Raw genomic sequence first — 115,343 nt, 5'->3', positions numbered from 1 at the left:
CAGTCCCGCGTTGTACACCTTGTAGTTGAAGACCGGTCCGTACAACCCGGCCTGATCGCCGACCCGTCCCAGATCGCGCCGCAGTTGTTCGGCTTCATAGCGTTGATGGCGGCGGACGGTTTTGATCTCCGCCAGCAACACACGGGTGACGTCCGTCAGCGTCATATCGGCAGAGAGCGTGAGCTGTAGCGGTAGGACGTTGACGACCGGCCCGACGGCGGACAGCGCCGCCGACCCCATGCGGCGCATAAACGGGAAGCCGATCGACAGCCGCGGCTCGCCGCCCATGCGAAACAGATAGACGGCCAGCGCAGCCATCGCGATTTCCGCCGGTTGAGCCTGACCCAGTTCGGTATTGGCGGCTAGCGCGGCAAACGGCGCTGCCGGGAATGAGAGCTGATGATGCCAGGTCCGCACCGTCTCTGAGTGATCGAGGCCCTCTTCGGTGGACAAAGAGATTGGCGTCGGCAGATCGGCGGCATGCTGACGCCAGAATTCGGCGTCGCGTTCGCAGGCGGGAGAAGACTGCCAGGTCAGATACTCGTCTACCACCTCGCTGAAGGGGGTGAACGGCGTGGGGGCCGCCGCTTTTCCGGCCCGCCGCGCGTTGTAAATCTCGACGATGCGACGAGTGAGCGCGTCAAAACTGAAACCATCCAGCAGCAGATGGTGAAAACGCTGATACCACAGCCAGCGCGCCGGTTCTGCCGATACGCGCATCACACACTGCCGGTACAGCGGCGATTCGCCATCGGCGGGCAGTGCGTTCGCCAAATCCGCCTGCATCAGCGCATAGGCCGCGTTTTCGGCGTCCGGCTGCTGGCTCAGATCCCGCCACTCGACCGCCAGCACGTCGCTCGGCGTCACACGGGTCGGCACTCGCTGCCGAGGCTCTCCGTCCTCGTTCAAGGTAAAACGGGCATGGACAGTATCCGCTTCAGCTAGCCCCTGCCTGATCGCCATGTCCAGATCGTCGCGATCCAGCGGACCATTGAGTTCGATGGCATGCGCCACGGTAAAGACGTTTCTCCGGCTGGCGATGCTGTCCGCCATCCAGATCCCCGGCTGAGCCGCGACGAGCGGCAGTTCCAGATAGTTCGCCTGTAGTTCAGGCGCGACGAGAGTGTCTGACACGATGTGACTTCCTTTGCGTTGGCATGGAGAAAACAGAGTGAGGCGCCGCGACGACGCCGATGCGCGGTGTGGTTAGCAGTCAGCCTGCCGCAGGCTAGCGGGACGCATATCCTGCCACTGAGTTTCAATCCAGTTCAGGCAGGCCGAGCGGTCGCCCGGTCCGTATACGGTGTCCCATCCGGCGGGGACGGCGGCAAACGAGGGCCAGAGGCTGTACTGCGCCTGCGCGTTGATCAGCACCAGAAACACGAGGCTGTCATCATCAAACGGGTTGGGTTGTTCCTGACTCATACTTATTCCCTTTTTCCATGTGGTTGGGGCATGCATGCCCCCTCAGTCATCTCCGCCATCAGCCAGCGGCAGCCGTCAATCAAGCCGCCGCGCCAGCACAGCGCATCGTGGCCGCCTGCGTACACCCGGAACTGAACCCGGTGCCCTGCCTCGGTCAGTACCTGATGCATCTGCTGATTGACGAATTCAATGTCCGCTTCGCGGCTGCCCGCTTCCTGAAATACCTTCAGCGGACGGTCTGTGCGCCCCTGTTGGCGGACCTGCTCGCCCAGCCAGCCCCCCTGATGGGCGCAAGGTTCGCCTTTCGTGATAAAGGACAGGTCGGGCCACCAGAAAGAGCCGGATTGCGTCAGCACCCGACCAAAACGCTGCGGGATAAACAGGCCGGCATACAGCGCAGCCAGTCCGCCGTAGCTCTGACCCGCCACCAGCGTGCGCTCGCGGTCATGGCTGAAGGGCGTGTGCCGGGCGGCTAACGGCAGCAGTTCCTCCTGCACCGCTGCCCAAAATTCGGCGTTGCAGGGCAGTTCGTCGCCGCGTGTTGCCGGGTCGATCGCGTCGATCAACAGCCAGACGGCAGGCGGCAACCCGCCGCCTTGGGTTTCTTCGTCCAGCGCGGAAAAGAGCGGAAATTGCTCCGCCCAGCGCTGGCCGTCGAGCACAATCGCCAGCGGACGCTGCTCCGGCGCGTCGCCGCCTCCCGTGGTGTAAAGCCAGATGCATCGGGCGTTGCCCAGCCTGTCGCTGCGCCACGTGAAGGTATGCAGCCGCCGCGCGTCCGGCACCGCCCCCTGCCCCCGGTCAACGCGCCGCCACGCCGCCTGCGAGGGCGCACCCGGCATATGAGCGGACGACTCCGGCTGGCCGCCCCAGGTCTGGTGGGGAGCATGCGCATTCAGCGGATCGGCGATGGCATGGACCGCGAGCGAACACCACCACTCGCGCTGCTGCTGGCGTCGAACCTGTTCGTCCTCACTAAAGGTGGGCGGCAGATCGGCGGCAGAGATAGGCAGCAGGCAGTAGCTGCCGCGCCACGCCTTCTCCACCAAAACAGACCAATGCCAGACATCGGTTCCGGCCAGACGCCGTAGGCTTTGCGGCGAGCAGCTGTGGTGGTCGGTGACGCCGTTGATATCCGCATAGACTCGCAGGGTCGCAGACCGCGCCTCCGACCCTGCGGGATCGCGCCACAGAAACGTCGCCCTCACCTGCTCCACTCCTGCACTTTCCACCAGTGGCGTACCGAGATGAGCGACCCGTCGCCACCAGGCTTCCGTCCCCGTATCCGGCGCCGCCAAGAGTGTTGCCGCATAGCCGGACGGCAGTGGATCAAACATAAAACCTCCAGGTTTCGCCCACGAACAATTACTTAAGATTAATTACTTAAATCTTACCGTCTGCGGATTACATCACAGAAATAGACATAAAAACGAATAATATTGAGAATCATTTACAGTTGCAATAACATGTGTGCCGAACTTACGTTAAGACAGGGATTAATGTGAGCTAAGACCACTAAAAACAAGAGGTTTATCAACTTCCCGCCGGAGTCATGGTTAACCATTACGGTGGGTCGTTGACGCAATGCTTACGGAATTCTTCTTTCAGATGTTTTGCGACAGGATTTTCAAAGGGATAAATCATGTTTAAAACCAAAATAAAACCATTAGCACAGCTTATTACTCTTTGTACTAACAGCCGCAGAGCCCCTCTGGTGCTGGCTTCGACGCTCTTGCTCCCTCCATTGACGCAGGCGGTGGAAACGCCCTCCTCGGCCGATAAAAACGACACCATTGTCGTGACGGCAACGCCGGGAGAAAGCGTCACGGCGCCGCTGCGCGGCATCGTCGCCAAGGCCAGCGCATCCGGCACCAAGACGGAGACGCCGTTGGTCAAAACGCCGCAGACGATTTCCGTCGTGACCCGCGACCAGATGGACCAGCAGGCCGTGGGCTCCGTGGCTGACGCGCTGAACTACACCAGCGGCGTCGTCACCAACTACCGCGGCTCCTCTAACCGTAACGACGAAGTGATCGCCCGCGGATTTCGCTACGCGCCGAAATTCCTGGATGGCCTGAGCTTCGGTCTGAGCGGTCAGGGTTCCTCGCTCGGCAAACTCGATCCGTGGCTGCTTGAACGCGTCGAGCTGGTGCACGGCCCGGCGTCCGTGCTGTATGGACAGGTGAATCCCGGCGGCCTGATCAGCATGACCAGCAAACGTCCGACGGCGGAAGAGATCCGCAAGATTCAGTTCAGCGCGGGCAATCAGCATCTGGGCGAAGCGGCGTTCGACTTCGGCGGCGCGCTGAACGACGACAAGACATTGCTTTACCGCCTGAACGGCATCGGCAGCACCCAGCACGAATTCGTTAAAGACTCCAAGCAGGAGCGCATCGCCGTCGCGCCAGCCCTCACCTGGCTGCCGAATCCCGATACCAGCTTTACGCTGCTGACGGCCTATCAGAACGATCCGGAAGCAGGCTTCCGTAACTTCCTGCCTGCCTACGGCACGGCGTTCGAAACAGTGTCCGGCTATATCCCTTACGACCTGAACGTCAGCGATCCTCATTATCACGAATCGAAACGCGAACTGGGGTCGCTCGGTTATATCTTCGACCACTCGTTCAACGACACGATCTCGTTCCAGCAGAACTTCCGCTACTCCAAACTGAAAGAGAAGTACAAGTATCTGGTGTACACCGTCGGCGGAACGACGACGGATACCACGATCTCCCGCCGTCAGCAGAAGGAGTACACCAATACCGACGAACTGGGACTGGATAACCAGCTGAAGGCCAAATTTGCGACCGGCGACGTCGCGCATACCCTGATCGGCGGTCTGGACTACAAGTGGCAGAAACAGGATTACAACTACTGGCGCAACGGCGGCGATCAATACGATTTCGACTGGGCTAACCCGGCCTACGGCGGTTCGTGGCTGGTCAGCGACAGCGAACTGAGTCTGATGACCAGTACGGTGAAAAAGCTCGATCAGGTGGGGGTCTATCTGCAAGACCAGATGGAGTGGGAGCGCTGGAATCTGCTGCTGTCCGGGCGTAACGACTGGAGCGAAGTGCGCACGACGGACCGCGCCGAGTCCACCACCACTCAGCAGAACGACAACAAGTTCACCGGCCGCGCGGCGCTGCTCTATGCCTTCGATAACGGTATTTCCCCTTACATCAGCTACAGCACCTCCTTCGAGCCGAACCTGAGCAGCGGCGCGCCGGGTAGCGATCCGTTCAAGCCGACCACCGGCGAGCAGTCCGAAGTCGGGGTGAAATATCAGATGCCCGGCGGCAATACGTTACTGACGCTGTCGCTGTTCGACATCACTCAGAAGAACATCACCTCCTACAACAGCATCACCGGGTACAACGAGCAGATCGGCAAGGTGAAATCGAAGGGGGTGGAAGCGGAAGCGCATACCCAACTGACCCCGGAAATCAGCCTGATGGGCGCGTACACCTTTACCGATGCGGAAACCCGCGAGAGCAATACCGCGTCGCAGGTAGCAAGTCGCCCGCGTCGATTCCACGCCACACCGCGTCCGCCTGGGGAACTTACCGCTTCCTGGATAACGCGCTGAAAGGTCTGACGCTGGGCACCGGCGTACGCTACGTCGGCACCAGCTATGGCGACAACGCCGAAAGCTTCAAAGTGCCTCACTACACCCTGTTCGATGCCATGGCGCGTTACGAACTGGGCGAAGCCGCCGCCAGCCTGAAAGGCGCGGCCGTGCAGCTTAATGTCAACAATCTGGCTGACAAACACTTCGTCGCGTCATGCAGCAATACGTCCGCCTGCTTCTACGGCTCGGGACGCAGCATCGTCGCCACGGTGAGTTACAGCTGGTAACGACGATGGCCATGCACCATCGCCGATAGCACGCTGGCGGACGGCATCACGCGTCCGCCCATTTTTGCTTTATTGCTTTGAAAACCCATCGCGAGGGACGTTATTGGCGCAGCCAGTTCGCACTGGCTTCCGCATGCGCCGCGCAGTCGATACGGCGAAAAACGCGTCCCGGCGAAAGGAGTCGAAAAAATGGACATGGGATTACCACAGCATAATCCCGACGAAAGACGCCCCGGGCGTGCTTTCGTTTTTGTGAATCAACCATAAGGAACGGACAGTGTCTACGCTATCTGCCAAGTCTTGCGCGTCGGATATCGGCGACCTACGCCGAGACGACATGCTATTCCTGTCGCCAGCCGCCAGCCTGCATGCCCGCGGCTGTTACGCCACGTTAACCCACCCGGCCGATGACGGCGACGACCTGAAGGGCGCTTTCCAGCATCAGGTACGCCAGCTGTTTGAGCAGGCGCAGAGCGACGGTCTCGACAATCCGCTGCTGGTCGGCGCGATCCCCTTCGACAAACGCCAGCCGGTCAACCTGCAAATTCCCACGTCGTACCGCTGGATTAAGCGTGAGACGTTGCTGGAACGCCCAATGGCGGACGCCTTTCCCCGTATTCTCCGTCAGCAACAAATTCCGGAGCGGGAGACGTTCATGCGGATGGTCAGCGCCGGTATCGATGCCACAAAACGTGGCGAACTGAATAAGATCGTGCTTTCGCGCCTGCTGGATATCGAAACCGAGCAGCCGCTGGATACGCTCTCGCTGCTATTGCAGTTGAATCAGCAAAATCCGTGGAGCTACAACTTCCACCTGCCGCTGGCGCAGGGCTGTCTGGTGGGGGCCAGCCCAGAGCTGCTGCTACGTAAACAGGGAATGACGATCGCCTCACAGCCGCTGGCAGGCTCCAGCCGCCGCAGCACCGACGCAGGCGAAGATCACCGGCTACAGCAGGCGCTGCAAAATTCCGTCAAAGACCGCTATGAACATCAGTTGGTGATTGAAGAGATGCAGCGCACGCTGCTGCCGCGTTGCCGCTCGTTGACGCTGCCCCCAGAGCCGACGCTCATCAGCACGCCGGTACTCTGGCATCTGGCCACCCACTTGCAGGCAGAGGTGATCGACCCGCGAGAAAACGCGCTGTCGATGGCCTGTCTGTTGCACCCCACCCCCGCGCTGTGCGGAACGCCGTTCCAACCGGCGCTGGACCGCATCAACCAGTTGGAACCGTTCGATCGCCAGCGTTTCGGCGGCATCGTCGGCTGGTGCGACGCACAGGGCAACGGCGAATGGGCGGTGACCATCCGCTGCGGCGAAGTGCAGGACAATCGGGTGCGGCTGTTTGCAGGCGCAGGCATTGTGCCGGACTCTCAACCGCAGTCCGAGTGGCTGGAAACCGGCGTCAAACTCAGCACCATGCTGCGCGCTTTCGGGCTACAGCAAGACAGGGAGTGCGCCGCATGATCATCGAATTCAACCGCTGGCCGCCGGCGCTCGAACAACGCTACCGAGCCTGTGGTTACTGGACCGATGCGCCGCTGGACGACATTCTGACCCGCCACAAAGACAGCGACGCCGTCGCCGTGATCTGCGGTGAACGCCAGTTCAGCTATCGCCAGCTGGACCGGCTGGCGTCCCGGCTTTCGGCCGCCTTGCGTCAACGCGGCATGCGCTGCGGCAATACCGCGCTGGTGCAACTGGGAAACATCGCCGAATTTTACATCGTCTATTTCGCGCTGCTGCGCGCCGGGATCGTCCCCGTCAACGCGCTGCCCAGCCACCAACGCAGCGAACTTAACTCCTATGCCGACCAGATTGAGCCGAAGCTGTTGATTGCGGATCGGCGTCATCCCCTCTTCTCCGATGACCGTTTCGTGGGACAACTGCGTGAGCGCTGCCCCTCGCTGCAACAGGTCATCTTGCTGGGCGATGAGGCGATAACGGCCTGTCCGCGCTGATGAATCATGACATCGACATCCCCGCGCCGACGCCAACGCCGCCGGATCAGGTCGCCTTCTTCCAGCTTTCGGGCGGCAGCACCGGTACGCCGAAACTGATCCCCCGCACCCATAACGACTATTACTACAGCGTGCGCGCCAGCGTGGACATCTGCGGCTTCACCGCCGCAACCCGCTACCTGTGTGCGCTGCCGGCAGCGCATAACTATTCGCTCAGCTCGCCGGGGGCGCTGGGCGCATTCTACGCAGGCGGCTGCGTCATCCTCGCCGCCGATCCCAGCGCCAGCGGTTGCTTTCCATTGATCCATCGACATCAGGCCACCGTCGCCGCGCTGGTACCGCCCGCCGTGATCCTATGGCTTGAGGCCGCCTCCGCGCCCGGGGAACGCAACGCGCTGAGCAGCCTGCAACTCTTGCAGGTCGGCGGCGCGAGACTGAGCGAGTCGCTGGCGCGGCGTATCCCGGCAGAATTGGGCTGCCCGTTGCAGCAGGTGTTCGGCATGGCCGAGGGACTGGTGAACTACACGCGACTGGACGATGACGACGCGCGCCGCTACGCCACGCAGGGATGTCCCATCAGCCCCGACGACGAGGTCTGGGTCGCCGACGCCGACGGCAATCCGCTACCGCCCGGTCAGGCGGGAAAACTGATGACGCGCGGCCCCTATACCTTTCGCGGTTATTACCGCAGCCCCGAGCAAAATCGTCAGGCCTTCGACGCACAGGGTTTCTATTGCTCAGGCGATCGCATTATCCAGCACGCCGACGGCTATCTGCAGGTCGTCGGCCGGGAGAATGACCTGATCAACCGCGGCGGAGAAAAAATCGCCGCCGAGGAGATCGAAAACCTGCTGCTGCGTCATCCCAAGGTCATCAACGCCGCGCTCGTCGCCGTGCCGGATGAGCTGATGGGCGAAAAAAGCTGCGCTTTCGTCGTGACCCGTCAGACGATCAAGCCCGTCGAGCTTCGCCGCCATCTGCGCGAACAGGGCATTGCCGATTACAAATTGCCCGACCGGGTGGCAACGCTGTCCTCCCTCCCGGAAACCCCGGTCGGAAAAGTGGATAAAAAACGTCTGCGCCAGATGGCGCAGCAGCGCTTCGCCCCTTCTCAGCAGGAGAATGATTCATGAGTATCCCCAAACTGAACGCCTATCCGCTCCCCACCGCCGAGCAACTGCCCGCCAACAAGGTCAGCTGGACGCTGGATCCTCAGCGGGCGGCGCTGCTGATCCACGATATGCAGCAGTATTTTCTGAACTTTTGGGGCGAAGACAGCCCTCTGACCGCCCGAGTGGTACAAAACATCGCGCGGCTGAAGCAGGTCTGTCGCCAGCAAGGCATCCCGGTGTTTTACACAGCTCAGCCCCAACAGCAGAGCGACAGCGATCGCGCGCTGCTCAACGACATGTGGGGACCGGGCATCAACCAGCATCCTGAACAACAAAAAATCATCCCTGAGCTAACGCCGGAAACCGGCGATACGGTGTTGGTGAAATGGCGCTATAGCGCGTTTGTGCGTTCCGATCTGGAACAGCAGATGAAGAAAGCGGGCCGCGACCAGCTGATCATCTGCGGCGTCTATGCCCACATCGGCTGCCTCACGACCGCCACCGATGCGTTCATGCGCGACATCCAGCCGTTCATGGCGGCCGATGCGCTGGCCGACTTTTCGCAGGAAGAGCACATGATGGCGCTGCGCTACGCCGCCGGACGCAGTGGACGCGTCGCCACCGTCAGCCAGCTGCTGACCGAGATCGCGACGGCCACCGGATACAGCCGGGAACAGCTGCGCGCGGAGCTGCTGCCGCTGCTGGATGAAGACAGTGACGATTTGGAAGACGATGAGAACCTGCTGGATTATGGGTTGGATTCCGTACGCATTATGTCGCTGGTCGCGCGCTGGCGTCAGGCGGGCTACGATCTGGACTTTGTCGCGCTGGTCAAAAACCCCACCATTGCGCACTGGCTACGCCTGCTGACCGAACCGCAGCGGGAGGAAGCATGAGTCTGGAGGCGGAATTTCGCGGTAAGCAGGTTTGGGTGACCGGCGCCGGGCGCGGCATCGGCTATGTCACTGCCTGCCGTTTCGCACAGGCGGGCGCTGACGTCACGGGTTTCGACGTCGCATTCGATGAGGCCGACGCGCCGTTCCTGCGGCGCACATTGGACATCAGCGATGCCGCCGCCGTCGCCGACAGCTGCGGCGAACTGCTGGCGCATACGCCGCAGCTGGATGTATTGGTGAACGGCGCGGGTATCCTGCGCATGGGCGCGACGGAAACGCTCAGCCAGCAAGACTGGCTTGACTGCATCGGCGTCAATGCGGGCGGCGCTTTCAATCTGTTTCAGGCCACGCTGCCGCAGTTCCAGCGCCAGCGCTCCGGAGCCATTGTGTCCATCGGCTCCAACGCCGCGCACGTGCCGCGCGTCGGTATGGCGGCCTATTGCGCGTCAAAAGCGGCCCTGCGCAGCCTGTGCCTGACGGTCGGGCTGGAACTGGCGCCCTACGGCGTGCGTTGCAACCTGATTTCCCCCGGCTCGACGGATACCCCAATGCAGCGCAGTCTGTGGCACGCGCCGAATGCCGAACAGCGCACCATCGAGGGATTCCCGGAACAGTACAAGCTTGGGATACCGCTGGGTAAGATCGCCCGGCCTGAAGAGATCGCCGACGCTGTGCTATTTATGGCTTCGTCGAAAGCGGGCCACATCACGCTGCAGGATATCGTCATCGACGGCGGCGCGACGCTTGGCGCCTAAGTCCCCGAGGACGGTCGTCGCGATAGCGGCGGTCGTCCTCTGCAACAGGAAGGAAGCAACCTCATGATCTGGACGCGAGACGTCACGCTGGCGCAGCTCAATCAGATGACGGAACGGAACCTGCTGGCGCACCTGGGCATGGTTTTCACCCGGTTGGGAGAACACGATCTCGAGGCCACGATGCCCGTGGACGATCGTACGCGTCAACCGTTCGGACTGCTGCATGGCGGTGCCTCGGTCGCGCTGGCGGAGTCGTTGGGATCGATGGCGGGCTATCTGTGCAGTCAGCAAGGGGAATGCGTGGTCGGGGTAGAGATTAACGCCAGCCACCTGCGTCCGGTCAGTCAGGGCGAGGTGCGCGGCGTTTGCCAGCCGCTGCATCTGGGGCGGAAAAATCAGGTCTGGCAAATCGAGGTCTTTACGCCGCAGGATAAGCTGTGCTGCATCGCACGGCTCTCTACGGCGGTGTTGGGGACGTAGTTCAGGCTTCGAGTGGAATGAGGCTCTCTGCAAAATCCGCCAGCCGTTGCAGGCCGTATTCCCAGGTTCCGAAGCCGGATTCAGCATTGATATGGCCGCCCTCGCCCACATCGACCAGCTCGCAGCCCCAGGCTGCCGACCAGTGCTTGGCGCGCTCATAGGTCATCAGCGGATCGTTGTGCGTGGCGAAAGCCAGCGCGGGGACGTTAAGCCGTTCGGCGCGAATACGCTCTTCAATCTCAAAACGCATTGGCTCCGCCGGCGCAACCAACATCACGCCCGCAATCCCCTCCATGGCTTCCTGCACCACGTAGCACGAGGCCAACGCGCCGAAACTGTGCCCGATCAGCAGCGCCGGTTGCTCGCACTCCGCCAGCTCGCGGCGGATCGCCAACGCCCAGCGATCGAGGTCGGCCGGAAACCACTCTTTCTGGCTGACGCGGCGCCAAAACGGAAAACGCTGATGCCAATAGCTTTGCCAGTGTTCGTCGCCACTGTCACGTAATCCCGGCACCAGCACCATCTTTATACGCTGGTCGATTTCCGCCAGCCGCAGGTCCAACTCTGTCGTCTGCATCAGACTGCTTTCTCCCTGTTCGTTGACTGCCTGAATGGAGCGACATCGGCGCAGGGCAAGCCCTGCGCCCCCATATTGACGCGCTGTCGTTGCCCGGCGCGCGAGGAAGGCTCCACATTTTACAAATTGATAACAATATAGCTTAAGTTAACAGCCTAGCACGGTGATTTGCATTTGTATCGGGGTTCTCTGCATCAAATTTTGCGCTCCGTCACAGGGCATTGCGCGATCTGACGGAGGCTAATGTGCAGCCATTTCACCCGACGCCGAGGGCGATAACCGGATAAATTCCAGCTCGCGCGGCTGGGCGATGCGCCGATAATCCTGCGTGTTCAGTATCAGCGAACGTTCCAGAGATCCTGCGTTGAACGCCAGTTCATCAAAACGGGAAAACAGGAGCGGATCGGCCACCAGCAGCAGATCGGGATGGAAGCTGAACGGCGGGATCGCGCCGAATACGCAGCGCGTCAATATCTCCACTTCCGCCGGACTGGCCAGCGAAGCGCGCGTTCCGCCAAGTCCCTGAGCCAGTCGCTGCAAATCCGCCTGACAATCGGCGGGCAGTACCGCCAGAACATGCTGGCGTAAACCGTTACCCTTCACGTGGCATACCAGCGCTTTAGCGCCCTGCCCCAACGCCGTCCCCCGCTGAGCGGCGACCTCTTCCGAGCGCCCGGCGCTGGCGTGTTCGACCACCCGATAGCGCGCCTGTCCTTGATCGAGCTGTGCGCATAATTGCGAAAAAATAGAAGGAGTTTGCATCGGTTTTCCTATATCCGTTATCTCGTCGACCCGCACACAGAATAAACGCGTCGATGACCAAGTGGCAAAGATCCGTGCGATCGCACTCGATTTCCGCATTCTGCCGGGGATACCTCTTGAATTCCTCCCCATACCCAGCGTAGATTGGGCGCCGGTAAAATGCGGCCCCAGAGCCGTGCCGTCATCTCCGACCAGAGAGCGTTTCGACCTGACTCATCAGGCGACCGTTTCTCTGCATAATGGATAAGTCATGCGCATCATAGCGATACAATCATCATAACGATGCAATCATCATCGCGACACGGTGGTTGCTGGAGAGAATAATCAGTGAAGTACTTCTTTATTGCGGTTTCGTTTATTTTGGTTCTATGGATTGGAACATTTATGATGATGGTGAACTGATTCGGCCACGTGATCGAATCCCACTGTCTCTACCGGGTAAAACACCTCCCTTGCAGCACCCTCGATAGGCTGATGGATCGTCCCTTGGCCTGATAAGGACCCGCCCCACTTTGGGGCCGACGTCCCCCTTATCCTAGCGCGTTCAAAACCAGACCAATCGCACCAGCCAGCGCCAGCCAAGGGCCGAAGGCCAGTGGGGCCTGTAAACTACCGCCACGGATCAATCGCCATAACAGCGTCAGCATCAGTCCCGCCAGCGAAGCGATCAACACCAGATTCGGCAAGACGGCCCATCCCAGCCATGCCCCCAACGCCGCCAGCAGTTTGAAGTCTCCGTAACCGAGCGCTTCTTTGCCGGAAAACCAGCGAAACGCCCAGTAGATCAGCCACAAAGACACATATCCCGCTACCGCGCCTACCACCGCCTGTGAGAGCGGCACGAACGTCCCGTCAACATTGAACAGCAGACCCACCCACAATAGCGGCAGCGTCAGCACATCCGGCAACAGGCGGGTATGGATATCCACCAGAGCTAACGTCAGCAGGACGCTGAAAAGCACCAGACCGCCCAACAGCGCTTCTCCGGGCGGCCACAGCAGACCCGCTAGCAGGAACAGGAGACCACTCATCAGCTCCGTCAGCGGATAACGCCAGGAAATCGGCCGATCGCAGCAGTGCGAACGTCCGCGCAGCCACAGCCAGCTCAGCAGCGGTATGTTATCTCTGACGCGCAGCCGCTGACGACAGCGCGGACAGGAAGACGGCGGCCAGCAGAGATCGTAACGCTCGCCAGACCTCGGCTCGTCCATGCCCAGAGTTCGGCAGGCTTCTTGCCGCCAGCGTCGCGCCAGCATGAGGGGCAAGCGATGGATCACCACATTCAAAAAACTACCGACAATGAGACCCAGCAGCACCAGCGCCGCCAGCCATACCAGCGGAAATGTCCCGGCAAACGCAGCCAACTCCATGAGCATGATTCCTTTTTTCTGGGAAAGGGAGCGTTAAGGCAACCGCTCCAGCGACAGCTTGTTGATGGCGACAATGCCCGAGTGGTCTGTCTGCGCGGCCACTTCCAGCTCCTGCGTCACAACGCCGTTTTTCTGTTCCAACTCCGCGAGCCAGCGCATCAGGGTGGCGAAATCGCAGGGGGACAGCGTCAGCATGATGCGTTCATCCTGTGGTTGCAGCCGCTGAATGGTAATCCCGCTGTGGGCGGCGCTCTGGGGGATCAGCTCCGTCAGATTGATATCCCGCCCTTCGACTTCGCGAGGCTGCGAGCCAGGCGGCGGCAGTCTGGATTCCTGCTGGCGCATCCATGTCACCGCCTGTCGTTCACGCTCGGCGGCCTGACGCCAACGCAGCCCCTGCTGATGCCAAGGCTGCCAAAGCAGACTGTAAATCAGCCAGACCAACACCAGTCCGGCGGCTATCCCCAATAACAGGCGCTCTCGCGGCTGCATCCCCAGCCAGCGCTGCTGCAATAACATCAAATTCATAGCTTGCTCCTTAGCACCAATTGACCTTCCGTGTGATCCTGCTGTTGCTTCATTTCTCCCGGCGGGATGTCGTAGTAGGCGGATGCCTGCTGACGAAACTGTTCCATTTGGACAAATGAGGCCGCGCGTAGCTGCAACCGCAGCTCGCCCCGCCGACGATCGTAACCCAGCGTCATCAATTGCAATCCATCATGCTGAGCCACCAGCTGTTGCAAACGCCCCACATGCGCCGCCAGCGACGCCGCCGGGTTGCCGCTTCCTGCGGCCCGGAGGTGCTGCTGCATTTGCGCGCGCGGATTAACGACGTGTTCATCGTCAGGGAATAGCGCCCGGTAGACCCGGACGCTTTCTTCCTGCCAGACAGTAGCCTGCCGATAAAGCTGATAGTGATCCCACAGGCTGCTGCCCGTCAGCGCCAACAGGTAGAGCGCGGCGGCGGCAATCACGCCGCGCCAGGGGGCGACGGCCTCACGCCACGGCTCGCCGACGGCGAAATCGCCCTGACGAAGATCCATGCCCGGCGTGACGGGGGCATTCGCCGCCAGTGTCATTAGCGATGTCTCCGGCAACGCCCGCCAGTTTTGCACGCCTGTCGGTAGGGGACTGTAGCTATGAATGGCGGGGCAAACGTCGGCGCTCTCCAGCAGCGTGCGATACCACTCTTCTTCCGCCGCCATCCCCGCGCCAACCGCCGTTCTGAACAGCCACGTCCGTTGGTGAAACACGGCGCTCCAGCCTCTTCCGCCAACGGCAACGCCAATACGTCCGGCAGAATAACGTGGATAGGGACGCCTATGGACTGGCTCTGCGCCACCCAGCGCGCCATCAGCGTTTTTTGCATCACCGCCACCGTGAAGCGATCTGCCTGCCGGGCGACCACCGCGAAATGCAGCTGTTCGATATCCGACGCCAATTGCTCTTCCAGCATAAATGGAATGGCCTGCCGCCAATGGCGCTGCGTGCGGCGCGGCAGCGTGACGGTGTGAAACGCCATCTCTGTGGCGGGCGTCAGGACGCGAACGGAACTTGCCGGATAGCGCGTCAGTTCAGCCTGCAATTCTTCCCACGTCCCGACGCCCTCCGTCAAAAGGTGAAAAGGCGAAGAGGAGGCGATCAACCACTCGACCTGTTGGTTATCCTCTGCGCCGAGGCGCAGGGTCAGGTCTCGGATCTCGCCCGCTGGCGTCATGTTACTCATCGGTCCATCGTCCTGTATCCCCCGTACTGCCGTTGTATGACATCGATGCGCCGCTTATGGCGATGAAACAGACTGCGCTGATACAACGCGCCCGCGTCTCCCTGAATGCGGACGTCGCCGAAAAACCAGTCGCTTTTGACCGCCAACGCCTGCCGGATATTGCTTTTGCCGGATTCCGGCAACTGCGGCAGCCCTACAAAGGCATCGACATTCTGCCAGCCTTTAGCCGGACGCAGCGCCACTACGCGCGCGGCCTCCTCCGGGCTAAATTTGCCCATCAGCATGGCGGATAACAGCGGCGCCTGTTGTTGCGTCAATGTGTTGATATTGATCGAGAACGTATCCACCGGCAGTACGCACACGTAGGGCAACAATCGGCGGTAGAGGTCCGAATCCACCCCGTTGATCGCCCGCAGCTCCGACACGTCCGCCATCGGCTGATTCGCCGGCTGATAACGCGAGTAGCGTCGTCTTCGGCCCCGTTCGCTCGCGGCTCGTGGTCTTCGTCCAGCCAGTCGCGAACGGCGGCGGTGACCGCATCGGCCCGCTCGCCTTTCTCGCCTAAAACCACCATTAACTGCCTGAAGACCTGCGCGGCATAAGGCGTCTTTTCAGAAGCCTTAGCCGTCGAAATCGGGCCTGTCGCGAGGGTGTTTTTAGGGCGCGGTTGCAAGGCATTTAAATTTAGGCAGGTCGAGCCATCATAAATCTGGCCGACCATTTCCCGACCGTCGTCCAGTATCTGTCTGTCGACGCGCGACCACGGCTGCCCGATGAAGGTGATTTTCGGCGAGTCTTGCCCATCACGCAGGAGCACGCTGCCCATCAACGCCTCCGCGCCCAGCGCGGTCCACCGAGCCTGCGTTCGGGTCAACAGGCTATCGGTGCGCTGATACGCCGTACCGGTATGCTCCGCCACCGAAGTCGCCACAATAACCATCAGCGCCAGCATCAGCAGCACGACCAACAACGCCATTCCCCGTTGTCGTTTCACTGGCTGTCCTCCGCTGCGCTGTCGCCGGAGGAGGACGAAGCCTCGTCGGAATCGCTCTCGTCAGACTGACCACTCCCGATCTCTTCCAGCTCCTGGTCGTTCTCTTTCGCCTCCGGATCTTCTTGCTGCGGCAGCAGGAACAGGCGTGTGATATCCCCGTAGTCGCGCAGATTGACCGTGACGGAAATTCCTTCCGGCAGCCGATCGGGATCGTCCCAATGATCCTGCCAACCGCCCTCGGAGAAGAAGCTCAGCGTAAAACCGTTGACCTGTGTCAGCAGCGGGCGGATCGCCATCTCCTGCTTCGGTAAGGGCTGTGGAGCGTCGAAAAACAGACGCTCCAGCGTGCCATGGCGCAGACGATACCCGACTCGCTGTAGCTCGGAACGGGGCAGAATACCGAGTGGATTAAGCCAGCCGCTGCGCACGAAGCTGGCGGCGCCGTCTTCGCTTTCCATGCCATAACGCTGGGCGAATAACCCAGGTTCGGCGGCTTCGCTGCGTCGCGGCGTGATTTGGGTGAAATCGCGCTCCATCAGCGTAAAAGTGCGCTGTAACTCGTCGAGTCGGGCGCTTTTACGCGTCGACAGTTCGTCCTGACGCATTACCCCATTTAGCACAGAGGAAACGCTGAGACTCAGGGCGGCAAAGACCACCAGCGCCAGCATCATCTCCAGCAGCGTGAACCCGCGCGAGGCGTTAATTCGCATCACCGTCGTCCTCTCCCGCCTGCGGTATATCGCTGCGTAATATCGCCGCTGGCGTGACGTCATGGCTGCCGTGACGCACCTCAACCTCCACCGCGCGTACGTTGTCATTGCCGCTATCGATGCCCCGATAACGCCAATACCACGTCGATTCCGCGAACATCACGCTGCCGTCGGTCCATGAGGTCGACGGCCACTGTTTTTCCAGCCGCAGCGCCGTCAGCTGATTTTCAGCGATCCAAACGGCGAAGGTTTTCTCTTCCAACCGCCCTAACGTGCTGGCCTGCTGCGCGGTGGTCCTCAATATCGCGAGTCCCGCCAGTGCGAACACCACTAGCGCGACCAGCACTTCCAGCAGCGTCATGCCCCGTTGCTTCATCGCGCGTTGCCCTCTGGGGACGCGCTGAGGATCGCCCCGTTGGGGTCGACCTCCAGCCAGGCGCTGTCCTTCTCGCTTTGCTGAAATTCGAGGCGGAATGGCGTGATTTCGCCTCCCGGCAGGATCAGCAGGGTTGGGGTCGCCTGTGTTGAGGTTACGCCCGGATCAACTTCGCCGTCCTTCCACTGCGCGGTAAAAGCCAGCCGAATATCGGCAGGCAGCGTGATGAGCGAAGAGTCAGAGCGCCACTGATAGGCTTCCGGCACGGAGGCGTCCGTCGGCTCCAGCACCGCCAGCTGCCAGCTGCGCGGCGCGATATAGAACCCCAGTACGCGATCGTTCTGCTGGCTGTCGGCCACCGCGCGCTCCAGCTGCGCCCGAAAGCGCGCCATCTGCCACTGCGCATCCCTCGGTTTTTGCTGCGGAAACGCCATCATCACCAGCGTGGCCGAGACGCCGGCCAACAGCACAACCAGCATCATTTCCAGCAGAGTGAAACCGCGCTGACGCATCACGGATTCTCGCTATGCGCCCCGTTGCCGATATTCCAGTTGCCGATATCGTCTTCACTGTCCGGCATACCGTCCGGACCGTAGGAGAAGACGTCGATGCGGCCGTGGTTACCGGGGCTAAGAAGCTGATAGTCCGCGCCCCAAGGGTCTTGCGGCAGACGACGAATATAACCATCCTGCGCGTAGTTGCGAGGTTCTGGCTGCGTGTTCGGCTTTTTCACCAGCGCTGACAGGCCTTGCTCCGTGGTGGGATAGCGGCTGTTGTCCAGTTTGTACATATCAAGCGCACTCTCCAGCGCCACGATATCGCTGACGGCTTTCTGTCGATCGGCCTTTTCTTTGTTGCCCATCAGATTAGGCACCACCAGGCTGGCCAGTACGCCGAGAATAACGATCACCACCATGATTTCTAACAGGGTAAAGCCCCGCTGACGTTGTTCCATTTTGTTGTTTCCTTTGACGTTATTCGAAATTACATACTCATGAGAGTGTTCAATTGCAGAATCGGCTGGAGAATGGCCAGCACGATGAAAAGCACAACCCCCGCCATCGTGACGACCAGTAGCGGTTCAAAAAGGCCCAGCGCCAACGTGACCTGAGCGCTGAATTCGCGATCCTGATTGTCCGCCGCGCGCGCCAGCATGGCGTCGAGATCGCCGCTGCGTTCGCCGCTGGCGATCATGTGCCGCATCATGGGGGGAAACAGCGATGTCTGTTGTAAGGCCTGATGCAGGCTGACGCCTTCGCGCACCGCTTCCGTCGCCTGCATGAGCCGTTGGCGGGCATCGTCATTGCTCAGCACGTCGCCGCTGATGCGCATTGCCTGTAACAGCGGCACGGCGCTGGCGTTGAGGATGCTGAGCGTGCGGGCATAGCGCGCGGTATTGAGCCCGCGCAATACGCGCCCGATTACCGGCAGCCGCAGGAGAAATCGATGGAAAGACAGCCGATATTTGTCCTGCCGCAGCAGCCAGCGGCCAACCAGCATCACCAGCGCCAACAGCAGCAGCATCCACGGTCCGCCGAGACGTACCCCATCGCTGATCCCCATCAGTAGCCGCGTGGAAAAAGGCAGCGCCTGTTTCATATGGACGAACTGGTCCACGACTTTAGGCACCACGGCGGAGAGCAAGATGCACACCACCGCGATGGCGACCAGCGTCAGGACGCAGGGATAGATCATCGCCTGTTGAATACGACTGCGCATCTGCTGGCGCTGCTCGGTGTAGTCCGCCAGCCGATTGAGGACGATATCCAGATGGCCGGAGGCTTCGCCCGCCGCGACCATCGCGCAGTACAACCGTTCGAAGCTGCCGGGAAAGCTGCCAAGCGCCTCCGCCAGCGAATGTCCTTCGACGACTTTGGCCCGCACGGCCGCCATCAGCGTACGCAGGCCGGCTTTTTCGCTCTGCTCCGCCACCGCGGCCAGCGCTTCTTCCAGCGGCAGCGCAGCGGCGACCAGCGTCGCCAGCTGTCGCGTCAACAGGGCCATATCGCTGGCCCCGATGCGTTGAGATCGCCATAACGTTATGAACCCGGCGTCGCGAGCATGGCCCCCGTCGCGCTGTGGTTCCAGCGTCAGCGCCACCAGGCCTTTCTCTCGCAACAGCTGTCGGGCCTGACGCGCCGAGTCAGCCTCCTGAACACCGCGGCTGCGTTTTCCCTGCGCGTTCAGCGCCTGATAGTGAAACAGCGCCATCTCATTCCGCCCTTGTCACACGCACCACCTCATCCCAGGTGGTGTTGCCCGCGATGACCTGCTGCAAGCCGCTCTGCCGCAGCGATCCCCAGCGTTCGCCGAGCCGTTGAGCAATTTGCTGCTCACCTTCCCGCTGGTGAATGGCCGTTCGAATATCGTCGTCGATCGGCAGCAGTTCGTGGATCGAGGTACGCCCGCGATAGCCCGTTTCATTGCAGGCTGGACAGCCCCCGGCGCGATACAGCCGGGTGCCGGGCGCGACGCCCATCAGCGTCGCCTGTTCCGCGCTAACCGAGTAGGGCTGGCGGCAGTCCTGACACAGGGTGCGCACCAACCGCTGCGCCAACACGCCAAGCAGGGAGGTCGATAACAGAAACGGCTCCACGCCCATGTCCGTCAGGCGGGAAAGCGCGCCGAGCGCGCTGTTGGTATGCAGCGTCGACAGGACCAGATGCCCGGTCAGCGAGGCTTGTACGGCGATCTGCGCCGTCTCGCCATCGCGGATCTCCCCCACCAGCACGACGTCCGGGTCCTGACGAAGGATGGCGCGCAGCCCGCGCGCGAACGTCATGCCGACCTTGGTGTTTACCTGCGTCTGGGCAATGCCATCCAGCTCATACTCGATAGGATCTTCCACCGTCATGATGTTGCGTTCGGTGGCGTTGAGGCGACTCAGCGCCGCATACAACGTGGTGCTTTTGCCCGAGCCGGTCGGCCCGGTGACCAGAATGATGCCGTGCGGCCGGTGGATCAGTTCGTCTATCTCACGCTGATGCGCGGCGCTCATGCCCAACGCGGCCAGATCCAGCCTCACGCTGTCTTTGTCCAGCAAGCGCAGCACCACGCGTTCACCGTAGTTGGAGGGCAACGTTGAAACACGCACGTCGATGGCGCGACCGCCGATACGCAGTACCATGCGCCCATCCTGAGGCACGCGTTTTTCAGCGATATCCAGCTTCGCCATGACTTTGATGCGGGAGACCAACAGAGGGGCCAGCTGACGCGGAGGACGCAGGATTTCCCGCAGCACGCCGTCAATCCGGAAGCGGATCAGCAGGTTACGCTCGTAGGTTTCGATATGGATGTCGGAAGCTTTATACTTGATCGCCTCCGTCAGCATGGCGTTGATCAGACGGATGATCGGGGCGTCGTCGTCCGCATCCAGCAGATCGTCGCTGTCCGGCAGCTCTTCGGCCAGCGTGTAGAAGTCGATATCGTTGCCGATGTCTTCCATCAGCTGCTGTGCGGCGGCCGAGTCACGCTGGTAGTGCTGCACCAACGCCCGCTCAAATTCCGCTTCGCTGAGGCGACTCACACTTAACGAAACGCCCGCCACGCGTCGGGCTTCTAAAAAAGCGTCGGGCTGCGTTTCGGCCACGCAGAAGACCTGTGCCACTGCCTGACCGCCACCTTCCTGCAACAGCAGTATTTTATGGCTGCGGGCATAGGCGAACGGCAGGACCGGATGAAGTCCTGGCGCCGCCACGTCCCGCACGCTCATCGCCCCTCCCGAGCATAGAACGACGAGATGGCCGCCTGCACCTGACGGAATACCATTGTGTCGCCGCCCGCAGGCAGATGTAGCGTGTCGTTATCCAGCACCGCGCCGCTGGCGCGCGTGGCGCCACGCTGTTGCTGCTGTTCATCGTTGAAGGCGCGATATTTGTTTATCGTCGCCGTCTGATACTGCATGCCGTCACGAATAATGGTCGGACGCAGAAACAGCATCAGGTTACGCTTGGTCACCTGACGGCTTTTGGAGCGGAACAAATTGCCGATCACCGGGATGTCCCCCAGGAACGGCACCTTGCTGTCCGTTTCCAGTGTGGTCTTGTCGAGCAGACCGCCGACCACCACGGTTTCGCCGCTTCCGACCAGCACGGCGTTGTTGACGGTACGGGTGTTGAATGTTGCGCCCAGACTGCTGGTGCTGCTCGACGAGGAATCCGCCACGCTGGACACCTCCTGCGCGATCTGCAGCAGCACAGAGTCCCCTTCGTTGATCTGCGGTTTGACCTTCAGCTTGATGCCGACGGTCTTACGCTCCACGGTGGTAAAAATGTTGTCCGCCGAGGTGGTTTGAGAGCCTGACAGTACCGGCACTTCCTGACCGACGTTGAAGGTGGCTTCCATGTTATCCAGCGTGACGATGCTGGGCGTCGCCAGCACGTCGTTTTTCGAGTTGCTGGACAACGCCGTCAGCAGCATCGACCAGTTGCCCTGATAAAACCCGGCGGCAATCCCGCTGAAGCTGCTGAGCACGCTGGAATAACTACTGGTCAGCGTGCCGTCGGCGCGATACTGATCGGAGCCGACCATCGCCGTTGAAATCGGCATCCCCGTACTGGTGAACTGCGTCATGCCCGCCCGTTTATTGGCCCACTGGATGCCAAGATTCAATCCGTCCGCATCCTGCACTTCGGCGATGATCGCCTCCACCAGCACCTGAGGACGACGGATATCCAGCTGATCGATGACCTGTTCCAAATCGCTCATGATGTCGGGCGGCGCGGTGATAATCAGCGCGTTGGTCTGATCGTGCGCGCGGATGGTGACCTCTTTCCCCTGAATCATGATGGTCTTGCCGCCGGAGCTGCCGCTAGAGCTGAACGCCGAGCCAAAACCGAGGCTACTACTGCCGTTAGACGAAGCGCTGTCCTCGCTATTGGAGGAGGACGACGACGACGAGGATGAACTGCCGCTGTTCTGGGTACTGTGCGACGTGCTGGGCGTGCTTGAACTATTACGGCTGCCGCTGGTGCCGCTTCCCGCCAGCACTTCCAGCAGCTCCACCGCCTTGGCGTATTTAAGGTAGATGACCTTGGTGCCGCCCTGCACGACCTGCTTGCGGTCGAGCTGGCGAATCATCTGTACCGCGCGCTGACGCGACTTTTCTTCGCCGCTGACGATGACCGAATTGGTCCGGCTATCCGCGACCACATTCGCCAACACGCTGCTCGGCAACGCGTTTTTCTCATCGGTTTTATTGAGGTTGTTCACCAGCTTGACCATATCGTCCGCCGAGGCGAAGTTGAGCGGAACCGTGGTCATATCCCGACCGCCGATTTTCTCCACCCGAGCGACGATCTCAAGCATGTGCTTCACCACCGCCGCGCGGCCCGTCATCAGCAGCGTATTGGACGGTTCGTAATGCACCACGCTCCCTGCCCCGGCGCTATCGTTCAGTTGACGTAACAGCGGTGCGAGGTCGCGCGCGGCGACATTATTCAGCGCGACAACCCGCGTCACAATTTCATCGCCGTGGCCCGGTTGCTCATCGCTGGCCAGCGGGATGGCGGCGGTTTTCGCATCTTTGGCCCGCACGACTTTCAGTACCCCGTTGTCCTGCGCAACGACGGAAAAACCATAGACGTCCAGCACGCTCAGAAAGAACTGGTAATACTGCTGTTCGTTCATCATGTCGTAGCTGCGGACGGTAATGGTGCCGCGCACGCTGGGGTCGATAATGACGGTTTTATTGAGGTTTTTACTGACGGTGTTGATGAATTCCTGAATGTCGGTGCCTTTAAAACTGGCCGAGAATTCAGCGCTCCAGCACCAGCACGACGCCAACAGCAGCGAACCGATTGCCGCTCGTTCCCATCGTTTGATCACTCCTTTGCTCAGCACGTTACTCTTCGCCCCCAATTTCCATGTAGATATCTTGTTGTTGCCCTTCCCGTTCGACGGTCAGGGTGAATGTATGAATTTCCGGTATCCGCTCCATGGCGGTTTTCGCCTGCGCTTCATCGCGCAGATCCAGCCCGTTCAGGGCGATAATTACATCGCGATCCTGCAACCCGACCCGGTAAAAGACGTCGGGATGCCGACCCGGCGAGATACGGTATCCGCTCAATTTGTTGTCATTGATCAGCGGCGAGAGCTCAAGGTAGTCGCTAATCGGCGATGAGGGCCGCGGCTGGAGCTGCTGCAAAGCGGCCGTGTCGGTCTGGGTCTCTTCACCGCCGGGCTGTTCGTACAACCTGAGAACCTCGTGACGCCCCTGATAGAGCAGAACCACGCTGTCGGCGTGGATCGCCACCAGTTTGGCGTCGTCGTAGGGCAGAGATTCGTTAGGGCTACAGCTAAACTGTTGGTTATCTTTGCTGAAGATAGCGATGGAATGCGCGGCGTCCTGACTGAGCAATACGCCCGTCAGCGCCAGATGCAGGGAAGACAGCGGTAGCGCATCGGGGCGTTCGGCGTCCAGATCGGGAGCATCGGCTTTTTCGGGCGCAACGCCAAATAGAGAGAAGTCGGTCGGGAGCGCGGAAGAGGAAGGTGGCGGAAGTGTCGCCGATCGCGCGACGACAGGCTGCGGGGCCGGATCACGGTGTTGAAACAACGACGCCATCTGCAAAACGGTCAACAGCAGAAACAGCGCCAGCAGGCCCCGCCTGAGCGTCCGTGGCGTTAACGATGGCAATTTTACTTTATCCATGAGAAACATTATCCCTATGCCCTGGCAACGATGCCCTGCCCATCCATCAAAGCCATTTCGGCCCTGTCGTCACCCCTCAGGCTATCCATTCCCCCGAGAAAAAAACGGGTATATGATGCCACGGACGGCCGAATTAAGGAACGCCCCTCTTAGCGTCCCCCCTCGCGATATCAGTGTATTCACGTCAAAATGCGAACCTTCGCGCAAATCTGGCGTTCGGCACACCCAAAGCGGGTCAGAATGGAATCAATTGAATGATATTTAAGGAAAAAATGTGGACGGCGCACCGGAAGTAACCCCATCGCATCCGATTTCGCGGGGCTATGTCATTCCCGGCTATCTGCTAGGCCTTTACGCCCTGCTGCTGTTCGCTCTGGGATGGCTAGGACATCAGCGCTGGCAGGAGTTTCGGCAGGTAGCTACCCGCCCTCTCACAGCGTCGTGACGCCCCCCCAACACGCGGCAACATTGCCTGCCAGCACCGCTGCCACACCGTCTGCCTCTTCCGCCGATAACGGCAAGCTCCCCGCTTTTACCTACAGTGCGCACGTGTTTACGTCGGAACCTGAGCGGCGCAGCATCACGCTAAACAACCAACGTTATCACGAAGGCGAGAGCCATTTAGCGGCGTGGTGATCGAGCAGATACAGCAAGATGTCACCGTATTCAGCGTGAACGGCGACCCTTTTATTCTCGATGCGTTGGAGGATTGGCCGGGTGGAAAACCAGAATCTTCTGAGCAAAAATCGTCGTTACCTTAACCGCGAATCGCGCTGAGGAACGGAGAAACGGACAAATTAAACGCAGAACACTGCTGATCTTTCGGCGTCCCGTCTTTCAATAAGCCTTCATACAGGGTGTCGCTCAACGGCGGGAGCATTTGAAATCCGCTGACATCCCACCCCTTCTTTTCCCCCTGACGCAGCGCGCCGCGCATCAGCGTATTGTCATCCGGCAAGTCGCTGCGATTGCACTGTGTACGCAGATATTTTCCGGCCGCCACCAACGACGCAAGCTGATTGATTTGCTCATCCTGGGTGGCTCTCGCGTTTGCAGAGCGGGATGAGGAAGACGACTGGCAACCGGCCATAATCAGGCAGCAGAAGGTAAAACCGATGATGTGAAGCGAAGAGAAACGCATGACTTGATTCGTCCTTTTGATGAAACATCCGTGGGGAAAGCCGAACTCTCGTCGTCTGGCGATAAGGTGAACGACGAAAGCCCGGCTTTTCCGATGAGGCTAAATGCTAGGCGCTATGACCGTGTTTTTTTTGCGACGCAGGCAGAATACCATCCGCGCGGAACATGGACTTGATGCCCCTGACCGCCTGACGAATACGATCCTGATTCTCGATGAGCGCGAAACGAACGTGGGTGTCGCCGTAGTCGCCGAAACCAATTCCCGGCGATACGCACACTTTGGCTTCCGCCAGCAGTCGTTTAGCAAATTCCAGCGAGCCTAAGTGCGCGTATGCATCCGGGATTTTCGCCCACACGTACATCGACGCTTTCGGTTCGTCGACCATCCAGCCCGCTTCATGAAGCCCGCGCACCAGCACGTTACGGCGCTGACGATACTGCTCCGCGATATCGCGCACGCACTGTTGATCGCCTTCCAACGCCGCAATCGCGGCAACCTGCAGCGGCGTAAAGGTACCGTAATCGTGATAGCTTTTAATTCTGGCTAGCGCATTGACCAGCTCAGGATTGCCCACCATAAAGCCGATCCGCCATCCAGCCATGTTATAGCTTTTAGACAGGGTAAAAAACTCTACCGCGATATCCTTGGCGCCGGGCACCTGCATGATGGAAGGCGCCTGCCAGCCGTCGTAAACGATATCGGCATAGGCCAGATCGTGTACCACCAGTACGTCATATTGCTTCGCCAGCGCGACGACTCGCTCAAAGAAGTCCAGTTCGACGCACTGTGCCGTCGGGTTGGAAGGGAACCCCAGAATCATCATCTTGGGTTTAGGAATACTTTCGCGGATAGCGCGTTCCAGCTCGTTGAAGAAGTCAACGCCGTCCACCAGCGGCACCGAGCGAACCTGCGCGCCGGCGATCACCGCGCCGTAAATATGAATGGGATAGCTGGGGTTCGGCACCAATACCGTGTCGCCGTGATCCAATGTCGCCAGCATCAGGTGCGCCAGCCCCTCTTTGGAGCCGATGGTGACGATAGCTTCGCTGTCCGGGTCGATATCGACCTGATAGCGATCGGCGTACCAGCGTGAGATCGCTCTGCGCAGACGCGGAATGCCGCGGGACGTCGAATAGCCATGCGTATCTTCACGCTGGGCGACCGTACAGAGCTTTTCAACGATATGCGGCGGCGTGGGGCCATCCGGGTTGCCCATACTGAAATCGATGATGTCTTCGCCGCGACGACGCGCAGCCATTTTCAATTCAGCGGTGATGTTGAAGACATAAGGGGGAAGACGATCGATGCGCGAAAAACGGCGCGGGGAGTTGCTATCAGCCATAGATACCTCGTAGTCACGTAAGCGCCCGGACCGTCCGAGCGACGTATCGACCCGCGAACGGGTCAGCTTTCAAGCTATCCCAGATTCCAGGCGCTGTCGATAAGCTCGGCGTAAAAATTTAACGCCTTACTCACCCATATGCGAAACGACGTATGACGGAGCTCTCGTCCTCGCATGGAACAAGCCGGGCAGACTCGCCGCGTCATTTTAGCGGTATTTATTTCCGAAGCATTTTTAGAAAGGCATTAAAATAAAGCGCTCGCAGCGACTTGAAAAACTGACGTCCAACCGACCGAATGGGAGGCCATATTGCATTATTTTGGGGCCCGTTATAAATCATTCTCACCAAAAGAGAGCAAACGGACATAAAAATATAAAATCATTAAAAATCAATAAACTAAAAAATAAATAATAAAAATACCGCCTGATTTTTTTATTAAAAAAACGACAATTCCAAATATAAAAAATTATCGATATTAAACTTCAAAACAGGAATATATATTGAAATTTAAAACCATGAAAACGCTGATTATGTAGATATAAAAACTGAATGACCACCCACATTGACAACAATATATCTATCGTTATTATCGAGGAAACGGACACACCTTCTCGCCCTTAAAAAGCCTGACGCATTATTAATGAGTTACACCTAAATTTAATTCGAGGATGCATGATGGATATCAAAAAGCCTTATTTGTTATTTCTGGGTGATGCGCACGATCAGCTGGCCGCCAAAGTGGCCATCGGCATCAAGCAATGGCATCCCGAATATTGTGTAGGTCAATATCGCATGGAAGGCTGTCACGCAGACTGCCAACTGCCGGATATGGATATCGCGACGGCCCGCGCCGCCGGAGCACAAACGCTGGTGATTGGCGTCGCCAACCGGGGCGGGATTATTTCTGACGCGTGGATAACCGTATTAAGCGAAGCGCTGGAAAGCGGCATGGATCTGGCCGCCGGGCTGCACAACCGTCTTGCCGACGTGCCCGAACTCAGCGCGCTGGCGGCCAAATTGGGACGTCAACTCTTCGATGTTCGCCATCCAACCCAAACCTTTCCTGTCGCCAATGGTCGCAAACGTACCGGCAAACGACTGCTTCCGGTCGGCACCGACTGCTCCTGCGGCAAGATGTATACCGCCTTGGCGATTGAAAAAGAGCTGCTTGCGCGCGGTGAGAAGGCGACCTTTCGAGCGACCGGGCAGACCGGTATTCTGATTAGCGGCTCAGGCGTCAGCATCGACGCCGTGGTGTCCGACTTTACCGCCGGTGCCGTCGAAGTGCTCGCCCCGGCCAATGACGCGGACCATTGGGATGTGATCGAAGGTCAAGGATCGCTGTTTCATCCGTCCTTTGCGGGCGTAACCACCGGCATCATCCACGGCGCTCAGCCAGATGCGCTGGTGCTGTGTCATGAACCGACGCGTAAGACCATGCGCGGCGTCGACTATCCGATCCCCGATCTCGCCGCCTGCATGGCGCTGAACCTCTCCATGGCGCATCTGACCAATCCCAATGCGCGCTTCGTCGGTATCTCCGTCAATACGTCGGCGCTCGATGAAGCCGCGGCGCAAAAATTTCTTTCCGAGACGGAACGCAAGTTCGGCCTGCCGGTGGTCGATCCCTTCCGTCAGGGCGTTGGACGCATCGTTGACCAGTTGGCAGACCTATGACAACACTTCACGTTTCCCATGAAAGCTGGCCGCTGCAAGGCACCTTCACCATATCGCGCGGCAGCAAAACGCAGGCTGATGTCGTCGTCGTCGCGCTGAGCGCAGGCGGTGCGACAGGCTATGGCGAGTGCGTTCCCTATGCGCGTTATGGTGAGTCCATTGATAGCGTGATCGCGCAGATCCGATCGCTGGAAGACGATCTCCGCAACGGGCTGGATCGCATGGCACTCCAACAGCGTCTACCCTCGGGCGCGGCGCGTAACGCCGTCGACTGCGCCTTTTGGGATTTGGAATGTAAACAGTCCGGACAGCGAATTTGGCAGAGGCTGCCGCTATCGGCGCCCGAGGTGCTCGAAACCGCCTACACCTTGTCGTTAGATACGCCAGATAACATGCGTAAAGCCGCACAGCGGCAGTCAACAAGACCCTTGCTGAAGCTCAAGCTGGCGGACCAAGACGACTTGGCGAGAGTAGCCGCCGTGCGTGAAGGCGCACCCGCTGCGCGCCTGATTGTTGACGCCAACGAGGCTGGAACGCCGAACTGTATCTGAAACTGGTGCCCGAGCTGGCGGCGCTGGGCGTAACGATGATTGAGCAGCCACTCCCCGCCGGGCAAGACAGCGAACTTGAGGTGTTGCCGCATCCCATTCCCATCTGCGCCGACGAGTCGTGCCATGACTGCGATTCGCTGACCGCCATCGCGGGCTATTACGACATGATTAATATCAAGCTGGATAAAACAGGCGGTCTGACCGAGGCCATACGCCTGCGCGACGAAGCCAAAAAAGCAGGCTTGCAGATTATGGTCGGCTGTATGGTCGGTACGTCGCTGTCGATGGCACCGGCTACTTTTGTGGCGCAAGGCGCTCAGGTGGTCGATCTGGACGGCCCCCTGTTGTTACAACGGGATCGAGATCATGGTCTGCAATATGATGGCAGCCTCATCGCACCACCTACCGCGGCACTATGGGGCTAACGCATATGCTGCGCTAAATGACGAGTTAGAGGAGTGTTGTAATGCAACGTCTTGTTTATGTTGACGGCCGCTATGTGCAGGAGCAGGAAGCGTCTGTTTCCGTGTTCGACCGCGGTTTTCTGTTCGCGGATGCCGTCTATGAAGTGACCGCCGTAGTCAACGGCAAACTGGCCGAGTTCGATGGTCATATGACCCGGCTCCAGCGCTCTTGTCGAGAGCTATCGCTGACGCTGCCGGTCAGCGTTGAAGAGCTCAAAAATATTCATCAGGCGTTAATCGAAAAAAACCAGATGCAGGAAGGCGCTATCTACCTGCAATTGACGCGCGGTAACGCGGGAGATCGTGATTTTCACTTTCCCGGCGCCGACGTGAAATCGACGCTGGTTCTCTTTACTCAGGCTCGACCGGTGTTGGAAAACCCGGTAGCAGAGCGCGGGCTAAGAGTGGTGACCTGCCCGGATATTCGTTGGCATCGCCGCGACATCAAAACCGTAAGTCTGCTGGCGGCCTGTCTCGCGAAAGAATTTGCCCATGCGCACAACGCCGAAGATGCCTTTATGGTGGAGAATGGCTTTGTGACGGAAGGGAGTTCTTGCAACTGCTATATCGTGCTGCACGATAATACGGTGGTGACCCGCCCTCTCAGCAACGACATCCTGCACGGCATCACCCGCAAGGCTATCTTGCAGTTGGCGGAGCAGGATGGCATCCAGTTGGAAGAAAGACTTTTCACGCCGGAAGAAGCCTATCACGCTAAAGAGGTGTTTATCAGCTCCGCCACCACCTTCGTTCTGCCGGTGGTCACGCTTGATGACCGCACCATTGGCGACGGCAAACCAGGCCCGATTACACGTCGTCTGCGTGACATCTATATCGACATGGTTAAGCAGCAAACACGCTAAACGCAGAGCGTTTGAGATAGCCTCTCGAAGCCGACAGAGACACGACATATGACCCTATGACGTAGCGTCTGTCGGCTTACCCTTTCCAAACTGTCTGTCATGACCTACCGCCATCCAGTTGGAAAGCTGTTACATCAACACATCAGCACATCAGCACATCAGCACATCAGCACATCAGCACATCAGCACATCAGCACATCAGCACATCAGCACATCAGCACATCAGCACATCAGCACATCAGCACATCAGCACACTGCCTCCTGTTTAGGGGAAGCCCGCCAGCTTTTTTTCATTTCATCGACACATCCAACCGCACGTATCTGTGCCCCCTTCCTTAACGGATCCTTAGCCCGCAAGTCCCTTTAGGTTCGCGGCACATCATCGCCCAGAAGAGGCGGGACGACGGTTGATGTATTCTGCGCATTCTCCAGCACCATGCGTTGAGGCACCGCCAGCGGAATGCTTGCAGCACGCAGCCGTTTGATTATTTCGAATAGCAGGTCGCTTTTCACACTCGCCACCAGACGAGGACTGTTGACGTACCCTGTCACGCTGAGCACCATGCCGTTTGCGCTTAATTGACTGAATGTGACGGAAGGCGCGGGACTCGTCAAAATCCCTTCGTGCTCGGTATAGGAGTCCAACAGAATCGTCCGGGCCTCATCGGGGTCGGTGTCCAGCGGGAAAGACAACGCCAGCGTCGCGACGCCGAGCGCATTGCCCATCGTAATATTGCGCACGTTCTGCGAGATAAACTGCGAGTTGGGCACAATGACCGTCGACAGGTCGCTGAGCTGAATTTCCGTCGCGCGGACATTGATGCGCCGGATATCCCCTTCGACGCCGCTGATATTAACCAGATCGCCTACTTTAACCGGACGCTCCGTCAGCAAAATCACCCCTGAGATAAAGTTTTTCACTATCTCCTGCAAACCGAAGCCGATCCCCACCGACAGCGCGCTGACGATCCACGCCAACTTGTTCCACTGAATGCCGAGGGTAGCCAGCGTCAGCAGGATGATGATGATATAGCCGACGTTGCTGAACATGGTAACCATCGACGCCCGAATTCCACGATCCAGCGTGGTTTTCGGCAGAAAATCATTTTCCAGCCAACGCCGTGAAGAACGCATGGCGTACAGGGCAATCGCGAGAAAAATCAGCGCGTCCACTAATCTTGCAGGAACGATGCGCAGGTTTTCCAGCCCTTTTCCACCCCAGATGTCCAGCGCTTTTTGCATCAGCTCCAGCGGCGTTGTGGTGCCAAACGTCCCATTCAGCAAGGCAACGGCGGCCATTAAAATCAGGAAGACTTTACCTGCGGCAGAGAGTAATGCCGTGGCCTGCGAAAGATGACGATCATCGAGATTAAGGGAGCTTTTGATGCGCTGACCGCTGAGGTTATTCGGTGAAAACAAACTTTCACACGTATCGGACACCAGCGTGGAAAAGAGGTAGAGGCAGGAGAATACAATCGCTATCCATACCAGTTCGTAGATCAAAAAACGCGCCAGAGAGATATAACCGATGACCAGAGAAACCAACACGGCAAAGGTCGTCAGCAGAACCGCCAGATGAATGATCCCTGAAAGCGTGGAACGCGCTTCCGGTTGCTCACCAGTTGCCACCATCTGACGCCGTATCTGATTGCTTCTCAGCGCGACCATACCCGTCGTCAATGCCAGGAAGAGCGTCGCCAGTCCATTGACCACAATCGTGACCGCGACCGTAGTGCCCATCGTAATGGTCACCTGTTCGATGATCCCGAATATCAGAATGATTAACGCCGCAATCACCGGAAACGGCGTCATCGCCTTCGCGACCGGATTGGAAATCGCGGGAAGACGCCATGAGGGCCGCTGATTGGACAGGAATGCTCTCCCCAATCCGGCAATCATTGAGCAGAACACCGTCAGGCGTACCAACGTATCCATAAAAGAGGCAACACGATCAGAGGCGATATCATGACGCGTAAAGGTATAGTCGACCAGATTAGCGGCAATCCCGATCGTCAGCACGGTAGACATGACGGTCGCTGTCGCCAGAAAGCTCCGTCGCAACCGCCCTTCCGGCAGCTTATGAATCCCCAACCAAGCTAGATATTTTTCCAGATACTTGCCGCCCAACGTCACCAGCGCCAGCGCAACCAGCAGAAATATCGCCGACCCCCAACGCCAATCTGCGCTCCACGCGCCGTTGAAGGCACTTGCCACCTGCTCAGAAAACGAGGATAGGCGGCTTACGTCCTCCGGCTGTGGGTTCACAATCGGCGACCAGAATCGGGCGCCAAAAAGGCTGCCCGAGTCGAGCGCCAACTGGGTTTTTAAGGCGTTGCGTCGCAGGTTGACAATTTGCGTCGAGAGATTGGCCGCGCTGGCGTGCAGCGCCTGTATTTGTTCTAACTGAGAATCCAGATTGGCTTTTTTCTGATTGAGGCTGTTGCGTTTATGCGTCACCTCATTGGTTTCATTGAGCGCAGATCCGGAATCGGGTTCTGGTCCCAGCACATTAAGCTGCGACTGCATTTGTGAACGAAGCGGTGTCACAATCGCCGAGAGTTCGTCCGCTTTACTGATCAATTGCTGAGTCTGATCGTTCAGGTCGCCGAACTTGCTGTCGTTGTTCACCCCCGAGACCTGCTGCTTGATGCTGTCCAACTGTTTCTGCAGTTGGACCAATTCAGCATCAACATTGACGTCAGACTCGCCATTTGCCTGTGCAGATTGAGATGCCGTCTCCGCCGCCACGCCATATCCCATCGGCAAGACCAAAACCGCACACAAAAAAACACGCATCAATACGGAAAATAAAGTTGGCATATAGCGAAAGGTTCCCAGGTTCATCAGAGACGGCGGATATCCATACACCCACACCAGACTGGCTAAAGTGTAATCCAATAGTACAAAAGTAGGGCAAAGTTCCAATCAGAGGAGACCGTAATTGCGCATCTTATCGCGCTAGCTAAGGTTCACGATGAAACGAAAAAGGGCTTTTTGCGATGAGGCTCGAAAAATCTCGCGGTGAGCTCGCAGAAAGCGATCACGGCGCCAGGCTGTACAGGGAATCGCCGTCTGGCCGAAATCGGCCGCCAAGTCGTTGACTCACCGAGGGGGGTGGGTATAATCCAGCCCACTTGTTATTGGTTGCGGCACATCGCAATCTCTCTTCCCAAGGCGCCCTTAGCTCAGTTGGATAGAGCAACGGCCTTCTAAGCCGTAGGTCACAGGTTCGAATCCTGTAGGGCGTACCATCTTTTCTTCTATTAACATCCTTTCTAGTCTACTTTTTCCTTTCAAATCAGAATATAACACTTCTCTGTGGTCCAGCTTGGTCCAAGGTCACCTATTGCGTTCTTATTCTGATTGGGGGCAGGATAAGGGGCATTGCTAGGTTCAATCAACTGGATGCCCCCATATGAAGCTGACAGCACGACAAATTGACTCTGCTAAGCCTAAGGAAAAATCATACAAGCTTGCCGATGGTGGTGGGATGTATCTTGAGATTTTTCCAAATGGAACAAAGAGTTGGAGGCTAAAATATAGGATAGTAGGTAAAGAAAAACGAGTTACCTTCGGCACATATCCATTGCTCACACTCGCTGAAGCAAGGATCAAACGTTCTGAAGCTAAGAAACTCTTGTCAGAAGGTGGGGGCAGTCCAGAACGTCCACATAGCTCACTGGGTGATGTGCCACCCGTTATCTATGCGAGGCAAAAACTGGCCGGAGATCCTCATTGGCGGTGGTACTAAAAACCGGAGGGACTACAAGCCCCTGAGGCTGCGGTTAACGCCGCTGGGCGAATTCATGGCGGCGTGGACGTTTGAATCGCAGCGATAGTCCCTGTTCGCTGTATAGCCGGTAGATCCGTTTTTGGTTATCACGCCAGCCTTCCCGCCTGAGCATCACGTGTACCCGGCGGTAACCGTAATGCACCCGGGTTTCGGTGATCTCCCGAATGCGTAAGCGCAGCGCGCTGTCGTCTGCGGCCACAGAACGATAGCGGAATGAGCTGCGACTGACGCGTAGCGCAAAGCAAACCTGCCTCTCGCTGGCTCCGTAACGGGCTTGCAAATCCCTGACCCATTCGCGCAGACGTGCCAGCGTCAGATCTTTTTTGTCAGCACGTCCTGTAGCATGGCCTTATCGAGGCTCAGGTTAGCCACTAGCTTCTTCAGCCTGAGGTTCTCTTCTTCCAGCTGCCGCATGTGTTTGAGTTCCGAAGGAGAAATCCCGCCGTATTTCTTGCGCCAGGCATAAAAAGTGGCGTCAGAGATACCCAGCTAGCGGCAGACGTCCGGTACAGAGGTCCCCAGCTCAGCCTGCTTGAGGGCAAAAACAATCTGCTCTTCAGAATCGTGATCTTTTCATCGGCACCACCTCCGTTCAGGGAGTGTTTATCATGCCGGAATTCTGTTTCTGAATGGCGCAGGATTTTGGGTCAGGGTCACCAGATAGGATAGTAATTATCACTACTTTTTTACTACGTAACGAGGACGGTTCTTAACCTCAGAGTAAATTCTGCCTACATACTCACCTAGCACACCAATGCCGATAAGCTGCACACCACCTAAGAAAAGAATTGACACGAGTATGGATGGATAACCTGCAACAGCATTACCCCAAATAATTTTATCAATGATCATCCAGATCCCGTATAAAAATGACAACCCCGCAACAAAGAAACCTATATAAGTCCACATTCTCAGCGGAAACGTGGAAAAAGAAGTAATCCCTTCTAAAGCCAGATTCCAAAGCTTCCAGCCATTAAACTTTGTTTTCCCTGCCACACGCTCAGCTCGAGTGTATTCAACGACTTCCACTCGGCCGCCGACCCAGCTGAGGACGCCTTTCATAAAAAGATTTCGCTCAGGCAGCAGTTTAATGTTCTCCACAACCTCTCTCGACATCAGACGATAATCACCGACATTTTCTTCAATTTTTGGGTGACTGATCCGATTGTGAAGCTTGTAAAACAGAGCGGCAGTATTTCTTTTTAATCGACCGTCGCAACTTCTATCCGAACGCTTGGCCAATACGGCATCTGCTCCAGCTTGCCATTTTTCAATCATTGCAGGGATGATATCGATAGGGTCTTGCAGATCGACATCGATAGGAATAACGGCGTCCCCTGTTGAGGCTTCTAGTCCAGCAAATAACGCAGGCTCTTTACCGAAGTTACGGGTAAATGAAATACAGGTCACCAGCGGATCTTGCTTGGCAAGATTTCGAATCACTGTTTCAGTGCTATCAGAGCTACCGTCGTTAACAAAGACAATTTCTACCTGCAAGTTCTTAAAAGGAGTAAACCCTCTGACCGTTTCATAAAAAATGGGAGTAGCCTCTTCCTCGTTATAAACGGGCACTACCAGAGATATTTTCATTTTCTAACCTTGAAAACCACATAACGTGAATAGATAAAACCACATATCAGGCTAATAGCTGAGAACACAATGAGCGTACCCATTGGATTCAATCTCACCACATCGGCCAACCACCCAATAAGCGCAGCAAGCGCCCCCATGAACACCACGTACAACATATACCTGGCTGGCGTGGCCTCAGCAGTGAAGGTCCAACGGGCGTTGACAAAGAATGAGAAGGTCACAGCGACGCAAAAAGCGGTGAAGTTTGATAGAGATTGCTTTTGACCTGACATATAAAGAGCGCTAAAAACAGCCCAATGCAACAGCGTATTCAAAACACCGACGGACATGTACCGCGCAAAGATTTTGAGCATAGCAACCGGTAATATTTTGTAAATTAGTGGGGCAAATTCTGGCATCAGTAGCAGGGATGATCAAGGTAATGTTAAGACATGTGAAAAAGGGTATTCAAAGAATAATTAGCAAGAAGAAAGTGTTTATCATGTAGACAATCCGAGTGTTTTCACACCTAATGTGGTTCCAAGAGGATACGCAATATCAGGAGTTCACGGATTATTGTGAGCATAACGATATCTTTTTGTGGTTAGTAGCCTCCTACTGTAATACCAATAGCACTGTGGACGTATGGATACTCATCTCTCTTTCCCCACAGCTTATTTCCACAGCAGCCTCTCCCTCCACCGCTTCCCCCTAGTTTCCACAAATCCCTTGATTGCGTAACACGGATGCGTATAGTTCTTATTTTTAATTACGATTTTTTGTGCTCTGTCTTGCGCTGACAGCGATTCAGCCAAGCGTGGCTCGGCAAACAGAAGCGGTTTAGACCTGCATGAGAGGGTGCTTCATAACGCTGGCGCGGCAGTCGACGCAAGTGCGAGTCACCCTTTTCGAGATTTTTTCAAGCCAATGAGCACGACATGGATCAGGAAAAGTGAGTGGTTAACGTTGCCAATTAGACGCGCTAGCGCCGGAAGGGAAAGCACAAAGACATCCGCCTTGCTTTGCCCCCAGATCTCGGCCGCCTAACAGGGTCATACCGGACATGCGCTTCTGTCGTACATGAAATCATCAAGGGAGCTAAGGGAGCTATCGAAGGCAGACTAGAGATCAGCCGGATATTCCGCACGGTTTCGAATTTAGAGAACTGAATCGTACCCACATTCAGGTCATCGCAACCCGGCCTGCGATGTTGAATCAATAAAAATCGCCCCGGAAACGGGATTTGCCATTTCCACCTTTCTCTATAGTTAAGCGAACTATGTATAACGTCAAAAACACATCCACGCCATTACGTAAAACCTTGCTGGCTCTGGCGGTAGGCTCTCTTGCTCAGACTGCTACCGCAGCAACGACACCGACCCAGACTGACACCAATGCCAACACCGATTCAAAAGATACGATCGTAGTGCAGGCGAGCGAGGCGGAGAACTTCCGGCCCGGCGGCGATGCGCTGGTCCCCGCCTATCTGGAGGGTCAGGTCGCGAACGGTGGGCGTCTGGGGATGCTCGGTGAACAGAAGGCCATGGATGTGCCGTTTAACGTGGTGGGCTACACCGCCAAAATGGTGCAGGACAAGCAGGCGAAAACCGTTGCCGAGCTGCTCCACAGCGATGCGGGCGTGCAGGCGGTTCAGGGTTACGGCAACGTGGCGGAAACGTATCGGATTCGCGGCTTTAAGCTGGACGGCGATGATATGACCATGGGCGGTCTTGCGGGCGTGGTGCCGCGTCAGGTGGTCGATACTCAGATGCTCGACCGCATAGAAGTCTTCAAAGGCGCCAATTCACTGGTGAACGGAGCGGCCACCAGCGCCGTCGGCGGCATGATCAATCTGGAACCCAAACGCGCGGAAGACACGCCGACCACTCGCGTAGGCGTCGATTACACCTCCTCATCTCAGGTGGGCGGCAGTCTGGATTTGGGTCGTCGTTTCGGCGATGACAATCAATTCGGCGTCCGCATGAATGTGGTTCACCGCGAAGGGGAAGCGGCCGTGGATGACGATAAACGTCGTACCACGTTGGCCTCTTTGGGGCTGGATTATCGCGGCGACCGCTTCCGAACGTCGTTGGATTTGGGCTACCAGAAAAAAACGTTCCACGGCAGCGAAACAGGCATCAATATCAGCGGCCTGAACGACATCCCCGCCGTCCCGAGCAATACCCGCAACTACTCACAAAAGTGGGCTTACAGCGATATCTCCAACAAGTTCGGAATGGCTCGCGCCGAGTTTGATCTGAATGATAGCTGGACAACTTACGCCGCTCTGGGCGGACAGCATGCCAATGAAATGGGCACCTACTCTTCGCCCACCTTGACCAGCGACAATGGCGATGCGACCGCGTCTCGCCTCGACACCAATAACATCATCGATGACTTCAGCGGCATGGCCGGGCTGCGCGGCCAATTCGACACCGGCTTCGTGTCGCATCGCGTTAATGTGGGCTACTCCGCGCAAACTCAGCGCACGCGCACCGCCTGGGGCATGTCGTTCGCCAACCCGACCACCAACATTTATCACAACAGCGACGTCGCTATGCCGGACAACGCCTTGTGGGGCGGACACTACGCCGATCCGCTCACCACGAGCCGCTCACGTATGCAGGGCGTGTTGCTGAGCGATACGCTCGGCGTGTTGAATGACCAACTACTGTTCACCGTCGCCGGACGTCACCAAAAAGTGGTGGTGCGTAACTACAGTAACGCCACCGGCGAGGAAGACGCGGACTCTCGCTTTACCGAAAGCCGCTGGATGCCGACCTATGGCGTCGTCTACAAGCGTGGGAGCAGCTGTCGCTGTATGCAAACCATACAGAAGGCCTGCAACCCGGCAGCATCGCGCCCGATACGGCGGCCAATGCGGGACAAAGCACCGGTATTATCCATTCGAAGCAAAATGAAGTGGGCGTCAAGATCGATATGGGTCGCGTGGGCGGTTCAATGTCGCTGTTTGAAATTAAAAAACCGTCGGCCATCCTCGATAGCGCCAGCAACCGCTATAGCGTAGACGGCGAGCAACGTAACCGCGGTCTGGAGCTGAGCGTCTTTGGCGAACCGGTGTTGGGCGTACGGCTGAACGCCAGTACGGTCTGGCTGGATCCTGAGTTAACCAAAACCGCTAACGGCGCTAACAACGGCAATGACGCCATCGGGGTTCCTCGTTTTTACGGCGTAGTGGGCGCGGAATATGACATCAAACCGGTGGACGGTCTGACCGCGACGGCGCAGCTGAATCACTCCGGTTCACAATATGCCGATGCGGCGAACACCAAAAAGCTCGATAGCTACACCACGCTGGACGTGGGTCTGCGCTACCGGACGCGCGTCAATCAGGATCAGAACGAAATGGTCTGGCGCGTCGCGTTGAACAACGTGACCAATGAGAAGTACTGGTCTGGCGTCGAGGACTATGGCGTGTACGTCTTTGAAGGCGAACCGCGTACGCTCAAGGTCTCCATGAGCTACGACTTCTAACGCCCTGTCCGCCTCCCCGAGATCCCGACATTCAGAGATGAAAACCGGGATTTTTTTTGTTTCTCAGCATCAGAAAGCGTTCTCGGTTTTTTGCCGTCATTAAACCGATACCGATGTCTCGTTAACGCACATCCGCTCAATCCTCTTTTTTCTCTGACGACAACGGAAACGATCCAGCCGGTGAATCGAAAAACACCTTTCGGGCGCGGTCATGGCGAAATACAACCACTCGAATTTCGGCATAGGCGATCACCGCGACGGCAGCCGCCTTTTTATCCGACGACCGTATAACCGCTATCGAGCAGTTCAAACTCGTAATTGGGATTTGGCGACAGAATGATCTGCCGATCTTTCGTCACGAAAATGGTGCAAATACCAGGATAGTCTCGCAGATAGGCGATCCCCGCCTTCACTCCCATACCGTACATCAAGGTGGTATAGATATCGCCGTCGATGGATTCATCCGACACGATGGTGACGCTGTCCAATGCGTTATTCAGCGGATAGCCCGACGTCGGGTCCAGAATGTGGTGATACCGCTCGCCATTGAGGGTGAAGTAGCGCTCGTAAGTGCCTGAGGTCACCACGGATTTATCGATCACGTGAATTGCACCGATCAACTCCCCCTGCTCAGCGAACGGTTTTTTAAGGCCGATACTCCAGCGCCCCTGAGGATCGTTTAACGACCGCCCCATCGCCTGCACGTTGCCCCCCAGATTCAATAGTGCATTTTCAACGCCGTTTTGCCGCAGAAAGCCTTTGATCACGTCGGCGATATACCCTTTGGCGATAGCGCCGAGATCGATCTCCATGCCTTCCTGCAGGAGGAACACGGAGCGATCTTCATCGTTCAGGATCACATGGCGCGGATCCGTCAGAGCGAGCCGCTGCTGAATGTCCGCCGCGTCAGGCACCGTATGGCCACTGAAACCAATTTTCCACAGCTTGACGAGAGGACCGATGGTGAAATTGAAATGACTGTTGTCCAGCAGGCTCACCTGCAAGGCGCGTTTGATCAGCTGATAGACAATGGGCTGACCGCCACCGGATGCCGACCCGCCGCGTGGTTGATGTTCATCACTTCCGACGGGTAGCGATTGACCGTGAGCAAATCTTCCAGCCGTTTGATCCGCTTAAAGGCCTGAACGACCAATTCCTCATTCAGCTCAAAGAGCGTTAAGGAAATTCGCGTTCCCATCAATGTGGCGGCATAGGAAAAGGAGTTGTCTTCAGACGTCGTCATAAAAGCACCGTCGCGGTTGGAGGGAAAAAACATCGCTAATGATGGATGCCATTAAAACGCAGGCGGGGCAAAGTTGACAACTTTGCCCCGCCTGTGGACTACGAACCCGATGACTCGACGTTACCGTTTCGCATAGGCCGCAGCTTGTTTACCGGCCTGAATACCGAAGATGATGATATCAGCTACGGCGTTACCCCCGATACGGTTGGCGCCGTGAATGCCGCCGACCACTTCACCCGCCGCGTAGGCACCCTGAATAACGTCTTTATTGTTATCCAGCACCTCGGCCGCGGTATTAACGACCACCCCGCCCATCGTATGGTGAACGCCTGGGGCGATCTTGATGGCGTAGAACGGTCCTTTGTTGATCGGGTTACGCAACGCGGTCGTTCTGCCGAAGTCGTCATCGTGCTGTTTTTCAACGAACGTGTTGAAGCGTTCGATGGTTTTCGTCAGCTCGGCGGGTTCCATTTGCAACCGGTCTGCCAACGCCGCGATAGAGTCTTCGACTTCGACGAAGCCCTGAGCCACATATTCGCCGACCGCCATGTTTTTCTCTTTAACGTGATCATCAAAGACGATATAGGCGTATTTTTCCGGCAGATTGATGATGCTCGCAGACACCTTGTCACGCGTTTCCAATTCATTAAAGAAACGCTGACCATTTTGGGAAACCAGAATGGCACCGCCGCCGCGAATAGATTCAGAGATCAGGTACGACGTTTTCTGCTCCACCGTCGGGTGGATCTGAATTTCGCCCATGTCGACGGTATCCGCGCCCAGCGCTTCCAGCAGCGTGATCCCGCTACCCGTTGCGCCTTTATGGTTGGTCGTCACGAAGCCTTTCAGGTCCGGACGGTATTTCACGACCAGATCCTGGTTGGCGCTGAATCCGCCGGTCGCCATGATGACGGTTTTCGTCGGGATAACACGCTCTTCGTTTTCGTCATTGATGGTGCGAACGCCGGAAACCTTGCCGTCTTCCTGCAAAATTTCGGTAACGGACGTTTCGAGCATCACGTCGATGTTGCGCTGGTTAAGGTTTTTCACCAGTCCGCTGATCAGGTAGCCGCCCACTGCCGCGCCGCTGGCCGGACGGTGAGTACGGTCGACACTCATCCCACCCGTGGTCGTCAGGTCGCTCAGCTCGATGTTGCGATCGGCCAGCCAGTCGATGGCTTCGTGCGCGTGTTCAACGAAGTATTTAACCAGTTCGGGGTTGTTCTTGTTCTGGCCGCTTTTCAGCGTTTCTTTGTAGAACAGCTCTTTATCGTCGACAATGCCTTTGATTTTCTGGAAACGCGTTTCCGCGGCATTCATCCCCGCAGACGCTTTGATCGTATTCCCGCCAATCACCGGCATTTTTTCAACGATCAGCACTTTAGCGCCATCATCGGCAGCCTGAATGGCTGTCGCCAGACCCGCGCCGCCGCTGCCGACGACCACGACGTCGTACTGCTGAACTTCGTCCGGGTTGCCACCCTCTTCGATAATCGCTTCTTTAAACGACTTCGTCATCGCCTTGGTGACGGCTTTCTTGATGGCTTCACTTTGCTCTGTAGCGCCGGTCACCGCGTCGACGTGCGAGCTATTGGCATCAAGAATACGCGTTCTGATGATTTCAAAGCTGCTGATCAGCTCGTCATCCCATCCCGCGGTATCGTCCAGCGCGATATCTTTGATGTGGTCTTTTTCCAGGCTGACGTTAACGATGAGTTCTTTATCGTTATCCTGCACCTTCTCCTGGTACACGCCGACCTTGAACTTTTTAGCGTTCAGGCTCATGTCGCGGATCATGCTCTCCACCAGCGAGAAGCGCCACAGCGGTTCCGGAATGGTCAGCTCTTCACGCTTGGTGCTGTCGATATAGAGATCGATATGCTCCTGCGCGGTGATGCGGTCCATCCAGTCCGGATAGGCAATGCAGCCTTTACCCACAGCCACCAGATCGTAACCGTGCTCCAGCGCGACGTCGGCATCCGCTTTGTTAACGATGCCGCCCACGCCCACAACCGGGACCTGCGCCAGCGTGTCGGAACGCATAGCGACATATTTTTCGATCAGCGGAGTTGCAGATTCCGTGTCAACGATGGAAGGACGCAGCGTATGGCCCATGGAGAAGTGAACGTAGTCCAGACCGCGTTCGGCCAATTTTTCCAGCAGGTATAGCGTATCGTCAAAACGGATACCCGGCTCTTCCAGCTCTTCTGGCGAGAAACGGTAACCGATGATGAAAGACGGATCGGCATATTTGTCTTTCATCTGGTGTGCGATATCCAGCACGGCCATCGGGAAGCGTGTACGGTTGTCGCGGCTGCCGCCCCATTTGTCTTCACGGCGGTTGGAGTGCGGGGAATAGAATTGCTGAATCAGATAGGTGTTGGCGCCGTGGATTTCCACGCCGTCGAAGCCAGCCTGAATGGCGCGGTGAATAGCGCGACCAAATTTGGCGACCATCTCTTCGACTTCATCCGCCGTCAGTTCGATCGGCGTCGGCGCGCCGGGACGAGGCGCAGCAACGGCGCTCGGCCCGACCGGCGATTCACCGCCGATGAGTTTCGGGTCGACCATACGGCCGCCGTGGTAGATCTGCAGGATAGCTTTAGAACCCTGCTCTTTGACCGCGCTGGCGACTTTGGACAACCCTTCGATTTTGTTGTCGTCGTCAATACCAATCGCGCCGGGAAAAGCTCGTCCGCGGTCGTCAATGAAGCAGCATTCCACAATCAGCGCGCCGATTTTGCCGGAACGTACCTGATAGTATTCGATCAGTTCTCTGGTGACGGAACCATCAAAAAAGCCAGTGCAGGTTGTCATTGGCGCCATCACGACCCGGTTTTCCAGGGTAACGCCATTAGGCAACGTGAACGGCTGCAATAATCTATCGTTAATGTTTGTCATTAAATTACCACCTAATTTTCACAAATTTTTATCAAATTCTTAAATTCGGAAATGGCAGGCTGCTTTTTTATTGTTCGTGTTTTAGTTGCCTACGATTATTATTCTTTTATTATGTGGTTTTTTTAATGTCATAATACTTTTTTTTAATGTCTTAATTATTTAGTATTTGCAGTTATGTTATCACTCTGTTTAAATAAAAACGTTTAATGTAAAAACATTATAAATAGTAAGGTCTTTATCAACGAATAAATAACACGCCATTTATTTCCTCAACGTATTCTCTCTAATACAACTGTCGTTTTTTTATTCGCACATCCCACGCATCAAATATTCCCATTCATCCATGATGGTTATTTTTTCTATGGATGATTATTTATGCAGCTCTTTCTGTCAGGCGAATTCCTGACTTCATCAGTCAAACATCACCGCAAACCACATCGACATTTTAATCATTAAAAACAGATAGATAGACGGAAAAATCACATCACTCACTCCACGCCCCCTCCCGGAACATAGGACATCTATTCGCCGTCTTGTGCGGCGCCAGCATCGTATAAACGCTGACGCTTCATTTTTTGCTGTTCATTCTTTCTACGAATGTTCTCCCTGCGGGGATGACCTAGAAAAAAATCCGTCTCTGTCACGATCGTCCCCGGTTTGATTATTCGTAAATTGCACGCTTTTTAATGAGATTCAACCTTGTCGCAGCTTATATCAGGATGCGAATCATTGACCGAACGCGTGAGATACAGGTCCCTCTTCATTCAAAATATCCGTGCAGAGACAGCCTGAAGGTCACGATCATTTGAGATACGATAAGCGCGAGTCTTTTCTATCTGGAAATAACGATGACGAATTTCATTTTAAAAAATGAATGCAGGGAGTAATATTCACTCATTGCGCTGAACTTTATTTCCAATGTTCTGGTTATCACGAGGAAAAAGGAGACGAAAAATAATAAAGGGTCAACGTCTACTTTACTCTGACAGCCTTTCTTCTATTTATCGATATTCTCCTACGGCGTTTGCAATCATCAATAAATGTATTGATATTCCCATTATACGTTTTTAGGCGAATAGGAGTGATATTCATTCAAAAGCTTCCCCCACAGAGTGCGCTGTCTTTATATCAAAACGCCATGACACATAAAAAAGAGAGGAGCGTCTTGTCGCTATTAAAGGGTCGCAAAAATCGGCCATAAAAATTCATTTTTTCTGCCTGTTTTTCACTGACCATGGATAACTGATCCGCCCTGTTCATTTTCGAATCAGACCAAGACAGGTTGATAATTAGCCTGCATCTAAATTGTTTAAATTTGGTTTAGCCCTAAACATTACCGTGGTTTATTAATTATTGAGGTTTAGCGCCCCACAAAAGCCCCGTTAAAACGAGAGAAAAAATAATCATTGTTATCATGCACATATAAAAAACCACTCACACCAGAAACATTTACCCCACGCTATCTTCGGCTAATTTTTTACATTTAATAAAATTCTGCCATTTACTGTGCCGAACGGTAATGAAAACATCAGCACGACGCTTTCACCTATTAGATTAAAAGCTCTACTCTATTAAAGAAGAAATAATGGTTTCTCTGATCATCATCACTCCAGAAATATATTAAATTCTGAAACGCGCACTGACATTTAATTACCTTCTTTTCGCAAAAAAGCGATGAAGTCCATTACCTGTTTGCCGATAACAGCTTCGAAGAAATGAAACGTTGATGGATTAAAAACTGGCTCGCATGTTTCCCTACAAGCGTCCCAATGAATGGATGCGTAAAACATAGTTCTGATTATTCAAGAACTAAAACCCCAATTTACCAGGGCTACGACTATGAATTTTATTCGTGATATCAAAATCAGAACCATGATGGTTCTTATCCTTATCGTGTTTTCCTTATTATGGGGAGGCGTCTCCGCCTTCGCACTTTACTCTCTGGGTCAATTGACCTCAGAAATTAAACTGACCAACGTCCAGCAAGACAACGGCGATATTATCAATGCCGCCAGCGGAGAGTATTACCGCGTTCAGAACATCCTGAACCGGGCCGTGGCACACAAACAGAATAATAACCCCGCCGGGTTCAATTCAGAGATGCAGCAGGCCGCTGCAGAAATCGGGCGGCTGAAAGCCGGTCTGGCGCAATTTAAGGTGACCGATCACGCCAACATTAATACGGCAACTATCGATGACATTTATAGCACCTCCTACCGCCTATTTAGTGAAGCTGTCGTACCGATGTACGACGCACTGGAAGCCGATCGCCTTGATGCCTACAAGGAGATTTCGCTGCAAACTTATACCCCGCTGCGCACTCAGTTCACCAACAGCATTACGCAATACAACACCGTTATCAGCACGCTGAAGGGCGAAGCTCAAGGCCGTATCGGCGACTGGGTGAAATGGTGTGAATACATTCTGATGGCGGCACTGACCGTCGGCCTGATCATCGTACTGCTGACCGATCGCTACCTGGCCAAATTCGTGGTGCGCCCGCTTGATCAGATCAAACAGCACTTGCAGGTTCTGGCCATCGGTCAGTTGCACACCAAAATCGCAGACTTAGGTAAAAACTGCGTCGGCAGCCTGATCCCGTTCATGCAGCAGATGCAGGGTAACTGGGTCAACACGGTTTCCGACATTCGCCTGAGTGCAGACGAAATCTACCGCAGCTCAGGTGAAATTGCCGCGGGCAACACCGACCTGTCGTCACGTACCGAAGAGCAGGCCTCTGCGCTGGAGCAAACCGCAGCCAGCATGGAAGAGCTGAGCGCCGTGGTGAAGCAGAACGCAGAAAACGCCAACCAGGCCAGCGTACTGGCTCAGAATGCCTCCAAGACGGCCAATGAAGGCGGAAGCGTCGTCAATGACGTGATTAAAACGATGAACAGCATCAGCGGCAGCTCGCAGAAAATCGCTGATATCATCAACGTCATCAACAGCATCGCCTTCCAGACCAACATTCTGGCGCTGAACGCCGCAGTGGAAGCCGCCCGTGCCGGTGAACAGGGTCGTGGCTTTGCCGTCGTCGCCAGCGAAGTTCGCAGTCTGGCGCAGCGCAGCGCCGAAGCCGCCAAAGAGATCGAAGGGCTGATCGACGAATCCGTCAGCAACGTGAAAATCGGCTCCGAGCAGGTTACGCAGGCGGGCGACGCGATGGGTAACATTGTTAAAGCCATCACCAACGTCACCGACATCATGGGTGAAATTGCTTCCGCCTCTAACGAGCAGAGCAAGGGTATTACCCAGGTGGGTCAGGCCGTTATCGAAATGGACAGCGTGACGCAGCAGAACGCCGCGTTGGTGGAAGAGTCCACAACCGCGTCGTCGTCGCTGGAAGATCAGGCGCGTCGCCTGACGGAAGTGGTCTCCATTTTCCAGCTGGCTGAATCCGAGTCTCGAAAAAAACCCTCGGCCTCCAGCAAACCCGCTCAGGCCGCACCGGCTATCGCGCACAGAAAACTGGGCACGAACGCGCCGGCTGAAGGCAACTGGGAAAAGTTCTAATCCCTCGTTAACGACGCGCTGACGCAATCCCGCCTCATCGCGTGACGGCTCTCCGGTTCGCCGGGGAGCCTTTTTACGTTCCCTTTCCGCGTTTTCTCCTCCCCGTTATCCATTCGATTTAACGATATTGCTTGTCCGAGGCTTTTTTTAGGGTTTTAAATAGGACCAAGCGCCATAGGGCGAAGTGATTCACCGAAAAGAACGGAACTGGCGCAATCATGCGTCAGTGCTGCTTCAACGGCTTTTGTGAGGAACTCATGAAATTCAAATCTGATGCGTCGCCCGCCGCTGCGGACAACAAGACCAAGACCTACGAGCTGGATCGCTTCGATGTGACCATTCTGCGGCTGCTGCAAGCCGACTCGTCCATCTCCAACGTGGCGCTGGCCGAGAACGTGAATCTCAGTCCCCCCGCCACCCTGCGGCGCGTGGAACGGCTGAAACAGTTGGGACTGATTAAAGGTTATGTCGCACTGCTCGACCCTGAGGCGTTGAATGCGGGCATGGTCGTCATCATCGGCGTCGTGCTGGACAGGTCGACCCCCGGCGCGTTCAAGGATTTCGAAACCTCGGTGCAACAGATCAGCGGCTGCATGGAGTGCCATGTAGTGACCGGCGAGTTCGACTATATGCTGATGATCCGCACCAAGGACAATCAGAGTTTTAACCGTCTGCACGCCGAACAGCTTTTGTTCCTGCCGGGCGTCCGTCAGATTCGATCGTTCATCGGCCTGCGCGAAGTGTTGTCCACTACTCAGCTACCGTTCTAAATATGCGTTTGGCAAACGCCCTACTCCCCCTCCCGCGCGACCCGGCATAGAAAAGCCCGCTTATTGCGGGCTGATATCGTTGCGCCAATGGATCGCTTCATCTTCAGCCGTTGCGGAAGATATAGCTGTAGGCGCTCAGCGCCGGCGCGCCGCCCAGATGGGCATATAGCACTTTGGAACCTTTCGGAAATTCGCCGCGGCGAACTTTATCGATCATCCCCTGCATCGATTTGCCTTCGTACACCGGGTCAGTCAATACGCCTTCTAAGCGACCGCACAGGCGGATCGCCTCCAGCGTGCCTTCATTGGGCAGACCGTATTCCGGGCCGCCGTAGCGGGTATCCAGCACCACATCGTCTTCGGTAATCGGCTGACCCAGTTCGACCAGATCGGCCGTCTGCTGCGCGATACGCAGGATCTGCGCCTTGGTCTGCTCCGGCTTGGCGGAGGCGTCGATCCCGATAACGTTGCGCGCGCGGCCGTCGGCGGCAAAGCCTACCACCATCCCCGCCTGCGTACTCCCGGTGACCGAGCACACGACGATATAATCAAATTTGAATCCCAGCTCTTTTTCCTGCTGACGGACTTCTTCTGCGAAGCCGACAAAACCGAGGCCGCCGTAAGGATGTTCAGAACAACCGGCAGGGATCGGGAACGGTTTACCGCCGTTCTGCGCCGCCTCGTCCATCGCATCTTTCCAGCTTTGACGGATGCCGATATCGAATCCCGCGGCATCCAGACGTACATCCGCCCCCATAATGCGCGACAGCTCGATATTCCCCACGCGGTCATAGACGGCGTCGGCGTAATTCACCCAGTTTTCCTGCACCAGAATGCATTTCATCCCCAGATGCGCAGCGACCGCGGCCACCTGGCGCGTCTGGTTCGACTGAATACCGCCGATGGACACCAGCGTGTCGCAGCCCTGCTCCAGCGCTTCAGGGATTAGATACTCCAGCTTACGCGTTTTATTACCGCCGAAGGCCAAACCGCTATTGCAATCTTCGCGTTTGGCATAGATTTCAACGTCGCCGCCCAGGTACTCGCTGAGTCGTTTCATCGGCGTAATCGGTGACGGACCAAAAGTTAACGGATAACGCGGGAATTTTTCTAAATTCATCATCAGGCTCCGGCAGATAAAGAGGGAAATAGCAGTCACGGGTGGGTCACGATGCCACGAAAAACAGGCTTACCCTTGGGTCAGATATTACCCGAATGCGGAGTGATTAAAATTGCAAAGAAATGGGATTTTTTTATAAAAAATTTTACAAATAACGCCAATTAATCCAAAAAAGACCCGACAAATGACATCCAAAAGAAATAAAATTCACAGGTAATTTTTTGGCCGCAATTCCCGGAGTCCTCCCGCTGCGCCTGTGGGGTTTATTGGGGGGAGGACGCCCTCTCTGAATCCACTAACGCGCGGAGATCGCGTACTCCCGGCGGATCAGCGCATCCTGCTCGGTCAGCTCCTGCTTCAGAAAATCGCAGAAGGCGTTCAGCGCCGCCGTGCGCGGTTTGGCGACATCCGTCTGAATCTGCATGGTCCGCTGACTGAACGGTTCGCCGTCAATGGCACGCATCTGCAATCCATCTCGCCGCGCGCGATACAGCACTGAAAAATGACTGCAAATCGCAACCGCATCCGGCGTATTCAGCACGAAGTCATAGAGGGTGGAGAAGTGATTGCAGGTCAGTATCGGGTCGATGAAGACGCCGTTCATGCGGCAGGAGAGATCAAACAGCTGGCGAATGGTAGCCGCCTGATCCGGCAGCGCGACCGGATAGCCGTTCAGGTCGGCCAACTTGAGTCCCTCGCGCGCCAGCGGATGCGTGTCCTGCATAATCACCAGCACCGGCGCGGGATACGAGGCGACGATTTCAACGCCGTGCTCCAGCGACAGGCTGAACTTTAGCGCCACATCGCATTCGCCGTTGCGCACCAAGTCCGGTACCTGCCGCGTGGAGCCCACCGTCAGCACGAAGTTGATCGAAGGGTGCGTCAGACGAAATTTCGCCAGCAGCGTCGGCATCAAATTAAAGGCGATACCGTCGGTGCACACGACCCGGAGGGTGGTTTGCCGAACCGATTTCAGCCCCTCGATTTCGGCGACCGCCAGCTCCATGTCCGCCATACTGCGCCGCACGTGATGCTCCAGAATTTGGCCTGCCGCGTTCAGCACCATGCCGCGAGGATGGCGCTCGAACAGCGGCGCGCCCAACCGCTGTTCCAACTGCTGGATCTGGCGGCTGATGGCGGAAACCGCGACGAACAGCTGTTGGCTGGCGGCGCTCAGCGAACCGGTGCTCGCCACGGCCATAAAGTAACGGATTTCGTTGTTGTGCATCGCTCGCTCCGTTGATTTCGACGATTGGCCAAAGTGTACGACAATTTTTGCCCTCAGCGGATCGCGCCCGCTCCGGCGTATGCCCGGAGCAGGCGCGAACAATCCTCAAGGCAATGAACAGCCTTTGAATTAGACGATGTTTGACGGACTCGCCGCCTGCTGGCGTGAGTGCAGCCGATCCGCGCCTTGTTCGGCCAAGTCCCAAAACAGCCCGGTCATGATCCGCAGCGCCTCCAGCGTCATGTCCGCCAGAATGTGCTCGTTGGGCGCATGCTGCGAACAGGCCGGATAGGAGTGCGGCACCCACAGCGTCGGCAGACCGAGCGTTTCCGAAAAACAGGCGTTCGGCAGTCCGCCGCCGAAGTTAGGCAAGATGGCGGGCGCTTTGCCGGAGGTTCGTGCGATCGAGGCCGCGCCCCACGCCACCCACAGATCGTTCGGATCGAGCCGCGTGGCCTGATAGCAGCTCACGGCATTGACGATCTCCACGTCCGCAAACCCATTGGCGTCCAGATGCTGCCGCAGATGCTGCGCGAAGTGCTCCACATCGCTGCCTACCACATAGCGCATATGGCAATGCGCCGAGGCGGACGGCGGGATCGCATGCGCTGGTTTGTCGGGGTTGCCGGTGACATACGCCAGTACGTCCAGCGTATTCCAGCCATACACTTTCTCTGCCGAAGTCAGACCCGGCTCGCCCCACAGAGGGTCGACCTCGGGATCGGTCGGGCCGCCACCCAGATCGATATCCGCCAGAATCCGACGCAGGCTGTCCGACACCGCCGGAGGACGCAGCCCCGGCACCAGAATCCGTCCGCGCGCATCGACCAGACAGGCGATGGCGTGCGCCAGACGGATGCCCGGATTGCTCAACAGGCCGCCCCAGTTGCCGGAGTGGTGCCCCCCCTCTCGCGGCGTCAGCTTTAGCTCGAAGTTGAACACACCGCGCGATCCCAGAAACAGCGTGGGGCGGCCGGCGGAGATACGCGGGCCGTCAGAGGCAATGAACAGATCGGCCGCCAGCCAGTCGCGGTACTGCGCGCAGACGTCGTTCAGCCCCGGCGATCCGGCCTCTTCCCCCATCTCCAGAATCAGCTTGATGTTGTAGCCCAGTCGGTCGTCACGGCCCTTCAACACCTGCTCCAACGCCGCCAGATTAATGGTGTGCTGACCCTTGTTATCCGCCGTGCCGCGACCGTACCAGCGGTTACCGTCCTGCACCAGACGCCACGGCGACAACCCGCTGCGCCACTGATCGTCATAGCCTCGCACCACGTCGCCGTGACCGTAGGTCAGCACCGTCAAGGGCGCATCCACTTCCATCCGCCGCGCCAGCAGAAAGGGACTTTTTCCCGCGATCGGGTTGTCCACAATTCGGCAGTCGAAGCCGATAGCCTGTAAACGCGGCACCATCTCTTCCGTCAGATAGGCCATCAACACCCCCCCGGTTCCCTCGTCCTGACTCTCCGTCCGATAGGCTACCCGGCGCGCCAGCGTCTCGCTGAATGCGCCGCTGTCGAAGTACTCTTCCGCTGCTCGGATCGTGTCTTCACGCGTCATAATCTGTCCGTCCTCTCTTTCGATGATAATAATTCGGCACGCAGCGGCCCGGAGAGCAAGGCCCCGGCCCGGCTCCCAGACGGTCGCGCGTCGTGTCGTTGGCCTTATTCGCCGAACTGGCTGATATCCGGAATGTCCAATCCCGGCTCCGGCGTCAGCACCGACGCCAGCAGCGTTTTGGTATAGGGGTGCTGCGGCGAACGGAAGATCTGTTCACGCGTTCCCTGTTCCACAATCGTGCCTTTTTGCATCACGGCCACATGGTCGACCAGATGCTCCACGACAGACAGGTTGTGGCTGATGAACAGGTAGGTCAGCCCGAACTCCTGCTTTAACGACAGCAGTAAATTAAGGATTTGCGCCTGCACCGAAACGTCCAACGCGGAAGTCGGCTCGTCGCAGATCAGAATGGCGGGTCGCATGATCAGCGCACGGGCGATCGCCACGCGCTGGCGCTGACCGCCGGACAGCTGACCGGGATATTGTTGATGTGTCCGGGCAGGCATTCCCACGACGTCCAGCATCTCTTTCACCCGCGTCCGGCGCTCTTCCGGCGTCCCGATGTTGTGCAGCCGCAGCGCCACCTCCACGATATCCGCCACCGTGCGGCGCGGATTCAGCGACGAATACGGGTCCTGAAAGATCGGCTGGATGCGCGACGCCAAGGCTTTCCGATTGCTCGCATCGATTTCGCGCCCTTCGATCAACACGTTGCCGGAGGTCGGCGGCAACAGTCCCAGCAGCATCTTCGCCAACGTGCTTTTGCCGCAGCCCGACTCGCCCACCAGCCCCAGCGTTTCTCCCCGCCGGATGCGCAGCGAGACGTCGTTCACGGCACGAATTTCTCCGGGTTTGGCGAACAGGCCGCGATTCAGGCGAAAAACCCGGCTCAGCACGCACAGTTCCAGCGCCAGATCCTCGTTGCCGGGAATATGCGGCGGCGATGGCGCGCGCAGCCCTTCCCCTGCTTGCCTCGTCATATCGCCTCCACGGTTTTTTCGGCCTGAACGCACCGCACCGCATGCCCGTCGGTCACATCGATATAGGGAATGTCCCGGCGGCAGGCGTCGGTACAGCGCGAACAGCGATTAAAGAAGGCGCACCCCTGCTGCGGCCCAACCAGACTCGGCACCACGCCGGGAATAGCGCGAAGCGGCTGCCCCGGCATCGTCTTCCCTTGCACCGGAATACAGTCGAGCAACCCGCGCGTATAAGGGTGCTGCGGTTGATGGAACAGCGGCATCACGGGCGCGGTTTCGACGATCTGCCCGGCATACATCACCGACACGCGATCGGCGATGCGGGCCACCACGCCCAGATCGTGGGTAATGAAGATCACTGCGGTGCCGAACTCCTGTTGCAGCTCGCGCAGCATTCGCAGAATTTGCGCCTGAATGGTGACGTCCAGCGCCGTGGTGGGTTCATCCGCGATGATTAGCTCCGGCTCGCACATCAGCGCCATCGCGATCATGATGCGCTGGCGCAGGCCGCCGGACAGCTGATGGGGATACTGATTCAGCCGGTCCGCCGCCATCGGAATCCCCACGCGCTCCATCAGCCATACCGCGCGGTCTCGCGCCGTCGACATCGAGACCTTACGGTGCGCCAGCAGCGTTTCACACAGTTGGTTGCCAAGCGTGAAAGAGGGATTGAGCGACGTCATCGGCTCCTGAAAAATCATCGCCATCTCGTCGCCCCGCATCGCGGCCCGCTGCCGGGACGTCATCGTTTGCAGATCGTGACCTTTGAAGCGCATATGGTCCGCCGTGCGAATGGCTTTGCGCGGCAGCAGATCCATCAGCGCCAGCGACGTCATGGATTTGCCGCAGCCCGACTCACCGACCAGACACAGCATCTCGCCCCGTCGCACGGAGAAGTCGATGCCGCGCACCGCATGCAACATACCGCGCGGCGTCGGTAAATCGACCCGCAGGTTCTTCACATCCAGCAAAATGTCATCATTCATCGCCGACTCCTTAACCCCGTCCGTCCAGCGCGGTGATGTCGCGCAGACCATCCCCGACCAGATTGATGCCCAGAACCAGTACCGCCAGCATGACGCCCGGTATCAGGATGACCCACGGCTGAAAGAACATGTACGCCTTGCCTTCGGCGACCATCAGCCCCCACGACGGCATCGGCGGCTGTACGCCCAGCCCCAGAAACGACAGCGTGGCCTCCAGCAGAATGGCGTGGGCGATCTCCAACGTCGCGACCACCGTCAGCGGACCCAGCAGGTTAGGCAGGATCTCGCGCAGCATGATGAACAGCGACGACGCGCCCAGCGTTTTCGCCGCCGCCACAAATTCCGCCTCCCGCAGCTGGCGCGTCACCGAGCGGGAGACAATCAGGAAACGGTCCCACAGCAGCAGTCCCAGCAACATGATCACGACTTTGACGGAGCCGCCCACCATCGACGCCATCGCCAGCGCCACCAGGATCACCGGCATGGAGAGCCGCACGGTCAGGATATAGCTGACCACCGCATCGACACGTCCGCCGAAATAGCCCGCCGTCACGCCCAGCGTGATCCCAATCAAACCGGCGACAAACACGGACACCAACCCAATCAGCAGCGACACCTGCGCGCCGTACAACAGGCGACTCAGATAATCACGCCCCAGTTTGTCGGTGCCGAGCAGATGGTCCCAACCGCCCCTGTCATGCCAGACCGGCGGGATCAAACGCTGACTGATGTCCTGTGCATAGGGATCGTGCGGGCTGATCAGCGGCGCCAGCAGCGCGGCCACGATGATGATGGCGAGGATAACGACGCCCATCGCCATACTGTGATGGCCCATGATCCGCCGCAGCCAACGCCGTGCCGGGCCCGGTTCGGGCAGCAGGGCCGCCTCGGACGGCGTCGACGCGACAACGGCGGAGGAAAGCGGTGAGGATGGTTTCATGACAGCTCCTTATTGCGTCCGCAGTCGGGGGTCCAGCGCGGCATTCAGCACGTCCGCCAGAAAGCTCAATACGATGTAAAACACGGCGATAATCAGCACGATGGCCTGTACCACCGGGAAGTCGTTACGCGAGATAGAGTCCCAGGCCAGCTGGCCCAGCCCCTGCAACGCGAACACGGATTCGATCACCACGGAGCCGCCCAGCATGAAACCCAGCTCCACCGTCGCCAGCGCCACTACCGGGATGATGGCGTTGCGCAGGCCATGCTTGACGATCACCCGAAACGCACTGAGTCCTTTGGCCCGAGCGGTGCGGATATAGTCTGCGCCCAGCACGTCCAGCATGCCGGAACGCGTCAGGCGCATCAGCGACGGCATGGCGTAGTAGCCCAGCGCGACGGCGGGCAGGACGAAGTTTTGCCAGCTGCTGTTGCCCGCCACCGGCAGCCATTTCAGCCCGACGGCGAACAGCAGAATCAGGATCAGCGCAAACCAGAAGTTAGGCATCGCCTGCCCGATGACGGCGATGAACATGGAGCCTCGGTCCACCCAGGTATCGCGAAAAACCGCCGCCAGTACGCCCAGCGGGATCGCCACCACCAGCGCCAACAGCAGCGAGACGCCGCCAAGCTTCAGGGTGATCGGCATGCGCTGACCCACCAGTTCCATCACCGTATTTTCGAAATAGAACGAGCGGCCGAAATCCAGATGCAGCGCCGCCCACATCCACTGACCAAACTGCGCCAGTAACGGTTGGTCCAGCCCATACTGTCGTCGAATTCCCTCAATGACCTCGGCGGAGGCGTCTGGACCCGCAATAGCGGCCGCCAGATCGCCCGAAAGGTGCAGTAGCGAAAAGCTGACGACGGCCACCGTAAACAACACGGCCAGGGCCACCAGCAGCCGTCGCAAAATATAGATAAGCATCAGTCACTCCTCCTGCGGGCCGGTCGCCGGAAGGGGTCGCGCTCCTTCCGGCGGGTTTGACCTCTTATTTCCAGCTGGCCATGGCGAAGCGCGGCAGCTCGTCCGGCCAATCATCGAAATTCAGATCGGAGGTAAAGGCATAATTCGTGGAGTAGGAGAACATCGGCGCCAGATAGGCCTGCGACGAAATTCGCCCCAGCGCATCGGCGTACAGGGCGCTGCGCTGTTTGGGGTCGAGCGTTTCATCCGCTTTCGACAGCATGGCTGTGACCTCGCTGTCCTTCCAGATATCATCGCCTTTGCCGCCGAAATACGGTGTGGTGAACGCCGCGGCGTCGTTGATGGAGAACGATCCCCAGGTGCGGATCGCCATCGGCGCTTTACCGGAGATCAGATCCGCCGCCAGCACGGTGTACTGGACGTAGTGAAGACGCGCGCGGATGCCGACTTTGCGCAGATCGCCGATGATCGCCTCGGCGTAGTCACGCTCGCGGTAGGCCCATATATCGGTGTCGAAACCGTTGGGATAACCGGCTTCCGCCAGCAGCTGCTTCGCCTTCTCCGGGTTGTAGTCGTATTTAATAACCTTGCTGGTATCGCAGGCGGTTTGGGTGCGGAAGCAGGCGGAATAGACTGGCTGACTGCCGCCGCGCACCAGATTGTTGACGATGCCTTCCCGATTGATGGCGTAGTTCACCGCCTGACGCACGCGCAGATCCTTGAACGGTTCGCCGCCCGGTCCGCTGGCGTGGGTGTTCAGTGCCATAAAGCCAATACGCATGGTTTCGCCGCTTTTCACCGTGAGGTTCGGCATGGTTTCCAGCGAGGTGATCTGATCGGCGGGCACGCGCCAGATCCAGTCCACCTGACCGGTCATCAGCTGCGCCAACCGGGTTTCCGGGTCGCGAATAACAACAAATTGCAACTTGCCGATTTTCGGTTGACCCTGCGGGCTATCCGCAAAGTAGCGGGCATTCTTTTCCATGCTCACCCCCTGAGCCGGGGTGACTTTGGTGATTTTGTAGGGGCCGGTGCCGATAGGCGCTTTGCTGAAGCCAGCCAGTTTCACCTTCTGGTAATAGGCTGACGGGTAGATAGGCGTCGGGCCGGAGAGATATTCCAGCGCAGCGGGGAACGGTTTTTTCAGCTTTAGCCGGACGGTGTAGTCATCCACCTTTTCGGTGGTTTCGATCCAGTCCACGCTTTGCGGCATGACGGATGACGTCCCCGGACCGGCGATGTGGTTAAAGGTATAGGCCACGTCTTCCGCCGTGAACGGATCGCCGTTATGGAAAGTGATCCCTTTACGCAGATGAATCAGCAGGGCGGTGGGCGATTCCCAGGTCCAGCTGGAGGCCAGTTCGGGTTTATATTCGCCGGTTTTGGGATCGCGATAAATCAGGGTATCCCAGACCAGATGGGCCAGAATCACGCCTTCACGAAGGTTGTTATGATAAGGGCTGACGTTTTCCACCTCGTTGTCGGAGGCATAAACCAACGTGTCATTCTGTTTTCCTGCATAGCTGGATGCCGCGCAGCCGAGGAGGAGTGCAGACAAAACACCGCGTTTGATCTGTCTTGTCAGTGAACAAGCCATAGGATTCTCCATTCGAGACACTTCATGAAAGAATTAAATCGCCACAATCTCACCTACGTTCCGACAGGAAGTTGCAAGAGTGGAGCCAATCCCGGCGGCTTAACCTTACTGATTTTAGATATAAGCTTTCTAATAATGAGAAACCGCTTTGCCCGAGCTGCTTTAGCCGCAAACCACAGGTCATTACGGTGGAATAGGTTTTATTGATAGGAGGGTATTCTGGGAATCGGCATTAAGCAGCGGTGCAACAGCATGATCGACGCGCACCTTTTTAAGGCACATGGGCACCATCCACGGATAACCGCACGCGCGTCAGTGACGCAAACCAGAATACGGGCTTTGCTGCCTCCTATTTTTATCAAATACCACGGGGAGTGATCACCGCTCATGCGCGCTTATTTTTTACGTCTAAGAATGAAGCGGAAGATAATATCGAGATGGAACCGCAGCTAATACTACAGAGATAAACCATATATAGAGACCTTCAGAAAAAAATGAACACACGCTAATAATGATTACGATGGAATAAATCCGTTAATGGCAGATTGGGTAAAACAGGATGACGATGAAGGATCATGTCAAATAACATCCATGGCAATACAGAATCTCGCCGGAGAGGCTAAATAGATATTTCACGTACTGAAGTTCAGCGCACATGAACGCTCCTTCCAACACGTTTAAAAATATGTCGTCTCGTTGCGGTTATTTTTAGCGAGAAGTGACGAAGTCCCCTCAGGATTGATAATGGCCGTCTTTCGAACCTGCCTGCTGGCGGACGGCATGGCTCAATCCTTCGCGCAATGACGTCATTGTTCGTCTGGAGTAATACCAGAACGCTCGGAGCTAAACCGCGAAAAAAACAAATCAATCCATTGATTTTTATCAACTAAATAATCAATTTCGCATGATGGGGTACGTTTAAAAGCAATCTCACATTCCGCCCGTAGCTACGGCACTTATCGCTTTTGCTAATCGACAATCAATATTATTAATTGGCCTAATGAGCTGCCAAACCGGATGATAGCGACATCGAATTATCCCTATTTTAAATAGGGTGCCGAATAGATATGTTTTCCGCCAACCCATTATTCATTTGTCGGAAACCAGCGGAATACGTCTTCAAACAGGAAATAAGCATGTTTTCTATTTGGTAGTGATTACGTTACAGGCGATTTATTAGGTACACCTGGTTATCACCCCGTCGCGCGTTAATTATTTTTCCATTATCCAACCAGAGCGAATTCAAGATTATGTCTACGACCGTATTTATGACCGGATTGATGACCAGCGCCGGATTATTAATGTCTATCGGCGCACAGAATTCATTCGTATTGCGTCAGGGCGTGCGTCGGGAACATGTCTTTTTAGTCTGCACCCTCTGCTTCATATTCGACATTATATTCATGAGCGCGGGCGTGTTTGGCGTCAGCGAGTTGCTCAGTTCCTATCCGTTGGCGCTGAAATTGCTGACGCTGGCGGGCGTGCTGTTTTTGATTCACTACGGCTTCGGCGCGCTTCGCAGCGCCTGGCGCGGCAACCAGAGTCTGCGCCTTGGCGCGACCGGCAATGCCGGTGCCAGCCGTCGTTCGGCCGTGACCGCCTGTCTGGCGGTCAGTCTTCTTAATCCTTCCGTGTATCTGGATACCATCGCCATCATCGGCGGCATATCGTCCGGGCTGAGCCAGGAGCACAAGACGTTTTATCTATTTGGCGCGCTGCTGGCGTCGGGGATCTGGTTTTACGCCATTGGCTACCTCTCCTCCGCCTGCGCGCGGCTGTTTAACAAGAGCAGCACCTGGCGCGTATTGGACAGCGTTATCGGCGTGTACATGCTGTTTATCGCCTGGCAGCTGCTACGTCTTCTGTTATCTCCAGCGGCGTAACACCCCACGCCGCCTCAGGTCCCCGCAGCCGTTTTAACGGGCGATGCGGGCAGCCAACGACTCGACGCGACGAATCGCCTCCCGCAGCATCGTGTCCGTCACCGCAAACGGCATCGCGTCCATATCCGACGTGTTGACGGCAGCCAGCACTATGGCCTGCAATTCGTCATCGGTCAGACCGGGGCTGATATCCGCCAGCGTCAGCGGCACGGCGCAGGCGTGCGCCAGCGACAAGGCATCCAGCAGTTCTTCGTCGCTGCGTGACTCCAAAGCCAGCAGGCACAAATTGCCGAACCCCACCAGCAGGCCGTGGCCGAAGTCGCGAGTCTTGTCACAGACGGTAAAGCCTTCAAATAAGGCATGGGCCGCGGCGGCATGCGCGCCGCTGGCCATGATCGAGGTCAGCCCGGCGAACAAGAATATCGCATCCAGCACCTGATCCAGCGCCGCGTTGGCGCGCCCTTCCGCCACCGCGCGACAGGCTTCGGCGCCATAACGTTCGATCAGTTGGAAACAGATCGCGCTGTGGGCGCGGGAAGAGGCGGCCAGACCGCTGTGATTGTGCCCGGTATCGATGGCCCGGAACTCATACCACTTCGCGAGCGTATCTCCCAACCCTGCGGCGAGCCAACGCAGCGGCGCCTGGGCTAACAGCGTGCTGTCGATGATGACCGCATTCGGCGCGGACGGCAGATGACGCACATCGACAAAATGCCCGTCCTCTTCGTAGATAACGGACAGCGGCGTGACCGCCGCGCAGGTGCCGGCGATGGTCGGCAGCGTCACGATGGGGATCCCCGCCTGATGCGCCACCAGCTTACCGGTGTCCAGCGACTTCCCGCCGCCCACGGACAGCAAAACGTCGCTGTCGGTTTCCGCCACGCAGGCGCACAGTCGTTCGACCTGCTTGACGCTACAATGCCCGCCGAACCACTCGACGGCGCTTAACGTGAGGCCCGCCTGCGCCAGCTGAGCGCGGATCTTGTCTTCCGTCGCCGCCAATGCCTGATGACCGCCGACGACCAGTACGCGCGTGCCCAACCCGGCGCAGATGTCCCCCAGCTCACGGCTAGCGTCCGCCCCGCGCACGATATTCGCGGGGAAAATAACCTGTTGTGTCATGTGTTTTCCTGCCTATTTTTAGCGTAAACCATGAGTTGCGTCAGACACCTTGCAGACGCTCTCCCTGCGGCGTTACTGACGACCTCACTCCACGTTAGCACCTGCGGCGATGAAATGCGTTCACTCCGTCGGACATCAGGCACCGTGACATCACGACGCGGCAGCATGACTTCCACTCGCTCGTCGCCACCGCGTTTTTCCCTGCTATCCGGCACAGGTCAATGGTTCTGTCGAGGCCGGTGACGGACGGAAACGATTGAGCGTCAGCAATTAATGTCGATACAACGCCTGACAGCACGCGCCGCTTCTGACAAAATACGCGCCATCCCCCGTTTGTGAAAAGATGGATTTTCTGTAGATGGTTGCGAAACTTATTGATGGTAAAACGATTGCGCAGCAGGTAAAGAGCGACGTTGCTGCACGTGTCCAAGAGCGTCTGGCCGCCGGTAAGCGAGCGCCGGGTCTGGCGGTTATCCTGGTAGGGGACGATCCTGCTTCTCAGATTTATGTCGGCAGCAAGCGCCGGGTCTGTGAGGAAGTCGGTTTTATTTCCCGCTCTTACGATCTGCCCTCCACCACCTCCGAAAGCGAGCTGCTGGCGCTGATTGACCGACTGAATGCCGATGAGACCATCGACGGTATTCTGGTGCAGCTACCGCTGCCGCAGGGCATCGACAACACCAGCGTCATTGAACGCATCGCGCCCGACAAAGACGTGGATGGCTTCCACCCTTACAACGTCGGCCGCCTCTGCCAGCGTGCGCCGCTGCTGCGTTCCTGCACGCCACGTGGGATCATCACGCTGCTGGAGCAGTACAACATCGACATGTTCGGCCTGAATGCCGTTGTCATCGGCGCGTCAAACATTGTTGGTCGGCCGATGAGTCTGGAACTGCTGCTGGCCGGTTGCACCACTACCGTGACGCACCGTTTCACGAAGAATTTGCGTCAGCACGTTGAGAACGCCGATTTGCTGGTCGTTGCCGTCGGCAAACCGGGCTTTATTCCGGGCGACTGGATCAAACCCGGCGCGGTCGTCATTGATGTCGGCATTAATCGACTGGACGACGGTAAAGTGGTCGGCGATATCGATTTTGCCGGCGCGAGCGAACGCGCGTCCTTCATTACGCCGGTCCCCGGCGGCGTCGGTCCAATGACCGTTGCTACCCTGATTCAAAATACCTTGCAGGCCTGCGAGGAATATCACGACACACCCGCAAAGGCATAACAGACATTATGGAAATTTTTCACCTGAACCAACATCCGCACGTTGAACTGTGCGACCTGCTGAAACTCCTGGGCTGGAGCGACAGCGGGGCTTCCGCCAAGCAGCTCATCGCCAACGGCGACGTGAGCGTCAACGACCAGATTGAAACGCGTAAGCGCTGCAAAATCGTCGCCGGTCAGGTCGTGCGTTTCGCAGACCAGGCGGTCACCGTTCAGGCGTAACTCGCCCGACTGAGATCGCCGCGGCATCGCGTATTTCCCCCACATCCCCCCTTGCGGAGATGTGGGCTCCTCTCCTCTTCCCCTCTCACTGTCACATTATCCTTCTGCCATGACGCGCCATTGCAATGCGCCTATCCTCGCCTGCGTGCGAGATATCCAGGATTCGGGTTCAGGAAGGAAGAAAGTCAACATCGGGGAGAATCAATGAAAACAGGCCGGGAGCGAATCAGCTTCCGGCCTGTGGATGAGCGTGAGAGGCGGCGAAACGAAGCGCTCCGCCGCGAAGGGAGGAACGATGGCTTACTTACGACGCCAAATTGTCCCCTGTGGACCGTCTTCCAGCACGATCCCCATTTCGTTGAGGCGGTCGCGCGCGGCATCCGCCATTCCCCAGTCTTTACTCTGACGCGCATCGTTGCGCTGTTTGATCAACGCTTCGATTTCCGCCACTTCGTCATCATCCGCCTGAGCGCCGCTCTGAAGGAATAGCTCCGGCTCTTGCTCCAGCAGGCCCAGCACTTTCGCCAGCTGTCGCAGCGCGGCGGCCAGACCGTTCGCCGCCGCAGGATCTTCCGCCTTCATCCGGTTGACTTCGCGCGCCATATCAAACAGCACGGAGTAAGCTTCCGGGGTATTGAAGTCGTCGTCCATCGCCTCGCGGAAACGGGCTTCGAAGGTTTCGCCGCCGCTGGCCGCCGCCGATGCGTCCATGCCGCGCAACGCGGTGTATAAGCGCTCCAGCGAGGCGCGGGCCTGCTTGAGGTTCTCCTCGCTGTAGTTCAACTGGCTGCGGTAGTGGCCGGACATCAAAAAGTAGCGAATAGTTTCAGCGTCGTAGTGCGCCAACACATCGCGGACGGTGAAGAAGTTGTTCAGGGATTTGGACATCTTTTCCCGGTCGACCATCACCATGCCGGAGTGCATCCAGAAGTTGACGTATTCGCCGCCGTGAGCGCAGGTGGACTGCGCAATTTCGTTTTCATGGTGCGGGAACATCAGATCCGAACCGCCGCCGTGAATGTCGAAGTGCTCGCCCAGCTGCTTACAGTTCATGGCGGAGCATTCAATATGCCAGCCGGGACGACCGTTACCCCACGGCGACGGCCAACTCGGCTCGCCGGGCTTGGACATCTTCCACAAGACAAAATCCATCGGGTTGCGTTTAACGTCTGCGATTTCAACCCGAGCGCCCGCCTGCAGTTGCTCCAAATCCTGACGGGACAGGATGCCGTAATCCGCATCGGTGTCGACCGCGAACATCACATCGCCGTTTTTCGCCACATAGGCGTGGTCACGTTCCATCAACTGCTGCACCAGCGCAATGATTTCACCGATATGCCGAGTGGCGCGCGGCTCGACGTCCGGCGGTAGAATATTCAAGGCTCTGAAATCGTCATGCATCTCGGCAATCATGCGGTCAGTCAGTTGCTCAATGGTTTCGCCGTTTTTCGCCGCACGCTGAATGATTTTGTCATCAATGTCCGTAATATTGCGGACATACTTCACTTCGTAGCCGAGGTAACGCAGATAACGCGTGACCACATCGAACGCCACGAAAGTCCGCCCGTGACCAATGTGACACAGGTCGTAGACGGTTATCCCGCACACATACATACCGACTTTGTCAGCGTGAATGGGTTTGAATTCCTCTTTTTGACGAGTCAGGGTATTAAAAATCTTTAGCATCGGGGCATTCCATGGTGTTCGCAGGATATGAGCATCACTGTTTGCGTTACGCGTATCAAAGTATGAGTGGCCAGCGTTTCGGGCCCAGGCAGCGTATTGAACCCCGAACCCTGACCTATTGCAAGATCGGTACCATCAGGCGGTGGAAGTTATTTCATCCTGAGAAAAAGATTTTTAACAGAAAAAACAAACGCCCAACCGGCGGTTCGGGCAAGAGTAAGGTGGGAAAATACCCCTTCACACGAAGGGGTTAACGTGTGCTCTCTTGGTATGCTGCGCGGCTTTATCGTTTCAGGCGCGGCGTTCCCGAAGGCGCCTGGCGTCGGAAAAGATGTCGCGCTACCGCCAGCGGGGGTTAGACGCCAGCGAGTAACGACCGCCGCCGAGCAGCAGGATGGCCAGGCCGGCGAAAAAGTATACCGCCATGTTCTCAATGCCCCACGCGCCGGTCTTGTCCAGCGTGAGGGCCGCGGTCAGATCCGTCAGCAGATAAGCGGCCAACATCGTGAGCGTGAAAATGAACGCGGACGGCCGGGTCAGAATACCCAATATCATCAACACCGGGGCGATCACCTCGCCCACATAGACGCCATAACCGACGATGCCGGGCAGCCCATGCGCCATCACCATCGACTGAATGCCGCCAATACCGGCGATCAGCTTATGCACGCCGTGGAACAGCATCATGGCACCGAATGAAACGCGCAGTACCAGCTTACCGAAATCCGGCCTGTCAAAGAGCGAATTGAACCCGTTAAGCATCATGCACCTCCCTTGTGGTCACCTGATTAAGGAGAATGATTATCACGTAATCCGGGGCGTTTTACCGATTGCCGCGTCACGTTTGAAAAATCGTTTCTTCCCCCTGTGGCGACGACGATTGCATGACCTCGATATCCGGTTCCGAATCGTTCCACAAGGAAGAGGCAATAAGGTGCGTCTCGCCGCTGGCCAATGCGTTTCGCCCTCGACGCTGGGCGTTGGCGCCAGGCGGCCTTTGCTGACTCAGACATTCACTTATGTTATAAGAGCGCTCTTGGTGGTTCACCGCCTCTGTAAACCTCTCCTTTATTTTATGTACTATGGCTAAGTAGGAATCATTATTATGATTACGTTTCATACCAACCATGGCGATATCGTCATCAACACTTTCGCGGACAAAGCGCCTGCTACCGTTGAAAACTTTCTGAAATACTGCCGTAGCGGTTTCTACAGCAACACCATTTTTCACCGCGTGATCAATGGTTTTATGATCCAGGGCGGCGGTTTTGCTCCGGGTATGGAACAGAAAATCACCGAAGCGCCGATCAAAAACGAAGCCAACAACGGCCTGAAAAATACCCGCGGCACGCTGGCGATGGCTCGCACCAACGATCCGCACTCCGCCACCGCTCAGTTCTTCATCAACCTGGTGGACAACGACTTCCTGAACTTCCGCTCTGAGCGCCCTGATGGCTGGGGTTACTGCGTCTTCGCCGAAGTCGTAGAAGGCATGGATGTGGTCGACAAAATTAAAGCGGTCGCCACCGGCCGTAGCGGCATGCACCAGGATGTGCCAAAGGAAGATGTCGTTGTGACCAGCGTTACGGTCAGCGAGTAATTTTCTCTGCATGGCGACGCTGTTTATTGGCGATTTGCATCTGAGCGAACAGGAACCGGCTATTACCGCCGGTTTTCTGCGTTTTTTACGCGAAGAAGCGGCTCAGGCCGACGCGCTGTACATCCTGGGCGACCTGTTCGACGCCTGGATTGGCGATGACGATCCGCAGCCGCTGCATCACACCGTCGCCGCCGCGCTGCTGACGCTGCATCATCAGGGCGTGCCCTGCTACTTCGTCCACGGCAACCGGGATTTCCTGATCGGCAAGCGCTTCGCCCGCCAGAGCGGCATGACGCTGCTGCCGGAGGAAAACCGAATTGCGCTATACGGTCGCGAGTATCTGGTGCTGCACGGTGACACGCTGTGCACCGACGACGCCGCCTACCAGCGTTTTCGCCGCCGCGTTCACAACCCGCTGATTCAACGTCTTTTTCTGTGGCTGCCCCTGCGACTCCGGCTACGTATCGCCGCGCGCATGCGCTCCGCCAGCCAGCAGGCCAACCAGATCAAATCGCTTGAGATCATGGACGTCAATCCTCAGCAGGTCATAGACCGGCTGCGTCACTTCCAGGTCAAGACCATGATCCACGGTCATACGCATCGACCAGCGATCCATACGTTGACTGTCGATGGCGAGACCGCTCAACGGGCCGTGCTCGGCGCCTGGCATGAGGAAGGATCGGTCATCAAAGTCACGCCCGACGGTATTTCACTCCACGCATTCCCGCTTTAAGTCCTGTTTTCCACCCGTTTTTTGCGCTAAACCCCGACGTTCATCACGACGCAACCGTTTTCCTCCCTCTGGGGTCATGGTATGCTCTACGCCCTCGTCGCCGGAGCGCCGACTCGGCGGCGATGTGTCTATCACCCTGTGCTCTGACCGGCGTCAGGCACATTCACAGGAGCACTACAGGCATGTCATCCAACGCTGCCCCGGCGAAAATCGCCATCGTGATGGGTTCAAAGAGTGACTGGGCCACCATGCAGTTCGCAGCAGAAATCCTCACCACGCTGAATCTCCCTTTCCACGTTGAAATCGTGTCCGCGCACCGCACGCCGGATAAACTGTTCCGTTTTGCCGAAGCGGCGGCGGATAACGGCTTTGACGTCATCATTGCCGGAGCCGGTGGCGCTGCGCACCTGCCTGGTATGCTGGCCGCCAAAACGCTGGTGCCGGTGCTGGGCGTTCCGGTCCAGAGCGCAGCGCTGAGCGGGGTGGACAGCCTGTACTCCATCGTGCAGATGCCGCGCGGCATTCCGGTGGGGACGCTGGCGATAGGCAAAGCCGGCGCGGCCAATGCCGCCCTGCTCGCCGCACAGATTCTGGCGTTGCATGACCGCGAGCTGGCGACGCGTTTGACGGATTGGCGTCAGCGCCAAACCGACGATGTGCTCCAGCACGCCGATCCGCGGGAGGAAGCATGAAACCGGTCTGTGTATTAGGTAACGGTCAACTGGGACGCATGCTGCGTCAGGCTGGCGAACCGCTGGGCATCGCGGTCTATCCGGTGGGACTGGATGCCGAGCCCGAGTCTATCCCCTACCAGCACAGCGTCATCACCGCAGAAATCGAACGCTGGCCGGAAACCGCCCTCACCCGCCAGCTGGCGACGCAGCCTACATTTATCAATCGCGATATTTTCCCGCGTCTGGCCGATCGTTATACGCAGAAACAGCTGTTGGACGAGCTGCAGCTAGCGACGGCGCCGTGGCAGTTGCTAAGCAGCGCCGACGCCTGGCCCGACATCTTCAGTCGGTTGGGCGAACTGGCCATCGTCAAACGCCGCGTCGGCGGCTACGACGGCCGCGGCCAGTGGCGTCTGCGCCCCGGTGATGAGGCAACGCTGCCCGTGGACTGCTACGGCGAGTGCATCGTCGAGCAGGGAATTAACTTTTCCGGCGAAGTGTCGCTGATCGGCGCGCGCAACGCACTGGGCGAGTGCGTGTTTTATCCGCTGACCCACAATCTGCATCAGGACGGCATTCTGCGCACCAGCGTCGCGTTGCCCCATCCTACATCTGCCTTGCAACGGCAGGCTGAAAAGATGCTGTCCGCCATTTTGCATCATCTGGCTATGTCGGCGTGATGGCGATGGAGTGCTTTATCGTCGGCGACCAACTGCTGATCAACGAGCTCGCGCCGCGCGTGCATAACAGCGGCCACTGGACCCAGAACGGCGCGTCTATCAGTCAGTTCGAACTGCATTTGCGTGCAATCCTCGATTTGCCGATGCCCGCGCCCGTCGTCAGCACGCCGTCGGTGATGGTCAATCTTATCGGCACTGACGTGAATGCCGACTGGCTGACGCTGCCGCTGACGCATCTGCACTGGTATGAGAAAGCCGTGCGTCCGGGCCGGAAGGTCGGGCATCTGAATCTCAGCGATCCGGACGCCGCGCTCCTCCGCGAAACGCTACAGGCGCTGACGCCGATGCTGCCTTCGGAGTATCAGTCCGGGCTTACGTGGGCGCAACAAAAGCTATCTGCCTGATCTCAGACTGCGCGGATGTCCCCGGAGATCCGCGCGCCGACGCCACGTTTTAACACCGTGCTTGCCTGTCGCCTCGTCAGGGGTGCGTGGCAGGCGACCGGGTTTGCACCCGTGATTTATTTCGCGGGATAATAGCGCCGTCATTCAGGCCATCAGATTGTGACTGAATGCGATGACCGCGTGTTTTCACCGTGGCGCTCACGGAAACTGGTATTTAAGGATGTATTTCCCGCAATGAAGATTTCTCCTCTGTTCATCGGTGTTTTTCCCGGCTTATCGCCGTCACGTGTTGTCCTATCCGCTGCGTCGCCGTCCGCCTGCGAGAAGAATGTCAGCATCACTCGACAATAGCGGTCCTGATGTGACTACCCTCGCACACTTCGCCCGGCCCCACGTTGTGAGCCGGACGTCTGTTTTATATGCATGACTCGCTCAGGAGAGAGTTGTATGAGCTCAATTCAGGAAAGCAGCGCGGTCTTTGACACCGCCTCCACTTGGCGTAAAAGCGATACCGTCTGGATGTTGGGACTGTATGGCACGGCCATCGGCGCCGGGGTGCTGTTTTTGCCCATTAACGCCGGTATAGGCGGTTTGTTGCCGCTCATCATCATGGCGATTATCGCGTTTCCGATGACGCACTATTCGCATCGCGCGCTGTGCCGTTTCGTCCTTTCTGGCAAAGGCGATGCGGAAGACATCACCGAGGTCGTGGAGGAGCATTTCGGCTCCCGGGCCGGTCATCTCATTACCCTGCTGTATTTTTTCGCGATATATCCCATTCTGCTGGTCTACAGCGTGGCGATCACCAATACCGTCGATAGCTTCATCACCCATCAGCTGCACCTGCCGTCGCCCCCGCGCGCGCTGCTCGCGCTGGCGCTGATCTTGTGCCTGATGTTCATCGTGCGTTTTGGGGAAGCCACCATCGTGAAAGCGATGAGTGTACTGGTCTATCCATTCTTGACCGTGCTGTTGCTGCTGGCCTGCTATCTGGTGCCGCATTGGAATCTGTCGGTATTCCAGACGTTGTCGCTATCCGGCACCGTGAATGGCAGCAGCCTGCCCGCGACGCTGTGGCTGGCGATCCCGGTGATGGTGTTTTCGTTTAACCACTCGCCGATTATCTCTTCGTTCGCCGTGGCCAAGCGTAAGGAGTACGGCGATGCGGCGGAGAAGAAGTGCGCGCGTATCCTGTCCTACAGCCATGTGATGATGGTATTGACCGTCATGTTCTTCGTGTTCAGCTGCGTACTGGCGCTGTCGCCGGAAGAGCTGATGGCGGCGAAAACGCAAAATATTTCGATTTTGTCTTATCTGGCGAACCACTTTGACAGCGCGCTTATCGGCTATGCGGCGCCGCTGATCGCGACCGTCGCCATCTCCAAGTCGTTCCTGGGTCACTACCTGGGCGCGGGCGAAGGATTCAACGGACTGGTGGTGAAAACGCTGCGGCGACGCGGCAAAACGCTGGCACCTCGTACGCTGAACCGCATCACCACTGTTTTTATGCTGCTGACCACTTGGGCAGTGGCCACGTGGAATCCCAGCATTTTGGGGATGATTGAACGCTGGGCGGCCCGATCATCGCCTGCCTGCTGTTTTTAATGCCGATGTATGCGATCCATCGCGTCCCTGCGATGCGGCGCTATAGCGGCCAGCTCAGCAATCTCTTCGTGACGCTGACGGGACTGATTGCGATGACCGCCATTATCTACAGCCTGTGTCAGTAAGCCCCGGCGTGCGGCGTTTCGCGCCGCACGCTGTCCCGTCAGCGTCTCCTCGCCCCGTCACGCCGATAGCGTTTTTGCACAGTCCAGCGCACGCAAAATCTCGCTGTCTCTCGTTGACCAGGATGAGAAAAAGTCCATGTGAAGACTCGCCATGCCCGTCATTCACGCGCCATAATGGTAATGGATAGTAGAAACACTTCAGTAAAATCATTTAACGGAGTGAGAATGAGTCAGGACAAACTCTACATAGACAAAGAGTTGAGTTGGTTATCTTTCAATGAACGCGTACTTCAAGAAGCCGCCGACAAGAATAATCCGCTGATTGAACGTATGCGCTTTCTGGGCATCTACTCCAGCAATTTGGACGAGTTCTACAAGGTACGATTCGCCGACCTCAAACGTCGTATTCTGATTAACGAAGAGCAAGGCTCCGCCAGCGGGCTGCGTCATCTGCTCAGCAAAATTCAGATGCGCGTGCTGAAAACCGATCAGCTGTTCGACAATTTGTATAACGAGCTGCTGCTGGAGATGGCGCGTAACCAGATTTTCCTGGTCAACGAGCGACAGGTGTCGCCCAATCAGCAGGCGTGGCTGCGCGATTACTTCAAACACTATTTGCGCCCGCATATCACCCCGATTCTGCTGCTGCCTGAAACCAATCTGATTCAGTTTTTGAAAGACGATTACACCTATCTGGCCATCGAAATCATTCGCGGCGAGAAGACGGACTACGCGCTGCTGGAAATTCCGTCCGACAAGGTCGCCCGCTTCGTCGATCTGCCGCCGGAAGCACCGCACCGTCGCAAGACCATGATCCTGATCGACAATATTCTGCGCTACTGTCTGGATGATATCTTCTGGGGATTCTTCGATTACGACGCGCTGAACGCATACTCCATGAAGATGACGCGTGATGCCGAGTACGATCTGGTGACGGAAATGGAGTCCAGCCTGTTGGAGTTGATGTCGTCCAGCCTCAAACAGCGGCTGACGGCCAAACCGGTTCGCTTCGTCTATCAGCGAGATATGCCGGATGCGATGGTGGAGTGCCTGCTCAAGAAACTCGATATTACCTCCTATGACTCCGTTATTCCCGGCGGACGCTATCACAACTTCAAAGACTTCATCGGCTTCCCGAACGTGGGCCGCGCCAATCTGGTCAACAAACCGCTGCCACGTCTGCGTCATCTGGGATTCAATCACTTCCGCAACGGCTTTGACGCTATCCGCGAGCGCGATGTGCTGCTGTACTACCCGTACCATACCTTTGAGCATGTGCTGGAAATTCTCCGGCAGGCGTCCTTCGACCCCAGCGTGCTGGCGATTAAAATCAACATCTATCGCGTCGCCAAGGATTCGCGCATCATCAACTCCATGATCCACGCCGCGCACAACGGTAAAAAAGTCACGGTGGTGGTGGAATTGCAGGCGCGTTTCGACGAGGCCGCCAATATTCACTGGGCAAAAAGACTGACGGAAGCGGGCGTTCACGTCATCTTTTCCATTCCCGGTCTGAAAATTCACGCCAAGCTGTTTTTGATCTCGCGACGTGAAGGCGACAACGTGGTGCGCTATGCGCATATCGGGACCGGTAACTTCAACGAAAAAACCGCACGGTTATATACCGACTATTCGCTGCTAACCGCCGACGAACGCATTACCAACGAGGTACGCCGGGTCTTCAACTTTATCGAAAACCCCTACCGGCCGGTGAGTTTCGATCACCTGCTCGTCTCTCCGCAGAACTCTCGCAGCCGTCTTTATGAATTGATTGACCGCGAGATTGCCAACGCGCAGAACGGGCTGGAAGCGAAAATCACCCTGAAGGTGAACAATCTGGTGGACAAAGGTTTGGTCGACCGGTTGTATGCCGCCTCCGGCGCCGGGGTAAAAATGAACCTGTTGGTCCGCGGGATGTGCTCGCTCGTTCCCGATATTCCGGGGATCAGTGATAATATCCGCATCACCAGCATCGTGGACCGCTACCTGGAGCACGATCGGCTGTATGTTTTCCACAACGGCGGCGATCAGAAGGTGTTTCTCTCCTCCGCCGACTGGATGACCCGCAACATCGATTACCGTATCGAAGTCGCAGTGGAAGTCCTGGATCAGACGCTGAAGGCGCGAATCCTCGATATTCTGGAGATTCTATTCAGCGATACAGTCAAAGCCCGCGTGCTGGACAAGGAGTTGAATAATCACTACGTCACCCGAGGCAACCGGCGCAAAGTCCGCGCCCAGAATGCGATCTATGAATATCTTAAGGTCCTTGAGCAACCCAAAGAGTAGGCCACAGCCATGCCTTTAACCGACAATATCGCTGAAAAACCCCAGGAATTCGCCGCCATCGATCTGGCTCCAACAGTTTTCATATGGTGGTCGCCCGCGTGGTCAATGGCGCGCTTCAAGTGCTTAGCCGCCTGAAACAACGGGTGCATATGGTAGACGGACTCGACAGCCAAAACCGGCTGAGCGAGGAGTCTATCGAACGGGGTCTGAACTGCCTTGCGCTGTTTGCCGAACGCCTGCAGGGATTTCCGGCGGCCAATGTCTCTATCGTCGGCACGCACGCCCTGCGCGAAGCGCACAACGCGCAAGAGTTTTTGCAGCGCGCCGCCAAAATCATCCCCTACCCGATCTCCATTATTTCCGGGCATGAAGAAGCGCGACTGATCTTTATGGGCGTCGAGCACACGCAGCCGGAAAAAGGCCGCAAGCTGGTGATCGATATCGGCGGCGGCTCGACGGAGCTGGTGATCGGCGAAGATTTTGAGCCTAAGCTGGTGGAAAGCCGCCGGATGGGCTGCGTCAGCTTCGCTCAACTGTTTTTCCCCGATGGCGAAATCAACGCCAACAACTTCAAGCGCGCCCGGCTTGCCGCCGCGCAGCAGTTGGAAAACCTGGCCTGGCAATACCGCATCTACGGGTGGGACTATGCGCTGGGCGCATCCGGCACCATTAAGGCGGCCAACGAGATCCTGCTGGCGATGGGCGAGAAAGACGGCCAGATTACGCTGCAGCGGCTTGAGATGCTGCGCGATGAGATCCTGAAGCATAAAAGCGTGAAAGCGCTCAGTCTACCGGGCCTGACGGATGAGCGACAGAACGTACTGGTTCCGGGCCTTGCCATCCTCTGCGGGGTCTTCGACACGCTGGCTATCGATACGCTGAGGTTGTCGGACGGCGCATTGCGCGAAGGCGTGCTGTATGAAATGGAGGGGCGCTTCCGCCATCAGGACATCCGCATCCGTACCGCGAAAAGTCTGGCCAGTCACTACAACATCGACCGCGCACAGGCGCATCGCGTCCGAGAAACGGCGGAACTGCTCTACACCCAGTGGGAGGAACAGAACCCCTCGCTGGTGAATCCACAGCTGGAGGCCATTCTGAAATGGGCGGCCATGCTGTATGAAGTGGGACTCGGCATCAACCACAGCGGTATGCACCGCCACTCCGCTTACATCCTGCAAAACACCAATCTGCCAGGATTTAATCAGGAACAGCAGATGGTGCTGTCGCTACTGGTGCGCTGGCACCGCAAAGCGATAAAAACAGACGAGCTGCCGCGCCTGAATCAGTTCAAAAAGAAACAGTACATGCCGATGATTCTGCTGCTGCGATTGGCGACGCTGCTCAATAACCAGCGTCAGGCCACGACGTCGCCACAAACGCTGCGTCTGGCGACGGACGATCGCACCTGGACCCTGATTTTCCCATTCGGCTATTTCAGTCAAAATACGCTGGTGCAGCTCGATCTGGAAAAAGAGCAGGAGTACTGGCAGGGCATCAGCGACTGGACGTTGTTGATTGAAGAGGAAAAAGAGTCACCGACACAAAATTAGGCCGGGTCAGTTCGGCCTGCGCCCTACTCCTGCTTCACATTGTGAGATTTTTCACATTTGCGCCTGGGGCTAATTTTTTGCCCCAGGCGCATTGACCCCACCGCCAGCTTGTGCCTAAATAAACAACAGCGAATGTCCGCTTTCATCAGGAATCCACCCGGTAATGTCTACGATTACCCACAGGCGAAGAATCATGTTACGTCAGCGACGAAGTAGTACGCGTATAGCCCGTACCGTACTCATGATCAGTCTCATCATTCTGTTAGGCCGTTTTGCTTATTCCGCCGTCGGCGCCTTTCTCTATCACCAGGAAGTTCAGCAGCAAACTCGCGTTGAGCATTCTCTGGACACATCTTCTGTGACGACACCCGCTCAACGAGAATAGTCCCTTAGTCCACACATTCTGCTGTTTTCAGCTATTTTATGATTACCGACTCGCACCGAGGCGGAGGCAACGTATTCGTGTTAAATACGCGACACACGTTCACCGCGTCATCCAGCAAGCAGGAGGTCAATGATGGCAAGTGGTTGGTCAAGTGACGGCTCCGTTCAGGAGCAAATCGACGCCACCGTCGATGATGCTATCGCTCAGGCGCGTAGCCAATTACATCGCGGCGAAAGCGCTGAGTATTGCGAAGAGTGCGGGGACCCCATACCGGAAGCCCGACGTAACGCGCTGCCGGGCGTGCGCTACTGCGTTGCCTGTCAGGCGAAAATCGACAAACAGCGCAGCATCAATGCTGGCTACAACCGCCGCGGCAGTAAAGACAGCCAGCTTCGTTAAGCGTTGGACGCCGCCAGACCACACAGCGTCTTCACGTCGTTATCGCGCGACCAGCACTGACGTTTTGGCATGGCGCACAATCGCCGAGGAGTTGGACCCTAGCAGGTAGGTTTTGACACTCGGACGGCGAGAGCCGACCACGATCAGATCGGCGTGGATCTCCTCGGCCAACTCCAGGACCTCATCACGCGGCGTACCAAAGGTAATACTGTGATCCAGCTGCTCCGCCGGGAGGTCTATTTGGCTCAGTAGCTCGTGCAACTTCTCATCCGCCTTAACCACCGCCTCGTTTTCGAACTCTTTCAAACCAAACGCATAGGCGGAAATATAAGCGGAGACATCCGGTAGAACATGAAACAGATGCAGTTTCGCACCGGATAATTTAGCCAGAAAAGTGGCCTGAGACAGGGCATTCTTGGTCAGCTCTTCTTCATCGATATCGACAGGCACCAAAATGGTCTTATACATAACAGCCCCCTTTGACTGTGTACTTTGACACCTTCAGCGTAGCTCCGTTTTTCGCTCAGATAAATGACGATGTGCAACTTTTGTGAGATAAGAGAGAATTAGTGACCTGATGAAAATATATCTAATATACAGATAGTTATGTTGTTATAGTTTGCTTACCGTGCAAAACCCTTTAAGCTTCCAGCGTTTTCGAGCACTTACGTTTACGAGCACTGCGCCATGTCTGCCCATCAAGATTTATTTTTCCGCCTTTCACGCTCCACTTTTCGCCAGCGCTTCCATCTCGGCCCCAAAGAGCGTGATTATTGTTATAGCAAGGGCAAAACCGTGGTCGCCTCACATGCCGCCGACTTCATCGCGCAACGGCTGGCACCCGCACAGCCTAACAATGACGGAAAACAGACGCCCATGCGTGGACATCCGGTCTTTGTCGCCCAGCATGCCACGGCTACCTGCTGTCGGGGATGTTTGTCCAAATGGCACGGTATTGCCAAACAACGACCGCTGACGCCTGAAGAGCAACGCGACATCGTTGAAGTGATTTTGCAGTGGATTGAGCAAGATTTAGCGGCGATATCGTAGAAAGACACAGGTGGGGGAATCAATGGCGGGTCGAAAGAAACGCGCTAGCTGGTTGATAAGCGCTGCCGTGTCTCCAGGACCGACAGCGTCAAACACCCTCTATCGGTCCGCTTCGCGCAAGGGAGAACGGACCGGATGGCCATTACATACTGACGATATTGACCTGTGCATCTCCTGCCGAAGAGAAGGTCACAAACGTGCAGGACTCACCGGAACTGAAAAACAGCTCAATCACGCCGTAATCAATAAACATATTCATCCATGTAATATCTTTGCTTAGCGTAAAGGTATGCGGTTTTTCAAATTCGATAATGCCTACCGCTTTCCCCGATCGACGAAGGATGTTGCACTCGCGAGTCGCGGGGGTATAAGTCACGACAAAATTCCAATCTGTACCGCCCACTTCGATTTTGATCTCGCTGGCGGTGCTGCTCTGAAAGTCAAAACCGATATAGCCCCGGCCATCAATGACTAATGGCAGCGCGGTATCTCCGCTATCGAGCGTTTCAGTGATTTCTGAAACGATCTCATCCGAGAAGGAGAATACGGGTTTGTTTTCAATGTAGTATTCACTATTCACATAGCGCAGTTTGAGTTTGCGCATCAGCGTCGCAATGCCGATGTTGCTGGCTTTGTCGATGATGGGCTGGGCATCTTTATCCTGCCAGTAGCCCCAGTTCGAAGCCCATCCCAGGCAATACAATCGGTCATGACTTTTGGTTTCATCATACCCAGCGCGCGCGCCGTAAAAATCAGGGCCATTGTCGATAGCGACCGGCGCTGGCGTTTCGATATTGCCGAACACCATTGTGTCGTAGTCCAGCGTCCCGACGTGCATAAACGTCCCTGTCGTCCCTAACGTGCCCCCGTTAGCGCCGAACACCAGCACGGATTTGTTGTATCCCAGATCGCCGCAGCGAATATCCAGCAACGTAGGACACTCAATCAATCCCATGTCTTTGATGACGATACTGTCGACATAGGTAAACGGCGCTTTACCGGTACGGGAACGGTAAATGCCGACCTTGTAGCCTTCAGCGAGATAGATATATACCCAACCATTTTGGATAAACGCAAAAGGATCGCGGTAATTGTCCAGGCGGAGATTATTAGGTTGGACGGGATTGGACTCGCAGGGTGAGAAAGTGTAGCCCTTGTCGTTGGAGTACCACAGGTTAGTGGTCTGCAACCCATCAATATAGCTGGTGACATAGGCTAGCCAGGCCCCCTCGCCATAACCCGCAAGATTATCCAGATCGATGACCACCGAACCGGTAGCGATATCGCCCTGCGGCGTTTTATATTTCGGGATGGCGACCCCGTGATCTTCGAATTTCACCCAGTCTGACGTGGTGAAATGTCGCCATTCCGTGCCATTTCCGCCCCAGGCATAGTCTCCGTTCCAAAGGTAGTAACCGTGCCAGAGAGAGGTATCCACGTCGTAAATAAACGTTTGGATATCGTTCATGAATCCCGGTTCTTCACTGGAAAGGTGAAAACCGTTGCTGAAAACACGTTGCTCAATGACTTCGGACATGGTGGAACCCCTCTCGTTTACTCATAACCCACCTCCGGCATACACGGACGAAGACCTTTTCTAATGTTGCCAGCACAGTCAACTTGGCTAATTCGCTGCGTGGGATGCGGTTGTTTACTGACAGCAAGGCGCGGAGTAAAGCAACCCTGCCCCCTGTCGTCACAGATGTACGCGGCCAAATACCCTGTAACGGATTGGCGGCGTTGATTTTTAGTGCATAGATAAAAGTTGTCATATTGGCTCCATATTGGTTATAGACAAGTAAAACTTACAACATTTTTGCCTTATTACAAGTTTAAATTTAAATGAAAATTTAAATATTTACTTGTAGCATAGGTGAAATGAACGAAAAAAAGCGTCTCACAACAGCATCACGCATCGCGCAACTCCTCACAGAGAAGGGCTGGAACCAGTCTATTCTGGCCCGCAAACTGACGATTTCACCTCAGGCTGTACAAGGCTGGGTATCGGGTAAAACGGCGCCGCGTGGTTCCCATCTGCAAAAGCTGTCACAGGTCAGCGGCTATCCTGAGCATTGGTTTTTTATGTCCCGGGAAGACGACAAAAGCACCGTAATTTGTCCGAATACGTCTCCGGCAGCCCCGCTGAAACGTCCGGAGTGCCAACGTTATCGCGTCGATATGCTCGCTATTCAGGTCAGCGCCGGGAACGGCGTCGTGTCGTCATCAGAGTTTATTGAAACCGTCAAAGCCATTGAGTACACCCATGAGCAGGCACGGATGCTGTTTGGCAACAAGCCCGCCAGCGCCATCAAAATGGTGACGGTCAAAGGCGATAGCATGGCGTCTACCATCGAGCCGGGGGATATGATCTTTGTCGATGTGTCCGTCAACACCTTCGACGGAGATGGGATCTATGTGTTTGTCTTCGGCAACATGCTGTATGTCAAACGGCTGCAAATGCTGAAACATCGGCTGCTGGTCCTGTCCGACAACCCCAAATATCAGTCCTGGCACATCGAGGATGGGGAGCAAGATGAATTTCACGTCATTGCGAAAGTGCTGCTCAGTCAGTCCGTCAATTTCAAACGTTTTGGTTAAGCCGCATTCCAGAATCGCAGGCGGCCTGTCGAAAGAGATGCCCCAACCGTACGTCGCCACGACATGGCATAAAACCTTCGGCACTTTCGTCCTGCCCATCTCCGTCCGCCTGCCCCACTCATAACACGCCAAAACGGCAGTGCATTCCGGCGCTACGTTGTTTAATACCAATCTGACGGAGTGGCGCCGTATAAGGTTACGCGGTTAATGAAGCGGATGGGCTAATCCATGCTCAATAGCACGGCGCAATGACATGATAAGAAAGGGGAACAAAACTTGGGGGATGCATAGCGTAGGATAACGCAAAAAGAAAAGGGGCTGCTATTTAGCAACCCCTTGAAATGGATGGCGGAGGAGTAGAGATTCGAACTCTAGAACGGTTTCCCGTCGCCGGTTTTCAAGACCGGTGCCTTCAACCACTCGGCCACTCCTCCGCAACGAGGCGAACTATAAACAGACCGCCTGATATTGTAAAGCGACAACCGGTTCGATTGCCTTAAAAATAGGCTGATAGCGATTAAATGGGTGCAAAAACATCATTTCGCTCACTCTTTCTTCTGTATTCGCCCGTGAATGCAAGTAAAGAAGGGTAAAATGCCTTTAATCACACAGCGTGACTACCTACTCTAGGCATGAAATAAAGACCCCTTAAAGAGAGAGTCGCCATTATGGATCGCATTGTTACCTCAACATCACGTGAACAGTCGCTGCTTAGCACTCACAAAGTGCTGCGCAATACCTATTTCCTTTTGTCGCTGACGCTGGGATTTTCCGCCGTCACCGCAACGCTCAGCACCGTCTTCAACCTCCCTGCTCCCGGTCTTCTGCTAATGCTGGCGGGATTCTATGGTCTGATGTTCCTGACCTATAAACTGGCAAACAGCCCGGCGGGGATTCTGGCTGTTTTCGCACTGACGGGTTTTATGGGATATACCCTGGGCCCGATGCTGAGTACGCTCATCGCGTCCGGCGCAGGCGACATCATCATGCTGGCCCTGGGCGGCACCGCGCTGGTGTTCTTCTGCTGCTCCGCATACGTACTGACCACGCGTAAGGACATGTCGTTCCTGTCCGGAATGATGATCACTGGTTTCGTCGTGCTGCTGGTCGCCACTATCGCCAACCTGTTCCTGCACATTCCCGCGCTGCAGATGGCGATCAGCGTGATGTTTATTCTGTTCTCCGCCGGCGCTATTTTGTGGGAAACCAGCAACATCATTCACGGTGGTGAAACCAACTACATCCGCGCCACGGTCAGCCTGTACGTTTCCATCTACAACGTATTCGTCAGCCTGTTGAGCTTGCTAGGTATGAGCCGCAGCAATTAACGCTGAGTGTTTACCCATCTCGTTAAAGCCCCACTCCAGTGGGGCTTTTTGTTTCTGCCCCCCCTTCCCTGAACCAAAAATTTGGTAGACTAGACGCGTTTTAACGTCATTCCGAGGTGTTATGTTTACGTTTGAAGGCCGCGTCATCGAGACAGACGCGCAGGGTTATTTGAAAAACAGTCAGGACTGGCAGGAAGAGATGGCGCCGCTGCTGGCGGAACAAGAGGCAATCATACTCACGGAAGCGCATTGGGAAGTGCTGCGCTTTGTGCGGGCGTTTTATCTGGAATTCAACACCTCACCCGCGATCCGCATGCTGGTCAAAGCCATGGCGCAGAAATACGGCGAGGAAAAAGGAAATAGCCGCTACCTTTATCGCTTATTCCCTAAAGGCCCCGCCAAACAGGCCACTAAAATCGCAGGATTGCCGAAACCGGTGAAGTGCATCTGAATTCAATAGCGAATGTCGAACGCGCGGTAATCGGTATTGCCGTGCGGCTCGGTCAGCACCCGATCGACGCGAGCGTATTTCGGTCCGCCTTGCCTTACCCATTCGAGTATCTTTTCCACCGCTTCTGATTCGCCGCAGGCCACCAGCTCGACGCTGCCGTCGTCACAGTTTCTGACGTAGCCGGTCAGCCCTAACATTTGGGCCTGCGCCTGCGTATGAAAACGAAATCCGACCCCTTGTACTACGCCGTAAACGTAGACTTTCACCGCCTTCTGAGACATTCACATTCCTCAATTTCATATTCACGCTTCGCCATATGCTCAAACATTATCGGAAGTAGGCATGCCGCAAAGAGACAAAACGCCTGCCCACCGCGCTTGAAATCGCCGTTGGCATACCCATTTATAGTAAGTCAAATTCGTCGCTCGGGAGGTTATATGATTATCTGTAAATTTGGCATCGGACAGCAGATTCGTCATAAGCTGCTGGGATTTACCGGCGTCGTGGTCGACATCGATCCTGAGTATTCGCTGGAAAAACCCGCCTGGGAAGAGCTTGCCGCCGCCGAGGCGCAGCGTACGGCGCCGTGGTACCACGTAGTGATGGAAGATGAAGAAGGCCAGCCGGTTCATACCTATCTGGCGGAAGAGCAGTTGCAGCAGGATGAGCATGTCGGCACGGAATCGGACTCGCCGTTGGATGAGCTAGCGGCCCGCATCAAAAGTCGAGCCCCTCAACTCCTGCACTAATCTTCTCACTCACTGCCAGCCTTATCACTTAGCCGCGAAGTCATAAGGCCCGGCAGACTATTTCTCCAGTCCCAATCGTGGGATTTCGATTTTCGGGCAGCGGTCCATGATGACTTTTAATCCAGCGTCGCTCGCCAGCACCGCGGCCTCTTCGTTAATCACGCCTAACTGCAGCCACAGTACCTTGGCGCCAATGGCAATGGCGTCTTGCGCCACCCCGAACGCCGCCTCCGGCTGGCGAAAGACATCCACCATATCCACCGGCCGGGGAATATCCTGCAGCGAGGCATAGGCCGTTCGTCCCAACAGCTTCTGCCCGGCGAGTTTGGGGCTCACCGGAATGACGTCGTATCCCTGCCCCAGCAAATAGGCCATGACGCCATAGCTAGGCCGCGTACTTTTCTCGCTGGCACCCACGAGTGCGATGGTCTTGACGGAGCTGAGCACCGATTGAATCTCAACATCGTTTAACATCATGCTACCCCTCATTAATCAAAGACGATGGTTTCAGTGTATCTCATGCCGCGCGTTGGCTGAGCGTCTCATGAAATATCATTTTCCGCCGGGTCAACAAAGCGCTATTCTTCGCCGTCTTTTTAAACGAAACACAAACTGCCCGAGGTTTCGCGGCTGAAATTTTGACACAGGCTGCGCCTTATTAAACAATGTTGCCGTTGCCGTATATTCTGGGGAAATGATGAAATTCAAGTTTGCCTTTATCTGCCTGTCACTGGCCATGAGCGCAACGCCTGCGATGGCCACGACGTTGAAACTCGGCCCCGATGTCGAGCTGATTGTCGTAGATGGCAGAAAGGTTCCCGCCTCACTGTTAAAAGGCGCGGGCAGTTTGGAATTGAACGGAGGCGACCACCAACTCCTGTTCCGGGTGAGCAAAACGATCGATGTGCGTAAAGGCGTGAAAGACGTTTTCCACAGCAACGGCTGATCGCCACATTTAATACCCACAATCAAGGTGCGATAACGATCCACCTGCCGGATCTGTCCACGCCAAAGTTACGTAAACAGTTCAAACAAAAAGCGCATTATCAGCTGGTGGGCGATAAGAATCAGCCCATTCCCGCGACGACCGACCGGATAACGCTGACCGATGCCGATCTGAACGGCGATATCGAGAAAAAAATGGTCGACTACAATAGCGCAGCCCACCCGGCTTCGGTCCCGTCGCTGACCACCCTGCCGCCCTCGCAGCCGGTGACACAGCCTGCCAATGAGGGCAATGCCGAGCCGCTGACGCCCGCTGCGGATAAGACCGACCCGTTTATTCTGATGCAGTATTGGTTCCAAAAGGCCGACCAGAAAACCCGACAGCGTTTTCTTCAATGGGCCGCGAGCAAAAACGGCCAATAATCGCCCTTCGCGCCAGGACGTTGAAAACGATCCCAACGCTCCACGCAGGCATTCACCTTTTTCTGTTTTCCATTAAACATTCATTTTGTCACCTGACAAACGCACAGTGCTAAGGACGTCATCATGGAGCTCAAGCTCACCACCCGTAGAATCGAAGCGCATAAGCACATTGCGCTGGTCGCGCACGATCACTGCAAAGAGTCGCTGCTGGAATGGATCGCCGCCAACAAGCCCAAGCTCGCAGGACACCACCTTTATGCGACGGGAACGACCGGTAACCTGATTGAACTCCACACCGGATTGCCGGTTAAAAGCATGATGAGTGGCCCAATGGGCGGCGATCAGCAGGTTGGAGCGCTAATCGCGGAGAGTAAGATCGACATGATGATATTCTTCTGGGATCCGCTGAATGCCGTACCGCACGACCCGGATGTGAAGGCGCTGCTGCGTTTGGCCACCGTCTGGAATATCCCAGTCGCCACCAACCGCTCGACGGCCGATTTCCTGGTGAACTCCGATATGTTCACTCAGCCCGTCGACATCGCCATCCCCGACTATCAGCGCTACTTGCAGGCCCGCCTGAGATAAATATCACGCGGGCCGTGGCTGGCCCGCGTTCATCCCCAAAACCCCCTCATCGACTCACCTGCCGTCACATCAGGCTCGATGATGGCGAGTGTTTCGAATGCGCTAACTCGCCTTGCGCTGCTTGGGCACACCTAACCGATGCAGCTGTTCGACGAAGATCGAGGGTTCATCTTTGCTGAACAGCAACCAGACCTGATGTTTCGCGCGGGTCAGCGCCACGTAAAGCAGACGCCGCTCTTCGGCATCGGGGAAATCTTCCGGCGTCGGCAACAGTACGTCTTCCAGCATCGACTCTCGTCCCGGCGCGGGAAAACCGTCTTTGCCCGCCTGCAACCCGACGATGATCACAAAGTCAGCCTGCTGCCCTTTGCTGGCGTGGATGGTCATGAAGTCGATATTCAGTTTAGGCCAACGGGTCGCCGCCTTTTGTAGCGCCTCGGGCCGCAGATGGTGATAACGCGCGAGCACCAGAATGCGCTCTTCGGGTTTCACATATCCGCTCATTTTATCCAGTAGGCCTTCCAACTGCTCGTCCGGCAGCAACACCACCGACTTTTTGTTCCCGTCGCGCAGACTGTTGAGCGCTTTTTTCAGCTGGCTTGGATTCTGCTGAATGAATTGGCTAGCGATCTCGCCAATACGTCGGTTGAAGCGGTAAGTCGTGTCCAGCACGCACTGCGCCCCGACGCCAAAATGGTGCTCAAACGCCGTCGTCAGCGCCAGTTCCGCGCCGCTGAAACGATAGATGGCCTGCCAGTCATCTCCGACCGCGAACAGACTGGTTTCGCGATTTTGCCGCCGCAGCGCAGACAACAGCCGCGCTCGCTGGGGCGAGATATCCTGAAATTCATCGACCAAAATATGCTTCCACGGACTGATGAAGCGCCCTTTATCCAGCAAATTAACGGCCTGATGGATTAAGCCCGAGAAGTCGACCGCGCCTTCCTCTTTCAACGCTTTTTTCCAGGCCTTCAACAGAGGGGCCATCAGCCTGATGCGCTGTTGAAATACCGCACGCCGATCATCATCCGCCAGCTCCACCATTTCGCTCTGCGTACCGCCGTGCGAACGCATCAACCCCAGCCAGCGTTCAAGACGACCTGACAGTCGGGAGGACAGCGATTTATCCCGCCAGAAGTCGCCTTCGGGCACATCCCACTCAAGTTCATCAGTCAGCCACTGCCGCCACCCTTTGGCCTGCGCTTTCTTATCGTTGCACTGCTTCTGCCACTCTTTGATCAGGAAGTGACGGCGATGCTCGGTGTCGGTTTCCAGTTTACTGATGGTGGGCACACTGCGACTGCAGCTCTGAATGATATGCAGCGCCAGCGCATGGAAGGTTTTAGCCTTGATGTCGCGGGTATTGAGGCGGCTCTCAATACGCTCGTTCATCTCTTCCGCCGCCTGTCGACCAAAGGCCAGCAGCAAAATCTGGTCCGGCGTCGCATCGCCGCGATAGAGCAGCCACGCGGCCCGCGCCACCAGCACCGACGTTTTACCGCTGCCCGCGCCAGCCAGTACCAGTACGGCATCCTCGCCATTGACCACGGCCTGACATTGGGAAGGGTTCAGAGGAGAACTTTCTACGTTGGCGAAAAAGTGCTGCTGCGCGTCGAGCGTCTGTGCCGTCCAGTGCTGGTTCGCTTTTTCACGTTGCGGCTCTCCCGCCTCCAGCCACTGCAGGCAGCGTAAATAGTGATCCCGACAGTTGTCGAATTCGCTCAGTCTCTCCAACGGCAACGGCAGAGCGGAAAACGCCTCGCGAATGTCCTGCTGCAACTGCGCCAGCTCTTTACGCCCAAACCAGCGGTCACGCGTTTCCAGACGGTGAATCGCGTCGATTTGGCGCGTCAGCACTTCGGCGCTGACCTGGCTCATTTCGTCGCTCCACCCCTGCCAGGCTTTCATGACATAGTGAAAGAACTGCTGAGTCTCCTGCCATTCAGTGCCGTGAAGACGCACCACCTTGTGATCCGGCAGTTCGAATTCCAGTTCGCCCCAAATCAGCCCTTTTTTGCAGCGGATCGCCAGCAGTTGATTGAACGGGATCAGGTATTCGTGTTTGTCGCCGCTGACGTTGACGCCGGCATTGAGCAATCTGACCCGGTTATAAGGGTGCTGCGCCAGATGCTTGCCCATCGAGGTTGATTTAAGTTCCATAATCTCCGCGCCATACCTTGTGAGATCTTGTCGTTTAATCGCTAGTTTAACTGCTATGCCGTCGCACGCTCTAGCCATAAAAACGGGTTAGGATATCGTTGCCAATAATGTGATAATTCTTTCTTCATCATAGAGTTTGATTCAAAACACCAGTCCTGGAGAAACTATGCGCACCGTGCTCAACATTCTGAATTTTGTCCTGGGCGGATTTTTCACCACGTTAGCCTGGCTCCTGGCAACCTGCGTCAGCATCCTATTGATATTTACGCTTCCCCTGACCCGCTCCTGCTGGGAAATCACCAAGCTATCGCTGCTGCCCTACGGTAATGAAGCCGTACACGTCGACGAGTTGCGCCCTGCCGAAAAAAACCCTTTACTGAATGTAGGCGGCACGCTGTTGAATGTCTTTTGGGTGATTTTTTTCGGCTGGTGGCTGTGTCTTTCACACATCACCTGCGGGATTGCGCAGTGTCTAACCGTTATCGGCATTCCGGTCGGCATCGCCAACTTCAAAATTGCAGCCATTGCACTCTGGCCGGTTGGTCGCCGCGTGGTCTCCGTGGAAGAAGCTCGAGCCGCGCGGGAAGCCAATGCCCGACGCCGTTTTCAGTAATCAGGCGGACTTATCGTGATCGTGACTCTAACAGCCTCCCTGCGCCGGTATATCTATAACAGTAACTGGCTCTACAACATTCGTATTTTTTTGGCGCTGGCGGGCGCTGCCGTCGTTCCCTGGTGGCTGGATATTCCGACCACCACGATTCCTCTTACGCTCGGCGTAGTTGCCGCCGCGCTGGCGGATCTGGACGATCGACTGACGGGACGCTTGATGAATTTACTCATCACGCTGGGCTGTTTTTTGATCGCCTCAGTCTCCATCGAACTGCTGTTCCCCTACCCGTGGCTGTTTGGTATTGGACTCGCGCTGTCCACCTGCGGATTTATTCTGCTGGGCGCGCTGGGACAGCGCTATGCCACAATTGCCTTCGGCGCGCTGCTGATCGCCATTTACACCATGCTCGGGATTTCGCTCTACGACAACTGGTATCAGCAGCCCGCTTTACTGCTGGTCGGCGCGTTATGGTACAACCTGCTCACGCTGTTCGGGCACATTCTCTTCCCCATCCGTCCCCTGCAGGATAGTCTGGCGCGCTGCTATCATCAGCTTGCACACTACCTCGATGCCAAATCCAACCTGTTTGATCCCGATACCGAAGACGACAACCAGCCGCTGATTGATGTGGCGATGGCCAACGGGCAACTGGTCGACACGCTCAACCAGGCCAAGTCTTCGCTGCTGACCCGCCTGCGGGGCGATCGCGGTCAGCGCAGTACGCGCAGAACGCTGCACTACTATTTCGTCGCGCAGGATATTCACGAGCGCGCCAGCTCTTCCCATGTTCAGTATGCGCAACTGCGCGAAACGCTGCGCTACAGCGATGCGCTGTTTCGTTTTCAGCGTCTGCTGTCGATGCAATCTCGCGCCTGTGAACAGCTGGCCCAGTCCATCTTGCTGCATCAGAAGTACCAGCACGATCCGCGCATCGAAAAAGCCTTTGCGCATCTGGAGCTGACCCTCGAAAAACTGGCGACGCAGGGAACGGCGGCCCCGCAGTTGAAAGCCATGCGCCACCTGATTAACAATCTGCGCGCCATCGACGCCCAGCTTGCCACCATCGAATCCGAGCAGTCCGTCGAACAAGATGGGCAGAAGGAAAACCGGCTGCTGGCGGATGATAAAATCACCGGCTGGAGCGATATCTGCCTGCGTATCAGCCGCCACCTCACGCCGAAATCGGCGCTATTCCGTCATGCCGTGCGGATGTCCGTACTGCTGTGCGGCGGTTATGCATTTATTCAGGTCACTCATCTGCAACACGGCTATTGGATTCTGCTTACCAGCCTGTTTGTCTGCCAGCCGAACTATAACGCGACGCGCCATCGCCTCACGCTGCGCGTCATCGGCACATTGGCCGGGGTGTTGTTCGGGCTGCCCATCCTCTATTTCGTGCCGTCGATAGAAGGACAAATGACGCTGATCGTGATCAGCGGCGTGCTGTTTTTCGCCTTCCGCACCGTGCAGTACGCCCATGCGACCCTGTTTATTACCCTGCTGGTGCTGCTGTGCTTCAACCTGTTGGGTGAAGGATACGAAGTCACTGTGCCGAGGGTACTCGATACGCTGATCGGCTGTGGCATCGCCTGGGCGGCAGTCAGCTTTATCTGGCCCGACTGGCGTTTTCGCGCTCTTCCGGCGGTCGTCAATAAAACGCTGTATGCCAACTGCCGCTATCTGGATGCGATTATGGAGCAGTACCATCAGGGGAAAAATAACAGCCTGGCGTACCGTATCGCCCGCCGCGATGCTCACAACAGCGATGCCGAGCTGGCGTCGGTGGTTTCTAATATGTCCGTTGAGCCGCATGCGACCAAAGAAAAACGCGAGCATGCTTTTCGCTTGATGTGTCTGAACCACACGTTGCTGAGCTATATCTCCACGCTGGGCGCTCATCGCGAAAAACTGACGTCGTCAGAAACGCTACAGCTGCTGGATGACGCCGTGTGCTACATGGACGACGCTTTGCATCACGACGGCAACGATCGAAGCCAACTCAGTCAGCGCCTGGCGTCGCTGGAGGAACGTATCCACGCTGCCAATCCGGAGTCTGAGAGTAAGGATCAGCTGGTGTTGCAGCAGATTGGTCTCATGATTGAGCTGCTGCCGGAGCTAGAAGCGTTGAAAGACCAGATGGCGGAACTACCGGCCAGCCCAACGCAGGCGTAACTCCTTAAACTTAGAGATCTTGTCTGCATCGCCGTTCAGCCAGAACCCCGTGCGCGCCGCACAACCCCTGCGCGCACGGAAATTCACACTTCGCTAGAATGACCACCCCATCAGTGTTTAGGCCGTTTCCCCTGACTCGCAAGGTGGTGTTTAAACCACTCAATCAGTTCTTGGCGCACATGTTCCGGCAACGCGGCCTGATGAACGCCACGAATGGCGCCCGCCAGCGCCAGCAATACGCTGAGATTGAGATCGTGCCTGACGACGCTCAAACGAAGAAAGGTCTGTATCTCCCCCAGTTCATGCAACTGTTCAATGTTGCGAATCCCGGCTTTCCACAGTTGCCGTTCTAAATAGTGATTAAGGTTGGGTAGGTCTTTCAATCGGATACTTCGCGTCTTGATGGCTTTATCATGCCGGGCCCCTTCCAGCGACAATGACGCCAGTTGCAGGAGTTCCGGTTCGTTGTTCCACAAGGTATTGTCCACCTCGTAGTAGTTCAACGGGACCGGCACGCCGCGGTTGGTGTAAACCATGCTCACCATCTCCCGGGCGCGAAAATGCACTTCATGCTGTCGCGACGCCCGCAGATAAAGTTCACCGTTAGACACCAGCGCGAAGATAATCTTGTCTGCTGCGATGCTGTAGCCGCCAAATTGAGACCGGGAACTAATGGTTCCCAAAGAGGAAAAAACGTACTTAGACTGCCGAATCCTTTTTTCGCATAACTGCTTCATAACATTGTCCTTATCATGTTCACCCTAATTGCTGAATCGCAATATACGTAACGGGAACAAGTAATTAAGCATACGAAAACGGTTGCCTCAAACACAAAATGGCGTTGCTAGACATTCCCTGTAAATTATGCGAGGCGCTTTCAAATTCCGATTGATCTTTATTTATACACGCATTACTGTATGCGCATACAGTAACCCTGCCGGTGGAATTCACTTATGCGCACACAACTCGTCAACGCTCGCCGCTTTTCTCAGTCTTCTTTACGTACGCAGGATGCGCCCGCGGTCGCCCCTCACGGCGGCGGCATCATCAGTGAAATTGTCTACAGCGACGATCAGCCTATTCTCGCGCCCCTGCTGCTGCCGCTGTTGCAGCAATTAGGAATGCAGTCTCGCTGGCTGTTGTGGCTGGCGCCGCAGCAAAAACTTAGCCGCACCTGGCTTCAACAAGCGGGCTTACCGCTCGACAAAATGATTGAACTCCATCATATCGACCCGGCAGGGACGTTAGAGGCAATGGAAAAAGCCTTGAGAACGGGGAATTACAGCGCGGTGTTGTGCTGGTTGCCAACGGAGCTGGAAAATGAAGAAAAAATGCGCCTGCGCGAAGCGGCGGAAAGCGGAAATACCTACGGATTTATCATGCGGCCAGAGCGAAAAGCCATCTACAGACCATTTTCTACGTTAAAGATTCACTCCAGATTGTATCATTAAGTAAATTAAGAGTATTCCTACGGGGGAAATCCGCTAAGTTAAAGATCCCCCGCAGGCATTGAGTTCTTTACTCCCCCCCACCCATCACCTCTCATAAATATTCTGTCCAAACTGACAATTTAATCTATTATTTGTTAGTAAGTATGTGTGAAACGCTAGGTTTTTGTCTGGGGCTTCTAACATCATACTTGTAACTTTTGCATCACGTTGTAGACTTTACCCGCAGGAGTTGCTCTTCATATAACATCAGCTGACTGGTGAGAATAATTAAGAGCAATGTCTCCTTCAAAAGATTTTAACCAAAGGTTTATTAACTCGAAGAGTTAATTACCTGTTTGGATGATAATGAGGCGTAAAATGAAAAAAACAGCTATCGCAGTTGCAGTGGCACTGGCTGGCTTGGCTTCCGTAGCTCAAGCAGCACCGAACGACAATACCTGGTACGCAGGCGCCAAACTGGGCTGGTCTCAGTTCCATGACACTGGCCTGTACGGCAACGGTTACCAAACCACTAACTCCCCGCACGAAAACCAGCTGGGCGCAGGCGCCTTTGGTGGTTACCAGGCTAACCAATACCTGGGCTTCGAACTGGGTTACGACTGGCTGGGCCGCATGAAGTACACCGGTGAAAACCGTGGTAACTTCAAAGCACAAGGCGTTCAGCTGGCTGCCAAACTGAGCTACCCGATCGTTGACGATCTGGACGTTTACACTCGTCTGGGTGGTTTCTTCTGGCGTGCTGACAGCCACGACGACGTGACTGGTCGCGGCGGCAACGACACCGGTATTTCTCCGATGGCTGCAGTAGGTCTGGAATACGCAGTAACCAAAAACTGGGCTACTCGTTTGGACTACCAGTGGGTTAACAACATCGGCGACGCAGGCACCGTTGGTGGTCGTCCTGATAACGGCATGCTGAGCGTTGGCGTTTCTTACCGTTTCGGTCAGGAAACTCCGGCTCCGGTCGTAGCACCGACTCCGGCTCCGGCTCCGGTTGTTCAGACCAAACGCTTCACTCTGAAATCTGACGTTCTGTTCACTTTCAACAAAGCAGAACTGCGTCCTGAAGGCCAGAGCTCTCTGGACCAGCTGTACACTCAGCTGAGCACCATGGATCCTAAAGACGGTTCCGTTGTTGTCCTGGGCTTCACTGACCGTCTGGGTTCAGAACAGTATAACGAAGGCCTGTCCACTCGCCGTGCTCAGAGCGTCGTTGACTACCTGGTTGCCAAAGGCATCCCGTCTGACAAAATCTCTGCCCGTGGTCTTGGTGAGTCCAACCCGGTTACCGGTTCTACCTGTGACAGCGTGAAAGGCCGTAAAGCCCTGATCGACTGCCTGGCCCCGGATCGCCGCGTAGAAATCGAAGTGAAAGGCATCAAAGACGTTGTGACTCAGCCGCAGGCTTAATCGCACTCGCTTTTCACGGAAAATAATGACGTAGTGCTTCACTGCGTCATATTCCAAGAATGATTAATGGCCCCTGATTTTCAGGGGCCATTTTTTTATTTTCATCGCTTGGTTAAATCTAAATCGTCGACTCGACATACCGCCTGGATCTTTTCTCTTTTTATTGATACGTCCCACACCAAACTATTCTCTTCGCCCGAAATTCATTCGTATGATTTTTAATAATTCCGTCTCGTTAAAATAAAAGAACTCATTTATCTTCCATTGCGTTTTCATTTCCTAAAGACCCAGTCCTTTCCCTGCTAATTTTTAACGCCGCAAAGAATAGGCACACTTTTATCGTGACAATCAATAATATGAAAACTAAATAAACGCGTAAGTATGAGGAAGGGAACCGGTACAAAAAATAAAAAGGATGCCTGTGACAAAACCATCGACCTTGTCGTCACAGAGCGTGAAGGGAAAAAATAAGTGAGTGGTAATAACGACATACGCAATCTTTCGTTTTAGCGTTCGTCATCTTCCCCACAATTGGGATCAAATATGAATGCGCCGCCAAAATGGACGGCTACGCGCGCCCTGTCTAAAACAAGTACGCGCGCTTATGTTTAACTCATCAATATTGGCTTGCGCTATTCAATGCATCAATATCGTCCGCCGTCAGTGACAACCGAGTGGCCGCAGCCAGTTCGGCGACCTGTTCCACCGACGTAGCGCTGGCAATAGGTGAAGTGACGCTCGGGCGCGCGATCAACCAAGCCAGCGCGACCTGGCTTGACGACACGCCATGCGCTTTCGCGACTTTATCCAACGCCTCAACAATGCGCACGCCCCGTTCATTCAGATAGCGTTCCACCACGCCCTTGCCGCGTAAACTTTTGGACGCATCTTCCGGGTGACGATATTTGCCGGACAAAAATCCGCTGGCCAGAGAATAATAGCTGATGACGCCCAGCCCATGCTCTTTGGCTAAGGCTTCCAGACCCGATTCATAATGCTGCCTGTCGTACAGATTGTATTCAGGCTGCAACGTTTCATAACGAGCCAACTGGTGGTCTTTACTGATTTGCAGCGCCTGAGCCAACCGGTCAGCCTCATAATTCGAAGCGCCGATAGCACGAACCTTACCCTCGCGGATTAACGCATCGAACGTCGACAGTGTATCCTCCAACGGCGTCGATTTATCATCGGTGTGGGCCTGATAGAGATCGATATAATCTGTTTTCAGACGACGAAGTGAATCCTCTACAGCGCGGCGAATATAGCGGGAGCGAGTCCCTTGCCGCCATCTCCCATCTCCATACCGACTTTGGTCGCGATAATGACGTTGTCGCGTTGGCCGCTTTTCTTCAGCCAGTTGCCGATAATCGTTTCCGATTCACCGCCCTGGTTGCCGTCTGCCCATACGGAGTACACATCCGCCGTATCAATAAAATTAAGTCCCTGATCGACCAATGCGTCCAACAGGTTAAACGAGGTCGGCTCATCAATAGTCCAGCCGAAGACGTTACCGCCAAAAGTGATCACAGGAACGTGGATCCCGGAACGTCCCAGTTCTCGGGAAGGGGTTGAAGCAGTCATAGGCAATCTCCTTTTTGTGTAAACTCGCCTTGAGACGACCGCAGAAACGCGGCCACACTCGTACAATATGGAAGCAATGCCGCGCAGATCCTCACCGCATCGGCACCGATAAAAGTTAATGCTATGGGAGCAATGCTTTAGTTTAGGTTATTTTCCAATATATAATCCGCCCCTTGTATCCCTACTGTCATTATTGGCACTCAGGTTGCCGACATAGTGTACAAAACTTGGCCTGTATCATATCTGGAGCAAACATGTCCCATCTCGTGCAATTCGTCCTCGCGTTAATCGTTATCGCCGGACTCGCGCTTTTGATCTGCCGCGATCGAAAAAGCATCCGTATCCGCTACATTATCCAGCTGTTAGTCATTGAAATCGTGCTGGCGTACTTCTTCCTCTACTCTTCCGTAGGGTTGGGTTTCGTCACCGGATTTGCGGGACTCTTCGACAAGTTGCTCGGTTTTGCCGCCGAAGGCACCAACTTCGTCTTTGGCAACATGAATGCTCAAGGTCTGGCCTTTTTCTTCCTCAAAGTACTCTGCCCCATCGTCTTCATCTCCGCACTGATTGGTATCCTGCAATACATCAAAGTTCTGCCTTTTATCATCCGCGTAATCGGTACCTTGCTGTCAAAAGTGAACGGGATGGGCAAACTGGAATCTTTCAACGCGGTGAGCTCGCTGATTTTGGGACAGTCGGAAAACTTCATCGCCTATAAAGATATTCTGGGCAAGATGTCGGAGAAGCGGATGTACACGATGGCGGCGACGGCAATGTCCACCGTGTCCATGTCTATCGTCGGCGCTTACATGACCATGCTGGACCCCAAATTCGTCGTGGCCGCGCTGGTGCTCAACATGTTCAGTACGTTCATCGTCCTGTCCCTGATCAATCCCTACAGCGTTGATGAAGAGCCGGAACTGCAACTCAGCAACCTGCACGAGAATCAGAGCTTCTTCGAAATGCTGGGAGATTACATCCTCACCGGTTTCAAAGTGGCCGTCATCGTATCCGCCATGCTGATTGGTTTTATCGCGCTGATCGCCGCCGTTAACGCCCTGTTCAGCGCCCTCTTTGGCCTTAGCTTCCAGGAAATTCTCGGCTACTTCTTCTATCCGTTCGCCTGGATCATGGGTATCCCAGCGAATGAAGCCCTGCAAGTCGGCGGCATTATGGCGACCAAACTGGTGTCTAACGAATTCGTTGCCATGATGGAATTGCAGAAAGTTTCCGCCCAGCTGTCTCCACGCAGCGTGGGGATTCTGTCGGTATTCCTGGTTTCCTTCGCCAACTTCTCTTCCATCGGCATTGTGGCTGGGGCGATTAAAGGCCTAAACGAAGCACAGGGCAACACCGTCTCTCGCTTCGGTCTGAAGCTGGTTTACGGTTCCACGCTGGTGAGCCTGCTGTCTGCGGCCATCGCCGGACTGGTGCTCTAAGCCTTTTCTGCTCTTCCCTCGGTTAACACTACCCGGCCATCCAACAATGACCGGGTATTTTTTTATCCGCACGAAGATCGCTTCCCTATTGTCATCATTTATGTTTCTTATTTACTCTCTATAGTTATACGCCGTTCACCCTATAGCTTAAGCACCTTAATTCTTTGCTAACCCCCGGTTTGGGGCATTGGAGATCTCGTTTCATCACTATGAATACCAAACGTCTCTTCCGCTTGCTGTCTTTGATCGCCGTTATCGCCGTCGTGGTTATTGCGTGGCGATATTTCCACTCCACGACTACCCCGCCCGCAGGCTCAACGGCGAAAACCGCGTCCAGCGGCGGCAGAGGCGAAGGTCGTCGTTCCATGACCACGCCGCCGGTGCAAGTCGCGCGCTCGTTCACCGCCTCGGTGCCTTACTACCTGACCGGACTCGGCACCGTCACGTCGGCAAATACCGTCACCGTGCGTAGCCGGGTCAGCGGACAACTGATGGCGCTGCACTTCGAAGAAGGCCAGCAGGTCGCCGCCGGCGCATTGCTGGCGGAAATCGACCCACGGCCGTTTGTGGTTGAAGTCACGCAGGCGAAAGGACAGTTAGCCAAGGACAAGGCGCTGCTCGCCAACGCGCGTCAGGATCTGGCGCGTTACCAAGGGCTGGTAAAAACCAATTTGGTGTCGCGTCAGGAGCTGGACACCCAGTCCTCGCTGGTGAAACAGTACGAAGCCACCGTTGAGTCCGATCAGGGCGCACTGGACAGCGCGCAGCTCCAGCTGGATTACAGCAAGATCACCGCGCCCGCCAGCGGACGCGTCGGGCTACGGCAGGTGGATATCGGCAACTACATCACCAGCACCGATAACCTGCTGGTGCTGACGCAAACGCACCCAATCGACGCCGTTTTCTCGCTGCCGGAAGACAGTATCGCCACGATTCTTAAAGCTCAGAAATCCGGTCAGCCCGTCGTCGTCGAAGCCTGGGACCGCGCCAACCAGCAGATGCTGTCCCAGGGCCAACTGCTCAGCATGGATAACCAGATCGACACCACCACCGGCACCATCAAGCTGAAAGCGCGTTTTGAAAACAGTGACGACCTCCTGTTTCCCAATCAGTTTGTGAATATTCGGATGAAGGTGGATACGTTGCAAAACGCGGTCATCGCGCCCGCCGCCGCCGTGCAAATGGGCAACGAGGGCCACTTCGTCTGGCTGCTGAATGACAAAAATCAGGCGAGCAAGCATCTGATTTCCATTGGTATCCAGTACGGGCAGAACGTGGTCGTCAACAGCGGTCTGAATGCAGGCGAACAGGTCGTGACGGACGGCATCGACCGTCTGACGGAAGGTATGAAGGTCGACGTGATCCCTTCCGCCTCCACCGAGCAAACGCCCACGACCGCCGGTAAAGATCGCCAGGCGAAAAAAGCGGAGACGCCTGATGCAGGACAGCACGCCGATTCAGGGCGGCGGACCGTCCAGACTGTTCATTCTGCGCCCGGTCGCCACCACGTTGTTGATGGTGGCGATTCTGCTGGCCGGGATCATCGGCTACCGCGCGCTGCCCGTCTCCGCGCTGCCGGAGGTCGACTACCCGACGATTCAGGTCGTCACGCTCTATCCCGGCGCCAGCCCGGACGTCATGACGTCGGCGGTGACCGCGCCGCTGGAACGCCAGTTCGGCGGCATTTCCGGACTGAAGCAGATGTCGAGCCAAAGCGCCGGCGGCGCCTCGGTGATCACGCTACAGTTCCAGCTCAACCTGGCGCTCGACGTCGCGGAACAGGATGTGCAGGCAGCCATTAACGCCGCCACCAACCTGCTGCCCAGCGATCTGCCTAACCCGCCGGTTTACAGTAAGGTCAACCCCGCCGATCCGCCGATTATGACTCTGGCCGTGACCTCCACCGCGATGCCGATGACGCAGGTGCAGGATCTGGTGGAAACCCGCATCGCCCAGAAAATTTCTCAGGTCTCCGGCGTCGGGCTGGTCTCGCTCGCAGGCGGGCAGCGCCCCTCCGTTCGAGTGCGGCTGAATCCGACGGCGCTGGCCGCCTATGGGCTGAGCAGCGAAAACGTGCGCACCGCCATCACCGCCGCCAACGTCAACGCGCCGAAAGGCAGCTTCGATGGGCCGGCCCGCTCGGTCACGCTGTCCGCCAACGATCAGATGCGTTCGATTGACGACTATCGTCAGCTCATCATCACCTGGAGCAACAGCGCGCCGGTCAGGCTGCGCGACGTCGCCACCGTTGAACAAGCGCCGGAAAACACCTATCTGGCCGCGTGGGCGAACCGCCAGCAGGCCATCATCATCAACGTGCAGCGCCAGCCGGGCGCCAACGTAATTGCGACGGCGGATAACATCCGCAGTCTGCTGCCGTCTCTGCAAGCCAGCCTGCCCAAGTCGGTTGAAATGTCGCTGCTGACGGACCGCACCACCACCATCCGCGCTTCCGTCGATGACGTGCAGTTTGAGCTGATTCTGGCGATTGCGCTGGTCATCATGGTGATCTACCTGTTCCTGCGCAACGCGGTCGCCACGCTAATCCCCAGTATCGTGGTGCCGCTGTCGCTGATCGGCACCTTCGCCGCCATGTATTTCCTCGGCTTCTCCATCAACAACCTCACGCTGATGGCGCTGACCATCGCCACCGGTTTCGTGGTGGACGATGCCATCGTGGTGATCGAGAACATCGCCCGCTATATCGAACGTGGAGAGAAGCCGCTGAACGCAGCGCTAAAGGGCGCAGGCGAAATCGGCTTTACCATTATCTCGCTAACGTTCTCGCTGATCGCCGTGCTGATCCCGCTGCTGTTTATGGGGGACATCATCGGCAGATTATTCCGCGAATTTGCGATGACGCTGGCGATCTCCATTTTGATCTCCGCCGTGGTGTCGCTCACTCTGACGCCAATGATGTGCGCCCGCATGCTCAGCCACAAAGGTTTGACGCGACAAAACCGTTTCACTCGCGCCAGCGAACGCTTCTTTGACCGGGTGATCGCCGCCTACGGCCGCGGGCTGACCCGAGTGCTGCAACATCCCTGGCTGACGCTGTGCGTGGCGTTGAGTACGCTGGTACTCACCGTCTTACTGTATCTGGTGATCCCGAAAGGCTTTTTCCCGCAGCAGGATAACGGGATTATTCAGGGCACCGTGCATGCCTCTCAGACCGTGTCCTTCACCACGATGGCGCAAAAACAGCAGCAGGTCGCCTCCATCATCATGAAAGATCCGGACGTCCAAAGCGTCTCGTCGCTGATTGGCGTGGATGGCACCAACCCATCGCTGAACAGCGGACGGCTGCAAATCAACCTCAAACCGCAGGAAGAGCGCAGCGACAGCATGACCGACGTCATCACGCGCTTACAGCAGCAAACGGCGCAGCTGCCGGGCATCACGCTGTATCTGCAGCCGGTGCAGGATCTGACCATCGATACCCAAATCAGCAAAACGCAGTACCAGCTGACCGTCCAGACGCTGTCGCTGGATACGCTCAGCACCTGGGTGCCCAAGCTGGTGGAACAGCTCTCCGCCCTGCCCGAATTGCAGGACGTCAGCAGCGACTGGCAGGACGAGGCGGCCGTCGCTTACGTGAAGGTGAACCGAGACAGCGCCACCCGGCTCGGCATTTCGATGTCAGATATCGATAACGCGCTCTACAACGCCTTCGGCCAGCGGCTGATTTCGACCATCTACACCCAGTCGAACCAGTACCGCGTCGTGCTTGAACAAGACACCCGTCAGCGTGACGGATTGGCCGCCCTCGATGACATCCGGCTCATCAATAGCGAGGGCGGCGTCGTCCCCCTCGGCAGTATCGCCACGGTGGAACAGCGACAGGGACCACTGGCGATCAACCACGTCGACCGCTTCCCGGCGGCGACAGTCTCCTTTAATCTGGCGCCGGGCTATGCGCTGGGCGATGCGGTCAAGGCCATCGAGAAAGCGCAGCAGAACATGGAGTTGCCATCGGAAATCACGACCCGTTTCCAGGGCAGCACACTCGCCTTCCAGTCCGCCCTGACCAGCACCGTCTGGCTGGTCGTCGCCGCGGTGATCGCGATGTATATCGTGCTCGGCGTGCTGTACGAAAGCTTCATTCATCCGGTGACCATTCTCTCCACGTTGCCGACCGCGGGCGTGGGCGCGCTGCTGGCGTTGCTGGTCGCCGGGAGCGATCTGGATATCATCGCCATCATCGGGATCATTCTGCTGATCGGGATCGTGAAGAAGAATGCGATCATGATGATCGACTTCGCGCTGGCCGCCGAACGGCAGCAGGGCATGTCACCGTATGACGCGATTTATCAGGCCTGTCTCCTGCGTTTCCGTCCCATCCTGATGACCACCATGGCCGCGCTGCTCAGCGCCCTGCCGCTGATGCTGAGCACCGGCGTCGGTGCCGAACTGCGGCGTCCGCTGGGCATCTGTATGGTCGGTGGGCTGGTGATGAGCCAGGTGCTGACGCTGTTCACCACGCCGGTGATTTACCTGCTGTTCGACCGCTTGTCTCTCCGTCTTCGCCGCAAACCGGCTGAAACGCAGGGGGAAGCCTGATGAAGCTGTTCGCGCTGTTTATTCATCGTCCCGTCGCAACCACGCTGCTGGCGCTGGCGATTGCGCTGTGCGGCGTGCTCGGCTTCCGGCTGCTGCCGGTTTCGCCGCTGCCGCAGGTGGACTTCCCGGTGATTTCCGTGTCCGCCTCGCTATCGGGCGCGTCGCCGGAAACCATGGCGTCCTCGGTGGCGACGCCGCTGGAGCGGGCGCTCGGCCGCATCGCGGGCATCACCGAAATGACCTCCATGAGTTCGCTCGGCAGTACCCGCATCATTCTGCAGTTCGAGCTGGATCGTGATATCAACGGCGCGGCCCGCGATGTGCAAGCCGCCATCAACGCCGCCCAAAGTCTGCTGCCTTCCGGGATGGCCAGCCGCCCCACCTACCGCAAGGTGAATCCGTCCGACGCGCCGATCATGATTATGACGCTGACCTCGGACACCTACTCCCCCAGTCAGCTGTACGATATCGCCACCAATCAGGTGTATCCGCGTATTTCACAGCTGGAGGGCGTGGGCGATGTGACGATTGGCGGCAGTTCGCTACCGGCGGTGAGGGTCTCGCTCAACCCGCTGGCGCTGTTCAATCAAGGCGTATCGCTGGATGAAGTTCGCGAGGCGATAGATAACGCCAACGTGCGCCAGCCGGTCGGCAGCGTAAACGACACGACGACGCACTGGCAGATAGAAACCAACGACGAGCTGAAAACGGCGAAGGTCTACCGCCCCCTCATCGTTCACTACAACAACGGCGCGCCGGTGCGGCTCAGCGATGTCGCCACGGTAGAAGATTCCGTGCAGGACACGCTCAACGCGGGGATGACCAACGGCGAACCGGCCGTACTGGTGATCATTCGCCGCGCGCCCGAAGCCAACATCATCTCCACCGTCGACAGCATCCGCGCCGCGCTGCCGGAACTAAGCGCCACGCTGCCCGCCTCCGTACATTTGAACGTCGCGCAGGACCGCTCCCCCACCATCCGCGCATCGCTGGCGGAGGTAGAACGGGCGCTGGTGATCGCCGTCGCGCTGGTGATTCTGGTGGTGTACCTGTTTCTGCGTTCCGGACGCGCCACGCTGATCCCGGCGGCGGCAGTGCCTATTTCGCTGATCGGCACATTCGCCGCCATGTATCTGTGCGGTTTTAGCCTGAACAATCTGTCGTTGATGGCGCTGACGATTGCCACCGGCTTCGTGGTGGACGACGCGATCGTGGTGCTGGAAAACACCGCCCGCCACATCGAAGCGGGCATCAAACCGATGCAGGCGGCCATCCAGGGCGTACGCGAAGTCGGCTTTACCGTCGTCTCCATGAGCGTGTCGCTAATCGCCGTATTCATTCCGCTCCTGCTGATGGACGGGCTATCGGGGCGACTGTTTCGTGAATTCGCCGTCACGCTGTGCGTGGCAATAATGATTTCGCTGGTGGTTTCGCTCACTCTGACGCCGATGATGTGCGCGCGCCTGCTGCGTCCGCATGCGCCCCGCAGCCAACCGCGCCGCCGGGGATTCAACCGCGTATTGCTGGCGTTACAGGAACGCTATGCGCTATCGCTGAACTGGGTGCTGGCGCGAGCGCGCTGGGTGGTGCTGGTCCTGTTCGGCACCATTGGCCTCAGCGTGTGGCTCTATGTCGACATGCCGAAAACGCTGTTCCCGGAGCAGGATACCGGGCGGATTATGGGCTTCGTGCAGGGCGACCAAAGCATTTCGTTCCAGGCGATGAAGATCAAAATGCAGGATCTGATGAAAACCGTCAGCAGCGATCCCGCCGTGGATAACGTGACCGGCTTTACCGGCGGTAACCGCACCAACAGCGGCTCGATGTTTATCAGCCTGAAACCCCTGGCGGAGCGCGGCGCCAGCTCGCAGCAGATTATTGCCAGACTGAGGTCCAAACTGGCTAAGGAGCCGGGCGCCAGCCTGTTCCTGATGGCGGTGCAGGATGTGCGAATGGGCGGCCGCGAGGCCAACGCCAGCTATCAATACACCTTGTTGTCGGACGATTTGAGCGCGCTGCGCCAGTGGGAACCGAAAATCCGCACGGCGCTGGCCGAACTGCCGGAGCTGGCGGACGTCAGCTCCGATCAGCAGGACAAGGGCGCCGAACTGGCGCTGACCTACGACCGCGATACGCTGGCTCAGCTCGGCATCAGCGTGTCGGATATCAACGCCCTGCTCAACAATGCCTTCGGGCAGCGGCAGATCTCCACCATCTACCAGCCGTTAAACCAGTACAAGGTGGTGATGGTGGTCGATCCGCTCTATGCGCAGGACGCCAGCGCACTAAACAAAATGTTCGTCATCAATAGCGACGGTAAAGCGATTCCCCTGTCCTATTTCGCCCGCTGGCTGCCCGCCAACGCGCCGCTGTCGGTCAACCATCAGGGTCTGTCCGCCGCGGCGACGATCTCCTTCAACCTGCCGCCGAACGCCAGCCTGTCCGATGCCACCTTCGCCATTGAGCGAACCATGACCGCGCTGGGCGTGCCTTCCAACGTGCGCGGCCAGTTCGCTGGCACCGCGTTGGCGTTCCAACAGTCGCAGTCGTCGCAGGTGGCGCTGATCATCGCCGCCATCGTCACGGTGTATATCGTGCTGGGGATGCTGTATGAAAGCTACGTACACCCGCTGACCATCATCTCTACCCTGCCGTCGGCGGGGGTGGGCGCGCTGCTGGCGTTGAAGCTGTTTGATAAACCTTTCAGCCTGGTTGCGCTCATCGGCATCATGCTGCTGATCGGCATCGTGAAAAAGAACGCCATCATGATGGTGGACTTCGCGCTGGTGGCGCAACGGACTCAGAACCTCAGCGCGCGCGAAGCGATCTTTCAGGCCTGTCAGCTTCGCTTCCGCCCGATTTTGATGACCACGCTGGCCGCCTTGCTGGGGGCGCTGCCGCTGGTATTAAGCAGCGGCGACGGCGCGGAGCTGCGCCAGCCGCTGGGAATTACCATCGTCGGCGGGCTGGTCATGAGTCAGCTACTCACGCTCTATACCACGCCGGTGGTTTATCTGTTCTTTGACCGGCTGTCCCAGCGACGCTCGCGCCGTACGGTAACGCTGCCGGATTCGCCCTGACGGGCGTTCAAAGAAACTGTCCGACTCGGTGAAAATTTTACGATAGCCACACAAACTGAGACTGTTAGCCTAAATGCTCGGTTTATCAGACGGTAAAGGAGTCAGCGATGTCGGGTTTAGTGGAGGGTCGATGGGTCGTCGGCGATGTGGCGGCGGAAGAGACCAAAAACGGGGCTTTTCACCGCCAGGCGACCCGGTTCAGGGAAACAACGGTGAGACCTGAAGCCGGGCGCTACCAGCTGTTCGTGTCCTATTTCTGCCCGTGGGCGTCAAGAACGCTGATCTTCCGCAAGCTGAAAGGGCTGGAGCCGGTGATTTCGCTCTCCGTGGCGGAGCCGCACATCGGCGAACAGGGTTGGGCATTCAGTACCCCGCAGGATGCCGGCCCGCATCTGCCTGCCGCACCCTACTTACATGAGCTGTACACCGCGAGCGACGCCCATTACACCGGCAAAGTGTCGGTGCCGGTCCTGTGGGATCGCCACGAAGGACGCATCGTCAATAATGAGTCCGCCGACATCATTCGCCTCTTCAATACCGCGTTCAACACGCTCACCGGCAACGTCGAAGACTTCTATCCCCCCGCGCTGCGCGCCGACATCGACCGCTGGAATACGCTGATTTACGATACGATCAACAACGGCGTCTACAAGACCGGCTTCTCCCGCACACAGGAACACTACGCCCAAGCGGTCACGGCGCTGTTCGCCTCGCTGGACACCGTGGACGCGCATCTGGCGGATCATCGTTATCTGGCGGGAAACACCGTGACGGAAGCGACTGGCGGCTATTTGTCACGCTGGTGCGTTTCGACGTGGCCTATCACGGCGCGTTCAAATGCAATATTCGGCGTATTGAGGACTACCCTCACCTCTCTCACTACCTGCGCGATCTTTATCAGCATCCCGGCATCCGTGAAACGGTCAATATCGAGCACATCAAGTCCGGCTACTACGGCATTCGCTGGCTCAATCCTACCGGCATCGTCCCGCTGGGGCCGGAAATCGATCTCGATCGGCCACACAACCGCCATACGGTCGGCGGCACGGCGAAATAGGCATACTTTTTGTAAGCCGAATACTGATTTTTCCCCGCATAAGCGCTAGAATCTGCCGCCTTACTGCTCCCGCCCGGGAGCAGCCTGACCTGAGATCAGACTTGAGAGAAGCCCATGTTTAAACCGGAACTACTGTCTCCGGCCGGTACGCTGAAAAATATGCGTTACGCCTTCGCTTATGGCGCTGACGCGATTTATGCCGGCCAGCCCCGCTACAGCCTGCGCGTGCGCAATAACGAATTCAATCATCAGACGCTGGCCGAGGCGATCAACGAAGCGCATTCGCTGGGCAAAAAATTCTACGTCGTCGTTAACATCGCGCCGCATAACGCCAAGATCAAAACCTTCCTGCGCGATTTACAGCCGGTCATCGACATGCAGCCGGATGCGCTGATTATGTCCGATCCGGGCCTGATCATGCTGGTGCGTGAAAACTTCCCGCAGATGCAAATCCATCTGTCGGTGCAGGCGAATGCGGTCAACTGGGCGACGGTAAAATTCTGGCAGCAGATGGGGCTGAGCCGCGTCATTTTGTCCCGCGAACTGTCTCTACAGGAAATCGAAGAGATCCGCGAACATGTGCCGGAAATGGAGTTGGAAATCTTCGTTCACGGCGCGTTGTGCATGGCCTATTCCGGCCGCTGCCTGCTCTCCGGCTACATTAACAAACGCGATCCGAATCAGGGAACCTGCACCAACGCCTGCCGTTGGGAATATAAAGTGCAGGAAGGCAAAGAAGACGATGTGGGCAATATCGTGCATATGCATGAGCCGATTAAGGTCGCCAACGTCGAACCCACGCTGGGCATCGGCGAACCGACCGACAAAGTCTTTATGCTGGAAGAGAGCCAGCGCCCCGGCGAGTACATGAGCGCGTTTGAAGACGAACACGGCACGTATATTATGAACTCCCGCGACCTGCGCGCGATCCAGCACGTGGAACGCCTGACGCAGATGCAGGTGCATTCGCTGAAAATCGAAGGCCGCACCAAGTCCTTCTACTACTGCGCACGTACCGCTCAGGTGTATCGTCGCGCCATTGACGACGCCGTGGCCGGAAAGCCGTTCGACCCATCGCTTCTCCAGACGCTGGAAGGACTCGCTCACCGTGGCTATACCGAAGGCTTCCTACGCCGTCACGTCCACGAAGATCACCAGAACTACGAATACGGCTATTCGGTGTCCGACCGTCAGCAGTTCGTCGGGGAATTCACCGGCGAACGCCGTAATGGACTGGCGGAAGTCGCGGTGAAAAACAAATTCTCCTGCGGCGACAGCGTGGAAATGATGACGCCGGGCGGCAACGTGCAGTTCACGATTGAAGGGATGCAGAACAGTAAAGGTCAGGATACTGACGTCGCGCCGGGCAACGGTCATATCGTGTATCTGCCCGTGCCGGAAGATATCTCACTGGAATATGCGTTGCTGCTGCGCAATCTGCAGGGAACCAGCACCCGCAATCCTCACGCCAAATAAAGTGTGTTTCGACCGTCAGAGCAGACATCTGTTCTGACGTTTTTTAGAAATGGATCACATCAATGGCGGACGCGGTAGGTTACTATTTCACCGCTGAGAAAACACAGAACGAAAAATAAGCGTAGTCACACTACCAGGAACCACCTCCTTCGCCAGCTCAATCTCCCTTGAGCTGGCTTTTTCTTTTCTTCGTCGTCCCCGTCACGCATCCACTGCCCGCGAGTCACGCTTTTCTGCTAGGCTGACTACACTATTTTCGGAGGCGATCTGCATGTCTTCGCCTCATTTTTCGGTTTCCTCTAGATCTTTTCAGGGAGTACGTCGTCATGGCGCAAAAACCACAATCTCTTATCATTCTAAACGGCAAAAGCAGCCAAAATGACGAACTGCGTCAGGCGGTGAAAGCCTTGCGCGAAGAAGGTTATCCTCTGCATGTCCGCGTCACCTGGGAACACGGCGATGCATTGCGCTATATCCGCGAGGCGATAGCACTAGAGGCGGACAACGTGATCGCCGCGGGCGGCGACGGCACCATCAATGAAGTCGCCGTGGCGCTGGCGCATCAGGAAGCGGAACACCGTCCGTGTCTGGGCATTGTACCGCTGGGTACGGCCAACGATCTCGCCACCAGCTGCCGGATTCCTACCGACCTGCATCAGGCGCTACGGCTGGCGATTATGGGCCGCGCAACCGCCATCGATCTGGCTCAGGTCAATGACCGACACTACTTTATCAACATGGCGACCGGCGGCTTTGCCACCCGCATCACCACCGAAACTCCGGCCGCCATGAAATCTGCGCTGGGCGGCGCGGCCTACGTGCTGAATGCGCTGCTGCGCATCGACACGCTGAAAGCCGAACGCTGTCAGGTCAAAGGACCGAATTTTGACTGGGAGGGCGATACGCTGGTCATTGCTATCGGCAATGGTCGTCAGGCGGGAGGCGGACAGCAACTGTGTCCGGAAGCTGTATTGAATGACGGGTTGTTGCAGCTGCGCGTGCTGTCGGCAAAGGAGTTATTGCCGAATATGATGCAGGCGCTGATGTCAGGCGGCGAGAATCCCAACATGATCACGACTGCCCTGCCGTGGCTGGAAATCACCGCGCCGAATGAGATGACGTTCAATCTGGATGGCGAACCGCTGACCGACAACCACTTCCGTATCGAAGTGGTGCCGGAAGCGCTGCGCTGCCGTTTCCCCAGCCCTTGCCCGCTGCTACGCGAGTAATTGACCGAGGTCGGGACACCGCTATTCGCGTCGCAGGCGCTGACTGTTCGCCAGATACAGCGTCACCACCAGGATCAAGATCGCGCCCGCGTAAATCAGGGTATAGGTGGGATTTTTGTGATCGACGATAATCAGCCGCACGATGGCGGTGATCCCGATATAGACAAAATAGCGCAGCGGGAAATGGTAGCCCGACTCAAAATACTTCACAATCAACGCGATAAATTCAAAATACAGAAAATACACCACCAGACTTTCAATCAACAGATAGGTGGAATCCCTTTCGCTGCTCACCATCAATGCCTTAGCCAGATGCAGCGTCTCTTTACCCAAAAACACCACCAGAATAATAGCGAGAGCCAGTAAACCTATATTGAGTATCGTTTGTAACCCTTTGGCGATCATGATCGAACGCGTTGAACCTGCCATGCACATGACTCCTTACCATCCTTCATTTTTCTGCATCTACGCCGGCGGCGGACTGCTATTGCTGTGTGCGACGACCCCATGGACGTCGTGAATCGGCCGGAAAAACCTGACGCCGATCACAAAATTACCGGTAGCCCCTATCACTGTCCATGTAAATCTCATCTTCCGCAGAGATAGGTATCACCACCAGCGGTGAAAATGATGCACCGGTCCTATCCCCTGCCCGACTTCCAGCGTATCTGCCTGTTCTAAAGCCCCTTGCAGATAGGCTTTGGCGGCGGCCACACAGGCCGACCAATTGTCACAACGGGGACGCAATGCCGCCAACGCCGCCGAAAGCGTGCAGCCCGTACCATGAGTATGGCGGGTATTGACCCTCAGCGCCGAAAAACGCTGCGGCGGCACCCCGGCGGCGAACAACCAATCCGGGCTTTCAGGGCCGGCAAGATGGCCGCCCTTCATCAATACCGCCTGACAGCCCAGCGCGAGCAGCGTTTCGCCCTGTTCACGCATCTCATGCTCATTCTCGGCGATCGGACACCCCAGCAGCGCCGCCGCCTCTGGCAGATTCGGCGTGATGATTGACACCTGCGGCAACAACCGTTGACGCAGCGATGCGACCGCTTGCGGTTGCAGCAGCGGATCGCCGCTTTTCGCCAGCATCACCGTATCCAGCACCACGAACGGCAACGGATAGCGGCGTAACCGTTCGGCCACGACCTCCACGATATCCGCTTCGGCCAACATGCCAATTTTGACGCAGTCTATCCGCACATCGCTGAGCACCGAGTCAAGTTGCGCGCCGACGAAGGCAGGTTCGATAGGGTAAACCGACTGCACGCCACGGGTGTTTTGCGCCACCAGCGCCGTCACCACGCTGGCGCCATAGGCTTCAAGCGCGGAGAACGTTTTCAGGTCGGCCTGGATACCCGCGCCGCCGCTGGGATCGGTGCCCGCAATCGTCAATGCATTGATCCGTTTCATTCGCCGGTCGCCTCCGTCGTCATAAACAGCAGATCCAGAAACCGCGGGATAAAGCTGCCGGGGCCGGCCGCGCCTTCGGCGGCACGCTGCCCGCATTCGGACATCACCGCACAGGCGGCGGCAATATGCTGCAGGCGGTAGCCCGGCAGCGAGCAAAACCCCGCCACGACAGCCGACAACGCGCAGCCGGTGCCAACGACGCGAGTCATGAGCGGATTTCCACCCGCCACGGCCCAGTCGCGCTCGCAGTCGGTGACATAATCCACTTCGCCCGTCACCGCCACGCAAACGGACCAGCGTTTGGCAAGTTCGCGCGCCGCGGGCAACGCAGCCAACGAGGTATTGCCGCTGTCCACCCCGCGCCCCTGAGAATCCGCGCCGGACAACGCCAGAATTTCGGAGGCGTTGCCGCGCACGGCGGCAGGCCGCAACGCCAGCAGTTCACGGGCGAAGTCGCTGCGAAACGTCAGCGCGCCGACCGCGACCGGGTCCAGCACCCAGGGCCGACCGGCTTGATTGGCGCTCGCCACGGCAGACCGCATAGCATCCGCCCGGATAGGCTCCAGCGTACCGAGATTAATCAGCAGCGCATCAGCCAACGCGCTGAACTGCGCGGCTTCGCTGCGATCCACCACCATCGCCGGAGACGCTCCCAGCGCCAGCAACACATTGGCGGTAAAGCTTTGCACGACATCATTGGTCAGACAGTGGATCAGAGGGGAACGGCGGTGAAAGCGTTTCAGAGAATCCGCCGCAAGGACGGATGGGAACGGCACAGGTCGAGTATTCATAAATCTCCCAACCGGCGATCAAGAAGGCGGGAGCCGGTGAGACTCCGTGACTTCCCTACGCTGGCATTATCCAGATCAGGTGGTACGGGTCTTTCTCAGCCGTTTCTTTGCAGGAGCGGCACCCCGAGTCAACGTTCATGATTATTCGGCTTGACGGCGTAAAGGTCAACGACTGCCGAACCGATGCGTCATGCTGGGAAGAAGCAAAACGGTGTAGCGCGGTGATCGAAAGGGATAAAACGAGAGACGCAGCGGGCAGAAAAGGCTACCAGCATTATCGTAGCGGATTCAAGAAGAGGACCGACGCCGCGCGGATTTCTCGGCGTCGATACGTTCATGCTAAGAGAAAATGGCTTTCTCTGCATAAGACCAATCAGAAAGCGGTCTTGTGATACAGGCGCGAGACCAGATCCGTAATACACAGCACCAGCGAGGACTGAATGCGCTGCTGATAGCGCTGTTTTTGCATTTCGAGCAGCGTGGTGTCCACCCCATCTTCCGGCAAATGCAGCGTGAACTGAGGCGGCAACGGCGTGATGCCGTGCAACATGCTGACCGGACCCAGAATTTCATCATCGGTGAAACGGTAGCGTTGCCCGTCATGTTCCAGTTCATTATTTAACGCCAGCAACAGCTCGACGTCCTCGTACTCATCACGGCTGATAACGCCTAACGCGTAGATCAGTTTGAGGCGTACCGGCAACGCTGACAGTGGGCCGCTGCCTTCCAGCAACGGTTCCACGGCATATTTAACCGCATAGTCATCCTTGCGAAACGCCTGCAAGACCAGATGGTCAACCGCATCGGCCAGAAGTTCGACCGCCGCCTGGATGAATCCCGAAACGGTCGCTTTGGCGTTCAGGCGTTCCAGAATGTGGCTTTCGAACGCCTGCGCGTCTTCCATCCCCGGTTGAGGTTGCGGCACCTTTTCCTGCTCCGGTTCCTGCGCCGGGTTCGGCTCGGAAGCCGCCACCCGACGTTTATCTGCGGGAGAATAACTGTGTTCTGGCATTGGTATCGTTTTTCACCTTGCGTTACAGGGAGTGATACAACGCTGCCACCTGCGTGACAACCTCGGGGCGATCTTCCAGTCCGGCGATCTGGATCAGTGCATGTTCGACGCCGTTCGCGTCAATCAACGCCGCCATTTCGCGCGCCTGCACATCCTCAAGACTGCGATACTTCAGCGCCGCGGCGATACCGATCAACAGATTACGATGCGGAAGCCCGTATTCCAGCGTACCACGGAGCGGCCTGATCAGCCGGTCACCCTCGCCCAGCTTACGCAACGGCTGACGGCCCACGCGTTCTACGTCATCGTGCAGGTACGGATTTTCAAAACGGCTGAGGATCTTGTCGATATAGGCCGCATGCTGCGCCGGATCGAACCCGTAGCGTTTAATCAGCACCGCGCCGCTTTCCTGCATCGCGCCTTTTACCACCGCGCGCACCGCGTCGTCCTGTATCGCTTCACGGATCGTCCGGTAACCTGCCAGGCACCCAAGATACGCGGTAATCGCGTGGCCGGTATTGAGCGTAAACAACTTGCGCTCGACATAAGCCATCAGGTTGGCCGTCGGCTCCATGCCAGCGATGACCGGCAAATCGCCCTTGAACTGGGTACTGTCGACAATCCATTCGCTAAACGTTTCAACCGTCACCTCCAGCGAATCGTCGTTCGCCGCAGGACTGGGCGGCACGATGCGGTCTACGGCCGAATCCACAAATCCCACATGCTCGTCGACCCACGCATGCAAGGTCTCAGGCAACGCCGCCATGACATGCTGACGCAGCTGGCTGGTGCCGCGCACCATATTTTCGCAGGCGATGATATTCAGAGGCTGCTGATTGCCGCGTTCATGCCGCGCCATCAGCCCTTGCGCCAGCGTGCCAGCAATCTTACTTAGCACCTGCGGCCCGACGGCGGTAGTAATGATATCCGCGCGGGCGATTTCATTGATGGCGTCGGGACTGCCGCTATGCACCGCGCTGACGCGATTAACCTGTTCAACACGCGACGCCTCTCCAACAACATGCACTTCGTAATGCTGCTGATGGGCCAGTTGATCCACCAACGGCTGATTGACGTCGGCGAAAATGAGTTCGGACTTGGCGTCCGCCAGAAGTTTGCCGATGAAGCCGCGACCGATATTGCCTGCACCGAAATGAATCGCTTTCATTGTAGACCTCGATATTTTGTCAAAACCGTTGAGCTAAACGCACGGACCGGTTAACCCCGGTCCAACGGGCCTTACGCCACGCGTTCGCCGGAAAGCAGTACCAGCATCTCTTGCACGCTGCGGGTTTCCACCAGCCGCTCGATGATGCCGTCGTCATTCAGGGCATTGGTCAGACGCGCAATCACCTGAACGTGTTCGTTATTGCGGGCGGCAATCCCTATCACCAACCGCGCGACGTCGTCCGGCTCCGAGCCAAATCTGACTCCCTCCGGATATTGGCAAATCACGACGCCAGTGCGCAGCACGCGGTCTTTGGCTTCAACGGTGCCATGCGGCACGGCGATGGATTCGCCCAGATAGGTGGAGGTCATGGCCTCGCGCTGTAGCATAGCCTCGACGTAGGCGGGTTCCACATATCCCCCCGCGACCAGCTGTTCGCCCGCAAAGCGGATGGCCTGCTCTTTGTCGTCGGCCTGAAGATTGAGGAAAATGTTGTTTTCACCCAGCTCGAACAGGTTGGTTTCGTGCTCCGCCGGATCGAACCAGTCGTCATTCGCCGCCACAATGGTTTGATTAATCAGCCGGTTATCGTTCGCCGCCACGGGACGGTGCGCCGCCAATAGCCGGGTCGTCAGCTCGTTGTACAAGCCGCTGTCGAGGAAGTTGCTGAGAGAGACGTGAATCGCGTGCGGCGCGTGCTGCAACGCTCTTGCGGTGAGATCCTGATGGGTGATGACCAGATCGACATCGTCCGGCAGGCTGTTAATCGCCATGTTGCTGACCGAGATATGGTTTAGTCCGGCATCCTTCACCTTCTTGCGCAGCACGCCCGCGCCCATTGCGCTCGACCCCATGCCGGCATCACAGGCCACGATGATGCGTCGCACCAAACTCAGATCCTGAGAAGCATCCAGCATCGCGCGCATCACGGGCTGTGGTTGGGCTGCGCCCGGCGCTTTGCTGCCTTTCGATTTCTGCTTCATGTTCTGCATACGACGGGTCGCGTCCGCCAGTCCATTGTCTTCCTCATCGCCTACCGGCACGCGTTTCAGCATCACCGCAGAGACCAGGAACGAGACCAGACCTGACATCAAAATAGAGAGCACCACACCGATCAGCGACGACTTCGGCGTCATCAGCAAGACTGCGAAGATCGAGCCGGGAGAGGCCGGAGACACCAGCCCCGCATTGAATAACGTCAGCGTGAAAACACCCGTCATACCGCCGAGGATCACCGCCAGCATCAGACGCGGATTCATCAGGACATAAGGGAAATAAATTTCATGGATACCGCCGAAGAAGTGAATGATGGCGGCGCCCGGCGCGGACTGTTTCGCGCTGCCCTTGCCGAAGAACATGTAGGCCAGCAGCAGACCGAGCCCCGGTCCGGGGTTGGCTTCAATCAGGAAGACGATCGATTTGCCGGTTTCCGTTGCCTGCTGGATGCCGAGCGGGGAGAAAATTCCGTGGTTGATGGCGTTATTGAGGAACAGCACTTTGGCCGGTTCCACGAAAATGGAGGTGAGCGGCAACAGGTTGCCCTGTACCAGCAGATTGACTCCGGTCGCCAGCACTTTGGACAAGGAGGAGACCAGCGGGCCGATAGCCAAAAAGGCCAGCCCCGCCAGCAACATCCCGATAATCCCGGCCGAGAAGTTGTTCACCAGCATCTCGAAGCCGCTTTTAATTTTGCCATCCACCCAGCGGTCGAAGCGTTTGATTGCCCAGCCGCCCAGCGGTCCGGCCATCATCGCCCCCATAAACATCGGCATGTCTGCGCCGACGATGACGCCCATCGTGGTGATAGCGCCCACGACCCCACCGCGTTCGCCGCCGACCAACCGCCCGCCGGTATAACCAATCAGCAACGGCAACAGGTAGGTAATCATGGGTTCGACCAGCTTGGCCAGAGTTGCATTCGGCAGCCAGCCGGTAGGAATAAACAGCGCGGTGATTAAGCCCCAGGCGATGAATGCGCCGATATTGGGCATCACCATGTTGCTGAGGAAGCGGCCAAAATTCTGTATCTTGACCTTAACAGTTGGTGATAGCATAAAACTTACTCCCCTCGGTGGTACGCGCTCAGGGACGGTGCGCGTCGTAATAGTGAGATGGTTTCGCCAAAAACCATCGGTCGTTCTGTAGACAAATCGACTCTATCACGCCGTTTCCGCCCCCAGTACCCCGAGGGGAATTTGTGACTGGGATCACTCAGTTACCCCACCTCAGGTAGGATTTCACGCGATCCTCATCACAAATCAGATCTGAAATTCAGCTACATTGTAAAAAATGAGCGCTCGGCAGCCCCTCTTTCGTGACTCACCTCACACTTCAATTCAGTAACTTTGTTTTAACATTGTGACTTGCGTCACGTTGCACCGTTCGATTCAGAGTCCTGAATATAGGCCGAGGGTTTCCCTTCTCCATTTCGGCGGCGAAATTGGGGAGAAATGTAGTTTAATTACAGAGGAGGAGTTGAAACGCGAGAAGGTAGCGAAGGATTAGTCGTAGATAAGGCGAGTATTTGAAACTGGTAGATAAGGCGGAGATTTGAAACCATAGCAGACTAGCTGACTGCATCGTGCCTAAGATCGCGCCCGTCAAGGTCATAGCCCCTTCAGGGAAACAAAATGAAAGGGCTGACACGTGATGACCTGGAGGTAATATCTTGCGCCTCGGATGAAGAGCCCACCGCAGCTGGCTGACTTTCGGCTAGTGATACGTTGGTTTGAAATATCGATGAGTTGGGGTATCACTTCGAACAAGTTACCCGATAGTGACGGTACCTCCACCGATTAATACCCCCCCACATCCCACGGCATCGCCGGTACGCGCGACGGGCTTACCATCCACCTTGACCGTTGATGAACCACCGCTGATGTTACGTGCGTGACCATGAGCTGCTAAAGGGTCGCCTTGACGAGCCAGAGGAAGACCATCCACCTTAACCGTGGAAGAACCAGCCATAACTGACGTCGGAGGATGGCTATCGTGCCCTGTATCGATGTCGCCCAATTTAACCGCATTTCCCATAATTTTATTTCTCCATTATTGATCTGATGATGCGATGGGATTAAAAGTCGTCGCTTTAAGTCAACATAATGACGCGATCAAATGCAATACGAGCCAAATCTGACTGAATCGCGTACATCCTGAGCCTAGATTAAACGCCGCCGTTTTTCGCTAACGGTAGTCCTCTGCTGACCTAGGCTCCAAAGCTACTGGAGTGAAGCCAATTCTAGAGAGTAACGTGGTACGGTAGACCTATAATAAAACCCTGCTTGAAGGCGACCAACCGTAACTCGGTATAAAAGCACAATCAGACAAGCCTTCAGCACATAGTCCACCAGAAAAGAAAGTATTTATTTTATGTTGTTATGCTGAGATATAGATCTCATTTATCTCAGCATGAATTAAAAATATCACCTTACCAGTTTTATTTTACCATCTACAATAGAGAAATAAGGATTGTATCCAAACACAACTTTCCCTTCTTTATTTTTAAATCTCAAGGGAGAATGCTGATAATATCCCACACCTAACCGAAAAAGACGTCCATCCCGGTATTTTATCAGGTGATATTTATCCCATTCGATAGGCATTGGTGTCAGTGTTTTGTCGACAACGTGTTGAGGCAAATCTGTAGAGGAAAATATCACCCCCGTATTCGTCCCCTCTGCAAAAGCCATCTCCTGATTTGAAATTTGTGTAACTTTTTTCAGTCCTTCGATATCACGATCTTTCATCATTGCCCAAATATCCATATAGGCGGCCTTAATTTTGGGCAAATCGTTCTCAGTCACAGAGGTTGCATTAATCCATGCCCAGCGGGGCAACCCATCAATTTTTAATTTTCCTCTGACCTTATAAAAACCATAATCTTGTTCATTCCTTGTATAACCTTCAAATACCTTTGAGCTGTTGGCTCTCGCAACAGAATCACTTGCGGTAATCTCCTTATTCTCACTCACACTTAACTTAAAATTAGCGATTTCTTTGCTAGAGGTCGCCGTATTTTTCGTGACAATAACTTGACAGGATGAATCTGAAAATAGAGTTTTGGGATTTTCATAATCCTGTGGTCCCATTAGCAGTTCGATATCATTGTCACCATTTTCTAAAAAAGCCGTCAGGTTAAAACCTGCTGACATTGTTCCTTGAGAAGCCAAGGTTGTATCAGCGGCAGAAAGCTCATTAACTCTTAGAGCACACGTACTTTTATTTGATTTAAAAGAGAACAAATATTTTTCTTTGATCATGTTTTCAGCCCTGGCTGGGAATAACGTTATCAAAATAACAAGGTTAAATGATATTAAGCCGATATTTCGAATCACTTTTTTCCAACTTATCATGAATCACCCACTCCTTTTCGCTTTTGTTTTCTTCGTCAGGCCTTTTTATACCGCCGTTATTTTTTGGAAATCCCGCCCCTTCTGTATCAGAAGTATCAGGTGAAGACGATATCCCAACGGTGTAACTAACATATACTTTGGCTACAATTCCATTATGGTAAAATACCAGATCTAGTTTATCTTTTGTAGGTGCATCTAGCCCTATACACCCTTCTGCCACAGCTTTACCACCGATTGTTAATGCGCCGTTTGCGATATAGAATCGCACTCCTGCACGAACATTTGCTTCTGTAGTCAACGCTAGCTTTACTTCTGCTAATTCATCCTTTTGCCATTCCCACTCATTCTTCGCGTCAGATTTAAATACCAGTGTGAAATTGATACTTCCTTCTGTGATAAGCCAAAATTGAGTGCCAAAAAAAGCAGCATTACGGCCCTCTTCATAAGCCTGTTCTTGGGACATCAATCTTTCGCGAACCGCCGCTAATAAAACATCTGCAGAATACCAGGCGGCAAATGCCTGAAGAAGATCCAGTGTAATTTTCATTCCTATAAGCGGAGATAAACCCAGAGACAACTCTCTTTCAATATAAATATCACCAGAGGTTTCATCTTCTTTTAATTCCCCATTAGCATTAATAGTAATAGCTGGATAGATAATTTCCGTATCTATTAAAGTTATTTCCTCACTCCCGCCTTTTCTCGTAGATAGTGCTTTCCTGACAAAATCAATAGATTTTAACGACTTATTTAGTAATGAAAGACTACCAGCCTTTTGCTTAAAATCTTTTTTCATCGAAGATGAATAATCATGAGCGGGATTATTACCTAATGTGTAGGTAAATTCTCCACCTAATTCCAAGGAGTGACTTATTTCCTCCTTAGGGCGTTTTGTCCAACCACGACTCCCACGCTGTGGATTTCCATTGATTGTATTTTCTTCTTTAGCCTTTTGTTTTCGTTGCCGTTCAGTAAACTCGGTAACTGTCACATCAGTACCAATAATCACGCTGGCATCCCAGCTAAATGCTGGATAAATAAAAATTTGTGTGCGAAATGCATCTCTGGAAGGTAAGCTAAATATTTGTGACATGGTATTTAGAAAAAGCAATGACTCACTAACAAAAGAGTGACCATTACATTGTCCAACTCGCAAAGTATATTGCGCCTTAGGTAACAATGCTCTGATACTTTTCGAAAAAACATACTCTCTCAGGAAATCAATAGCATTGTGGGTTGAAAAAACAGCTTCTTTTCCTTTTCCATAGTCACATACATAATTTGTGAGGCCGTTACTGAAAGCTTTAGGTGTGCTATTCCCCGCAGAATCATAAAGAATGCCACGAGGGCACAACGGATTATGTGAAACACAGCCTTTCCCTGTCAGATAGAGCGAAATAGGAACACCATCTCCAGTTGCATCGATGGACTCTACCGTTGTGACAAAATCAGCCTGATTATAATCAAATGTTCTAGATTTCACTTTCAATGAAAATGCATGAATGCAGGTGTCTGGATTGTCGCAATTACATGATGGTGATCCTGCCGTCAAACTTATCATATTTCCCCTTATAAGGCACGCAGCCCAATTCCCTGAGTAATAGCACTTCTGCTTTAAAAACGCCTTTTTTCTCTTCGTTACAGAGTACATTTTTGAAATCCGCAGGAATGTCCTCCAGAGTCAGGCAATGACGAGAGTGAAATAACTTAAATAACCCACGAATACTTCTATCATCAGTAATTCCCTGCTGTTTCAGCCAGAAAAATATTTCACCAATTTTCTTTAAATCAACCGACTTGTCTTCACTCTCATGATTTTTAATTTTTTTAACCAACCCTTCGATATAGCGTTGCTCAAAAATAAGCGTTAACTCATCCATCTGCACTGGCGAGAAACGCATGACTTTTCTCCTTGAAATACTTTCCAAAGGAAATTGTGCTTTCAATTCGGCAAATCTTTCGCACCGTTGCGTTCCCTGCCAGTTCGTCATTATCGCCTCTATGGGACCGAGAAAAGAGTGCCTCTCCCATTCAGAAAGTACGGTTAGTAAGGGCCAGATATTCCGCGGGTCATAAAAACGAAAAAAAACCGGCTTTTCTTCCCCGGGAATCTGAACATGTAAATACTTGCGTAAATGCTGACGCAGCGTTTTCATATTTGCCCGACTTTCAAACTGTATTCCCCAGGGAGTTTCGCGTAGTGCAAGCCACTGAATTACAGCTTCATCAGCTCTCACCAAATGCGGAGCTAATCGTCCAATCTCTTCTGGTATTGGCTCTGCATATAAACTGGCATGTGGAGGATCAAATTCTTCCAGCATAAGAAATAAGTCAGGTTCCGCTGCTGCATCCACAATTGCCCAGCTGGTTATTTCACTCATCTTTTTTCTCCTTGGCCGGGCAATGCGCCACAAACATCGTTCCCTGAGCCGCCGCCGCTTTCAATATCGCGGGCTCTGCGGGCAGCGACAAATCTCCGGGGCTTCCCCCTGAATTTAAGTTGATAGCCGCTCCTTTGATATCCACACCGCCTGAGTGCACAACAACAAAACTGCCCCCGACTCGGAGCGTCAGTTTACTGCCGCTTTGCAGCGTCAAATCCCCATTGCTGTCTACACTAAAAACACCGCTAATTTTCTGGGCCAGATCGCCTTTTACCTGTATACCCTGGTCACCCTCAGTCAACATCAGATTGTTGCCAGTGACTTTCTGATCCTGATTGCCCTCTACCGTCACTTTACGATCGTTGGCAATAACCAGCTCATCATCGTGACCGATACTGGAGGTCCGATTATATTCAACGCGCTCATCCTTGGAGTTGAGCACCCTCACCGCCATATTTTTCTGTGCGTGAATGAAGATCTCTTGTTTGTCGGCTTCATCTTCGAAGCTCAGTTCATTAAAGCCTTTACCCTTATGAGTGTCAGAGCGAATGACAGTACGTGTTTTATGCGTCGGTAAGGGATACGGAACTGGGTTAGTGGCATGAAAGGTTCTTCCCGTCACCAGCGGCTGGTCCGGGTCACCTTCCAGAAAACTCACCACCACTTCATGGCCGATGCGCGGAATGGCCACCATGCCGTACTGACCGCCCGCCCAGCCCTGACTCACCCGCACCCAGCACGAGCTCTGGTCGTCGCTCGCGCCGTAACGGTCCCACGGGAACTGCAGCTTCACCCGACCGTATTCATCGCAGTAAATCTCCTCGCCTGATGGGCCAACCACCGTCGCGATTTGCGGACCGTCTACCATCGGGCGGTGCGGCATCGCGGGTCGCCACGTGGTGCTGGCCTTGACCACGCCGAAGGTGTTACTGAGCGTGGTCGGCTCGCCGCCGCCTTCTT

Annotated in this window: 88 protein-coding genes, 2 tRNA genes, 14 pseudogenes and 1 riboswitch (1 of these 105 running past the window's edge); of the genes and pseudogenes, 48 read left to right on the top strand and 56 right to left on the bottom strand. The window is 56.2% G+C overall.

Annotation, left to right across the window (positions count from 1 at the left end; all coding sequences use genetic code 11):
• The 3 genes from AU509_RS00515 to fes all read right to left on the bottom strand — a co-directional run.
• Nucleotides 1-1,134, bottom strand: partial view of an amino acid adenylation domain-containing protein gene (locus AU509_RS00515; protein ID WP_094117384.1) — the start only. 7,425 nt of this gene lie to the left of the window's left edge; the window shows 1,134 of its 8,559 coding nt (coding positions 1-1,134); it begins with the start codon at nucleotides 1,132-1,134; the stop codon falls past the left edge of the window.
• Nucleotides 1,135-1,206: 72 nt separating this feature from the next.
• Nucleotides 1,207-1,425: an MbtH family protein gene (locus AU509_RS00510; protein ID WP_085652208.1), complete on the bottom strand. Its 219-nt coding sequence runs from the start codon at nucleotides 1,423-1,425 to the stop codon at nucleotides 1,207-1,209.
• Between the two features lie 2 nt (nucleotides 1,426-1,427).
• Nucleotides 1,428-2,762 carry an enterochelin esterase gene (gene fes / locus AU509_RS00505; protein ID WP_094117383.1) on the bottom strand — a complete coding sequence of 445 codons (1,335 nt, stop codon included), beginning with the start codon at nucleotides 2,760-2,762 and terminating at the stop codon, nucleotides 1,428-1,430.
• A gap of 305 nt (nucleotides 2,763-3,067) precedes the next feature.
• On the opposite strand from fes, the pseudogene AU509_RS00500 reads away from it, so the two are divergent.
• Nucleotides 3,068-5,283, top strand: a pseudogene (locus tag AU509_RS00500) (TonB-dependent siderophore receptor).
• Here the strand turns inward: AU509_RS00500 and AU509_RS00495 are convergent.
• On the bottom strand, nucleotides 5,271-5,480 hold the full coding sequence (locus AU509_RS00495) for a hypothetical protein (RefSeq protein ID WP_085652205.1): 210 nt from the start codon (nucleotides 5,478-5,480) through the stop codon (nucleotides 5,271-5,273). The pseudogene AU509_RS00500 and the gene AU509_RS00495 overlap by 13 nt on opposite strands.
• Before the next feature lie 80 nt (nucleotides 5,481-5,560).
• On the opposite strand from AU509_RS00495, the gene AU509_RS00490 reads away from it, so the two are divergent.
• From AU509_RS00490 to AU509_RS00470, 5 genes and pseudogenes are all read left to right on the top strand, one after another.
• A complete protein-coding gene (locus AU509_RS00490; protein WP_094117382.1) occupies nucleotides 5,561-6,748 on the top strand; it encodes an isochorismate synthase in 1,188 nt (395 codons plus the stop codon).
• Nucleotides 6,745-8,375: pseudogene (locus tag AU509_RS00485) on the top strand ((2,3-dihydroxybenzoyl)adenylate synthase). Before AU509_RS00490 ends, AU509_RS00485 begins: the two are co-directional and overlap by 4 nt.
• Nucleotides 8,372-9,250 (top strand): isochorismatase, encoded by an 879-nt coding sequence (locus AU509_RS00480; protein WP_094117381.1) that lies wholly within the window; start codon nucleotides 8,372-8,374, stop codon nucleotides 9,248-9,250. The pseudogene AU509_RS00485 and the gene AU509_RS00480 overlap by 4 nt, the downstream one beginning before the upstream one ends.
• The gene (dhbA, locus tag AU509_RS00475) at nucleotides 9,247-10,005 is read left to right on the top strand and encodes a 2,3-dihydro-2,3-dihydroxybenzoate dehydrogenase (protein WP_085652201.1); all 759 of its coding nucleotides are present in this window, start codon (nucleotides 9,247-9,249) and stop codon (nucleotides 10,003-10,005) included. Before AU509_RS00480 ends, dhbA begins: the two co-directional genes overlap by 4 nt.
• A gap of 63 nt (nucleotides 10,006-10,068) precedes the next feature.
• Nucleotides 10,069-10,485: a hotdog fold thioesterase gene (locus AU509_RS00470; RefSeq protein ID WP_085652200.1), complete on the top strand. Its 417-nt coding sequence runs from the start codon at nucleotides 10,069-10,071 to the stop codon at nucleotides 10,483-10,485.
• Between the two features lies 1 nt (nucleotide 10,486).
• On the opposite strand, the gene AU509_RS00465 is transcribed toward AU509_RS00470, so the two are convergent.
• Both AU509_RS00465 and AU509_RS00460 read right to left on the bottom strand, forming a co-directional pair.
• Nucleotides 10,487-11,062, bottom strand: coding sequence for an RBBP9/YdeN family alpha/beta hydrolase (locus tag AU509_RS00465; protein ID WP_085652199.1), 576 nt, complete (start codon nucleotides 11,060-11,062; stop codon nucleotides 10,487-10,489).
• 240 nt (nucleotides 11,063-11,302) lie between these two features.
• Nucleotides 11,303-11,824, bottom strand: a complete 522-nt coding sequence (locus AU509_RS00460) for a YbaK/prolyl-tRNA synthetase associated domain-containing protein (RefSeq protein WP_094117380.1) — start codon at nucleotides 11,822-11,824, stop codon at nucleotides 11,303-11,305.
• Nucleotides 11,825-12,151: 327 nt separating this feature from the next.
• Between AU509_RS00460 and ypdK the strand changes: the two genes are divergently transcribed.
• Nucleotides 12,152-12,226, top strand: coding sequence for a membrane protein YpdK (ypdK, locus tag AU509_RS18995; RefSeq protein WP_118895324.1), 75 nt, complete (start codon nucleotides 12,152-12,154; stop codon nucleotides 12,224-12,226).
• Between the two features lie 128 nt (nucleotides 12,227-12,354).
• Here the strand turns inward: ypdK and AU509_RS00455 are convergent, their stop codons facing one another.
• The 12 genes and pseudogenes from AU509_RS00455 to gspC form a co-directional block, all read right to left on the bottom strand.
• Nucleotides 12,355-13,194 carry a prepilin peptidase gene (locus AU509_RS00455; RefSeq protein ID WP_094117379.1) on the bottom strand — a complete coding sequence of 280 codons (840 nt, stop codon included), beginning with the start codon at nucleotides 13,192-13,194 and terminating at the stop codon, nucleotides 12,355-12,357.
• Nucleotides 13,195-13,227: 33 nt separating this feature from the next.
• Nucleotides 13,228-13,722, bottom strand: coding sequence for a type II secretion system protein GspM (gene gspM / locus AU509_RS00450; protein WP_100053488.1), 495 nt, complete (start codon nucleotides 13,720-13,722; stop codon nucleotides 13,228-13,230).
• Nucleotides 13,719-14,911, bottom strand: a pseudogene (gene gspL / locus AU509_RS00445) (type II secretion system protein GspL). The gene gspM and the pseudogene gspL overlap by 4 nt, the downstream one beginning before the upstream one ends.
• Before the next feature lie 5 nt (nucleotides 14,912-14,916).
• Nucleotides 14,917-15,860, bottom strand: a pseudogene (gene gspK / locus AU509_RS00440) (type II secretion system minor pseudopilin GspK).
• A gap of 50 nt (nucleotides 15,861-15,910) precedes the next feature.
• On the bottom strand, nucleotides 15,911-16,624 hold the full coding sequence (gene gspJ / locus AU509_RS00435; RefSeq protein ID WP_094117378.1) for a type II secretion system minor pseudopilin GspJ: 714 nt from the start codon (nucleotides 16,622-16,624) through the stop codon (nucleotides 15,911-15,913).
• A complete protein-coding gene (gene gspI / locus AU509_RS00430; RefSeq protein ID WP_094117377.1) occupies nucleotides 16,614-17,000 on the bottom strand; it encodes a type II secretion system minor pseudopilin GspI in 387 nt (128 codons plus the stop codon). The genes gspJ and gspI overlap by 11 nt, the downstream gene beginning before the upstream one ends.
• On the bottom strand, nucleotides 16,997-17,512 hold the full coding sequence (gspH, locus tag AU509_RS00425) for a type II secretion system minor pseudopilin GspH (protein WP_094117376.1): 516 nt from the start codon (nucleotides 17,510-17,512) through the stop codon (nucleotides 16,997-16,999). Before gspH ends, gspI begins: the two co-directional genes overlap by 4 nt.
• A complete protein-coding gene (gene gspG / locus AU509_RS00420) occupies nucleotides 17,512-17,955 on the bottom strand; it encodes a type II secretion system major pseudopilin GspG (RefSeq protein WP_094117375.1) in 444 nt (147 codons plus the stop codon). The genes gspH and gspG overlap by 1 nt, the downstream gene beginning before the upstream one ends.
• A 29-nt stretch (nucleotides 17,956-17,984) precedes the next feature.
• Nucleotides 17,985-19,211, bottom strand: coding sequence for a type II secretion system inner membrane protein GspF (gene gspF / locus AU509_RS00415; RefSeq protein WP_094117374.1), 1,227 nt, complete (start codon nucleotides 19,209-19,211; stop codon nucleotides 17,985-17,987).
• Between the two features lies 1 nt (nucleotide 19,212).
• A complete protein-coding gene (gspE, locus tag AU509_RS00410) occupies nucleotides 19,213-20,712 on the bottom strand; it encodes a type II secretion system ATPase GspE (RefSeq protein ID WP_162896379.1) in 1,500 nt (499 codons plus the stop codon).
• Nucleotides 20,709-22,799 (bottom strand): type II secretion system secretin GspD, encoded by a 2,091-nt coding sequence (gene gspD, locus AU509_RS00405; protein WP_244201060.1) that lies wholly within the window; start codon nucleotides 22,797-22,799, stop codon nucleotides 20,709-20,711. The genes gspE and gspD overlap by 4 nt, the downstream gene beginning before the upstream one ends.
• Nucleotides 22,800-22,842: 43 nt before the next feature.
• Entirely contained in the window at nucleotides 22,843-23,652 is an 810-nt protein-coding gene (gspC, locus tag AU509_RS00400) for a type II secretion system protein GspC (RefSeq protein WP_094117479.1), read from the bottom strand.
• A gap of 274 nt (nucleotides 23,653-23,926) precedes the next feature.
• Here gspC and AU509_RS18900 point away from each other — a divergent pair, with 274 nt between their 5' ends.
• Entirely contained in the window at nucleotides 23,927-24,097 is a 171-nt protein-coding gene (locus tag AU509_RS18900) for a hypothetical protein (protein ID WP_322788412.1), read from the top strand.
• Nucleotides 24,031-24,288, top strand: coding sequence for a general secretion pathway protein GspB (locus tag AU509_RS18895; RefSeq protein ID WP_322788403.1), 258 nt, complete (start codon nucleotides 24,031-24,033; stop codon nucleotides 24,286-24,288). Before AU509_RS18900 ends, AU509_RS18895 begins: the two co-directional genes overlap by 67 nt.
• A 121-nt stretch (nucleotides 24,289-24,409) precedes the next feature.
• Here AU509_RS18895 and gspS read toward each other — a convergent pair whose 3' ends face one another.
• Together gspS and alaC are read right to left on the bottom strand one after the other, a co-directional pair.
• Nucleotides 24,410-24,793: a type II secretion system pilot lipoprotein GspS gene (gene gspS / locus AU509_RS00390; RefSeq protein ID WP_094117372.1), complete on the bottom strand. Its 384-nt coding sequence runs from the start codon at nucleotides 24,791-24,793 to the stop codon at nucleotides 24,410-24,412.
• 106 nt (nucleotides 24,794-24,899) lie between these two features.
• On the bottom strand, nucleotides 24,900-26,135 hold the full coding sequence (gene alaC / locus AU509_RS00385) for an alanine transaminase (RefSeq protein ID WP_085652186.1): 1,236 nt from the start codon (nucleotides 26,133-26,135) through the stop codon (nucleotides 24,900-24,902).
• Nucleotides 26,136-26,811: 676 nt separating this feature from the next.
• Between alaC and dgcN the strand changes: the two genes are divergently transcribed.
• The 3 genes and pseudogenes from dgcN to AU509_RS00370 all read left to right on the top strand — a co-directional run bounded on the left by dgcN (nucleotide 26,812) and on the right by AU509_RS00370 (nucleotide 29,691).
• On the top strand, nucleotides 26,812-27,813 hold the full coding sequence (gene dgcN, locus AU509_RS00380) for an N-acetyltransferase DgcN (RefSeq protein WP_094117371.1): 1,002 nt from the start codon (nucleotides 26,812-26,814) through the stop codon (nucleotides 27,811-27,813).
• Nucleotides 27,810-28,789, top strand: a pseudogene (dgcA, locus tag AU509_RS00375) (N-acetyl-D-Glu racemase DgcA). The gene dgcN and the pseudogene dgcA overlap by 4 nt, the downstream one beginning before the upstream one ends.
• Before the next feature lie 41 nt (nucleotides 28,790-28,830).
• Entirely contained in the window at nucleotides 28,831-29,691 is an 861-nt protein-coding gene (locus tag AU509_RS00370) for a D-amino-acid transaminase (RefSeq protein ID WP_085652183.1), read from the top strand.
• Between the two features lie 363 nt (nucleotides 29,692-30,054).
• Here the strand turns inward: AU509_RS00370 and AU509_RS00360 are convergent, their stop codons facing one another.
• The gene (locus tag AU509_RS00360; RefSeq protein ID WP_094117478.1) at nucleotides 30,055-32,511 is read right to left on the bottom strand and encodes a DUF3772 domain-containing protein; all 2,457 of its coding nucleotides are present in this window, start codon (nucleotides 32,509-32,511) and stop codon (nucleotides 30,055-30,057) included.
• Between the two features lie 354 nt (nucleotides 32,512-32,865).
• Here AU509_RS00360 and AU509_RS00355 point away from each other — a divergent pair.
• Together AU509_RS00355 and AU509_RS00350 are read left to right on the top strand one after the other, a co-directional pair.
• A tRNA-Arg gene (locus AU509_RS00355) sits at nucleotides 32,866-32,942 on the top strand.
• Nucleotides 32,943-33,106: 164 nt separating this feature from the next.
• A complete protein-coding gene (locus AU509_RS00350) occupies nucleotides 33,107-33,442 on the top strand; it encodes an Arm DNA-binding domain-containing protein (RefSeq protein ID WP_409359736.1) in 336 nt (111 codons plus the stop codon).
• 37 nt (nucleotides 33,443-33,479) lie between these two features.
• Here AU509_RS00350 and AU509_RS18355 read toward each other — a convergent pair.
• From AU509_RS18355 to AU509_RS00325, 3 genes and pseudogenes are all read right to left on the bottom strand, one after another.
• Nucleotides 33,480-34,033 (bottom strand): annotated as a pseudogene (locus tag AU509_RS18355) (transposase); the annotation flags it as partial.
• Nucleotides 34,034-34,162: 129 nt separating this feature from the next.
• Entirely contained in the window at nucleotides 34,163-35,074 is a 912-nt protein-coding gene (locus AU509_RS00330; RefSeq protein ID WP_094117368.1) for a glycosyltransferase family 2 protein, read from the bottom strand.
• Entirely contained in the window at nucleotides 35,071-35,430 is a 360-nt protein-coding gene (locus AU509_RS00325) for a GtrA family protein (RefSeq protein ID WP_094117477.1), read from the bottom strand. Before AU509_RS00325 ends, AU509_RS00330 begins: the two co-directional genes overlap by 4 nt.
• Nucleotides 35,431-36,335: 905 nt before the next feature.
• Here AU509_RS00325 and AU509_RS00320 point away from each other — a divergent pair.
• Nucleotides 36,336-38,551, top strand: a pseudogene (locus AU509_RS00320) (TonB-dependent receptor).
• A 272-nt stretch (nucleotides 38,552-38,823) separates the two neighbouring features.
• Here the strand turns inward: AU509_RS00320 and AU509_RS00315 are convergent.
• A pseudogene (locus tag AU509_RS00315) lies at nucleotides 38,824-39,794 on the bottom strand (FAD:protein FMN transferase).
• 120 nt (nucleotides 39,795-39,914) lie between these two features.
• Nucleotides 39,915-42,695 carry a flavocytochrome c gene (locus AU509_RS00310; protein WP_094117367.1) on the bottom strand — a complete coding sequence of 927 codons (2,781 nt, stop codon included), beginning with the start codon at nucleotides 42,693-42,695 and terminating at the stop codon, nucleotides 39,915-39,917.
• Between the two features lie 1,839 nt (nucleotides 42,696-44,534).
• Here AU509_RS00310 and AU509_RS00305 point away from each other — a divergent pair.
• Entirely contained in the window at nucleotides 44,535-46,208 is a 1,674-nt protein-coding gene (locus AU509_RS00305) for a methyl-accepting chemotaxis protein (RefSeq protein WP_094117366.1), read from the top strand.
• 257 nt (nucleotides 46,209-46,465) lie between these two features.
• Nucleotides 46,466-46,978, top strand: coding sequence for an Lrp/AsnC family transcriptional regulator (locus tag AU509_RS00300; protein ID WP_094117476.1), 513 nt, complete (start codon nucleotides 46,466-46,468; stop codon nucleotides 46,976-46,978).
• A gap of 103 nt (nucleotides 46,979-47,081) precedes the next feature.
• Here the strand turns inward: AU509_RS00300 and AU509_RS00295 are convergent, their stop codons facing one another.
• From AU509_RS00295 to AU509_RS00260, 8 genes are all read right to left on the bottom strand, one after another.
• A complete protein-coding gene (locus tag AU509_RS00295) occupies nucleotides 47,082-48,098 on the bottom strand; it encodes a 1-aminocyclopropane-1-carboxylate deaminase (protein WP_094117365.1) in 1,017 nt (338 codons plus the stop codon).
• A gap of 295 nt (nucleotides 48,099-48,393) precedes the next feature.
• The gene (locus tag AU509_RS00290) at nucleotides 48,394-49,326 is read right to left on the bottom strand and encodes a LysR family transcriptional regulator (protein WP_094117364.1); all 933 of its coding nucleotides are present in this window, start codon (nucleotides 49,324-49,326) and stop codon (nucleotides 48,394-48,396) included.
• Nucleotides 49,327-49,455: 129 nt separating this feature from the next.
• A complete protein-coding gene (locus AU509_RS00285; protein WP_094117363.1) occupies nucleotides 49,456-50,886 on the bottom strand; it encodes a M20 family metallopeptidase in 1,431 nt (476 codons plus the stop codon).
• Nucleotides 50,887-50,990: 104 nt separating this feature from the next.
• A complete protein-coding gene (locus AU509_RS00280) occupies nucleotides 50,991-51,866 on the bottom strand; it encodes an ATP-binding cassette domain-containing protein (RefSeq protein WP_094117362.1) in 876 nt (291 codons plus the stop codon).
• Nucleotides 51,863-52,852: an ABC transporter ATP-binding protein gene (locus tag AU509_RS00275; protein WP_094117361.1), complete on the bottom strand. Its 990-nt coding sequence runs from the start codon at nucleotides 52,850-52,852 to the stop codon at nucleotides 51,863-51,865. Before AU509_RS00275 ends, AU509_RS00280 begins: the two co-directional genes overlap by 4 nt.
• A 10-nt stretch (nucleotides 52,853-52,862) precedes the next feature.
• Nucleotides 52,863-53,792, bottom strand: coding sequence for an ABC transporter permease (locus AU509_RS00270; RefSeq protein ID WP_094117360.1), 930 nt, complete (start codon nucleotides 53,790-53,792; stop codon nucleotides 52,863-52,865).
• Nucleotides 53,793-53,801: 9 nt separating this feature from the next.
• Nucleotides 53,802-54,719, bottom strand: coding sequence for an ABC transporter permease (locus AU509_RS00265; RefSeq protein ID WP_085652774.1), 918 nt, complete (start codon nucleotides 54,717-54,719; stop codon nucleotides 53,802-53,804).
• Between the two features lie 64 nt (nucleotides 54,720-54,783).
• Nucleotides 54,784-56,316, bottom strand: a complete 1,533-nt coding sequence (locus AU509_RS00260; protein WP_094117359.1) for an ABC transporter substrate-binding protein — start codon at nucleotides 56,314-56,316, stop codon at nucleotides 54,784-54,786.
• 1,250 nt (nucleotides 56,317-57,566) lie between these two features.
• Between AU509_RS00260 and AU509_RS00255 the strand changes: the two genes are divergently transcribed.
• Complete coding sequence (locus tag AU509_RS00255) at nucleotides 57,567-58,199, top strand: LysE/ArgO family amino acid transporter (RefSeq protein WP_094117358.1); 633 nt, start codon at nucleotides 57,567-57,569, stop codon at nucleotides 58,197-58,199.
• A 33-nt stretch (nucleotides 58,200-58,232) separates the two neighbouring features.
• Here AU509_RS00255 and AU509_RS00250 read toward each other — a convergent pair whose 3' ends face one another.
• Complete coding sequence (locus tag AU509_RS00250) at nucleotides 58,233-59,321, bottom strand: iron-containing alcohol dehydrogenase family protein (protein WP_094117357.1); 1,089 nt, start codon at nucleotides 59,319-59,321, stop codon at nucleotides 58,233-58,235.
• 358 nt (nucleotides 59,322-59,679) lie between these two features.
• Between AU509_RS00250 and folD the strand changes: the two genes are divergently transcribed.
• Both folD and ybcJ read left to right on the top strand, forming a co-directional pair.
• Entirely contained in the window at nucleotides 59,680-60,549 is an 870-nt protein-coding gene (gene folD, locus AU509_RS00245) for a bifunctional methylenetetrahydrofolate dehydrogenase/methenyltetrahydrofolate cyclohydrolase FolD (protein WP_094117356.1), read from the top strand.
• Between the two features lie 8 nt (nucleotides 60,550-60,557).
• Entirely contained in the window at nucleotides 60,558-60,770 is a 213-nt protein-coding gene (ybcJ, locus tag AU509_RS00240; RefSeq protein WP_085652769.1) for a ribosome-associated protein YbcJ, read from the top strand.
• Nucleotides 60,771-61,070: 300 nt separating this feature from the next.
• On the opposite strand, the gene cysS is transcribed toward ybcJ, so the two are convergent.
• Nucleotides 61,071-62,456: a cysteine--tRNA ligase gene (gene cysS, locus AU509_RS00235; protein WP_094109405.1), complete on the bottom strand. Its 1,386-nt coding sequence runs from the start codon at nucleotides 62,454-62,456 to the stop codon at nucleotides 61,071-61,073.
• Between the two features lie 339 nt (nucleotides 62,457-62,795).
• The gene (locus AU509_RS00230; protein WP_094109406.1) at nucleotides 62,796-63,218 is read right to left on the bottom strand and encodes a DoxX family protein; all 423 of its coding nucleotides are present in this window, start codon (nucleotides 63,216-63,218) and stop codon (nucleotides 62,796-62,798) included.
• A 343-nt stretch (nucleotides 63,219-63,561) separates the two neighbouring features.
• Here AU509_RS00230 and ppiB point away from each other — a divergent pair, with 343 nt between their 5' ends.
• From ppiB to AU509_RS00185, 9 genes and pseudogenes are all read left to right on the top strand, one after another.
• Entirely contained in the window at nucleotides 63,562-64,056 is a 495-nt protein-coding gene (gene ppiB, locus AU509_RS00225) for a peptidylprolyl isomerase B (RefSeq protein WP_094101932.1), read from the top strand.
• Nucleotides 64,057-64,066: 10 nt separating this feature from the next.
• Nucleotides 64,067-64,789: a UDP-2,3-diacylglucosamine diphosphatase gene (lpxH, locus tag AU509_RS00220; protein ID WP_094117355.1), complete on the top strand. Its 723-nt coding sequence runs from the start codon at nucleotides 64,067-64,069 to the stop codon at nucleotides 64,787-64,789.
• A 182-nt stretch (nucleotides 64,790-64,971) separates the two neighbouring features.
• Nucleotides 64,972-65,481, top strand: a complete 510-nt coding sequence (purE, locus tag AU509_RS00215; RefSeq protein ID WP_094101930.1) for a 5-(carboxyamino)imidazole ribonucleotide mutase — start codon at nucleotides 64,972-64,974, stop codon at nucleotides 65,479-65,481.
• Nucleotides 65,478-66,547 (top strand): annotated as a pseudogene (purK, locus tag AU509_RS00210) (5-(carboxyamino)imidazole ribonucleotide synthase). Before purE ends, purK begins: the two are co-directional and overlap by 4 nt.
• Nucleotides 66,548-66,994: 447 nt before the next feature.
• Nucleotides 66,995-68,277 (top strand): annotated as a pseudogene (locus AU509_RS00205) (HAAAP family serine/threonine permease).
• A gap of 225 nt (nucleotides 68,278-68,502) precedes the next feature.
• A complete protein-coding gene (ppk1, locus tag AU509_RS00200; protein WP_085652761.1) occupies nucleotides 68,503-70,566 on the top strand; it encodes a polyphosphate kinase 1 in 2,064 nt (687 codons plus the stop codon).
• A 9-nt stretch (nucleotides 70,567-70,575) separates the two neighbouring features.
• Nucleotides 70,576-72,119, top strand: a pseudogene (gene ppx, locus AU509_RS00195) (exopolyphosphatase).
• Nucleotides 72,120-72,312: 193 nt separating this feature from the next.
• Nucleotides 72,313-72,504 carry a YfgG family protein gene (locus AU509_RS00190; protein WP_244200976.1) on the top strand — a complete coding sequence of 64 codons (192 nt, stop codon included), beginning with the start codon at nucleotides 72,313-72,315 and terminating at the stop codon, nucleotides 72,502-72,504.
• A gap of 132 nt (nucleotides 72,505-72,636) precedes the next feature.
• On the top strand, nucleotides 72,637-72,903 hold the full coding sequence (locus AU509_RS00185; protein WP_094117354.1) for a DksA/TraR family C4-type zinc finger protein: 267 nt from the start codon (nucleotides 72,637-72,639) through the stop codon (nucleotides 72,901-72,903).
• Between the two features lie 39 nt (nucleotides 72,904-72,942).
• On the opposite strand, the gene AU509_RS00180 is transcribed toward AU509_RS00185, so the two are convergent.
• Nucleotides 72,943-73,371 (bottom strand): universal stress protein, encoded by a 429-nt coding sequence (locus tag AU509_RS00180; protein ID WP_085652545.1) that lies wholly within the window; start codon nucleotides 73,369-73,371, stop codon nucleotides 72,943-72,945.
• 219 nt (nucleotides 73,372-73,590) lie between these two features.
• Here AU509_RS00180 and AU509_RS00175 point away from each other — a divergent pair, with 219 nt between their 5' ends.
• Nucleotides 73,591-73,953: a DUF4186 domain-containing protein gene (locus tag AU509_RS00175; RefSeq protein ID WP_085652546.1), complete on the top strand. Its 363-nt coding sequence runs from the start codon at nucleotides 73,591-73,593 to the stop codon at nucleotides 73,951-73,953.
• Between the two features lie 142 nt (nucleotides 73,954-74,095).
• Here the strand turns inward: AU509_RS00175 and AU509_RS00170 are convergent, their stop codons facing one another.
• Nucleotides 74,096-75,490, bottom strand: coding sequence for a glycoside hydrolase family 32 protein (locus AU509_RS00170; protein WP_094117353.1), 1,395 nt, complete (start codon nucleotides 75,488-75,490; stop codon nucleotides 74,096-74,098).
• Between the two features lie 341 nt (nucleotides 75,491-75,831).
• Between AU509_RS00170 and AU509_RS00165 the strand changes: the two genes are divergently transcribed.
• Nucleotides 75,832-76,551 carry a S24 family peptidase gene (locus tag AU509_RS00165; protein WP_085652549.1) on the top strand — a complete coding sequence of 240 codons (720 nt, stop codon included), beginning with the start codon at nucleotides 75,832-75,834 and terminating at the stop codon, nucleotides 76,549-76,551.
• A 346-nt stretch (nucleotides 76,552-76,897) separates the two neighbouring features.
• Here AU509_RS00165 and AU509_RS00160 read toward each other — a convergent pair.
• Nucleotides 76,898-76,985: transfer RNA gene (locus AU509_RS00160), tRNA-Ser, on the bottom strand.
• Between the two features lie 234 nt (nucleotides 76,986-77,219).
• Between AU509_RS00160 and yccA the strand changes: the two genes are divergently transcribed.
• Nucleotides 77,220-77,879 (top strand): FtsH protease modulator YccA, encoded by a 660-nt coding sequence (gene yccA / locus AU509_RS00155; RefSeq protein ID WP_085652550.1) that lies wholly within the window; start codon nucleotides 77,220-77,222, stop codon nucleotides 77,877-77,879.
• A 121-nt stretch (nucleotides 77,880-78,000) separates the two neighbouring features.
• Nucleotides 78,001-78,330 carry a sulfurtransferase TusE gene (gene tusE, locus AU509_RS00150; protein ID WP_085652551.1) on the top strand — a complete coding sequence of 110 codons (330 nt, stop codon included), beginning with the start codon at nucleotides 78,001-78,003 and terminating at the stop codon, nucleotides 78,328-78,330.
• A gap of 2 nt (nucleotides 78,331-78,332) precedes the next feature.
• On the opposite strand, the gene yccX is transcribed toward tusE, so the two are convergent.
• Nucleotides 78,333-78,611: an acylphosphatase gene (gene yccX, locus AU509_RS00145; RefSeq protein ID WP_085652552.1), complete on the bottom strand. Its 279-nt coding sequence runs from the start codon at nucleotides 78,609-78,611 to the stop codon at nucleotides 78,333-78,335.
• Nucleotides 78,612-78,767: 156 nt separating this feature from the next.
• Here yccX and hspQ point away from each other — a divergent pair, with 156 nt between their 5' ends.
• Nucleotides 78,768-79,079 (top strand): heat shock protein HspQ, encoded by a 312-nt coding sequence (gene hspQ / locus AU509_RS00140; protein ID WP_094117352.1) that lies wholly within the window; start codon nucleotides 78,768-78,770, stop codon nucleotides 79,077-79,079.
• Between the two features lie 57 nt (nucleotides 79,080-79,136).
• Here the strand turns inward: hspQ and AU509_RS00135 are convergent, their stop codons facing one another.
• A complete protein-coding gene (locus AU509_RS00135; protein WP_085652578.1) occupies nucleotides 79,137-79,553 on the bottom strand; it encodes a CoA-binding protein in 417 nt (138 codons plus the stop codon).
• Nucleotides 79,554-79,776: 223 nt separating this feature from the next.
• On the opposite strand from AU509_RS00135, the gene AU509_RS18990 reads away from it, so the two are divergent.
• From AU509_RS18990 to AU509_RS00125, 3 genes are all read left to right on the top strand, one after another.
• Nucleotides 79,777-80,025, top strand: coding sequence for a DUF2057 family protein (locus tag AU509_RS18990; protein ID WP_409359735.1), 249 nt, complete (start codon nucleotides 79,777-79,779; stop codon nucleotides 80,023-80,025).
• Entirely contained in the window at nucleotides 80,022-80,447 is a 426-nt protein-coding gene (locus tag AU509_RS18985; RefSeq protein ID WP_409359738.1) for a YccT family protein, read from the top strand. The genes AU509_RS18990 and AU509_RS18985 overlap by 4 nt, the downstream gene beginning before the upstream one ends.
• 123 nt (nucleotides 80,448-80,570) lie before the next feature.
• Nucleotides 80,571-81,035 (top strand): methylglyoxal synthase, encoded by a 465-nt coding sequence (locus AU509_RS00125; protein ID WP_085652555.1) that lies wholly within the window; start codon nucleotides 80,571-80,573, stop codon nucleotides 81,033-81,035.
• 102 nt (nucleotides 81,036-81,137) lie between these two features.
• Here the strand turns inward: AU509_RS00125 and helD are convergent, their stop codons facing one another.
• Complete coding sequence (gene helD / locus AU509_RS00120; RefSeq protein ID WP_094117351.1) at nucleotides 81,138-83,195, bottom strand: DNA helicase IV; 2,058 nt, start codon at nucleotides 83,193-83,195, stop codon at nucleotides 81,138-81,140.
• A gap of 166 nt (nucleotides 83,196-83,361) precedes the next feature.
• Between helD and AU509_RS00115 the strand changes: the two genes are divergently transcribed.
• Both AU509_RS00115 and yccS read left to right on the top strand, forming a co-directional pair.
• Nucleotides 83,362-83,808, top strand: a complete 447-nt coding sequence (locus tag AU509_RS00115; protein ID WP_094117350.1) for a YccF domain-containing protein — start codon at nucleotides 83,362-83,364, stop codon at nucleotides 83,806-83,808.
• A 21-nt stretch (nucleotides 83,809-83,829) separates the two neighbouring features.
• Nucleotides 83,830-85,980, top strand: coding sequence for a YccS family putative transporter (gene yccS / locus AU509_RS00110; RefSeq protein ID WP_409359737.1), 2,151 nt, complete (start codon nucleotides 83,830-83,832; stop codon nucleotides 85,978-85,980).
• Between the two features lie 110 nt (nucleotides 85,981-86,090).
• On the opposite strand, the gene AU509_RS00105 is transcribed toward yccS, so the two are convergent.
• Nucleotides 86,091-86,717 carry a TfoX/Sxy family DNA transformation protein gene (locus tag AU509_RS00105; protein WP_094117349.1) on the bottom strand — a complete coding sequence of 209 codons (627 nt, stop codon included), beginning with the start codon at nucleotides 86,715-86,717 and terminating at the stop codon, nucleotides 86,091-86,093.
• Between the two features lie 216 nt (nucleotides 86,718-86,933).
• On the opposite strand from AU509_RS00105, the gene sulA reads away from it, so the two are divergent.
• Nucleotides 86,934-87,431 carry an SOS-induced cell division inhibitor SulA gene (gene sulA, locus AU509_RS00100; protein WP_094117348.1) on the top strand — a complete coding sequence of 166 codons (498 nt, stop codon included), beginning with the start codon at nucleotides 86,934-86,936 and terminating at the stop codon, nucleotides 87,429-87,431.
• A gap of 357 nt (nucleotides 87,432-87,788) precedes the next feature.
• Nucleotides 87,789-88,841: a porin OmpA gene (gene ompA, locus AU509_RS00095; protein WP_085652560.1), complete on the top strand. Its 1,053-nt coding sequence runs from the start codon at nucleotides 87,789-87,791 to the stop codon at nucleotides 88,839-88,841.
• 616 nt (nucleotides 88,842-89,457) lie between these two features.
• Here the strand turns inward: ompA and AU509_RS00090 are convergent.
• Nucleotides 89,458-90,422, bottom strand: a pseudogene (locus AU509_RS00090) (aldo/keto reductase).
• A gap of 254 nt (nucleotides 90,423-90,676) precedes the next feature.
• Between AU509_RS00090 and AU509_RS00085 the strand changes: the two are divergent.
• The 7 genes and pseudogenes from AU509_RS00085 to yegS all read left to right on the top strand — a co-directional run bounded on the left by AU509_RS00085 (nucleotide 90,677) and on the right by yegS (nucleotide 103,263).
• Nucleotides 90,677-91,861: a NupC/NupG family nucleoside CNT transporter gene (locus tag AU509_RS00085; protein ID WP_094117347.1), complete on the top strand. Its 1,185-nt coding sequence runs from the start codon at nucleotides 90,677-90,679 to the stop codon at nucleotides 91,859-91,861.
• 209 nt (nucleotides 91,862-92,070) lie between these two features.
• Nucleotides 92,071-93,267: pseudogene (locus AU509_RS00080) on the top strand (MdtA/MuxA family multidrug efflux RND transporter periplasmic adaptor subunit); the annotation flags it as partial.
• Nucleotides 93,268-93,298: 31 nt separating this feature from the next.
• Nucleotides 93,299-96,421, top strand: a complete 3,123-nt coding sequence (locus AU509_RS17865; RefSeq protein WP_118895249.1) for an MdtB/MuxB family multidrug efflux RND transporter permease subunit — start codon at nucleotides 93,299-93,301, stop codon at nucleotides 96,419-96,421.
• A complete protein-coding gene (gene mdtC, locus AU509_RS00075; RefSeq protein ID WP_085652565.1) occupies nucleotides 96,421-99,501 on the top strand; it encodes a multidrug efflux RND transporter permease subunit MdtC in 3,081 nt (1,026 codons plus the stop codon). Before AU509_RS17865 ends, mdtC begins: the two co-directional genes overlap by 1 nt.
• Nucleotides 99,502-99,608: 107 nt before the next feature.
• Nucleotides 99,609-100,558: pseudogene (locus AU509_RS00070) on the top strand (glutathione S-transferase family protein).
• A 114-nt stretch (nucleotides 100,559-100,672) separates the two neighbouring features.
• The gene (gene trhP / locus AU509_RS00065; RefSeq protein WP_085652567.1) at nucleotides 100,673-102,034 is read left to right on the top strand and encodes a prephenate-dependent tRNA uridine(34) hydroxylase TrhP; all 1,362 of its coding nucleotides are present in this window, start codon (nucleotides 100,673-100,675) and stop codon (nucleotides 102,032-102,034) included.
• 326 nt (nucleotides 102,035-102,360) lie between these two features.
• Nucleotides 102,361-103,263, top strand: a complete 903-nt coding sequence (gene yegS / locus AU509_RS00060) for a lipid kinase YegS (RefSeq protein ID WP_085652568.1) — start codon at nucleotides 102,361-102,363, stop codon at nucleotides 103,261-103,263.
• 21 nt (nucleotides 103,264-103,284) lie between these two features.
• Here yegS and psiE read toward each other — a convergent pair whose 3' ends face one another.
• The 11 genes from psiE to AU509_RS00005 all read right to left on the bottom strand — a co-directional run.
• On the bottom strand, nucleotides 103,285-103,692 hold the full coding sequence (gene psiE / locus AU509_RS00055) for a phosphate-starvation-inducible protein PsiE (RefSeq protein WP_085652569.1): 408 nt from the start codon (nucleotides 103,690-103,692) through the stop codon (nucleotides 103,285-103,287).
• Between the two features lie 180 nt (nucleotides 103,693-103,872).
• Nucleotides 103,873-104,676, bottom strand: a complete 804-nt coding sequence (gene thiD / locus AU509_RS00050) for a bifunctional hydroxymethylpyrimidine kinase/phosphomethylpyrimidine kinase (RefSeq protein WP_094117345.1) — start codon at nucleotides 104,674-104,676, stop codon at nucleotides 103,873-103,875.
• On the bottom strand, nucleotides 104,673-105,467 hold the full coding sequence (thiM, locus tag AU509_RS00045; protein WP_094117344.1) for a hydroxyethylthiazole kinase: 795 nt from the start codon (nucleotides 105,465-105,467) through the stop codon (nucleotides 104,673-104,675). The genes thiD and thiM overlap by 4 nt, the downstream gene beginning before the upstream one ends.
• 35 nt (nucleotides 105,468-105,502) lie before the next feature.
• Nucleotides 105,503-105,603: riboswitch (TPP riboswitch) on the bottom strand.
• A 237-nt stretch (nucleotides 105,604-105,840) separates the two neighbouring features.
• Nucleotides 105,841-106,371, bottom strand: a complete 531-nt coding sequence (locus tag AU509_RS00040; protein ID WP_085652580.1) for an MltR family transcriptional regulator — start codon at nucleotides 106,369-106,371, stop codon at nucleotides 105,841-105,843.
• Between the two features lie 130 nt (nucleotides 106,372-106,501).
• Nucleotides 106,502-107,647, bottom strand: coding sequence for a mannitol-1-phosphate 5-dehydrogenase (locus AU509_RS00035; RefSeq protein ID WP_085652573.1), 1,146 nt, complete (start codon nucleotides 107,645-107,647; stop codon nucleotides 106,502-106,504).
• 71 nt (nucleotides 107,648-107,718) lie between these two features.
• Nucleotides 107,719-109,701: a PTS mannitol transporter subunit IICBA gene (locus AU509_RS00030; protein WP_094117343.1), complete on the bottom strand. Its 1,983-nt coding sequence runs from the start codon at nucleotides 109,699-109,701 to the stop codon at nucleotides 107,719-107,721.
• 712 nt (nucleotides 109,702-110,413) lie between these two features.
• Nucleotides 110,414-110,680: a type VI secretion system PAAR protein gene (locus AU509_RS00025; protein ID WP_085652575.1), complete on the bottom strand. Its 267-nt coding sequence runs from the start codon at nucleotides 110,678-110,680 to the stop codon at nucleotides 110,414-110,416.
• 389 nt (nucleotides 110,681-111,069) lie between these two features.
• Nucleotides 111,070-111,999: an IdsF gene (locus AU509_RS00020; RefSeq protein ID WP_094117342.1), complete on the bottom strand. Its 930-nt coding sequence runs from the start codon at nucleotides 111,997-111,999 to the stop codon at nucleotides 111,070-111,072.
• Nucleotides 111,950-113,560: a hypothetical protein gene (locus AU509_RS00015; RefSeq protein WP_094117341.1), complete on the bottom strand. Its 1,611-nt coding sequence runs from the start codon at nucleotides 113,558-113,560 to the stop codon at nucleotides 111,950-111,952. Before AU509_RS00015 ends, AU509_RS00020 begins: the two co-directional genes overlap by 50 nt.
• Nucleotides 113,526-114,380: a DUF4123 domain-containing protein gene (locus tag AU509_RS00010; RefSeq protein WP_094117340.1), complete on the bottom strand. Its 855-nt coding sequence runs from the start codon at nucleotides 114,378-114,380 to the stop codon at nucleotides 113,526-113,528. The genes AU509_RS00015 and AU509_RS00010 overlap by 35 nt, the downstream gene beginning before the upstream one ends.
• Nucleotides 114,373-115,343, bottom strand: a 971-nt coding sequence (locus tag AU509_RS00005; protein ID WP_139823995.1) for a type VI secretion system Vgr family protein, incomplete at its 5' end; no start/stop codon positions are given. The genes AU509_RS00005 and AU509_RS00010, both read right to left, overlap by 8 nt.

The organism is Lonsdalea britannica, from assembly GCF_002111595.1.
Lineage (GTDB): Bacteria > Pseudomonadota > Gammaproteobacteria > Enterobacterales > Enterobacteriaceae > Lonsdalea > Lonsdalea britannica.
This window is presented reverse-complemented; position numbering and strand designations above follow the sequence as displayed.

Coding starts and splice junctions, on each gene's coding strand:
- thiM (WP_094117344.1), bottom strand. CDS start 105,467: ATGAATACTCGACCTGTGCCGTTCCCATCCGTCCTTGCGGCGGATTCT.
- gspE (WP_162896379.1), bottom strand. CDS start 20,712: ATGAGCGTGCGGGACGTGGCGGCGCCAGGACTTCATCCGGTCCTGCCG.
- AU509_RS00295 (WP_094117365.1), bottom strand. CDS start 48,098: ATGAATTTAGAAAAATTCCCGCGTTATCCGTTAACTTTTGGTCCGTCA.
- AU509_RS00305 (WP_094117366.1), top strand. CDS start 44,535: ATGAATTTTATTCGTGATATCAAAATCAGAACCATGATGGTTCTTATC.
- folD (WP_094117356.1), top strand. CDS start 59,680: ATGGTTGCGAAACTTATTGATGGTAAAACGATTGCGCAGCAGGTAAAG.
- dhbA (WP_085652201.1), top strand. CDS start 9,247: ATGAGTCTGGAGGCGGAATTTCGCGGTAAGCAGGTTTGGGTGACCGGC.
- gspS (WP_094117372.1), bottom strand. CDS start 24,793: ATGCGTTTCTCTTCGCTTCACATCATCGGTTTTACCTTCTGCTGCCTG.
- gspI (WP_094117377.1), bottom strand. CDS start 17,000: ATGAAGCAACGGGGCATGACGCTGCTGGAAGTGCTGGTCGCGCTAGTG.
- thiD (WP_094117345.1), bottom strand. CDS start 104,676: ATGAAACGGATCAATGCATTGACGATTGCGGGCACCGATCCCAGCGGC.
- mdtC (WP_085652565.1), top strand. CDS start 96,421: ATGAAGCTGTTCGCGCTGTTTATTCATCGTCCCGTCGCAACCACGCTG.
- AU509_RS00470 (WP_085652200.1), top strand. CDS start 10,069: ATGATCTGGACGCGAGACGTCACGCTGGCGCAGCTCAATCAGATGACG.
- dgcN (WP_094117371.1), top strand. CDS start 26,812: ATGGATATCAAAAAGCCTTATTTGTTATTTCTGGGTGATGCGCACGAT.
- AU509_RS00265 (WP_085652774.1), bottom strand. CDS start 54,719: ATGCTTATCTATATTTTGCGACGGCTGCTGGTGGCCCTGGCCGTGTTG.
- AU509_RS00465 (WP_085652199.1), bottom strand. CDS start 11,062: ATGCAGACGACAGAGTTGGACCTGCGGCTGGCGGAAATCGACCAGCGT.
- tusE (WP_085652551.1), top strand. CDS start 78,001: ATGTTTACGTTTGAAGGCCGCGTCATCGAGACAGACGCGCAGGGTTAT.
- AU509_RS00510 (WP_085652208.1), bottom strand. CDS start 1,425: ATGAGTCAGGAACAACCCAACCCGTTTGATGATGACAGCCTCGTGTTT.
- hspQ (WP_094117352.1), top strand. CDS start 78,768: ATGATTATCTGTAAATTTGGCATCGGACAGCAGATTCGTCATAAGCTG.
- cysS (WP_094109405.1), bottom strand. CDS start 62,456: ATGCTAAAGATTTTTAATACCCTGACTCGTCAAAAAGAGGAATTCAAA.
- AU509_RS00035 (WP_085652573.1), bottom strand. CDS start 107,647: ATGAAAGCGATTCATTTCGGTGCAGGCAATATCGGTCGCGGCTTCATC.
- ppk1 (WP_085652761.1), top strand. CDS start 68,503: ATGAGTCAGGACAAACTCTACATAGACAAAGAGTTGAGTTGGTTATCT.
- helD (WP_094117351.1), bottom strand. CDS start 83,195: ATGGAACTTAAATCAACCTCGATGGGCAAGCATCTGGCGCAGCACCCT.
- AU509_RS00025 (WP_085652575.1), bottom strand. CDS start 110,680: ATGGGAAATGCGGTTAAATTGGGCGACATCGATACAGGGCACGATAGC.
- sulA (WP_094117348.1), top strand. CDS start 86,934: ATGCGCACACAACTCGTCAACGCTCGCCGCTTTTCTCAGTCTTCTTTA.
- AU509_RS00125 (WP_085652555.1), top strand. CDS start 80,571: ATGGAGCTCAAGCTCACCACCCGTAGAATCGAAGCGCATAAGCACATT.
- AU509_RS00165 (WP_085652549.1), top strand. CDS start 75,832: ATGAACGAAAAAAAGCGTCTCACAACAGCATCACGCATCGCGCAACTC.
- AU509_RS00360 (WP_094117478.1), bottom strand. CDS start 32,511: ATGCCAACTTTATTTTCCGTATTGATGCGTGTTTTTTTGTGTGCGGTT.
- AU509_RS17865 (WP_118895249.1), top strand. CDS start 93,299: ATGCAGGACAGCACGCCGATTCAGGGCGGCGGACCGTCCAGACTGTTC.
- AU509_RS00270 (WP_094117360.1), bottom strand. CDS start 53,792: ATGAAACCATCCTCACCGCTTTCCTCCGCCGTTGTCGCGTCGACGCCG.
- AU509_RS00030 (WP_094117343.1), bottom strand. CDS start 109,701: ATGCTATCACCAACTGTTAAGGTCAAGATACAGAATTTTGGCCGCTTC.
- AU509_RS00455 (WP_094117379.1), bottom strand. CDS start 13,194: ATGGAGTTGGCTGCGTTTGCCGGGACATTTCCGCTGGTATGGCTGGCG.
- gspG (WP_094117375.1), bottom strand. CDS start 17,955: ATGGAACAACGTCAGCGGGGCTTTACCCTGTTAGAAATCATGGTGGTG.
- AU509_RS00350 (WP_409359736.1), top strand. CDS start 33,107: ATGAAGCTGACAGCACGACAAATTGACTCTGCTAAGCCTAAGGAAAAA.
- gspC (WP_094117479.1), bottom strand. CDS start 23,652: ATGGATAAAGTAAAATTGCCATCGTTAACGCCACGGACGCTCAGGCGG.
- AU509_RS00285 (WP_094117363.1), bottom strand. CDS start 50,886: ATGACGCGTGAAGACACGATCCGAGCAGCGGAAGAGTACTTCGACAGC.
- AU509_RS00250 (WP_094117357.1), bottom strand. CDS start 59,321: ATGACACAACAGGTTATTTTCCCCGCGAATATCGTGCGCGGGGCGGAC.
- gspJ (WP_094117378.1), bottom strand. CDS start 16,624: ATGCGAATTAACGCCTCGCGCGGGTTCACGCTGCTGGAGATGATGCTG.
- AU509_RS00185 (WP_094117354.1), top strand. CDS start 72,637: ATGGCAAGTGGTTGGTCAAGTGACGGCTCCGTTCAGGAGCAAATCGAC.
- AU509_RS00275 (WP_094117361.1), bottom strand. CDS start 52,852: ATGAATGATGACATTTTGCTGGATGTGAAGAACCTGCGGGTCGATTTA.
- AU509_RS00280 (WP_094117362.1), bottom strand. CDS start 51,866: ATGACGAGGCAAGCAGGGGAAGGGCTGCGCGCGCCATCGCCGCCGCAT.
- trhP (WP_085652567.1), top strand. CDS start 100,673: ATGTTTAAACCGGAACTACTGTCTCCGGCCGGTACGCTGAAAAATATG.
- AU509_RS00310 (WP_094117367.1), bottom strand. CDS start 42,695: ATGACAAACATTAACGATAGATTATTGCAGCCGTTCACGTTGCCTAAT.
- yegS (WP_085652568.1), top strand. CDS start 102,361: ATGGCGCAAAAACCACAATCTCTTATCATTCTAAACGGCAAAAGCAGC.
- AU509_RS00010 (WP_094117340.1), bottom strand. CDS start 114,380: ATGAGTGAAATAACCAGCTGGGCAATTGTGGATGCAGCAGCGGAACCT.
- AU509_RS18895 (WP_322788403.1), top strand. CDS start 24,031: ATGGCTAGGACATCAGCGCTGGCAGGAGTTTCGGCAGGTAGCTACCCG.
- ybcJ (WP_085652769.1), top strand. CDS start 60,558: ATGGAAATTTTTCACCTGAACCAACATCCGCACGTTGAACTGTGCGAC.
- AU509_RS00105 (WP_094117349.1), bottom strand. CDS start 86,717: ATGAAGCAGTTATGCGAAAAAAGGATTCGGCAGTCTAAGTACGTTTTT.
- gspM (WP_100053488.1), bottom strand. CDS start 13,722: ATGAATTTGATGTTATTGCAGCAGCGCTGGCTGGGGATGCAGCCGCGA.
- gspF (WP_094117374.1), bottom strand. CDS start 19,211: ATGGCGCTGTTTCACTATCAGGCGCTGAACGCGCAGGGAAAACGCAGC.
- yccA (WP_085652550.1), top strand. CDS start 77,220: ATGGATCGCATTGTTACCTCAACATCACGTGAACAGTCGCTGCTTAGC.
- AU509_RS00020 (WP_094117342.1), bottom strand. CDS start 111,999: ATGATAAGTTGGAAAAAAGTGATTCGAAATATCGGCTTAATATCATTT.
- AU509_RS00115 (WP_094117350.1), top strand. CDS start 83,362: ATGCGCACCGTGCTCAACATTCTGAATTTTGTCCTGGGCGGATTTTTC.
- AU509_RS00480 (WP_094117381.1), top strand. CDS start 8,372: ATGAGTATCCCCAAACTGAACGCCTATCCGCTCCCCACCGCCGAGCAA.
- AU509_RS00190 (WP_244200976.1), top strand. CDS start 72,313: ATGTTACGTCAGCGACGAAGTAGTACGCGTATAGCCCGTACCGTACTC.
- AU509_RS00085 (WP_094117347.1), top strand. CDS start 90,677: ATGTCCCATCTCGTGCAATTCGTCCTCGCGTTAATCGTTATCGCCGGA.
- AU509_RS00290 (WP_094117364.1), bottom strand. CDS start 49,326: ATGCACAACAACGAAATCCGTTACTTTATGGCCGTGGCGAGCACCGGT.
- AU509_RS00370 (WP_085652183.1), top strand. CDS start 28,831: ATGCAACGTCTTGTTTATGTTGACGGCCGCTATGTGCAGGAGCAGGAA.
- purE (WP_094101930.1), top strand. CDS start 64,972: ATGTCATCCAACGCTGCCCCGGCGAAAATCGCCATCGTGATGGGTTCA.
- AU509_RS00255 (WP_094117358.1), top strand. CDS start 57,567: ATGTCTACGACCGTATTTATGACCGGATTGATGACCAGCGCCGGATTA.
- AU509_RS18990 (WP_409359735.1), top strand. CDS start 79,777: ATGAAATTCAAGTTTGCCTTTATCTGCCTGTCACTGGCCATGAGCGCA.
- lpxH (WP_094117355.1), top strand. CDS start 64,067: ATGGCGACGCTGTTTATTGGCGATTTGCATCTGAGCGAACAGGAACCG.
- gspH (WP_094117376.1), bottom strand. CDS start 17,512: ATGCGTCAGCGCGGTTTCACTCTGCTGGAAATGATGCTGGTTGTGCTG.
- AU509_RS00460 (WP_094117380.1), bottom strand. CDS start 11,824: ATGCAAACTCCTTCTATTTTTTCGCAATTATGCGCACAGCTCGATCAA.
- AU509_RS00330 (WP_094117368.1), bottom strand. CDS start 35,074: ATGAAAATATCTCTGGTAGTGCCCGTTTATAACGAGGAAGAGGCTACT.
- AU509_RS00260 (WP_094117359.1), bottom strand. CDS start 56,316: ATGGCTTGTTCACTGACAAGACAGATCAAACGCGGTGTTTTGTCTGCA.
- AU509_RS00180 (WP_085652545.1), bottom strand. CDS start 73,371: ATGTATAAGACCATTTTGGTGCCTGTCGATATCGATGAAGAAGAGCTG.
- ompA (WP_085652560.1), top strand. CDS start 87,789: ATGAAAAAAACAGCTATCGCAGTTGCAGTGGCACTGGCTGGCTTGGCT.
- AU509_RS00170 (WP_094117353.1), bottom strand. CDS start 75,490: ATGTCCGAAGTCATTGAGCAACGTGTTTTCAGCAACGGTTTTCACCTT.
- AU509_RS00135 (WP_085652578.1), bottom strand. CDS start 79,553: ATGTTAAACGATGTTGAGATTCAATCGGTGCTCAGCTCCGTCAAGACC.
- AU509_RS00325 (WP_094117477.1), bottom strand. CDS start 35,430: ATGCTCAAAATCTTTGCGCGGTACATGTCCGTCGGTGTTTTGAATACG.
- ppiB (WP_094101932.1), top strand. CDS start 63,562: ATGATTACGTTTCATACCAACCATGGCGATATCGTCATCAACACTTTC.
- AU509_RS00230 (WP_094109406.1), bottom strand. CDS start 63,218: ATGCTTAACGGGTTCAATTCGCTCTTTGACAGGCCGGATTTCGGTAAG.
- psiE (WP_085652569.1), bottom strand. CDS start 103,692: ATGGCAGGTTCAACGCGTTCGATCATGATCGCCAAAGGGTTACAAACG.
- AU509_RS00300 (WP_094117476.1), top strand. CDS start 46,466: ATGAAATTCAAATCTGATGCGTCGCCCGCCGCTGCGGACAACAAGACC.
- AU509_RS00495 (WP_085652205.1), bottom strand. CDS start 5,480: ATGTCCATTTTTTCGACTCCTTTCGCCGGGACGCGTTTTTCGCCGTAT.
- AU509_RS00040 (WP_085652580.1), bottom strand. CDS start 106,371: ATGGAAGACGCGCAGGCGTTCGAAAGCCACATTCTGGAACGCCTGAAC.
- yccX (WP_085652552.1), bottom strand. CDS start 78,611: ATGTCTCAGAAGGCGGTGAAAGTCTACGTTTACGGCGTAGTACAAGGG.
- fes (WP_094117383.1), bottom strand. CDS start 2,762: ATGTTTGATCCACTGCCGTCCGGCTATGCGGCAACACTCTTGGCGGCG.
- AU509_RS00175 (WP_085652546.1), top strand. CDS start 73,591: ATGTCTGCCCATCAAGATTTATTTTTCCGCCTTTCACGCTCCACTTTT.
- alaC (WP_085652186.1), bottom strand. CDS start 26,135: ATGGCTGATAGCAACTCCCCGCGCCGTTTTTCGCGCATCGATCGTCTT.
- AU509_RS00015 (WP_094117341.1), bottom strand. CDS start 113,560: ATGATAAGTTTGACGGCAGGATCACCATCATGTAATTGCGACAATCCA.